Raw genomic sequence first — 115343 nt, forward strand, 5'->3', positions numbered from 1 at the left:
CCACATTTTGAATTGTGAATATTTTCAACTGTGGGAGCTGGCTTGCCTGCGATGGGGCCCTCCAGAACACCCGAGACATTGACCATGACCACCCAACCCCGCATCGCCCTCATCGGCGAATGCATGATCGAACTGCAACACCGCGCCGACGGCAGCCTGCACCAAAGCTTCGGTGGCGACACCCTGAACACGGCGGTGTACCTGCGCCGCGAGCTGGGCGACAGCGCCAGTGTCGACTACGTCACCGCCCTGGGTGACGACAGCTTCAGTGATGCCATGTGCCAGCAATGGGCCGAAGAAGGCCTGGGCCTGGGTATGGTCCAGCGCCTGCCGGGACGCTTGCCGGGCTTGTACTGCATCCAGACCGATGCCGGCGGCGAGCGCAAATTTCTCTACTGGCGCAACGAAGCCGCCGTGCGTGACTGCTTCACCACGCCTGCGGCCGAGCCGATCCTGGCGGCATTGCCGGATTACGCCGTGGTGTATTTCAGCGGTATCACCCTGGCGGTGCTGGGTGAAGTCGGGCGAGAGCGCTTGCTGCAAGCTTTGATCGAAACCCGTCGCCGCGGGGGCAAGGTGGTGTTCGACAATAACTACCGGCCGCGTTTGTGGGCCAGCCTCGAGGCGGCGCGCGCGGCCTATCGCAAGGTCCTGGCCGAGGTGGATATCGCCTTGCTGACCGAAGATGACGAGCGTGCGCTGTTTGGTTATGCCGACAGTGAGCAGGTGTTTGCGGCGTATCCCGCGCTTGAAGAGGTGGTGCTCAAGCGTGGGGCCGATGCCTGTTTGATTCGTTGCGCGGGTGAGCGGTTTGCGGTGCCGGCGGTGAAGGTCGAGAAGGTGGTGGACACGACGGCGGCGGGGGATTCCTTCAGCGCGGCGTACTTGGCGAGTCGGCTCAAGGGTGGTTCGCCCGAGCAGGCTGGCGCTGCGGGGCATCGGCTGGCCAGTCGGGTCATTCAGGTGCCGGGCGCCTTGATTCCTCGGTGAATGGCCGCCTGCGGCGGTTCGCGGGCAAGCCCGGCTCCTACATTTGATTGGTGTACGCCGTCCAATGTGGGAGCTGGCTTGCCTGCGACAGCGGTTTACAGCCAAGCCCCTTAGTCGCGGTAGAACACCTGCACCAGGTGATAGCCAAACTTGCTCTTGATCGGCCCATGTACCACCCGCAGGGGTTTCTTGAAAATCACCGCGTCAATCGCCCCCACCATCTGGCCTGGCCGGATTTCCCCCAGGTCGCCGCCGCGTTTGCCGGACGGGCAGGTGGAATACTTCTTGGCCAGCACATCGAACGCTTCGCCCTTGGCGATGCGCTGCTTGAGCTGTTCGGCTTCTTCGCTGGTTTTCACCAGGATATGACGGGCTTGGGCTTTCATTGATCTCTACCGGGTACGTGCAACAACGGCGCGGGATTATGCCTGAACTCACTCGACGACGCTGATCATGCTGCGGATTTTCGTGGCCAGTACGTCAATGGAAAACGGCTTGGCCACCATGTCCATGCCGTCCTCCAGGAAGCCCTGGCGTTCGGCGGCCATCTCGGCATAACCGGTCATGAACAGTACGCGCAGGCCCGGGCGATGCTGGCGGGCGATTTCCGAGAGCTGTCGGCCATTCATGCCGGGCAGGCCAACGTCGGTGACCAGCAGGTCTACGCGCAAATCCGATTCGAGCAAGGGCAGCGCCGTGCGTGCATCCCCGGCCTGGTGCGCGGTGTAGCCCAATTCATCCAGCACATTGACCACCAGCATGCGCACCGCCGGGTCGTCTTCGACCACCACCACTGCTTCACCCTCCAGGGCCAGTGGCGCCTGGCTCAGGTGCGCCGGCAGGCTGCTTTCCAAAGCGGTGCCGTGCAGGCGCGGCAGGTACAGGCGCACGCAGGTGCCCTGGCCCGGTTCGCTGTGGATGGTCACGTGGCCACCGGACTGCTGGGCAAAGCCGTAGATCATCGACAACCCCAGGCCAGTGCCCTGGCCGATGGGCTTGGTGGTGAAGAACGGGTCGAATGCCTTGGCCAGGATCTTCGGCGCCATGCCGGTGCCGTTGTCGCACACCCCGAGCATCACATAATCGCCGGCTTTCACCGGTTCAAGGGTGGTGATATCGCTGCCGTCCAGGTAGCTGTTGGCGGTTTCGATCAGCAGATCGCCACCATCGGGCATGGCGTCGCGGGCATTGATCACCAGGTTGAGCAGGGCGTTTTCCAGTTGGCTGGCGTCGGTATTCACCGGCCAGATATCCTGGCCCAGTTGTACTTTAAGGCCGATATGCGCGCCCTTGGTGCGACGGAACAAGTCTTCCAGGGAGGCCACCAACTGGTTCGGGTCCAGGGGGCGCGGGTCCAGCGACTGGCGCCGCGAGAACGCCAGCAGGCGATGGGTGAGGGCGGCGGCGCGATGGGCGGAGGACACGGCGGCGTCGGTAAAGCGGCCGATTTCATCGCTGCGCCCGGCAGCGATATAGCGCTGCATCAGGTCCAGGCTGCCGATGATACCGGTGAGCATGTTGTTGAAGTCATGGGCGATGCCGCCGGTGAGCTGGCCCACGGCTTCCATCTTTTGCGCATGACGCAGGGCGTCTTCGGCCCGTTCGCGTTCGAACATCTCGTTTTGCAGGCGCTGGTTGGCCTCGGCCAGTGCCTGGGTGCGCTGGGCCACGCGTTCTTCAAGGTTTTCGTTGAGGTGGCGCAGGGCTTCTTCGGTGAGCTTGCGTTCGGTTTCATCGATCACAAAGATGTAGAAACCATTCACCGAGCCGTCATTGCTGAAGCGCGGCAGGTACTTCATCAGCGCATGACGGGGCCGCCCGTCGCGGTGCGGGGTGATGGTCATGAAACTGCACGCCTTGCCCTTGAGGGCGGCGGCGATCTTGTCGGCACGCCCGGCGTAGACTTCGGCACCGAGCACTTCGAGGATGGTCTTGCCGTACAGCTCCTGGGGCGTCATGCCGTACCAATCGAGGTAAGCGCTGTTGTTGAGGCGAAACCGCTCTTCGTGGTCGACATAACCGATCAGCACCGGCATGGCGTTGATGATCAACTGCAATTCGGTCTGGCTCTGGCGCAGGGCCTGCTCGGTGTGCTTGCGCTCGGTCAGGTCCAGCGCGGCCCCGAGAAAACGTGCCGGGCGCCCCTGTTGATCCTTGTAGCAGCGGCCCCGGGCAAACACCCAGCGCACTTGGCCGTCGGCTTGCAACAGGCGGTATTCCTCGGCGTATTCGGTGCCAAAGGTGATGCAGTGCTTGATGCTGCGGGCCACCATGCCACGGTCTTCGGGGTGCACGCCTTGCAGGTAATCGCTGATGGGCAGCAGGCCGGCATCATTGGGATCGACGCCGTGCAGGCATGCGAAGTGGGCGTCGGCGATAAAGCGGTCTTCACCGATATCCCAGTCCCAGGTGCCCACTGCATCGGTGGCGGCCAGTGCCAGTTGCAGGCGTTGTTCGGTGTTGTGCTGGGCCTTGAGGCTGTCTTCGGAGCGTTGTTGCAGCTCCAGGGCCTTGCTGCGGCGCTCGTTGGTTTCGATGGCGGTGACCAGAATCCCGGCGACGCTGCCGCTTTCGTCGCGCACCGGGCTGTAGGTCAGGTCCAGCCAGATCTCGGTGTCGCGGTGATTGCGTTGCAGCACAAAGCGCTGCTCGCTGAAGGTGCGCACCTGGCCGGCCAGGACGGCGTCATAGACCGGCGCGGTGAAGCTCTGCAGTTCCGGCCAGGTCTCATGCGCCGGTTGGCCCAGGGCCGCCGGGTGTTTATTGCCTACCAGCCGTGCGAAACCGTCGTTGTACAGCTGGGTGAGCTGGCTGCCCCATAGCAACAGCATCGGCATCGGCGCGTGGACGACGATGTCCACCGCTGTACGCAGGCTTTGTGGCCAGTCATTGGCCTCACCGAGAGGGCTTCGTGCCCAGTCCAGCCGCGCGATCAATGCTGCGGCGTCGCTGCCGGTGGATGTTCCATTCATGAAAAAGCCCTGAGCGTAACGCTTTGAAATATGACAACGGCCATTATCTCGTGGGAAATGGCTGAGTGACTACCCCGAAAAATAGCACGCATTGGGCCGTTGTCTTCAAAAGCCTGTCTCAGAGCTGAAACCTTTCATCTTTATGCCAGTTCAGGACGGTCGCGGAACTGCTCCAGGGCCTGCGGGTTAGCCAGCGCGTCGGTATTTTTCACCGCCTCGCCGTGCACCACGTTGCGCACCGCCAGTTCGACGATCTTGCCGCTGATGGTGCGGGGGATATCGGTGACAGCCAGGATTTTCGCCGGTACATGGCGGGGCGTGGTGTTGGCGCGGATCACCTCGCGAATCTGCTGTTGCAGAGCCTCATCCAGCGCCACGCCGTCCGTAAGGCGCACGAACAGCACCACACGCACGTCATCCTGCCAGCGCTGGCCGATAGCCAGGCTTTCTATTACCTGTGGGACCTTTTCCACCTGGCGATAGATTTCCGCGGTGCCGATCCGCACGCCGCCGGGGTTGAGCACCGCATCGGAGCGCCCGTGGATCAGCAGGCTGCCGCTGGGGCGTTGTTCGGCGTAGTCGCCCTGGGCCCACACACCGGGAAACTGGCTGAAATACGAGGCGCGCAGTTTTTTCTGGTCCGGGTCATTCCACAAGCCGATGGGCATCGCGGGGAAGTGTCGTGTGCACACCAGCTCGCCTTTTTCGCCGATCAGGGCTCGAGCGTGCTCGTCCCAGACCTCGATGGCCATCCCCAGGCTCTTGCACTGCATCTCGCCACGGCGCACCGGTAGTACCGGGTTGCCGATCACAAAGCACGAAACGATGTCGGTGCCGCCGGACATGGATGACAGACACAGCTCACCCTTGATCTCGCGGTACACATAGTCGTAACTCTGCGGCGACAACGGCGAGCCGGTGGAGATCAGACCTTTGAGGCTGCTCAGGTCATGGCTCAGGCGCGGTTGCAGCCCGGCTTTCTCCAACGTGCTGAGGAACTTGGGGCTGGTCCCGAACACGCTGATCCGTTCGGCATCGATCAGATCGATCAGGCGCTCCGGTCCTGGATAAAACGGCGAGCCGTCATACAGCACCGCCGTGGCGCCAAGGGCCAGCACCGACACCAGCCAGTTCCACATCATCCAGCCGCAGGTGGTGTAGTAGAACAGGCAGTCCTCGCGGGACAGGTCGGCGTGCAGGCCGTGCTCCTTGAGGTGAGTGAGCAGCACGCCGCCGGTGCCATGGATGATGCACTTGGGCACGCCCGTGGTGCCGCTGGAATAGAGGATGTACAGCGGATGATCGAACGGTACCGCGACGAACTCGGGTTCGCCGCTGGCTTGATAGAAATGATTCCACAGCGTGACAGTGGCCCGGGTTCGATAATCCTCAACCTGCGCCTGAGGTCGGGCGTAAGGCACGATGATCAGTTGTTCCAGGGAGGGTAGGCGTTCGAGGATTTCATTGAGCTTGGCGCTCTGGTCGATGTCTTTGCCGGCGTAGCGATAACCGGCACAGGTGATCAGTACCTTGGGTTCGATCTGGCCAAAGCGGTCGATCACGCCCTGGGTGCCGAAGTCTGGCGATGAACAGGACCAGATGGCGCCGAGGCTGGTGGTGGCGAGCATGCCCACCAGGGTCTGCCAGGTATTGGGCATGCATGCCGCGACGCGGTCACCCTGAACCACGCCGGCCGCCCGCAGGCTCTGTTGCAGGCCGGCCACGTGGGCGGCCAATTCGGCATAGGTCAGTTGTTCGCGCTGGCCGTCTTCGCTGATGGCGACCACGGCCGGGTGATCATCGCGACGGCGTAGCAGGTGCTCGGCGAAATTCAACGTGGCGCCCGGAAACCACTGGGCGCTGGGCATCTCGACGTCTTCGATCAGTACCGCGCTGGGCGGACTGCGAAATTGCACGCCGAAGAAATCGACGATGGCCCGCCAGAAATCCGGGCGTTGGTCGATGCTCCACTGGTGCAGGGCCGGGTAATCGTTGAGTTGCACGCCGTGACGGTCGTTGAGGTAGCGGCGGAACTGATCCATGCGCGTGTTGGCGATGCGTTCCGGGGAGGGTTGCCAGAGGATGTCGGACATAGAGCTGCCTCTTGTTCTTGTACACGTCTACCTAATCACACAGTTCTAAATTGTGGGAGCTGGCTTGCCTGCGATGGCGGCTTGTCAGTTGGCTAATTTGTCTCTGATACACCGCTATCGCAGGCAAGCCAGCTCCCACATTCGATCTTCTGTGCTTGGTCTATTGGGCCAGCCAACCACCGTCGATGTTCCACGCCGCGCCGCGTACCTGGCTGCCGGCCTCGCTGCACAGGAACAGCACCAGCTCGCCCAGTTGCGGCGGTGTCACGAACTCCAGCGACGGCTGTTTTTCCGCGAGCAAATCATGCTGCGCCTGCTGCGGGTCGACGCCGTTGGCGGCGCGGTCGTCGATCTGCTTCTGCACCAGCGGCGTCAGCACCCAGCCCGGGCAAATGGCGTTGCACGTGACATTGCTGGTGGCGGTTTCCAGGCCCACCACTTTGGTCAGGCCGATCACCCCGTGCTTGGCCGCCACATAAGCCGCCTTGCCTACCGAACCGACCTGGCCGTGCACCGAGGCGATATTGACGATACGCCCCCAGCCCTTGGTCTTCATGCCCGGCAGGCTCAACCGCGTGCTGTGGAACACCGACGACAGGTTGATGGCGATGATCGAATCCCAGCGCTCCGCCGGGAAGTCTTCCACCGCTGCCACATGCTGGATGCCGGCGTTGTTGACCAGGATGTCCACACCGCCGAACTCACGCTCGGCGTAGGCAATCATGTCGGCGATCTGCGCCGGGTCGCTGACGTCGGCCGGGTGATGGCCCACCTTGCCGCCAAACGCCTGCACCTGAGCGATCACCGCGCTGGCGTCGCCGAAACCATTGAGGATCAGGTTCGCACCTGCCTTGGCCAGGCTCAAGGCGATGCCCAGGCCGATGCCGCTGGTGGAGCCGGTGACCAGGGCGGTCTTGCCGTTCAATGTCGTCATGAAAACCTCACACAATGCCGGTGGCGTAGAAAGTGCCGATCACCACGAACACCGCGAGGGTCTTGATGATCGTAATGCCGAAAATGTCCTTGTAGGCTTCGCGGTGGGTCAGGCCGGTGACCGCCAGCAGTGTGATCACCGCGCCGTTGTGGGGCAGGGTGTCCATGCCGCCGCTGGCCATGGCCGCCACCCGGTGCAGCACTTCAAGGGGAATATTGGCCGCATGGGCCGCCGAAATAAAGCTTTCGGACATGGCCGCCAGGGCAATGCTCATGCCGCCCGATGCCGAGCCGGTGATGCCGGCGAGCAGGGTCACGGTAATCGCTTCATTGACCAGCGGGTTGGGGATGCCCTTGAGCCAGTCGGCCAGCACCAGGAAACCCGGCAGCGAGGCGATCACCGCGCCAAAACCATACTCGGACGCGGTGTTCATTGCGGCCAGCAGTGCACCGCTGACCGCGCTTTTGCTGCCCTCGGCCAGCTTGCTCTTGATCGCCGAGAAGCCGAACACCAGCACCACGACAATGCCCACCAGCAACGCCGCCTGCACCGCCCAGATCGCGGTGAGCTTGGCGATTTCAGTGGTCACCGGCGTGCTCATGCCCGGTAGCGCCAGGCTGTGGGTCTTGCCGTACCACTGCGGAATCCAGTGGGTGAACAGCAGGTTCATCACGCCCACCAGAATCAGCGGCGACAGTGCGATCCATGGGTTGGGCAATGCCAGGTTATCGGCGGTTTCCGGCTCGTTGCGCAGTTCGGTGCCGTAGCCTTCGCCGGCGCGCTGGGCCTTGTTGCGCTGGCGCGCCAGATACAGCATGCCGGCGCAGAACACGAAGATCGTGCCGATCAGACCCAGCCACGGTGCAGCCCAGGCGGTGGTGTTGAAAAAGGTGCTGGGGATGATGTTCTGGATCTGCGGCGTGCCGGGCAGGGCGTCCATGGTGAACGAGAACGCGCCGAGGGCGATGGTCGCGGGAATCAGTCGTTTGGGAATATTGCTCTGGCGAAACATCTCCGCCGCGAACGGGTACACCGCAAACACCACCACAAACAGCGACACGCCGCCGTAGGTGAGCAGGGCACACACCAGCACAATCACCAGCATCGCCTGGCGCGTGCCGAGCAGGCGGATCGCGGCGGCCACAATCGAACGGGAAAAACCCGACAGTTCGATCAGCTTGCCGAACACCGCGCCGAGCAGGAACACCGGGAAATACAGCTTGATGAACCCGACCATCTTCTCCATGAACACCCCGGTAAAGGCGGGCGCGACAGCGGAGGGGTCGGTGAGCAGTACCGCGCCAAGGGCGGCGATAGGGGCGAACAGGATAACGCTATAGCCACGGTAGGCCGCCAGCATCAGCAACGCGAGCGCTGCCAGGGCAATGATCACACTCATGGTGTGTCTCCATCGGATTGTTATTTTTGTGAGGTCTTGCGGTGGGAGGGGCTATAGCGAGATATGTGCCAGTTCGATAACTTGTTGAATTTAAAAGATAAAATATTATTTTTAGACGACGGCTTGGAGTTTTGTCTCGATCAAGAGACAGATTGAGGTCCAATGTGGGAGCGGGCTTGCCCGCGAAAGCGGTGTATCAGCTATAGATGTATTGACTGACCCGCTGCATTCGCGGGCAAGCCCGCTCCCACAGTAGATTGTCTGTTTTTGGAGATTTTTGTCTCTTTAGTGAGATTGGGGTATGCCTAACGCCACCATCTTCTTGTACAACGTCGACCGCCCAAGCCCCAACTGCCTGGCCGCCTCCACCACATTGCCCTCGCAGTCGCTGAGCGCCGCTGTGATGATTTGCCGATCAGACCGCTCCCGTGCGGCGCTGAATGACTCACCCTCGATGGTTCGCGCGCTGCTGCGCTCCACGGGGCTGAAGGTGCCGATGGCTGCGCGTACTTCCCGGGCATTCAACACCAAGTCGTCACTCAACAACGCCGCGCGCTCCAGCACGTTGCGCAACTCACGGATATTTCCTGGCCAGGCATGCTGAGCCAGCAGCGCCAAGGCTTCGCGGTCCAGTTCATGCTGGCTGCGCAGCTCTTCCAGGATCGCTTCGCTCAACGCCGGAATATCTTCCAGCCGCTCCCGCAATGGCGGTACCTGGATCGGCAGCACATTCAGCCGGTAATACAGGTCTGCGCGGAATTCACCGCGCTTGATGGCTGCCTCCAGGTCCATGGATGTGGCGGCGATCACCCGTACATCGCTGTGCAGCATTTCGTTGGAGCCTACGGGCTCGTATTCCTTTTCCTGCAACACCCGCAGCAATTTGCTTTGCAGCGGCAGGGGCATGTCACCGATTTCATCGAGGAACAGCGTGCCGCCCTGGGCAATCTGCAATTTGCCCGGACGACCCTTGCGGTCGGCCCCGGTAAAAGCGCCTGGCGCGGTGCCGAAGAATTCGGCTTCCAGCAGGTCGCCCGGAATCGCCGCGCTGTTGACGCTGACGAAGGCCTTGCCGGCCCGGGTCGATGCACCATGGATCGCCTGGGCCAGCAGTTCCTTGCCGGTGCCGGTTTCGCCCAGTAGCAGCACCGGTGATTCTGCGCTCGCACTGCGCCGTGCGCGGCGCTTGACTTCAAGGCTGGCGGCGCTGGTGCCGATAAAGTGCGCGAAGTTGTATTTACTCTGCCGTGAACGCAGCAGCGAACGGGTGGAGGCCAGCTCCTGTTGCAGGCTCAGGTAGCGTTCGATCAGCGGCGACAGGTTGCGCAATTCATCAAACAACGCAAAGCCGATGGCACCGATCACCGCGCCGGTATCGTCGTGGATCGGCAGGCGCATCACCACCAGCGGGCCTTTGGGCGTGTCCTGGATATCCAGCAGGATCGGCTGGTCGTTGCGCACCACCTGGCGCAGCAGGCTGTTGGAAATCACCTGCTCGCACGGCTGGCCGATGGCTTCGTCGGCACTTTTGAGCCCGAAGCGCCTGGCGTAGCGCTCGTTCATCCACACGATGTTAGCGTCGCGATCGACAATCACCGTGCCTTCGCTTGACTGCTCGATGATCTCGAACAGTGACTGGATGGCCAGGCCGCGAACCTGTTGGTAGTCCTTGAGGCTTTCGGTGATGTTCATAGTTATGGCGTCAACACAAATAAGGGGTGGGGGCGCGATCCTGTGGGAGCGGGCTTGCTCGCGAAAGCGTTGCATAAGTGCTGAATATACTGGCTGACACACCGCCTTCGCGAGCAAGCCCGCTCCCACAAGGGGAGCCGCGGTTACAGGGGGATATTGGCGGCGGCCAGCAGTTCTTTGGTGTACGGATGCTGCGGCGCTTCGAACACCGTATGACTCGCACCGCGTTCCACCACCTGGCCATCCTTGATCACAATCATGTCGTGGGCCATGGCGCGTACCACTGCCAGGTCATGGCTGATGAACAGGTAGGTCAGGCCATATTTTTCCTGCAGCTCGCGCAGCAACGCCACCACTTGTTTCTGCACGGTGCGGTCAAGGGCCGAGGTGGGTTCATCGAGCAGCATCAGTGCCGGTTTCAGCACCAGGGCACGAGCGATGGCGATGCGCTGGCGCTGACCACCGGAAAACTCGTGGGGGTAGCGATGACGGCTGGCGGGGTCGAGGCCGACGTCCTTGAGCACCCGGATCACTTGCGCATCGCGGTCGGCCAGGCTGCACGGCGCATGCACTTCCAGGCCTTCGCTGATGATCTGCTCCACGGTCATGCGCGGGCTGAGGCTGCCGAACGGGTCCTGGAACACCACCTGCATCTGTTTGCGCCATGGGCGCATCTGCTGGTGATTGAGCGGGTCGAGAGCCTCACCCTGGAAACGGATGCTGCCGGTGGAGTCCAGCAGGCGCAGAATCGCCTGGCCGAGGGTGGATTTGCCCGAGCCGGACTCGCCGACAATCCCCAGGGTCTTGCCGCGCTGCACGCTCAAGCTGATGTCGTCCACCGCACGCAGCCAGGTCTTGCGCCGGAACAACCCGCTCGCAAGGGGGAATTGCACCGTCAGGTCATCCACCTGCAACACGGTTTCGCGCTCATCACTGCACAGCGCGTCACCGGCGGGTTCAGCGTCCAGCAGCAGACGGCTGTAGGGGTGCTGCGGGGCGTTGAACAGTGTCTGGCAGTCGGCTTGCTCGACGATCTCGCCGGCACGCATCACGCACACCCGCTGGGCGATGCTGCGCACTAGGTTGAGGTCATGACTGATCAGCAGCAACGACATGCCCAGGCGTTGTTGCAACGACTTGAGCAGCAGCAGGATCTTGCGCTGCACGGTCACGTCCAGCGCGGTGGTGGGTTCGTCGGCGATCAGCAACTCCGGTTCGCAGGCCAGGGCCATGGCAATCATCACCCGTTGGCGCTGGCCGCCGGACAGTTGGTGCGGGTAAGCCTTGAGGCGTTCCCGGGGTTTCTGGATACCCACCAGCTCAAGCAGTTCGAGGATACGCGCCTGCGCCGCCTTGCCGCCCAGGCCTTTGTGCAGCAGCAGGGTTTCGCCGATTTGCTTTTCGATGCTGTGCAGCGGGTTGAGGGAGGTCATCGGCTCCTGGAAGATCATGGCGATACGGTTGCCGCGCAGCTTTTGCAGGGTGGCCGCCGACGCGCCGATCAGCGCCTGGCCGCGATAACGGATGGAGCCGGTGGTTTCAGTACCGGCTTCGGGCAGCAGTTGCAGAATCGAGTGGGCCGTGACGGACTTGCCCGAGCCGGACTCGCCCACCAATGCCAGGCATTCGCCGGGGCGCACGTCCAGGCTCAGGTTGCGTACCACCGTTTGGCCGCTGAACGCGACGCTGAGGTCGCGGATTTCGATCAGGTTCATAGGGGGGCACTCATGAGCGTGGGTCGAAGGCATCGCGTAACGCCTCGCCGATAAACACCAACAGCGACAGGATCAGCGCCAGGGTGAAGAACGCCGTCAGGCCCAGCCACGGGGCCTGCAGGTTCTGCTTGCCCTGGGCGATCAGTTCGCCCAACGAGGCGCTGCCCGCGGGCATGCCGAAGCCGAGGAAGTCCAGGGCGCTCAAGGTGGAAATCGCCCCGGTGAGAATGAACGGCAGGTAGCTCAGGGTGGCGGTCATGGCGTTGGGCAGAATGTGCCGGCGAATGATCTTGCCATCGCCCAGGCCCAGAGCCCGCGCGGCCTTGACGTACTCGAGGTTGCGTCCGCGCAGGAATTCGGCGCGCACCACGTCCACCAGGGCCAGCCACGAAAACAGCGCCATGATCCCCAGCAGCCACCAGAAATTCGGCTCGACAAAGCCCGACAGGATGATCAGCAGGTACAGCACCGGCAGCCCCGACCACACCTCGAGAATGCGTTGGCCGAGCAAGTCGACCCAGCCGCCGTAATAACCTTGCAAGGCGCCCGCCGCGATGCCGATGGCGGCGCTGATGGCGGTGAGTGCCAGGGCAAACAGGATCGACACCCGCGCGCCGAAGATCACCCGCGCCAGCACATCCCGCGACTGGTCATCGGTGCCCAGCCAATTCACCGTCGATGGCGGGCTGGGGGCAGGGCGGGTCAGTTCATAGTTGGGGGTGTCGTCACTGAACGGAATCGGCGGGAACAGCATCCAGCCGCCGTCCTGCTTGATCAGCTTTTGTACGTAGTCGCTGCGGTAATCGGCCTGGAACGGCAGTTGGCCGCCGAACTGCTGTTCGGTGTAGCGCTTGAATACCGGGAAGTACAGCTCGTTCTTGAAGCTCAGCACCAGGGGTTTGTCATTGGCGATCAACTCGCCGCCCAGGGTCAGGATGAACAGGCCGATGAACAGCCATAGCGACCACCAGCCGCGACGATTCTTCTTGAAACGCTCGAAGCGCCGACGGGCCACGGGAGACAGATTGAACATCAGGCGTTCCTCGCGGCAAAGTCGATACGCGGGTCCACCAGGGTGTAGCAGAGGTCGCCGATCAGTTTTATCAAGAGCCCGAACAAGGTGAAGATAAACAGCGAACCGAACACCACCGGGTAGTCCCGGGAGACCGCCGCTTCGTAACTCATGCGACCCAGGCCATCGAGGGAGAAGATCACCTCGATCAACAGGGAGCCGGCAAAGAACACGGCGATGAACGCCTGGGGGATGCCCGAGATCACCAACAGCATGGCGTTGCGAAATACATGGCCGTACAGCACGCGGCGTTCGCTCAAGCCTTTGGCGCGGGCAGTCACCACGTATTGGCGCGTGATTTCATTGAGGAACGAGTTTTTGGTGAGAATCGTGAGGGTGGCGAACCCGCCGATCACCAACGCGCTGACCGGCAGTACCAGGTGCCAGAAATAGTCGGCGATCTTGCCCACGGTGCTCAGTTCTTCGAAGTTTTCCGATACCAACCCGCGCACCGGAAACCAGTTCAGCGATGTGCCGCCAGCGAACACCACGATCAGGAACATCGCAAACAGGAATGCAGGCATCGCATAGCCAATCACGATGGCGGTACTGCTCCACACATCGAAGCTGCTGCCATGGCGCACCGCTTTGCGAATGCCCAGGGGGATCGACACCAGATAGGTGATCAAGGTGGCCCAGAGCCCGAGGGAAATGGTGACCGGCATTTTCTCCAGGATCAGGTCGATCACGGTCTTGCCGCGAAAGAAGCTGTTGCCGAAATCCAGCTGCGCGTAGCTCTTGAGCATCAGCCACAGACGTTCCGGCGCCGGCTTGTCGAAGCCATATTGTTTCTCGATGTCTTTGATCAGCTTGGGATCCAGACCCCGACTGGCACGGGAGCCGCCGCTGATGCCTTCCCCGGATGACCCGCCGACGGCTCCGCCGCCGATGCCTTGCAGGTGGGCGATGGCCTGTTCCACCGGCCCGCCGGGCGCGGCCTGCACGATCACGAAATTCACCAGCAGGATGATCACCAGCGTCGGGATGATCAGCAGCAGGCGCCGCACGATATAGGCAAACATCAGCGAGCGCCTCCGCGTTTTTTAAGCTCGGCTTGCATTTGTTCGTTGGTCAACGGCACGGGACTGATTTCCCACCAGGTTTCCAGGGCTTCGTCATTCTTGGCCTCGATGGCCGGACGGCCGAAACGGTTCCACCACGCAGCCGAGGTGCCCGGCGGGTAGTAATTGGGGATCCACAGGTAATTCCATTGCAGCACGCGGTCCAGGGCATGGGCGTAGGTGAGCATCTGCGCCTGGGTGTCTGCCTTGACCAGGCCCTTGATCAGGCTGTCGACGGCGGGGTCCTTGAGCACCATGTAGTTGTTGGCGCCCGGGTCGAACGCCGCTTCGGAGCCGAAGTAGTTGTACAGCTCCATGCCCGGTGAAGTGGTGACAGGGAAGCCGGTGACGATCATGTCGTAGTCCCGCGCCATCACCCGGTTCACATACTGTGAAGAGTCGATGCGACGGATATTCAGGGTAATGCCGATCTGCGCCAGGTTGCGCTTGTAGGGCAGCAGCAGGCGTTCCATGCCGCTCTGGGCGTTGAGGAAGGTGAATTCCAGTGGCTCACCGTCAGCGTTGACCAGTTTGTCGCCCACCGGCTTCCATCCGGCGTCCTCCAGCAGGGCCAGGGCTTGCAGCTGTTTGTCGCGGATCATGCCGCTGCCGTCGGTAACCGGAGCCTTGAATACCTGGGTGAAGACTTCGTCGGGCACTTGCCCGCGCAGCGGTTCCAGGATCGCCAGTTCCTCCTGGGTCGGCGGTTGACTGGCGGCCAGCGGGCTATTGGAAAAGAAGCTCTGCTGGCGGATATACAGGTTGCGCATCATCTGCCGGTTGGCCCACTCGAAATCCCACAGCATCGCCAGGGCCTGGCGCACGCGGCGGTCCTTGAACATGGGTTTTTGCACGTTGAACACGTAGCCCTGGGCCGGCTGCGGCATGTCCTTGGCCAGATGGGCACGCTGCAGGCGCCCGTCATCCAGCGCCGGGCCGTTGTAGCCGATGGAATAGCCGGTGGCGGAGAATTCGCGGTTGAAGTCGTAGGCGCCGCCGCGCAGCACCTGGCGGGCCACTTCGGTATCGCCGAAATACTCCAGGCTCAGGTGGTCGAAGTTGTACAGGCCGCGGCTGACGGGCAAGTCCTTGCCCCACCAATTGGGGTCGCGGGTAAAGGTGATGGTGCTGCCGGAATCGATCTTGCTGACCTTGTACGGGCCGCTGCCCAAGGGCGCCTCGTAGCCGCCGCCGTTGGCGAAGTCGCGGGTTTTCCACCAGTGCTCGGGAAACACCGGCAAGGTGGCGATGTCCAGGGGCAGGGTACGGTTTTCGTTGCTGGAGAAGTCAAAGCGCACCTGGCGCTCGCCTTCCACTTCCACGTGCTTGACGTCGGCAAACAGCGTGCGAAAGCGCAGGCTGCCTTGGGTCATCAGCAGATTGAAGCTGTAGCGCACGTCTTCGGCGGTGATGGGCTTGCCGTCGGCGAAGCGTGCCTTGGGGTTGAGGTAGAAGCGCAGGCACAGACCATCGTCCGAACGCTCCATCTTTTCCGCCACCAGGCCGTAGACCGTGTAGGGCTCATCCAGAGAGCGCTGGGCCAGAGGGGCGTACAGCCAGCCGTCGACCTGGGACACGCCAATGCCCTTGTCGATATACGGCAGCACATGATCGAAACGCCCGATCTCGATGGCCGAGCGCTTCAAACTACCGCCCTTGGGGGCGTTGGGGTTGGTGTAATCGAAATGGGTAAAGCCGGCACGGTACTTGGCCGGTTCGCCGTACACCGTGAGGTAGGGCTGGGGCGCCGCGATCACGGCGCTGCTGGCCAGCAGCAGGGCCAGGGTGGAGCCTAACAGGTTGGAAAAAGCCAGTCGCATTGTCAGCCTTGAGCGCCGCGTGAACAGGAGATAGAGATTTGTACGCTAACGGCATCAGCGTCGCCAGTCGTCCCATGCACAACGGCCCACCAAAAGGCGGGCCGTTGTTTATAGCATCAGCACAGACTGGATCAGTCCTGGCGGCTGGTGACTTCCAGCAGGTGGTAGCCGAACTGGGTTTTCACCGGGCCTTGCACGGTGTTGACCGGGGCGCTGAACACGACGGTGTCGAATTCCTTGACCATCTGGCCAGGACCGAACGAACCCAGGTTGCCGCCGTCGCGGCTGGACGGGCAGCTGGAGTTGGCTTTGGCAATTTCTGCGAAATCAGCGCCGCCTTCGATTTGGGCCTTGAGTTCGTTGCACTTGGCTTCAGTGGAAACGAGGATGTGACGGGCGGTGGCTTTGGCCATGGGAATAACTCCTTGAGTGAAAAGGGTGAGCCTACCGGATTCAGGCGGTTATTTCCCGGCAAAGTTCCCATGGATTGCCTGAACGGCCCGCCAGCCGGGGAGGCTGTGGTTCAGGCGCGGGCCATGGCGCCGCTGCGGGTCAGCCATTCGATGAACAGGGCAAACAGCTCGGCCTGGGAGTTGATCGCCAATTTGGTGTATAGATTCTTGCGGTGCATGCGCACGGTTTCGGGTGAGATGCCGAGCACCTGGGCGGTGGATTTCACCGAGTGACCACGCAGGATCAAGTGGGCAATTTCGCGCTCGCGTACGGTCAGCACGCCGCTGCCGAATCCCATGAACGCCGCCTCGATCTGCTGATGGGCCTGGGTCTGGTTAAATGCCTCATCGCTGACCATCCGGGCCAGCCCGCCGGTGGTGCCGAAGCGGCGCAGCAATTCGCGCACCATGGCCTGCGCCGACTTCTGCAAGGCCAACTGGTCTTCGCTGAATTGCCCGGCGCTCAAACCCTGGAACATGCACAGTGAAATCTTGCTGCAGGGGCCCAGGTCGACGATGTAATAACTTTCCTGGGCACCGCCGCTGCGCAGGTAATAGGTCTTGTAGTACTCGCTGTTGAAGAAATCGTCCGGCGCAATCTGCGCCAGGTGGTAGAAACCTTCGGCCAGCCCCTTGTCCACCGCCAGGCAGAACGGGTCCAGCAGGTAGCCCCGGGAAAAGTAGCGATGAATGATTTCGTCCTGATACGCCCGGGGAATGCCCTGGGAGTAGAGCAGATGCGGCGCCAGGCCCTGGCGCTCCAGGCTGATCATCATCGATTCGATGGGGGTGAGGGTGCACAACGCGGTGGCCAGGTGTTCGAGGAACGAGGCTTCGTCCACATGGATGAGGGCCTGGGCCAGGGCGTGATGCCAGGCTTCCAGTTGCTGCAGGGTCGGGGCAGGGCAGGCGGTCGTCATGACGGCCAGTCTACCCGCCCGCCTGTGCCCAGGCAAAAACGCCGAGACAGGCTCGGCGTCAGGCCTCATCGGCTTTGGTACTCGCCGCTGGCACGCAGTTCGGCAGCGGTGTCGAGGATGCACTGGCGCAGGGTTTCCACCACTTCATCCACTTGGGCATGGGTGATGATCAGCGGCGGCGACATCACATTCAAATGACCGATGGGACGCACCAGCAAGCCTTTGGCCTGGGCGCGCAGGTGGATTTTTTCGCCGATGTTGACCGCATCCGGCAGCAGGGCCTTGGTGCGTTTGTCCGCGACGAATTCGATACAGGCCATCAGGCGCTGACAGCGGATGTCCCCCACCAACGGCAGCTCGGCCAGGGTTTGCAGGCGCTGTTCCAGGTACACGCCGACATCCTCCACATGGGCCAGCAGTTGCTCGCGCTCGATGATCTCGATGTTCTTCAGGGCGGCAATGCAACTCACCGGATGACCGCTGTAGGTGAACCCGTGCGTAAAGCAGCGGCCCTTGCCCGGCTCGCCGATCACCTGCCAGATGCGGTCGGAGAAGATGCACGCGCCCAGGGGCAGATAACCCGAGGTCAAGCCCTTGGCGGTGGTAATGATATCCGGCTGCATGCCGAACACTTCCTGCGAGGCGAAGAACGCGCCGAGGCGTCCGAACGAGGTGACCACTTCGTCGGCGACGTACAGCAAGTCGTGGCGCTGGCACACTTCCCACATGCGGCGGTGATAGCCCTTGGGAGGAATGATCACGCCGCCGGAGCCCATGATCGGTTCGGCAAAGAACGCGGCCACGTTATCCGCGCCCAGGGTCAGGATCTTGTCTTCGAACTCGTTCACCAGGAAGTCGAGGAAGTCGGCTTCACTCATGCCTTCCGGCGCGCGGTAGTAGTTCGGGCAGGAGATGTGGTGGAACAGGTCGCTCATGAAGTCGAATTCGGGCGCGCGGTCGGCCGCCTTGTTGCCGATGGACATGGTCAGGAAGGTGGAGCCGTGGTAGGCGCTGAAGCGCGAGATGACGTGCTTCTTGGCCGGTTTGCCACGGCTGTTCTGATAGAACTGCACCAGCCGGTAGGCCGTGTCCACAGCGGTGGAGCCGCCGGTGGTGAGGAATACGTGGTCAAGGTCGCCCGGAGCCAGGCTGGCGAGCTTGGCGCACAGCTCGATGGCGGTAACGTTGGCCATGTCGCAGAACGGGTTGGAGTAAGCCAGCTGACGCACCTGATTGGCGATGGCGTCGGCCATTTCTTCACGGCCCAGGCCGATATTCGTACACCACATGCCACCGACGGCATCCAGGTAGCGATTACCGTGGGTGTCGTAGATGTAGGCGCCGTTACCCGCTGCAATATTCAACGAACCCTGTTCGCGGTGTTCGTCGAACATATGGAAACCGTGCATGTAGTGGGCCTTGTCGGCGGCGTCCAGCTTGTCGTGATCGAACTGGGCGAAAAATTCGGGATTTGGCAGAGTCATGGCATTTACCTTCAATGGCTGGGGTTCACTTGCCGGTCTTGACGGCATTCCAGGTACGGGTGATCAGGCGGACGGCAGCCTGGGGCTGGCTTTTTTGAGTGAACAGGCGCTGCATCGTCGCGGAGTCGGGGTAGATGGCCGGGTTGTCGCGGATATCGGCGTTGACCAACGGCTTGGACGCCAGGTTGCTGTTGGCGTAATGGATGGTGTTGCTGACGCCGGCCAGGGTGGCGGGTTGCAGGAGAAATTCGATGAACTTGTGCGCGTTGGCCACATGGGGCGCATCGGCGGGAATGTAGAAATTATCGAACCAGATCAGCGAACCCTCCTTGGGAATGAAGTAGTCCAGATTGATTTTGGCTCCGGCTTCCGTCGCGCGGGCCTGGGACGTGGCGTAATCGCCGGACCAGGTGGTGGCCAGGCACAGGTCGCCGTTGGCCAGACCGTTGATGAACCCACTGGAGTCGAACTTGCGAATGTAGGGGCGCACCGCCATCAGCACATCCTGGGCGGCCTTGAGGTCCTTGGGCGCGGCGCTGTTGGGGTCCAGGCCCAGGTAGGTCAGGGCCAGGGGGATCATATCGGTGGGCGAGTCCATGAACGTGATGCCGCAGTCGGCGAATTTCGAGATGATTTTTGGATCGAAAATCATCGCCAGCGAGCCGATGGGCGCATCCGGCATGCGTGCCTTGATCATGTCGACGTTGTACGTCACGCCGTTGCTGCCCCAGGTATAGGGCGCCGAGTAAGTGACGCCCGGGTCATGGGTTTCCAGGCTCTTGAGCACCAATGGGTCAAGGTTTTTCCAATCGGGCAATTGGGACTTGTCCAGCGGTTGAAACACTTTGCCCTTGATCAGCAGCGGCACCAGGGAGGCGTTTAGCAGTGTCAGGTCATAGCCCGAGCGACCAGAAAGCAGTTTGCCCTGCACGGTTTCGTAGGAGTCGTAGGTGTCGTAGATGACTTTGATGCCGGTGGCCTTCTCGAAGTCCGCCAAGGTGGTCTCGCCGATATAGTCCGCCCAGTTGTAGATGCGCAAGGTATTGCCCGGGTCGTCGGCGGCCCGGCTCAAGGGGGATGAGGCCAATACGACGGCGCTGAACAGAGCGATAAAGGCTTTATGCATGGGGACCCACCTTGAGTTTGTGCTTGTTATCAGGCTGAGGGACTGATTGCACTGTCAGGCAGGTCACCCTTGTGCGCCATACCCCGTTCGGGTAGGGCAGTGGGTCAGGCCAGGACGATATAGTCGTTCTGCTGGACGATGGGCGCATGCGGACCTGGTACCAGATGCAGGTAGCGACCGTCTACCAGGTCGATGGGCAGGCAGTCGTCGATATCCAGCACGCCATCGGTATGGGGCTGGGTCCAGTGGCGCAGCATCTGTTGCTTGCCTTTGCGGGTCGCTTCCTGCTTGTTGCGTGCAACCACCAACAGGTAGTGGTGGGCTTCACCGAAACGATTGGCCTCGTAGCCGCCAAGGTTGATGAAATACAGGCGATGGGCATCCGCCGTGGGCGCGAGGTGACTGAGGTTGATTTTCCAGCCGTCGACACCTTCGACCGCCATCCATGAATCGATATGCACGCCCTTGGGGCTACCGAACCAGGCGTCGCGCAACTGCGGGTAGGTGGCTTGCAGGGAGTCGCCCACGGCGAACACCACATCATGAACTTCGATCCGGGCCCGTGGGTGCTTGCCCCCGAGCATCGCGACAAACAGCATTGCAGGGTCTTCCTGATGATTTGGCAGGTAGCCACCATCCTTCGATTGAACCCTTCTGTCCAGTCAGTGCCACACTGATAATCCCCTAACTCGTCAGGAGGTTGTCATGCGAACCATTGATCTGGCCGGTGTGCCTGTGCCTGTGATCGGCCAGGGTACCTGGCGCATGGGTGAAGATCCGAACCAGCGTCGCGCCGAAGTCGCGGCGCTGCAACTGGGCATCGACGAGGGCATGACCCTGATCGATACCGCTGAAATGTACGCTGAAGGTGGCGCCGAAATCGTTGTGGGCGAAGCCATTCATGGTCGGCGCGATCACGTGTTCCTAGTCAGCAAGGTTTATCCGCACAACGCCAGTCACAAGGAGGTGCCCCGAGCATGCGAGGCCAGCCTGCAGCGATTGGGTACGGACTTTATCGATCTGTATCTGTTGCATTGGCGTGGCCAGTATCCCCTGGATGAGACCGTCGAAGCCTTTGAGCGTTTGCGTGAGGCAGGCAAGATCGGTCGCTGGGGTGTCTCCAATTTTGACGTGGCCGACCTTCAGGCGCTGAGCTCTACGGCCTGCGCCACCAATCAGGTGCTCTACAACATCGAAGAGCGCGGCATCGAATTCGATCTGTTGCCTTGGTGGCAACAGCATCACTTGCCCTTGATGGCGTACTGTCCGATTGCCCAGGGTGGAGCACTGCTGTCCAGTCCTACGCTCAAGCAGATTGCCCGTCGTCACGGGGTTACGCCTGCCCAAGTGTCCCTGGCGTGGGTGGTGCGTCAGCAGGGTGTGATCGCCATCCCCAAGGCCGTGACGCCTGAGCATGTGCGTCTCAATGCCGCCGCAGCCAACCTGGTACTCGATCAGCACGACCTGGACGCCATCGACCGCGTATTCGGTGCGCCTCAGCGCAAGCATCCGCTCGCCATGGTGTAGCCGACCGGCAGAAACGGCGCCGTCCCTGGCAGCCGTTTCCGCGAGAGGTCGACTTAGCCTGCTACAGGGCTGCGCCAGTCATCGGAGCCGGACGTGCCGGAGACTTCGTGTGTCCAGACGATCTTGCGATAGGCGAAGTACACATCCTCCAGGTGGGTGAAGTGGGCATTGTCGGGGTCCTGGCAATTGGGCATGCGCGACTGGATGTCCACAACGGTCGCGCCTTCGAGCTCGATGGTGAAGTAGTGTTCCTGAGTCCCGGCGGGGGAGGTGCGCAGCCATTCCAGTCGGCATTTGACCTCCTCGCCGCTGGTGAGCGCGCTGAACAACAGCGGCGAAGACTTATCGAACACCTTGCTGATCATCAGTGGTTTGTGGACCCGCTGCCCGGTCGGCTGACCCGATTGCGGGTCGCGGGGAATGATCACCTGATGGGAAAAACCCTGCACCAGGATCTGGTCCTCATGGCCCTCCTGGTAAATGTTGCCTACCGAGTCCTGGGTGAACGTGCCCGCGGTAATCAAACCCTGTTTGACACCGGTAATGGAGAGGTACGCGGGTGTTGGCATAAATGGTTTCCTTGCCTGATTGAGAGGTAGACCCAGCCGGTGAGTATTCCGAGTGGGCAATTGCCTATATCAAGAAGCGTGCCTGAATTAATGAAAGCCAATGAATACGTTGAAAGGTGGGTGTTGTTGTTTTGATTGGGCGCGAAGTTCAGGTGTTTTACGGATTTTTAGGTGAGGTTGTTTGCACATAAGTGCGCATTTAGTTGCTCATGTTGATAGTTGAGGTTGCAACTAGGAAATAGGGCGGGTGTCGCGTGGTAGTCAGTATCTAGCTGCGCAATACGCTGCGCAGGTCTTGTTTTTTAAAGGTTGTAGGAAATTGCTTAAGTGTCATTCGCTTGCTTGCTGAATATTTTTTGCATGGCTAAGGTTTGCAGACTTCGTGAAAGACGAAGAAAGATCAAATACGGTTTTGCATAACGACTGGCTGCGGCTAGTTGGGTTTTTACTTTTTATCGCTGCGTGGACCGTTAATGGATTATTCGGAAAAGCTCTGTGCTCATTATCTGGAACTTGCACTTTTGCCTTGCTCGCAAACAAGTTTTGCGGGTGACGACATGCGTTTTTCCAATGAGTATGAAGCGCTTGAGGCCGAGTGGCGCAAGGCACAATCGATCCATGGCATGGGGCAGCCGGATTGGCAGAAGATCATTGATATCAGCGAATGCCTGCTGCGCCAGCACACCAAAGACTTGAGGGTCGTGGTCCGGCTGACGTGGGCGCTGCACCAGCGCGAATCCTATGCCGGGCTGCTGGCGGGGCTTGGGCTGTTGCGTCATCTCTGTGAGCACCAGTGGGCAGTGGTCTATCCCGAGAAAACACGAACCCGTGCAGCGGCGTTCAGTGCATTGGTGCTGCGCCTCGAGCCCCTGTTCGCCCAGCCGCTCTCACTGCAGGACCAGCAGCCGCTTTTCCAGGCTGTCTTGAAACACCTGATCAGGCTCGATGAGCTATGGACCCTGCATTTGGGAGAGGAGGCACCGCTGTTGTTGCCGGTACGCAGGCAATTGGCCCAGCGTCTGGAGCACCTTGTCGAATCCGGGGAGCCGCAGGCGAGCGGCGTGATTGCTCAGGTCAAGCAGGCTGCCACTCGCTTGTTCACTCCCGAAACAGTTGTCGATAACGAAAAAGACGCGCACAGAGTGTTGCGCATGCTGCAGGAACAGGCACGCGTCCTGTGCACCTGGTGGCTGCGTCAGAGCGCCACCGACCTGCGCGCCTTGCGCTTGAGCCGAACCTTGGCATGGTTGGTCGTCGGCAATTACCCCGAGGCTGACAAAGAGCGTGTCACGGCACTGCGTGCGCCGGCGCCCGACAAGCTCAAGCGTTATCAGGAGCGCCTTGTGCAGGGACATCACGCCGACCTGGTGCTTGAGCTGGAGGCCACTCTGGCGGGGGCTTTGTTCTGGTTTGACGGGCTGCATATGCTCTGGACCTGCCTTGAGTCCTTGCAGGCCGGACCGGCCATGACCGAGCTGGAAGTGACGTTCGCCTTGTTGCTTCAACGCCTGCCGGAGTTGCCCGAATTTCGCTTTCACGATGGAGCGCCCTTTGCGGGAACTGCAACGCGTGACTGGATCACCCTCCATGTAGCTCCACACCTGGAAAAAAAACACTCGCCGTGTCTGCCGGTGGATGTCGGTGCGTTGCCTTGGGAGACCGCTTTGCATGACGTGATGCCAACGTTGAGAAAGGAAGGGCTCAAGCCCGCGGTACATGCACTCAAGCAAGGCATGTCCCACGCTGGCGGCGAACGGGCTCGTTTTCATTGGCGACTGGCACTGGCTCGGTTGTGTGCGCAGGCGGGCAAACACGACTTGGCGAGGATCCAGCTCGAACACCTCGACCATGAATTGCAAAGCGCAGGTCTTGATCGTTGGGAGCCGGAGCTGGCCCTTCAAATTGCCCACCTGTTGTACCGCTGCTGTGAGTTGTCACCGCAAAGTCATGCCGTGCGCGAGCGTAAGGAAGATACCCACCGAAGGTTGTGCCGCTTCGATCTCGAAGCGGTACTTGAATAGCCTTTCGAGTCACCCGAAAAGGAGAAACACCATGGCCAAAGAAGGCTCGGTAGCCCCCAAGGAACGCATCAATATCACCTTCAAACCCGCTCTCGGCGGGGCTCAGGAAGAAGTCGAGCTGCCGCTGAAGTTACTGGTGCTGGGCGATTTCACTCAGCGCGAGGACGTCCGCAAGCTCGAAGACCGCAAGCCGATCTCGATCGACAAGAACACTCTGGATGATGTGTTGGCCAAGCAGGCGTTGAGTCTGGCGCTGAGTGTGCCGAATCGCCTTCAGGCGTCCGCTGATGCTGGAGACCTGGCCATTGAGGTGCGCATCAACTCGATGAAGGATTTCAACCCTGCCCATTTGGTCGAGCAGATTCCCGAGCTGCAGAAGCTGATGGTATTGCGCGAGGCGTTGATGGCGCTCAAGGGTCCCCTGGGCAATACGCCGAGCTTTCGCAAAGCCATCGAGCAAGCGCTGGCCGATGAAGATTCCCGCGCACGGGTACTGGCGGAACTGGGGCTCAGTCACCCCGCAGCCTGACATTTCAGTAAAAGGACACTGACACCATGACAACACAACAGCATTCGCAGGTCACACGAAGCGTCGGCGAGCAGAGCATTCTCGACAACATCATTGCCCAAACCTTGCTGAGTGCCGATGACGAAGCCTACGGCATTGCCAAGCGCGGTGTGTCGGCATTTATCGAAGAGTTGATCAAGCCTCGGAACAAGGGCGAGCCCGTCAAGAAACGCCTGGTTGACCGGATGATCGCCGAGATTGACGCCACCCTCAGTCTGCAGATGGACGAGATCCTGCACCATCCTGATTTTCAGGCACTCGAGGCCTCCTGGAAGGGCTTGCAGTTGCTGGTCGACCGCACCAACTTTCGGGAAAACATCAAGATCGAACTGCTGAATGTCTCTCGCCAGGACCTGCTGGATGACTTCGAGGATTCGCCGGAGGTTACACAGTCCGGGCTTTACAAGCATATCTACAGTGCCGAGTACGGCCAGTTTGGTGGACAGCCGGTGGGCGCCATCATTGCCAACTATTTTCTTTCCCCCAGTGCACCCGACGTGAAGTTGATGCAATACGCATCCAGTGTGGCCTGCATGGCACATGCGCCGTTTATAGCCGCAGCCGGGCCGGCGTTCTTTGGTCTGGAAAGTTTCACTGGCCTGCCTGATCTCAAAGACCTCAAGGATCATTTCGAAGGGCCGCAATTCGCCAAATGGCAGAGCTTTCGCCAGAGCGAGGATGCGCGTTACATCGGCCTGACCGTTCCGCGCTTTTTGTTGCGCACGCCCTATGACCCGCTCGAGTGCCCGGTCAAGACCTTTGTGTATCAGGAGAACGTGGTCAACAGTCATGAACACTACCTCTGGGGCAATACCGCCTATGCCTTCGCTACGCGCCTGACCGACAGCTTTGCGCGGTTTCGCTGGTGTCCGAACATCATCGGCCCGCAAAGCGGTGGCGCGGTGGAGGACTTGCCCTTGCACCACTTTCAGAGCATGGGCGAAATCGAAACCAAGATTCCGACCGAGGTTCTGGTTTCCGACCGCCGCGAATACGAGCTGGCGCAAGAAGGCTTTATTGCCCTGACCATGCGCAAAGGCAGTGACAATGCAGCGTTTTTCTCCGCAAGCTCGGTGCAGAAGGCCAAGAACTTCGGCATCAGCGAGGAAGGCAGGGAGGCCGAGTTGAACTACCGGCTGGGTACACAGTTGCCTTACATGATGGTGGTGAACCGTCTGGCCCATTACCTCAAAGTGTTGCAGCGCGAGCAGTTGGGGTCGTGGAAGGAACGTACTGACCTGGAACTGGAGCTCAACAAATGGATACGCCAGTACGTCGCGGATCAGGAAAACCCCAGCGCCGAAGTGCGTGGGCGGCGCCCCTTGAGGGCTGCGCGCATCGTTGTCAGTGATGTCGACGGGGAGCCTGGTTGGTATCGCGTGAACCTGAGTGTGCGACCTCATTTCAAGTACATGGGGGCTGACTTCACCTTGTCCCTGGTTGGCAAGCTCGACAAAGAATAAGGGCAGGCCAGGGAATGTCCGACTATCGCAGTCTTTTTCAACGTCTTGAGGGCGAACCACCAGCATCCGCTAGCATTTTGCCGGCTGTGGCGGCTCATCTTGAAAAAATGCTCGGCACGCGGGTCGGCAGCGTCCAGACGTTACCCGACTACGGGCTGCCGGACTTCAATGACATGCGCTTGAGTTTGCATGAGTCGTTAAGCCAGTCACGCTTGTCGATCGAACGCTTTATCCAGGCGTACGAGCCTCGTCTGAACAACGTGCGTGTCAGGGCATTGCCACGTGATTGTGATCCACTGGCACTGGCGTTTGCCATCGAGGCCGAGTGGGAGGTGAGCGGTGTCACTTGTCCGGTCAGGTTCAATGCCTGCATGAGTGGTGGTTCGGTGGAGGTCTTGCCGGATGTCCTTTAACCGTTTCTATCAAAGCGAACTCAGTGCCTTGCGTCAGTTGGGGCGGCGCTTTTCAGAGCGCAACCCCGCGCTAGCGCCCTTTCTCGCCGAGCCTGGCAAGGATCCTGACGTTGAGCGCCTGCTCGAGGGGTTCGCTTTCCTTACCGGACGGCTGCGTCAGAAGCTGGACGACGAACTGCCTGAGCTGGCCCATTCATTGATGCACTTGCTGTGGCCCAACTACATGCGGCCGTTGCCGGCATTCAGCATGTTGCAGTTCGATCCCCTGACACATACGTGCACAACGGTGCAGGTGGCACGGGACACGCCGGTCGAAAGTGTGGCGGTCAACGGTGAGCGCTGTCGCTTTCGAACCTGCTATGCGACGCAGGTCCTGCCACTCAATGCCTGTGCTCTGGAGTACTCGGCACAGGGCGAGCGCGCGTTGTTGAGTCTGCGCCTTGAAATGACCACCGATGGCAGCCTGGAGGAATGCGCCTTTGACCAACTGCGCCTGCATCTGGCGGGCGAACGCTATATCAGTCAGGGGCTATACCTGGGGCTGCTGCGCCACCTTGAAGGCATCGAGTTGCAGGTGTTGGGTGACGAGGGCGAGGTGTTGAACGGCCGTGATGGTCAGCCGTTATCGTTGCGACTGGCTGCCAGCCAGGTGCAACCGGTCGGGTTCAGTGAGGCACAGGCACTGATTCCCTACCCGATGAATACCTTCGTCGGATTGCGCCATCTGCAAGAATATTTTGTCTTCGCGGAAAAATACCTGTTTGTCGATATCACTGGGCTCGACGCGCTGCGCACCTTGCCCAAGGAGTTGCTGAAGCAGGCGCGGGGTCTGGCATTGCGCTTTGAGTTGCGTGCACAGGCGAACGAGGCGCTACGCCCAACCCTGGACAACATAAAGCTGCACTGCACGCCCATCGTCAACCTGTTCAAGCTCGATGCTGTCCCCATTCGACTGGACGGCAAGCAGGACGAGTACTTGTTGGTACCTGGGGAGTATAAGCGGGGTAACGCCGGTGTATTTTCCGTTGACGGTGTTACCGGATGGCGCCCTGGTGGCCAGGGTTATCAGGCATACGTCCCGTTCGAGTCTTTTGAGCATGATCACGACGATGGGGAAACATCGGCGCAACTCCCCAGCTACAGCATCCGTCAACGGTTGTCGGCACAGCACGATGGCCTCGACACCTGGTTGAGTGTCAGCAACGGTCAGGCGCGTACCCAGGAAACCTTGTCGATCGAGCTGACGTGTACCAACCATAACTTGCCCCGGCAGTTGCTGGCAGGTGACATCAACCAACGGTGTGAGCAAACGCCCGAATTTCTGACATTCCGCAATATCAGCGCGCCAACAACGAGCTTTGCGCCGCCGCTCGATCAGGCATTTCTCTGGAAGCTGATCAGCAACATGTCACTCAACTACCTCTCGCTGACGGACATCCATGCGCTGAAGGTGATGCTCCAGACCTACGACCTGCCGCGTTATCACGACCGGCAGGCGCACAAGGTCAGCGAGCGCAGGCTGGACGCGTTGCGCTCCATTCGCCATGAAGCGGTCGACCGACTGCATTGCGGGTTGCCACTAAGGGGATTGCGTATCGATTTGAGCGTTGATTCCCACGGCTTCCTGGGTCAGGGCGATATTTTCGTATTCGCCTCGGTACTCAATGAGTTCTTTGCACTTTACGCCAGCCTGAATTCGTACCACGAACTTCGGGTTACCAGCACACAAGGAGACGTGTACCTATGGCCACCCCGGATGGGTCAGCAACCGCTGCTTTAAATCAATTATCCCGCACCATTCGCGAATACTCGCTGTTCCAGGCGGTGTTGCAGGTGGTCGAGCGTCTGCACGAGGCGAACCCGTCGCTGGACGAGAATGCCCTGTATGACTGTCTGGAGTTCCAGGCCAACCCCGGCCTCGGCTTTGCCGGGCACGACATCGATCAGGTGGAGTTCTTTCTTGATCAAGGTCAACTGCGTGCACGCCTGCGTCTCAATGTGCTCGGGCTGTTTGGCGCAGGTTCACCATTACCGGCCTTTTACAGCGACCAGGCGGCGGGTGAATGTCCCGAGGGTAACTCCACGCGTGATTTTCTCGACCTGTTTCATCATCGCCTGCATCGGTTGATGCTGCCCATCTGGCGCAAATACCGTTATCACGCGCGTTTTCAGAAGGGGGCCCGTGACGCCTTTTCTGCACAGATGTTTGCGTTGATCGGTTTGGGCGGTCAACAGATTCGTGACGCGGCGCCACTCGATTGCAAGCGGCTCTTGCCCTACCTGGGGCTGTTGAGTCTGCGAGCCCATTCGGCAGCGCTGGTCGAGACCGTGCTGCGCTACTACTTCAAGCACCGCCAGATCTTCATCGAACAATGGGTCGAACGTACCGTCGTCATTCCCGACTCACAGCGTAACCGGTTGGGTGATGCCAACACTCGGCTTGGTGAAGACCTGGTGTTGGGCGCTTGTGTCGCCGATCGCAGCGGCAAGTTTCGGGTGCAGGTGACAGGCCTGAGCTGGGAGCGATTTCACGAGTTTCTGCCGACGGGGAGCGCTTATCCGCCGCTGTGCTCCTTGGTGCGCCTGACGGTCCGAGACCCGTTGGAGCATGACCTGCGCCTGGTGCTGGCGAAAGGCGAAATCAAACCTCTGCATATCGGCGAGCGCAATGTCTGCCGCCTCGGATGGACCACCTGGCTTGACCACACCTGTGCCGACGGTGCGGTGGCCTTTGCTTGTAACGCTCGTTAGGGGGCGATGAATATGATGACTATCGATCTGCAACAACTGATTCAAACGCTGAGTCTTTCAGCCCGCCAGGATCTTGAGCGCTCTGCTGAGCGCTGTGTGATTCGGGGTGGCAGCGAGGTCGTGGTGGAAGACCTGCTGCTGACCATGCTGGAGCATCCTGACGGCTTGCTGGGCAAGGCGTTGGCGGATGCCGATATCGATGTCGACGAGTTGCAGCACCTACTGCAACCGCTGAAGGGGCAAAGCGTTTCCCGCAGCCCGGTTTTTGCGCAGGCGTTGGTGACCTGGTTGCGGCAGGCTTTGGTACTCGCCCAGCTTGAGCTTGGGCAAAGCGAAGTCGATCACGGTGCGCTGTTGCTTGCGCTGCTGAGTGATCCGTTGCTGTACGCGGGCAGTGGCTATCAACGGCTGTTGAGCCAGGTGAATGTACAGCGCGTACGCGAGTTCGTGATGAACCAGGCACCTGAGACGGTTGCCCGACCATCCGGAGAGTCGTTGCTCGAACGCTATACCCAGGATATGACACAGCAGGCCCGTGACGGCCTGATCGACCCGGTATTGTGTCGTGACCTCGAAATCAGTCAGTTGATTGATACCTTGATGCGCCGGCGCAAGAACAATCCCATCCTCATTGGGGAAGCTGGCGTGGGCAAGACGGCGATTGTCGAAGGCCTGGCCTTGAGGATCGCAGCGCTACAGGTACCGGAACCACTGCAGGCAGTCCGGCTTCTGGCCCTGGACCTCGGGCTGCTGCAGGCCGGCGCGGGCCTCAAAGGCGAATTCGAGCGCCGGCTCAAGGGGATAATCGACGAGGTCAATACATCACCACACTCGGTGATTCTGTTTGTCGACGAGGCTCACACACTGGTGGGGGCCGGCGCCCAGGCGGGCGGCTCCGATGCGGCCAACCTGCTCAAGCCCGCCCTGGCCCGTGGCGAATTGCGCATGGTCGCGGCCACTACCTGGTCGGAATATAAAAAGTACATCGAAAAAGACCCGGCCCTGGCACGGCGGTTTCAGGCGGTAAGGGTCGCCGAGCCGAGTGTTCGGGACGCGATATCCATTTTGCGAGGACTGGTGCCGGCCTATGAAACCAGCCACGGCGTTTATGTGCGCGACGACGCAGTTGTCGCTGCGGCGCGCATGAGCGCTCGCTACCTGTCCGGTCGTCAGCTGCCGGACAAGGCCGTGGATGTGCTGGACACCGCTTGCGCCCGGGCACGTATCAGCCTGGCCACTCCCCCAACAGCGTTGCAACAGCTGTGCGCTGAACTGGCCGAAGGGGAGCGTCAGCGCTTGGCGGTGGCTCGCGACAATGAGGCGGGACTGCCGGTCGACCCGCAGGCCTTGCAAACCCTGGCCCAGCATCTTGCGACACTCGAACAGGCGCGCGGAAACCTGCAACAGCGTTGGGACCAGCAGCGGACACTGGCGGATCAGGTTCTTTCGCTACGCCAGCAATTGATCCAGGCGCGAACTGTCGGGGAGGGTGTCGAGCCGCTTGAACGGATATTGAGTGAACAGCGTTCGTCGCTGGCTGAGCAAGGGCTGGTCAACCTTGAGGTATGCCCACGCCTGGTGGCAGAGGTCATCGGCGCCTGGACCGGTATTCCGGTGGAGCAACTGGCACTGGAGCACGACGAAAAGGTCCAGGGGTTTGCCGAGGCGTTGCGCACCCGCATCCTCGCTCAGGAGCACGCCGTACTGGCGCTTGACCGCAATCTGCGAGCGGTCGCGGCAGGTCTCAATCCATTGAATGCGCCGACAGGGGTATTCCTGCTGGCGGGCCCGAGCGGAGTCGGCAAGACGCAAACGGCCCTGGCTTTGGCAGAGCTGCTGTACGGCGGCGAGCAATTCGTCACCACGCTCAACATGTCCGAATACCAGGAAAAACACTCTCTGTCCCGACTGATCGGGTCTCCTCCGGGGTATGTCGGTTACGGTGAGGGTGGGGTATTGACGGAGGCGATTCGCCGACGTCCCTATTCCGTGCTCTTGCTCGACGAAGTCGAGAAGGCCGACCCGGAGGTGTTGAACCTTTTCTATCAAATATTTGACAAGGGGGTGGCCAACGACGGGGAGGGGCAGGAAATCGATTTTCGCCACACGCTGATCCTGATGACATCGAACCTGGGCAGCGATCGTATCGTCGAGCTTTGCGCCGACGGTAGACGCCCGGATCCGCAGGTGTTGCAAGAGGCCATTTATCCGCAGCTGCGCGCGTATTTCAAACCTGCATTGCTGGCCCGTATGCGAGTCGTGCCCTACTACCCCATCACAGGTGCTGCGCTGGACAAAGTGGTCAAGCTCAAGCTTGAGCGCTTCGGGCAACGCCTGCGCCAGCGCAACCTGGTCTTCAGTCACACCCACGAACTCGCGGCGCACATGGCCCGACGCTGTGCCAGCAGTGACAGCGGTGCCCGCCATATCGACCAATGGATCGAGCGTCATTTGCTGCCGCAAGTGGTGGACCGTGTTCTCTCGACAAGGGCTCACGGGGTGTCCCTGGCCCGTGTTCACGCAAGCCTGGACGGTAACGGCCAGCCGACCTGTGAGTTCAGCCAATGACGCAAGCTTTGTTTTCTCACGTACCTGACCCTTTGGCCTATGCGGAATCGTTCGCGGGTTACCTCATGCAATTGGTTGTCGACGACGCGTCCACCTTATCGGCGCTATGTGTGGCTGCCGCCGCTCAACTCAGTCGATGTGAGCTGAGTGAGTTATATCGCCGCGACACGGTGACAGGCCGGCTGACGCTGATCGCCCGTCATTTGTCGGGAAAGCCGGGGCTGGCCGAGCGTGCCAGTGTCGCGGACTTCCAGCATGAGCAGCTATTGAGCTACGTGGTGGAGCAACGTTGCTCCCTGAGCGTAGAAGAGCTGAGTGACAGCCCCTATCAGCACGGGTTTCTTCCCGCGATGAGCAAGCCTTGGCGTGCCCTGACCTGCATACCGCTGTTCAATCGCGACAAGCTGATCTCGGGCGTTTTGTTGTGTGCAAGCCAGTGTCCACTGCGATTGGACGTCTATACCGCGTCATTGGGCGAATGGGGCGGTGTGGTGCTGCGTCGGTTGGCCGAACCGCGGATAGCAGGCAAGACGAAGACCGGGCCCCTTCATAGCCCGATTGCCACAGGCACATACGGGTTGATCGGCCATTGTCGGGCGATGGATAAAACCTGTCGGTTGATCGGCAAGGTAATCAATACCTCCTATACGGTGTTGTTGCGGGGTGAGACAGGCACCGGCAAAGAGGTCGTGGCGCGCGCCATTCACGCTGGCGGTCCGCGTGGTACCCGCGCATTTGTAGTGCAAAACTGCGCCGCGTTTCCTGAAGGGTTGTTGGAAAGCGAGCTGTTTGGTTACCGCAAAGGTGCGTTTACCGGGGCCGACAAGCACTACACCGGGCTCTTCGATACGGCACATGGCGGTACGCTGTTACTCGACGAGATCGGTGATATGCCGCTGTCGTTGCAGGCCAAACTTCTACGGGTTCTCCAGGAAGGCGAGATTCGCCCGCTCGGTGCCTCCGCGTCCCACAAGGTGGATGTGCGCATCATTGCGGCAACCCATCGTGATCTGGCCGCGATGGTTGCCCAGGGAAGCTTTCGTGAAGATCTCTATTACCGCTTGGCACAGTTTCCGATCGAGCTGCCTGCATTGCGTGAGCGTGAAGGAGATGTGCTCCTGCTGGCCCGGCATTTTGCTGAAAAGGCGTGCGCCGCCCTCGGAAAAACGCCCATCGACTGGTCGGATGATGCGCTTGACCTGCTGTCCAGCCATGACTTCCCCGGCAACGTTCGCGAGCTCAAATGTTTGATGGAACGCGCGGTATTACTGTGTGACGAGGGGACCATTCTGCCTCAGCACCTGTCTTTGTCGCGGGCACCCACTGACGTCGTAGTCGACACGACGCTGCGTCAGCGTCTGGAGCGGGTAGAGCGTGTTTTCCTGATCGACTGCCTGCACAAAAACCGCGGTAACCGAACCCGTACCGCCCGTGAACTGGGGGTGGCCAGGCGTACGCTGCTCTACCGCCTTGCGCGTTTGAACATTCCTTGTGGCGATGCCCGGGGCGAGTGCTGAATGGCCCGCCTGAAGATGCAGCGCGGTGTCGCCTGCCTGCTACTCCTTGAGAGATACCTGATGCCTGACTGTCCATGGCAAGCCGTGCTGCTTGCGTTGTGTTTGTTGAGTGGTTGCAACGCCAATTATGTTTTTGATGACGCTGAGTATCGTCCGTTGGGTGATCCCCAGGCGATCCATCGTGGCCAATGAGGGAGCCGCATGACATGCAATTAGTGTTTGAGGTGTGTCACAACGGGGGTACTGAACCATCCGCCACCAGGATTTTCGACGGCGTCGGCGGGGTGATTGGTCGCGGCGCCGGTTGTGACTGGGTCATTCCCGATCCCAGTCGACTGCTTTCAAGTCACCATGGCTTGATCAGCTTTCGCGAAGGGCAGTATTTCCTCACCGATATCAGCAGCAACGGTATCGTCCTTGTGGGCAGCGAGGAGCGGTTGCGCAAAGGGCAGGCACGCCTGATCAGTGATGGCGATTTATTTCAGCTGGGGCTGTTGAGCGTACGGGCGCGGTTGATCAAACGAACCACATCGCCTTCTTCGTCTTTTAGCGCCCCAACAGGCCTGATTCCCGAAGATGCTTACCTGGGGCTGGACCCGCTCGGCGTGCTGGATCTTGAACAAGCGCGCGCGGTGGACGTGGGTGAGCTGGAGGCCTTGGGCGAGCCGGTTGGTGTAGAAGGGCAATGGGTACACACGGAAGCGGTGGACCGGGAGCATCTGATCGTACCGACCTGGCAAAAGCCTGACCCTGAAGTGGCTGTCAGGAGTTCCGTCACGGAAATGGTCCAGGAAACCGAGGGGTTCTGGGTTCTATTCACAAAGGCTTTGGGGATCCGCTTGAGCGCCCTCGATGGGCCAGGACGTGAGGCGCTGGCCATCAAGACGGCAAGCCTGTTCAGGCACACGATGGATGAACTGACGCAGAGCATGCGGACTGTGGAGGAGCTGAAAATCGAACTGGGTCTGGAGGTGAACGAAACGCAGGTCAAAAACAGAAGCCCCTTGAAGGACTGTATGGATACCGACGCCACATTGGCTGCGTTGCTGGGGCCTGGCGAGTTGGGGCTGCTTCCCGCAGAGCTGGCGATCACGCAGGCCTATCGGACTATTCAGGTGCATCAGCTGTCCTTGCTCACTGCCTGTCGAACGGCCATGCGCAGTGGGCGCGAAGCGTTTGCGCCGACGCATCTGTTGCGTTGTTTCGAGCGTCGGACCAAACCTTTCCGGTGCTTTACCGACGGCGCGCGCTGGCGTGCTTACCAGCGTCATTATCAGCGGCTGATCGAGGAGGATCCGCTGAGTGAGCGCCAGTTGAGGGACGATTTCTCCAGGGCCTACCAGGAACAGTCACGCCTGGTTTCCACCCTGCATGCCGGGTACCCAGGATGATGTTCATGACTCGAATCGTCGTCCTGCCGGTACTGTTTTTCGGACTGCTGGCGGGATGCGCCAGGCTGTCGCCTTTTTCCACCATGACCAAGCTGGACATGACATTGAGCGCTCATGAACAGGTCAATCCCGACCTGCATGGCCGGCCTTCGCCCGTTGTCGTGCAGTTGTTCGAGCTGCGACATCCCGTTGCATTCGAACATGCCGATTTTTTCAGCCTTTATGAACGCGCCGAACAGACGTTGCCCAAGGATTGGGTGAGCAGTGAAGAACTGGAGTTGCGCCCCGGCGAGCAATTGTCACTCAAACTCGGGATTAAGCCGCACACGCGTTACCTGGGGGTATTGGCTGCCTACCGCGACCTGCCTCATGTGCAATGGCGGCTTGTGATCCCTCTGGCACCGCGCGAACGAACACGCGCCAGTCTGGTGCTGGACGATACCGGTGTACGTCATGCCAGTGCGCAGGCAAGCGAGGGGAGGGACTGATATGCAGCTTCATAAAGTCATTTGGCAGGAAGGCATGCTGCTAAGGCCGCAACACCTTCAGCACAACGATCGCTACTACCATCAGCAACTGAACCGCACCCGGTTGCTCGGCAGCGATACCTGGGGTTTTCTGGACCTTGAATTCGACCTGCAGTACCTCGATCTTGGCAAGATCGTGGTCATTCGAGCACGTGGCGTATTGCCGGACGGCAGCCTGTTCGAGTTGAACACCACCATGAACCCTCTGGTGCTGGAGGTCCCGAAGAACTCGGGTCGACAAGCCATCTACCTGGCATTGCCGCTGGCGACGGGCAACGTGATTGAAACCCGCGACTCGGAACAGGCGGAAATCCTTTCGCGTTACGTTGCCTGTGACGCGCAAGTCGGCGATTCGAATGCCGGTTCGGATTCACATTGCCAGATTCGCTGCGCACAGCCTGACCTGCGATTGCTGCTGGGTGAACAGCATGATGATCAGGCCTATGTGAGGCTTAAGGTCGCTCAGGTGTCGAGTTCGACCGGTGAAGGTGTGATCAGCCTGGAAGATGAGTTCGTTCCCACGTTTATCTACCTCCAGGACTCCAGGTATGTATCTGCCTGTCTCAAGGAGGTGATCAGCTTGATGGCGAACAGGGGAGATGCAATCGCTGAACGCCTGCGTGGCAATGGCACGACCGCCGGGACAGAAGTCGGCGATTTCCTGATGCTGCAACTGATCAACCGGACCGAACCGGTGCTGCGGCATTACCTGACCCAGCCACAGGTGCGACCAGAGGTGCTGTACCGGACGCTGCTTGCAATCCTGGGCGAGCTTTGCACATTCGCCAACGACAGCAAGCGGCCGCAGATGGCGGGGTGTTATCTGCACAGCGACCAAGGTTTGAGTTTTCGCGAACTGATGCATGCAATGCGTAGCGTACTGTCGATGGTCCTGGAGCAGCATGCCATTGAGTTGGTGCTGCAACCGCGTCAGTACGGTGTGATGGTCTGCCCGATCAGTGATCTCACACTTCTGGAGAGCGCGACCTTTATCCTGGCCGCCAGTGCCCAGTGTGAGTCCGAGGAGCTTCGCCAGCGCTTGCCGGCTCACTTGAAAATCGGCTCGGTGGAGCGCATTCGCGAGCTGGTCAACCTGCATCTGGCGGGGATCAAAGTCAAACCGCTGCCCGTGGCGCCGCGCCAGATACCTTTTCACGCCGGTAAAACCTACTTCTTGCTTGACCTCAGTGCCCATGACAGTGCGCAGCTGGCTCGGTCGGGAGGTTTTGCCTTCCACGTGAGTGGCGAATTCCCGGGGCTTGCGCTCGACTTCTGGGCCATCAGGAATTGAATGCCATGGAACTGCTGAGTGACTATCCGCAGGATGAAAAAACCATTCTGCTTGATCGCGAGGGGTATTGCCCCGAGCGCGCGTCGATGACGGACTTCCCGTCCCCGCCGCGGTTTGAACAGCTGGAAGACCGGATGATCTATACCGCCGGTTTACAAGGCGCGGAATATTTCAACATGGGCGTCAACCGGCTGCTGGCCAGCGCTTGGCCGTTGCTTTCGGAAGCGGCACAACTCAAAGGCAGTGCCGGGCGCGAAAGTCTGCAAACGCTCAACGAGCGACTGTCCGCCGCGATTTCCGGGTTTGAAGCCCGGGCCCTGCACGAAGGCGTGGAGAATGGGCAGGTGGTATCAGCGCGGTATGTGCTGTGCTGCGTGATCGATGAAAGCGTGGTGACCACCGCGTGGGGCAGTCACAGCGACTGGTCGACGATGAGTCTGTTGAGCCGTTTTCACCACGAGACCTTCGGAGGCGAGAAGTTTTTCCAGCTACTGGAGCGGTTGTCCCGTGACCCGATCAAGCATGTCGCGATGCTGGAGTTGATGTATCTGTGCCTGTCCATCGGTTTTGAAGGCAAGTATCGGGTCGTGGCACGAGGTTGGGAGCAGTTGGAAGGTATTCGCGATGCGCTGTACCGGCAGATCACGCACGTACGGGGAGATGCACCGGGCGTATTGACCCTGTCACCACGGCCCGCCCGTTTACCTCGTCGGGCATTGCGCAGGATCCCGGCCTCCTGGTTCGTGTTATCCGGCCTGGCCGCCAGCGTGATCCTGTATGCAGGGTTCGCATGGGTATTGGGCCAGGAGCGGGTTGCAGCGCTGCATTCTTTTCAGTTGTCGACGACGCACGAAAGTCGTTTGACCTTGTAACGCAGGGAGCAATGAATGAACGCATTCTTCAAGAGCGCGGGCGCCGTGCTGCGCAAGATTTGGGTATGGAGCTTGTTACTGGTGCTCTTGACCGCGCTGCTGGTGTGGTGTTTCGGCCCACTGCTGGCGGTGGATGACCATCGTTTCTGGCAGGGGGCGACGGCGCGCCTGTTGACCATCTGCGTGCTGTTTTTGTCATGGGGGGTGATGATGGTGATTGTCGCCGCACGGCAGGCCGCGCACCTCAAACGTCCCGACAATCAAGCGTACTACCAGCATCAAGGGTTGATTGAGGATGAGCGCAGGCAGGTGACAAGCCGTTTCAAGGATGCTTTGTGTACCTTGAAGGCCTCCGGCATTTTGCCGCCGGGCAACGCGTTGCCCTGGTACCTGCTGATCGGCCAGCAGGGCAGCGGCAAGTCGTGCTTGCTGGCCGCCAGTGGCCAGGGTTTGCCCTTGGCATCGAGCGAGCACAAAGGCAGCACCTCTCACGTCGATTGGCACTTCACCGAACAAGGCATTCTGGTTGAGGTGGCGGGGCGTTACCTGGCACAAAATGACCCGGCGGTGGACGGCTCAGGCTGGACGACATTACTGGGCCTGCTCAAGTCGCGACGCGTGGCCGTGCCGGTCAACGGGGTGGTGGTGACGCTGTCTGTGGACGTATTGCAGGACGGCAACGAGCACGATCTGGAGCGCCACGCACGGCACGTGCAAACCCGGCTGCAGGATATCCAGCAGACGTTGCGCGTCGACGTACCGGTCTATCTGGTATTGACCCACGCGGACCGGCTGCATGGCTTTGCCGAATTCTTCGAGGCCAGCCCGGGGGAAAGCGGGGAAGGGGTACTGGGCGAATGCCTGGACACCGGCACGCGTGGCATCGACAGGATGCCGGTGCGCCAGTCGTTCGAAGCGCTGCTGCGGCGCCTGGCTGCGGACCTTATACCTCGTCTGCATCAGGAACGGGATGTAGCGCGCCGCGGACGCATACTCGACTTTCCTCGGCAAGTCGCGCGCAGAGGAGACCGATTGTGTCAGTTTATCGAGTTGGCCTTTTCGCCTCATGGTGTTCGGCAGGTAAACAACCTGCGAGGTTTTTATCTGACCAGCGCGGGCCAAGAGCGGCGCCATTTTGTTCAGGGGGTGTTTAACCAGGTGATTCTCGCCGACGCTCACTTGGCGGGCCTGCGGGCGCCGGAGCGCAAACGTATGCGTCGACGACAGACGCTGATGGCCCTGGCGGTGTTCAGCACATTGGGTGCGCTGGGTGGCATGTGGTTGTACAGCTACTCGATCAATCACCAGCGTCTGGAGCAGCTGGCGCAATTGGGGGCGGTGACAGCATCCGTTTCGCAAGGCGCCGACGCTACGCGTTCGTTGTTGCCACTGCTGGACAGCCGCTTGGCGGCAACGCGGGTCTTTCCGGCTTCGGCCGATGTTCCAGTGATTGAGCGCATTGGTCTGTTCCAGGGTGACGAGAGCCGCCCGGTGCTGACGCGTGCTTATCACGACGTATTGCAACGGCAGCTGTTGTCGCAGGTGGCCGGCTTGCTGGAAGAGCAGGTGCGTCAAAGCCTTGGAGACCGCGAGCAGTTGTTGGACAACTTGCGCGCCTACCTGATGCTCAACCTGCGTGAACGTCGCGATAAATCATGGCTCGCAGAGCGAGTGGCCGGGCACTGGTCCGCGCGCTACGCCGCTGAGACTTCGGTGCAGCACCGTTTGAATGAGCATTTCGCGCGGTTGCTCGAGCAGCCGTTCATCACCCCATTGAATGATGAAGTGGTGGCTGAGGCCCGCCAGGCGTTGCGGGGTGAGTCGCTCGCCGACGTGGTCTATCGCAGCTTGCGTGAGCAATCGCGAAATCTGGAGAGCGTCCGCCTGACCGATGGCGTGGTGTTCGCCGATCTCGAGCAGCCTGTGCCCGGGTTCTACACCCGGCGGTATCTGCAGTTCTTCGAGAAGCAGGGACCCCGTTTGGTCAACGCGATTGCCCAGGATAATTGGGTGCTGGGAGAGAGCAGCGACCTCAGTGCCATGGATCTGCGGCGCTTGATGGGCGAGTTGGAACAGCGTTATTTCAGCGAGTACGCCACGGTCTGGAGCAACGCTCTCGCAGGTATCAGGTTGCAACCCAGCAACAGTATCCGGCAGGGTGCGGAACGGCTCGCGAGCCTGGCATCGGCTCAGTCGCCGCTGTTGCAAGTGCTGCTTCAGGTCCGGGAAAACACACGTCTGCTGCCAGGTACGGATCCGGTGGCACTCGCCGGCCGCCTGGCTGCGGAGTCGAAGCTCGGTCCGGTGGTTTCCAGCGTATTGACCGACCCCTTGCCGGTGCCTGGAGAGGGAGACGCCGCCCGCCGTGCCTTGCAGCGCCGATTTGAACCGTTGCATCAATTGCTGGATGAACAGCAGAACCCTGGAGGCGAGCTGACCCAGGTGCTGCGCCAGCTCGATACGTTGCAGATGCAGCTGGCCACCCTAACGCGGGACGGTACCCCCGAGCAGGCAGCGTTCCAGATGGTCAAGCGGCGGATGGAGGGACAACCCTCCGAGTTGGGCCAGTTGCGCGACGTCGCGGCACGGTTGCCGATGCCGCTCAAGGGGTGGTTCGAAGCTATTGCCGACGAGCAATGGAGCCAGTTGCTGGACGAGGCGTATCTGCATGTCAACCAGCACTATCAAGGGGAAGTGTATGGGCTTTACGCCAGGGCCATTCGGCAACGCTATCCGTTCAATGCCCACGCCAGCAGCGATGTTGCCCTGAGCGATTTTCAGGAGTTTTTCAAGCCTCACGGTGTGCTGGCGCGTTTTCACGAGACATACCTGCGGCCTTTTATCAGTACGGAGAACCTGCGCTATCGCCTGCGTAGTCTGGATGGGCGCAGCTTGCCGATTTCTCGGGGGGTGCTGGACCAGTTGAGCAAGGCGCAGGTTATCCGTCGCGGCTTTTTCAGCGAGGATCAGGGCGATTGGGCAGTTCGGTTCACGTTGGCACCCTACAGCCTGGATCAGGCAGTCAGTCGTGCGATTTTACGGGTGGGTGATCAGCAGTTGGAGTATCGCCACGGCCCTATCGTACCTATGGCATTCAACTGGCCAGACGAAGCGGATGGCGGCCGCAGCAGCCTGGTGCTGGAGCGCGGCGCGGAACGTCCTTTGGGTATCGAAAAAAACAGTGGTGCCTGGTCATTGTTTCGCTTTTTCGACTTGATGCAGAACGAGCCGGCGAGTGGTCGGAATGCGCAGCTGTTCAAAGCCGATCTTGCCGGACTGCGTGCCAACTACCTGTTGGTGAGCCAGCGCACGCCCAGCCCGTTCCAGATGGACACGTGGCGCACCTTCCGTTTGCCGGAGCAACTGTGAGTCGGTCCCCGCGCGCCTGGAGCAGCGCAGGTCGTACTCAGCGCGGCAGACTGCGCGCACGCAACGAGGATGCCTTTTTTGACGGCCCGCAACACGGTTGCTGGGCGGTGGCCGATGGCATGGGCGGGCATCTGGACGGTGATGTGGCCAGCCAGCGCGTGGTCGCCAGTCTGGCCGCGCTGCCGGAGCAGCCGAGCTTTGATCGACGTATCGAGGCGGTCTTGCATTGCCTGCAACGACTCAACAGTTGTCTGAGTCTTGACCGGGCTGACGGCACCACGGGCAGTACCGTGGTTGCCCTGCTGCTGGAAGGCGCGCGGGCAGCGTGCCTGTGGGCGGGGGACAGTCGTTGCTATCTGTGGCGGGAGCGATGTTTGTACCAGCTGTCCCGGGATCATTCCCTGGCGCGGCAACTGATGGAGCAGCAGCATTTGAGCCGGCAACAGGCTCAGGCCCACGCCAACGCCCGGGCCTTGACCCGTGCGGTCGGTGCGCATGCTTCGTTGAGGCTTGAGATTCTGGAACTCAGCACGCGGCCTGGCGATGTGTTCCTGTTGTGCAGCGATGGCCTGTACCAGGGATTGAGCCATGCCCAGTTGGGGGCGGCGCTGGAAAAGGGTGGACCGCAGCAGGTGCTGGAGCATCTGTTCAACAGGGTGTTACGGGGGGCCGCGCCTGATGACCTGACTGCAGTCGTCGTGCAGTCGTGAGCGCTACGTTGAAAGTGCCAGGCCTGCTTGGCGGACGTTATTGCCTTGAGCGGCTACTGGGCTCGGGCGGCATGGGGGAGGTCTATCGTGCCCGGGATCTGCTGCACGAACAGTTTGGCGAGCCCTGTTCCGAGGTCGCCCTGAAAGTCCTGAACGAGCGTCTTGCCCAAGCCCCCGATGGGCCGGTGTTGCTGTACAGCGAGTTCGCGCTCGCCCGAACGCTGCGCCATGACCACGTGGTGCGGATGTATGCCTTCGAGGTCGACACGGCCAGCCAATGTGCGTTTTTCACTATGGAGCTGATGCACGGTCTGACCCTGGAACAACGGCTGCGGGAATGCTCCGGCGGAATGCCTTGGGTCCAGTTGCAACCCCTGGCATTGCAACTGTTGGAGGCAGTGGCGTACATCCATCGACAAGGTGTGCTTCACGGCGATCTGAAACCGGCCAATGTCATGGCGGTAGCAGCGGGGCTGCGTTTGTTCGATTTCGGACTGGGCCACAGCCAGGCGCAGCACGCCGCCGGCTTGCCGGGCTTGAGCCGTAGCCGCTTTAACGCCTGGACGCCCTCGTATGCGGCGCCGGAGCTGTTGAACGATGGGGTGTTGTCCTCCGCCGCAGACCTGTATGGCGCGGCCTGTGTGCTCTACGACCTGGCGCTCGGCAAGCGGGGCGAGGGGGAGCGCTCGCTTCGACCTCGGCAGTGGCCCAGATACTGTTGGCCAGCACTACGGGCAGCGCTGAGTGCCGATCCGCACCGACGTTGCATCACGGTTGAGGAATTACGCGCCGTGATCAGCCGTCGTCGACAGTGCTGGGTTGGGCTCTAACCGGTAAAACCATGCAACTGGCAATAGTCGGTCCAGCTCAAGCCGGCCATCTGTGCCACTTCCTTGTGCACTTCCAGGCGTTGGGCCTCGAAGGCCTCGGATGAGTCGGTCGTCAGCTTGAGCGTCAATTCCCAGGCAAACAAGCCATGACGTTCAGCTTCGGCTTCGAACGCCTCATGCAGGCGTTCGGCGCGGTATTGCGCCAGCGTTTCACCCTTGGCCTGGGCCGCCAGCGGGTTGAGGCTGTCCAATTCTGCGGCCACATCAGGGTGTTCGATCAGGAAACGGTCCAGTGCCCGTTGATGGTTATCGCCAGGTTGTGACAAATGGGTTCTCCCGGGTTGAGTCGGCGTTTATTCGCCGTCATTGAAGCAGGTTAAGGGCGTGACCGGCATATCTCCTGTTTTGTCATGTCGCGGGGGGTGGTCGTCGCTGAAAAAACGCTTGAACGATGGCAAAAGGCTTTCGCTCCCGGTATCAGGAAGTGTAGCGTTGTCCGGTGTTTCCGGCCCTGCCTTTGAGGGGCATAAAGTGACAGGCGGAGGGACGGATCATGGCGCAAACGCTGTTCAAGCTGTTTTTTACCCAGCGACTGGCTGCCCTGGCCAGCACCGATTCGTTGCGCGCCATCCGCGAGGGGTTGTTATGGATCCTGCCGTGCCTGTTGGTGTCGGCAGGTTTTCTGATCCTGTCAGAGTGCGCGCGCGTGCTGGATTTCGACCCGCGTGTGGTGACCTTTCTGGCCGCGCTGCACAACCAGATCAGCTCGGTGATTCCGCTGCTGGTGGCGGCGTCCATCGGCTATATGCTGGCGATCCAGTACCGCTTGCCCCAACTGCCCGTGGCGTTCCTTTGCCTGGCACATGTGGTGGTGGCGACGTTCATCCTGCATGACTACCCCCGTGCATCGGCGACCTTTGTGCTGTTCATCGCGATTGCCTCGCCGCTGCTGAATGTACCCGCTATCGCCTGGCTGCACCGGTATCGCTGGACCCGGTTGGTCAACGAAGACCTGGTAGGACACAACCTCAAGGGCACCATCAATATGGTGGTGCCGGGGGCTCTGACGGCGTGTGCGCTGGTGGTGGTGCTGTCGCTGCTGTTGCAGATTCCCTATGTGGCGCAGCTTCAGGGGCCGCAGGTGCTGGATGGGTTGGAGTCGCCCTATGGCAGCGGACTGTTTGTCACCTTGATGAATTCGTTGTTGTGGTTTTTCGGGATCCACGGCGTGTATGCCATGCAGCCCTTGTTCGATGTGCTGGACCAGGCCGTGGTGTTCAATGCTGGGGCGGCAGCGGCGGGGGAGACGATCAAGTACAGCTTGAACAGCGGTTTGCTGGGCTGTTTTGCCTTTATCGGTGGTTCGGGTGGGGCGTTGTGCCTGCTGCTGGCGATCCTGCTGTTTTCCAAAAGCCAGTCCATGCGTCTGCTCGCGATCGCCAGCCTGCCGCTGTCGTTGTTCAACGTCAGTGAAGTGCTGCTGTTTGGCTTGCCGATCATCCTCAACCCGCGCCTGTTTGTGCCGTTTCTGCTGGTGCCGGCCTGCAATGCGATGTTGGCGCTGACGGTCGTGCATCTGGGCTGGGTGTCGCCGGCAGTGGTCAGCGTGCCCTTTACCGCGCCGGTGTTGTTCAACGCGTACCTCAGCACCCACGGGGACATGGCGGCGGTGGTGTTGCAAGTTGCCTTGCTGGGGTTGGGCACCTTGATTTACGCCCCTTATGTGCGGGCGATTCACCGTCAGGCGAGCGAAGGAGGCACGGTCTATCTCAAGTCCCTGGACATGACCTTTCGTGGCCTGGAAGAAAGAGGTCGGCTGCGCGAGCTTGACCCGATACTGGCTTCCCACAAGGTGCTGGCGCGCCAGGCCACTGAGTTAAGCCGCATCCAGCAGATCAGTGACTACGAGTTTTATCTGGAATTCCAGCCCCAGGTCTCCACGCGCACCGGGCTATGCACCGGATGCGAAGCCTTGATGCGTGCCCGAGACGCCCAGGGTACGGTGCATTCACCTTGGGAGTTTCTGCAATGGCTGGCCCAGGCGCGGTTAATGCCGGATGTGGACATGTGGGTCGCGTCCCAAGCGGTGCGTCAATATCAGAAATGGCAAAAACTCGGGTTTGCGTTGCCCATGACCATCAATATTTCCAGCGCAACGCTCACGGATGCCGCCTATGGCGAGCGGCTGGTGGAAATCCTCGCCCAGGCCCACGGGCAGGTCTCGGTGGAAATCACCGAAGATGCGCTGGTGGGCGACATTCAGGCCACGCGCCAGACCATTCGGAAACTGCAGGCCATTGGTGCCAAGGTGTATATCGATGACTTTGGCACCGGTTTTTCGGCCTTGAGTTACCTGCACCAGTTTCCGGTGGACTTTATCAAGATCGACCGCAGCTTCGTGGTTGCCCAGCACGATCCCAAAGGCGCCCAAGTGCTGACCGGCATGCTGCGTTTCTGCGAGGCACTGAACCTGGGGGTGGTGGTAGAGGGCGTAGAGACCGCCGAACAGTTGGCCTTCCTGAATACCGGCACCGAGTTGATTATCCAGGGCTGGTATTTCAGTAAGGCGCTGCCGGGCGACCAGTTGGAAAGCTTCGTTCGTGCCCGCGCTGATCTGGCTGCGGGTTAGGCTGATTCGTAGCTGCGCCGGGTCTGCTCGATTTCTTCGAGCAAGCGGTCGATACCCCTGAGGCGCAGCCGGTTATCGTGGTCCCAGGGATGAAAGCCCGGTTTGAAGTAGTGCAGCCAAGGCAGCAGCATGCGTGGGAAGACGCCCCGCGGTCCGTACAGAAACTTGAGCATCCGCCAGACGCCTTTGAGGAACCCCACCGACTTGCGGTCGGCAATCAACAGGCGTACATGAAAATCGAACACGACCAACCAGAAAAACACGCTGGTGGTGAGCATGGTCCCGGTGCGCAGCAGGTAGCGCCTGGGCCCGGGCGCGATCACACGGTTCCACACATCGAACGCCACCGCTTTGTGTTCGGTTTCTTCCAGAGCGTGCCAGTACCACATCTGCTGGTAGCCCTTGAGCGAATTGCCGAAGCGTGACGGGTCGCTCAGCAGAATCTCCGCAAGCATCGCCGTGTAGTGCTCAAGGGCGATGGTCACCGCGAGGTTGAAGGCCGGCGGCAGGTGTTTTTTCTGCAGGTCGAGGATGAACTTGAGGCGCCGGTCCAGCAAGTGGGCGGGCAGTCCGGCGGCCTGCAGCAAGCCGTTATAGGCCACATGTTCGCGGCTGTGCATGGCTTCCTGGCCGATAAAACCCTGGATCTGCTTTTTCAGTTCCGGCTCGTCGATATGGGCACGGTAGTGCCGCACGCTGTCCATGAAGAACAGTTCGCCCTGGGGAAATAACAACGACAGGGCGTTGAAAAAATGCGTGATGAACGGGCCTTGTTCGTGCCAGTCCTTGATGCGCTCGGCGGGCAGAGCAAAACGGATATCGCGGCGGATCGGCAACATGGTGCGTACTCCTGTTCAGAGACGGGTCTCGTCGTTGGTTTCAAACGCAGGCGTACGCGGTTTGGGCGCCATGCGCTTGCTGGCAAACACCACCAGGGCTTGATAAGCGGCGGGCATGCAGCGCGCCAGCAGGTCGAGGAACCACGCGTCACGACCGATCAGCACACGGCGCTTGTCTTTGCGCACGCCCCGCAGAATCACCCGGGCGGCCTGGTCGGCGTCGGTGATGAAGAGTTTCTCGAAATCGGCACGGGCCTGTTGTTCGCTGTGGATCAAAAAGCCGGTCATGTTGGCGTCGATGCGACTGCTGCGGCAGATATCGGTGCGGATGCCACCGGGATGCACGCAGGTGGCAGAGACACCACACCGTTGCAAGTCCAATTCCTGACGCAAGGACTCGGTAAAGCCGCGCACGGCGAATTTGGTGGCGTTGTAGCCACTCATGCCGGGTTGGGCGAACAGGCCGAACACGCTGGAAGTGTTGATCACATGGCCTTCGCCGCTGGCCTTGAGATACGGCAGGAATGCTTTGGTGCCGTAGACCACGCCCCAGAAATTGATGTCGACGATCCATTCCAGGTCGGCGTAGTCCACGCCTTCCACGGTGCTGGACAGCGCCACCCCGGCGTTATTGAAGACCAGGTTGATCTGGCCGTGTTCGGTGGCACAGCGCGCTGCCCAGTCTTCCACGGCCTGGCGGTTGGAAACATCCAGTACCTGGAGGGTGACAGTCACCGGCGACAAGGTGGAGGTCCGGATCAGGGCCAGTGTCTGTTCGAGCCCCTGGCTGTTCTTGTCCGCCAGTGCCAGGTGGCAACCCTCACGCGCCAATGCCAGGGCCAGTGCGCGACCCATGCCGGAGGCCGCGCCGGTAATGGCCGCGACGCGACCGTTGAATGACTTCATGACAGGCTGCCCTCGGGAGTGGAGTGGGATGACAGTGCTGGGCGAGAGGCCTGCGGCACCGGCGCCAGGCCGGTCACATAGTCCTTGAGGGCGAAGTGCCGGGTGGCCTGCTTGAAGCGCCAGGTCGAGCCGGGCCACAAAGTGGTGTTCTTGCCGGTGCGTGGGTCGAGGTACCAGCTCTGGCAACCACCGGTGTTCCAGATGGTGCGCTTGAGTTTGTCCTGCAGCTGTTGGTTATAGGTCTGTTCCACTGCCGGTTTGACGTCCACCGTCGCGATGCGGTGCCGCTGCATCTGTTGCAGGGCGTCGAGGATGTAAGTCACCTGGGCCTCGATCATTAAAATCATCGAGTTGTGCCCCAGACCCGTGTTCGGCCCGACGATCAGGAACAGGTTCGGGTAGCCCGGCACCGTGGTGCCCTTGTACGCGTGAGCGCCGTCGCGCCAGGTGTCCATCAGGTCGATCCCGTCACGGCCGATGATGCAGTCCCGGGGCAGAGGATCGGTGGCCTGGAAGCCAGTGCCGAAGATCAGGCAGTCGGCCGGGTGCTTGATGCCGTCGGCAGTGATCACGCCGTCCGCCTCGATGCGCAATACGCGCTCGGTCACCACCTCGACATTGCTGCGGGACAGCGCCGGGTAGTAGTCGTTGGAGATAAGTACCCGCTTGCAGCCGATGGTGTAGTCCGGCGTCAGGACTTTGCGCAGGGAAGGGCGGGACACCTGCTTGTGCAAGTGACGCAGGGCGATCTTCTGCACCATCTTCATCAGCCGGGGATGCAGGGCAAACCCCACCACGCGGCCTTCCAGTGCCCAATAGAAAGCACCCCGCACCAGTCTTTGCGTAAACGGCAAATGTTTGAAGGCCCAGCGCTCAAGGCGCGAAATCTTGCGGTCCGGCTTGGGCATGATCCATGGCGGGGTGCGCTGGAACAGGTCGAGGTGGGCCACTTGCGATGCAATCCGCGGCACAAACTGAATGGCACTGGCGCCGGTACCGATCACCGCGACGCGCTTGCCTTTGAGCGAGTAGTCGTGGTCCCACTGCTGTGAGTGAAAGCGCTTGCCCTTGAAGCTGTCCAGCCCGGGTATGGCCGGCAATGCGGGGCGCGACAGGCCGCCCATGCCCGACACCAGCACCCGTGCGCTGACCTGGCGCCCGTCGCTGAAAGCCAGTTGCCAGCGCTGCTGGTTTTCATCGAACACCGCGCGTTGCAGGCCCATGCCAAAGCGCAGGAACGGCGCAAGTTCGAAGCGTTGCGCACAGTCTTCCAGATAGGCACGGATCTCCGCCTGCGGCGCAAATTGCCGCGTCCAGTCCGGGTTGGGCGCAAAGGAAAACGAATACACGTGGGACTGCACGTCGCACGCGCAGCCTGGGTAGTGATTGTCACGCCAGGTGCCGCCGAGGGTATCGGCCTGCTCGGCGATGAAAAAGTCGGTGATCCCGGCTTCCTTGAGTTTGATCGCCATGCACAGGCCGGCGAAACCGGAACCGATGATAGCGATGTCGACCGCATCGTGGTGGGCATTCATAGGCTGTCCTTGATGGGCATCGGATGAGCTCCTGTTCTTGTTATGTCGTCTGGATAAAACACCATTGCAAAGAAAAATTGAATTAATTATTTTAAAAAAGATTTTAAATAATCTACCTGAAAATATCGCCTACGCTAGGACCTTGTTCCGCATATGCGACTTGTCCGACGGACGAGCACGGTATGCAGGGTCTGGGTCCAGGGTGTGGACGATGGCTGAGGTCCTGATCAATACCGGTCGGATCGCCAGCAGCAGGGAAGCAGAGGACCGAGCTATGGCTGTCGATTGGATTGTCGCTGCGGCTGTGTGTGTAGGGGCGAGCGGCGTGTTGTGGGGCTTCAGTGCGTGGATGACACGGCGCATTGAAACGGCGGTTCCGATCAATGGGCGCTTCGTCGAGGTCGGGGACGAGCGCTTTCATTATGTCGATGAGGGCAAAGGCCCACCGCTGGTGATGATTCACGGGCTGATGGGCAGCAATCGCAACCTGACCTACGCCTTGTCCGGGCAACTGCGTGAACACTTCCGAGTGATTACCCTCGACCGCCCGGGCTCCGGTTACTCCACCCGCCATACGGGCACCGCCACGGACCTGCCGGCCCAGGCGCGGCAGATCGCGGCCTTCATCAAGACGCTGGACCTGGACAAGCCTCTGGTGCTGGGGCATTCCCTGGGCGGTGCGATTGCCCTGGCATTGGCCCTCGACCATCCTCACGCCGTCTCGGGCCTGGTGCTGGTAGCGCCACTGACCCACCCCCAACCACGTTTGCCGCTGGTGTTCTGGTCACTGGCCGTGCGTCCGGCGTGGTTGCGGCGCTGGGTGTCGCGCACCCTGACGGTACCGATGGGGCTATTGACTCGACGTTCGGTGGTCAGGGGCGTGTTCGCGCCCGATCAGGCGCCCGAGGATTTCGCCACCCGTGGCGGCGGGCTGCTCGGCATGCGGCCGGATAACTACTATGCCGCCTCCACTGAGATCGCCCAAGTCAACGATCACCTGCCGGGCATGGTCAAGCGCTATGGGCAACTCACCCTGCCCATCGGCCTTGTCTACGGCGCCCGGGACGCGGTGCTGGACTTTCGCAAGCATGGTCAGGCCTTGGCCGACAAAGTGCCCGGCCTGAAGCTGCACCTGGTGGAGGGGCGCGGACATATGTTGCCGATCACCGCGACGGCGCGCGTTACGGAGGTGGTACGACAGGTGGCCAAGCGGGTGAGGCCAACGGAAAGCGCGGCAATTTTGCCGCTGTCGCTCGCAGTGACGAATAAATGATCTTCGTCCTCATTGCGGGCCTGGATGTCGCAAATGCCTGCACTAGAGACCTGACCAAACCGCCGAAAAAGAGACTGCTCGGTCACATCCGAAGGGGCTGGAAAAATTGGTTGACGACCTAACGATTCCGAGCTATTTGTTTAAAAAAATATTTCAATGTTTGTTTTGAAATGATTTTTGAAATGCCTAAGAGCGAATAAAAATGAAAAAAACGTCTTTTATCGCATGGTTGAATTCCCGGAGTGTCCAACGCTCCCTGAACCTGTTTTCTGCGCCCGCCCTGCCTGCCGTTCTCGTACGGAGGCTGCCATGAACCAGACGCTGACTGCACCGCGCGTCTGGACAGACGGCAAGCGTCACCTGTGGTGGCTGGGCATCATGCCTTTGGCAACACCCCTGCTTTCCGGCGCGCTCGCCATCACCACCGGCATCCAGCAATTGTGGTGGGTGGGTGTGCTGGTGATCTTTGGCCTGATCCCGCTGATCGACGGTCTGCTGGGCGAAGACGTCAGCAACCCGCCGGAGTCGGCCGTCAGCCACCTCGAATCTCAACGCTATTACCGCTGGATCGTGTACACCGGCGTGCTGTTCGTGATTTCGTCAGTGGTGATCACCGGCTGGCTGGCCGCTGACGGTATCGACTGGATCATCGGCGGGGGCCTGCTTCACGCCGTGAGCGGGCTTGAGGCTTCCAGTTGGCAGGCACAGGCCGCCAGTTACATCACGAGCCGCGTGCAACTGCATGGTGAGATCAGCTGGTTCACTTACCTGGGCATGGCCATGTCCACCGGTGCTGCCACCGGCATTGCCATCAACACGGCCCATGAACTGGGGCACAAGCCCAACCCGCTGGAAGTGTTCCTGGCCAAGGTCACATTGGCACCAACCTTCTATGGGCATTTCTACACCGAACACAACCGTGGCCATCATGTGCGTGTCGCCACTCCGGAAGACCCGGCCAGCTCACGCCTGGGTGAGAGTTTCTGGGCATTCCTGCCGCGCTCGGTGTGGTTCAGCGCACGTTCGGCCTGGAACCTGGAGCGCGAACGCCTGCGCAAACTCGGTCTGTCGGCCTGGCATTGGAAGAACGCCGTGCTCAGCGCCTGGCTCTACAGCGTGGTGTTGTGGGGCGCGATGATTGCCTGGTTGGGGATGGCGGTGGTTCCGTTCCTGATTATCCAGGGCATCTACGGCTTCTCGTTGCTGGAAGTAGTGAACTATGTGGAGCACTACGGGCTTAAGCGTCAGAAGTTGCCCAACGGTCGTTATGAGCGTTGTTCACCCCGGCATTCGTGGAACAGCAACCGGATCGTCACCAATATCTTTCTGTTCCAGTTGCAGCGGCATTCCGATCACCATGCCAACCCCACGCGCAGTTATCAGTCGTTGCGCCACTTTGATGAGTCACCGCAACTGCCATATGGTTATGCGAGCATGATTGTCTGGGCGTATGTGCCTTACTTGTGGCGACGACGCATGGATCACCGGGTACTTAATCATTATGCCGGGGATATCACACTCACCAATCTCCAGCCGTCACAACGATTGAAGTACCTGGAAAAGTACAGTAATAGCGCCACACCGTTTTGACGTAACTCGTTAGTTGGGCGAACGCGTGACACGTGTACCGCGCGGGTCTGTTCGCCCTGAGTTTACCGATGGCGTGGCTGGAAAGTTGTTTGACCCTACAACAATAACTTCAAGGGAAGGACGTACCTATTATGCAAAGCCCTGCCAAGTTCACTGTCCATGTCGTTTTGGCCGCCCTGGGCCTGATCGCCTATCACCAGGCCCAGGCTGCCCGTATCGAACCGGCCGGCAGCGCCTTTACGGCGCAAGGCCCGATCAGCTTCTCCAAAGGTGCGCTGATCAGCGCCGACTGCACCATCAAGGTGGCCGGCAAGGTGGCGGCCGATGGTTCGTCGGTCAATGTCGATAAAGTCGAGTTCGACGGCGGCCTCAAGTGCAGCCGTGTCGAAGCCACCAACTTGCCGTGGATTCTAGTCGCCAAAGATACCCGAAGCGGCTCCATGTCGAAGATCAGCGTGGATGTTCACGCCTTCGGCCTCGGCGGCAAGTGCGGTCCTTCAACGGCTGAGGGTACTTGGGATAACGCCACCGGAAAGTTGGAGGCCGCCAATGTGCCGATTGGCGAAGACTGCAAGATCAAGACGGTGTCGATCAAGATGCCGCCTAACTTCAAAGTTGTCGAATAAGACTCTCCGACGGTTGTAAGCGGTAATTGAATTGAGATTTGGCTGGAAAGGGAAGTTCTGCAGTTTCACCGTGACCTCTCGATCATGGCCATTACCCCTGGCGAAATGAATTCGCCATAACATGTGAGGAAAAACAATGAAAAGCTTGAAAGCCCTCGTTTGTGCAACTTCGTTCGCGCTGTGCTTCGGTGCCGTTTCGATGGCCAATGCAGCAACTATCGCACCGGCGGGTGCTGCATTCTCCACCGCCGGCTCGATCACTGTTACGTCGCCTGCTTCCCTGAATCTTCCGGTCACCTGCAACATCGTCTTTACCGGCACTGTTGCCGCCAACGGCTCCAGCGCGTCCATCACCGGCGCCACCGTCAGTGGTTCCAACTCGCTCTGCGCAGTGCCTGTCCTGCAAGGGCTGCCATGGACCCTCGCGGTCACCGGCGGTGGCCCGACTGCTTTCACCGGTACCGTTTCGGGCGTGAAATTCAAGATCCTGTCGGACTGCACCGCGACACCAGTGACCATCAATGTCGGCTTCAACAACAGCACCAATACCCTCAGCGTACCGAGCGCCCAGACCGTGGGCTCTTGCAAGATCACGGCTCTGACCGCAGTGCCAACCCCTGTCTTTACCGTTTCTCCATAAGCGTCATGCGCTTGACGTGGTGATCACACGTTGAAAGACGCCAGTGCCTCGCAAGAGGCACTGGTTGCGGTAGTCCAGGTCGGTGAAACCGATCGTGGAGGATAAAAACAATAACGGAGTGGAGCATGGATAATAAGAAACAGCAGGCACGCACTTTGTTGAGCCTCGCCGTTCTCGGCGGTCTCATCACTGTGGCTGGGCACGCACACGCTGGCGGTTTTGCTACACCGACTTTCGGTGCTCCAGGCTGGGGGCGCGCCTTCGGTGGGGGATCGTTGTTCCAGAACGACCCTTCCGCGGCGTATAACAACCCGGCGGCCATGGCCTTTATCGATCGCAATATTTCCCAGTTCACTGTCGATTACGCACGGATCGATATCAAGTACAAAGGCACAGCCAAAGACTATGCAGGTAACGCGCCTGCCGCTGTCGACCCCACGGATCTCAGTTCCACTCCGCGTACCGGAGATGGCGGTCAGGGTGGTTTTACCGCGTGGTTGCCAACCGGCTTTATGGTGATGCCGATCAATGATCGTTTCGCCTTCGGACTTAGCCAGGTGGTGCCATTGGGTGCGCGCACCACGTGGGATCAGGATTGGATTGGTCGTGACTTCGCCGTCGATACCCGCATTGAAACCGTCGGTGTGACCGGTTCGTTATCCTTCAAGGTCAATGACCAGTTCTCGGTGGGTGCCGGCGCAATTGTCCAGCACACCAAGGGCTTTGTAAGCCAGAACCTGGACCTGTATGCGGCAGCGGCGCTGTCACCCACCATCGGTATTCCGTTCCCCTCCGGCGTAGGCAGCTCGTTGATGCGTGTGAAGGTGGACAACACCTCCGTGGGCTGGTTTGCCGGCGTCGCCTGGAAACCCACAGAATTCGATACTCTGGGCTTGAACTACCACGCGAAAATCAAGAATAAGCTGGAGGGCAAGTACAGCATTTATGCGGACGAAGCGAACAAGGCACTGATCGACGGCGGCCTGCCTGCGTTGGCTTATCCGGGGCTTACCCTCAACTCCAACGGTGCCAATGCGACCACACAATTGGACGTTCCGGCCAATGCCTCCGTCGACTGGGTTCACCAGTTCAACGATCGCCTCACCTTGGGCGCCAGTGTGACCTGGACCCAATGGTCGTCATTCAAGTCGCTGACGTTGAAGTCCGACGGCGTGCAAATTGTGTCGATTCCCTATAACTACAAGGATGCCTGGATGGTGTCGCTGGGCGGCGATTACAAATTTACCGACGACTTTACCTTCCGCGCAGGTGTTGCCACCGACCAGACACCGACGCGCAACTCCACGCGTGACCCGCGTATTCCTGACGGGGACCGGATTTTTGCGTCGCTGGGGTTTGGCTACAACATCCGCGCCATCCCTGGCTTTAGTATTGACGGTGCCTATTCACGGCAGTTCGTCGAGAAAGCCAAGCTGCGCACTCACAACCAGGATCGTCTTGGCGGAGCAACCCTGGACGGCAAGGCAGACGCGAAGGGTGAGGTTGTCAGTCTTTCCGCGACGTACGCGTTCTGATCCCACTCAAACCTGTTTGGCGCCGTTTGGCGAGGGTCGCCGTAGCGACCCTTATCGATGTTTCACCTCACGGTTGAACCAGGCTGGCCTGCACAGCCATTTTTTTTTGCCCAAAGATTAAATAAAAATTTCAAAACAAAATTTGAATTCGGTTTTGCAAGTTTGTAGTGTGGCTTTACGTCGTCGGTCATTTCGACCGGACGAACCTGAGCCGTACCCTGAATCGAGTAGAGGTATCCCCATGGTTATCTGGTTATTGGCGGGTTTCGCAGCTGCGATTGCCCTGGCGTATCGACAAGCTGCGGCCACTGTTTGGCTGGGCGTTGGCCTGATCTGGTTGGCGGTGGGCTATCTGTTCAATGTGATCGCCACGCTTGGCATCACGGTTGCGGCGGTGCTGGTCATCGCACCGGCCTTGCTGCTGGCAATCAAACCCCTGCGCCGTGCGTTGTTGACGAGCAAGGCGCTGGGCCTGTTCCGCACCATCATGCCCGCGATGTCTGACACCGAACGGGCGGCCATCGAATCCGGCACGGTCTGGTGGGATGCCGAATTGTTCAGCGGCAAGCCCGACTGGCAACGGTTGTTGAGCGCGGCGCCGGCCAGCTTGAGTGCCGAGGAGCAAGCCTTCCTCGACAACGAAGTCGAAACCCTCTGCGACATGGCCAACGACTGGGAAACCACCCAGATCTGGCAGGACCTGTCCCCCGAAGGCTGGCAGTACACCAAGGACGCCGGCTTCCTCGGCATGATCATTCCCAAGCAATACGGTGGCAAAGGCTTCTCCCACTATGCCCATTCCCAAGTGGTGATGAAGCTGTCGACCCGTTGCTCGGCGGCGGCGATTTCGGTGATGGTGCCCAACTCCCTGGGCCCGGCCGAGTTGCTGTTGCACTACGGCACCGATGCCCAGCGCAATTACTACTTGCCGCGTCTGGCCCGCGGTGAAGACATCCCGTGTTTCGCCCTGACCAGCCCGTATGCCGGTTCCGATGCAGGCGCCATTCCCGACCTGGGCATCGTCTGCAAAGGCATCCATGAAGGCGAAGAAGTGCTCGGTTTCAAGGTGACCTGGGACAAGCGCTACATCACCCTCGGCCCGATTGCCACCGTGCTCGGCCTGGCGTTTCGCGCCGAAGACCCGGACGGCTTGCTCGGCGCCCCAGGTTCACTCGGCATTACGTGTGCGCTGATTCCAACCTCCCATCCGGGCGTCAACAGCGGCCGTCGCCACTGGCCGCTGAATGCGGTGTTCCAGAACGGCCCGACCACCGGCAAGGACGTGTTCATTCCGCTGGAGTGGGTGATTGGTGGTCGTGAGCAGGTCGGCAACGGCTGGCGCATGTTGATGGAATGCCTGGCGGCCGGTCGCGCAATTTCCCTGCCGTCGGCCAACGTTGGCCTGGGCAAGGTCGCCGTGCGCGGCACCACGGCCTACGCGGCGATGCGCAAGCAATTCGGCTTGCCCATCGGCAAATTCGAGGGCGTGCAAGCGCCGTTGGCGCGCATGGCCGGGCACTTGTACGCCTGTGATGCGGTGCGCAAAGTGTCGGTGGCGTCCCTGGATGCCGGCGAAAAACCGTCGGTGATCTCGGCCATCGCCAAATACCACGTCACCGAACGTGCACGGATCATCGTCAACGACGGCATGGACATCGTCGCCGGCAAGGGCATCTGCATGGGCCCGAACAACTTCCTGGCCCGTGCCTACCAGCAAAGCCCCATCGCCATTACGGTGGAGGGGGCAAACATCATGACCCGCTGCCTGATCATCTTTGGCCAGGGCCTGATCCGTTGCCATCCCTATGTGTTCCGCGAAATGGAAGCGGCGCGCAACCCGGACCGACGCAAGGCGCTGGAAGCCTTCGACACTGCAATGTTCGGCCACGTGAGCTTTGTACTGGCCAATACCGTACGCGCTGTCGTGCATTCGCTGACCGGTGGGCGGCTGATTTCGGCTCCGGCCAAGACCGACCCGGCGCTGGCATCCTACTACCGCCAGGCCAATCGACTGTCGGTGGTGCTGGCGTTGATCTCGGATATTTCCATGGGCGTACTGGGCGGGGCCCTCAAGCGCAAGGAAAGTATCACCGGGCGGCTGGGGGATATTCTGTCGCAGCTGTACATCCTGTCCTGCGTACTCAAGCGTTTTGAAGATGATGGCCGGCCCCAGGCGGACCTGCCGTTGGTGCACTGGGCTGCACAGGATGCGTTGTTGCGCGCCCATGAAGCCTTGGCCGAAGTGCTGGATAACTACCCGTCGAAAGCCACCGCAAGCGTGCTGAAAGTGTTGACGTTCCCGCTCGGCATTCCCCTGCGTAAACCCTCCGACCATTTGCTGGCCCGGGTGGCGGACGTGGTGCAGACCCCGGGCGAGACCCGTGACCGCCTGCTGGCCAATTCCTACATACCGCGTCCGGAAATCGACAAGCTGGCTTACGGTGAATTGGGTTTCCGCCTGTTGCCCCAAGTGGAACTGATCGAGGCACGGCTCAAGGCCGCCGTGAAGCAGGGCGTGATCGAACCCATGCCGATTTCCGCTGCTGCGTTCACCGCCTGGCGTATCAAGGCGCGGGCGCTGGACCTGATCAGCGACGACGAAGACACCTTGCTGGGACGCTACGTGGAATACGCCGACCATGGCATCCAGGTCGACGACTTCCCGCAGGATTTCGGTTTGCTGGAGGCGTTGCAACAGCGCAAGCAGGCGTTGGAACCGGCGGTAAAACGTCGCAACAGCCAGAGCGAAAACGCCTCGGTCAATTAGGACAAGCACGGTCAATGTGAGCGCTGGCTTGCCTGCGATAGCGGTACACCTGACACCGCTGGCGCAGGCAGGTCAGCTCCCACAGGGAATCGGGTTTACACGGTCAGAATGTGTTGTGAGTGAATGTCTCTATGAGTGACAGCTACCTTTCTTTCGTCAATTCCCCCTGGGGTCGGCGCCTGGCCCAGGCCGTCGGCCTGCCGCAACCGCTACCGCTGCAACGCCATCGCAGCGGCCAGCACGGGTTGGTCAACCCGGTGATCATCGCCGGGGCAGGGCGCCTGATCGAGCCGGTGCAACAGGTGCTTGAAGCCACCGACACCGTGGCCGCCATCCCGGCGACCCCCAAGGCGCCGTCCACGGTCAAGGTGCAGGGCGCGGTGTTCGACGCCAGCGGCGTGACGGACTTGCAGCAACTCGATGAGCTCTACGTGTTCTTCCATGCGAACGCCAAGCGCATCGGCCACCATGGCCGTGTGGTGGTGCTCGGCACGGCGCCGGAGCATTGCAGGGATTTGCCCCAAGCCATCGCCCAGCGCGCCCTGGAAGGGCTGGTGCGCTCGCTGGCCAAGGAGCTGCGCCGGGCGATCACCGTGCAATTGATCTACGTGGCGCCGGGTGCCGAAGCGGCGCTGGACAGCAGCCTGCGCTTTTTTCTGTCGCGCCGTTCGGCCTACGTGTCCGGGCAAGTGGTGCGCCTGGAAAACACGGTGGACGGCAATAACACGATCAACTGGGATAAGCCCTTTGTCGGTCGCCGCGCCTTGGTGACCGGCGCCTCCCGTGGTATCGGGCTGGCCATCGCGCAGGTGTTGGCACGTGATGGTGCCCATGTGGTGTGTGTGGACGTGCCTCAGTCCCATGAGGCCCTGCAGCAGGCGGCCAGCAGTGTCGGCGGATCGGCATTGCCGCTGGACATCACCGCCACCGACGCGGCTTCGCTGTTGCAGGCCCATGTCAGTCAATACGGTGCATTCGATGTGGTGGTGCACAACGCCGGCATCACCCGCGACAAAACCATCGCCAAAATGACCGAAGCCGCGTGGCGCAGCGTACTGGCGGTGAACCTGGAGGCACCGCTGCAATTGAGCAGCGCGTTGCTGGACAGCCAGGGGCTGAACCCGGGAGGGCGGATTGTGTGCGTGTCGTCGATTTCCGGCATTGCCGGCAACCTGGGGCAGAGTAACTACGCCACCTCCAAAGCCGGGGTGATTGGCCTGGTACAAGGCCTGGCACCAAAGGCGGCTGCGCAGCAGGTGACGGTCAACGGGGTGGCGCCCGGGTTCATCGAGACCCAGATGACCGCGAAGATCCCGTTGATGATCCGCGAGGCGGGGCGACGCATGAATTCCTTGTCCCAGGGCGGTCAGCCCATCGATGTGGCCGAAACCATCGCCTGGCTGGCGCACCCGGCGTCCGGTGGGGTCAACGGCCAAGTCGTACGCGTCTGCGGCCAAAGCCTGTTGGGGGCCTGAGCCATGGACTACGTGACCCAGATCATCGACCCACCCCCGTCGCGCATGCGTTTGTTGATCGACGGTGCGCGCGCCCTGCGCAAGCCCAAACTCGACGGTGCGCCGTTGCTGCCCAGGGAGCGCCTGGTGCGCGCGGCGGTGGCGTTGTCGCCCAGCGACATTGCCGCCTATGGCCGCGCCTGCGGGTTCCGTCGCGAACAGGGCGTGCCACTGTCCTATCCCCATGTGCTGGCGTTCCCGCTGCACCTGATGCTGCTGACTCGACCGAGTTTTCCGTACCCGGCCAGCGGCATGGTGCACCTGGCCAATCGCATTCATCAGCACCGGCGCTTGCACGAGGGGCAGGCGTTGCGCCTTGAGGTGTATTGCGAGCGCTGGGTCGCCCATCCCAAGGGCCAGGCGTTAAGCATCGCCACCCGCGCCTACGGCGACGATGCCCTGGTGTGGGAAAGCGACAGCCTGTATTTGCGCCGTGACGTCAAGGCACCGGTCGGGGAGCCCTGGGGCGATGGGTTGCCGTTGCCGGAAGAGGGCTTGTTGCGCACCCAGCGCTGGACGCTGCCCGCCGACCTGGGCCGACGCTTTGCCAAGGTGTCGGGGGACTTCAACCCGATCCATACCTCGGTGATCGGCGCGAAGATCTTCGGCTTTCGCCGTGCCATCGCCCATGGCATGTGGACCCTGGGCCGCGCACTGGCCGCCCAGCAACCGCCCGGCGGACTGGACCAGGCCGAGGCCCATTGCGAGTTCAAACTGCCGATCTTCCTGCCCGGCCAGGTGGCGCTCTGGAGCCGCCCCGTGACGAGCCCGCGCCGTGAATTCGAAGTGCGCAATGTCGCCGGCGACAAGCCCCATATGCGCGGCCTCTTTATCTGGAATGAGACCTGTCGATGAGTGACTACAGCTTCAATCCGGCCCCGGTGCGTCGCGTCGCGATCATCGGCGGCAACCGCATCCCGTTTGCCCGCTCCAACACGGTGTACGCCCATGACAGCAACCAGGATTTGCTGGTGGCTGCGCTGCAAGGCCTGGTGGATCGCTACAACCTGCACGGCCAGCGCCTGGGGGAGTTTGCCGCCGGCGCGGTGATCAAGCATTCCCGGGACTTCAACCTCGCGCGTGAAGCCCTGCTGTCGACCACCTTGTCCCCCGACACACCCGCCTACGATGTCCAGCAAGCCTGCGGCACGGGTTTGGAAGCCGCGTTGCTGGTGGCCAATAAAATCGCCCTGGGCCAGATCGACGTGGGCGTTGCCGGCGGCGCCGACACTACCTCCGATGCGCCCATCGGCATCAACGAATCGTTGCGCCACACCTTGCTGGCGGCCAACCGTGCCAAGGGCATGGGGGCAAAACTGCGGGCCTTGTCGAAGGTGCGTCCATCGATGTTGTTCAAGCCGTTGCTGCCGCGCAATGGCGAGCCGCGCACGGGCCTGTCCATGGGCGAGCACTGTGAAGAAATGGCCAAGCGCTGGCAGATCAAGCGTTTGGCCCAGGATGAACTGACCCTCAGCAGCCATCAGCGGCTGGACGCGGCGTACCGGCGCGGTTTTTTCGACGACCTGATCAGCCCATATCGTGGCCTGGCCCGCGACAACAACCTGCGCGCGGACGCCAGCCTGGAGAAGCTCGCCGGCTTGTCTCCGGCCTACGATCGGCAGAACGGCACGCTCACCGCCGGCAACTCCACACCGCTGACCGATGGCGCCTCAGTGGTGTTGCTGGCCAGCGAGGAATGGGCCGCGGCCCACGGGTGGCCGGTGCTGGCTTACCTGCGCACCGGCGAAACGGCGGCGGTGAACTTCGTCGACGGCACCGAGGGCCTATTGATGGCCCCGGCCTATGCCGTGCCGCGCATGCTCGCGCGCGAGGGCTTGAGCTTTGCCGATTTCGATTTTTTCGAGATCCATGAAGCGTTCGCCGCCCAGGTGCTGTGCACGCTGAAAGCCTGGGAAGACGCCGATTATTGCCGCGAGCGTCTAGGCTTGGAAGCACCGCTGGGGCCCATTGACCGCAGCAAGATGAACGTCAACGGTGGCTCGCTGGGCTGCGGCCATCCGTTCGCCGCCACCGGCGGCCGGCAACTGGCGGCGCTGGCCAAGGCCATCCATGAGCGCGGCGGCGGGCGCGGCCTGATTTCCATTTGTGCGGCGGGAGGGCTGGGGATTACCGCCATCGTCGAAAAGTAGCGTCATCCAAAACAACAATAAGGAGACTGCCATGAACACTGTCAGCCTGGAACAAACCGAACGGATCTGGTTGAACGCTTACTTGCCCGGCGTGCCGGCGGACATCGAAGCCGGTATCGAGGACTACCCATCGTTGCGCGAAGTGTTTCTGGAACACTTGGAGCGTTATCGCGAGCGAGTTGCCTACGTCAGCATCGGCACCGAAATGACCTATGCCGATTGGCAGGCCCAGGGCGTCGCCTTCGCCGCCTGGCTGCAAGGGCAGGGTGTGAAGAAGGGCGACCGTGTGGCGCTGATGATGCCCAATTGCTTGCAGTATCCCATCTGCCTGCTGGGCACCACCCTGGCCGGGGCGGTGGTGGTCAACGTCAACCCGCTGTACACCGCCCACGAGCTCAAGCACTTGCTCAAGGACAGCGAAGCCGAAACCGTGGTGATCTTCGAGAACTTCGCCCACACCCTGGAAAAAATCATCGCCGGCAGCAGCGTCAAGCGTGTCGTGGTGGCGGCCATCGGCGACCTGCTCGGTACGTTCAAGGGCGCGGCGATGAACTTCATCCTGCGGCGCGTGCAAAAACAGGTGCCCGACTTCAACCTGCGCGGCGCGCTGCGCTTCAATCAGGTACTGAAGCAGGGGCGCGCGCTCAATCACTTCCCGGTGGCCATGGCGCTCGATGACCTGGCTTTTTTGCAATACACCGGCGGTACCACCGGCGATGCCAAGGGGGTGATGCTCAGCCACCGCAATATCATCGCCAACCTGTTGCAGGCCAAGGCCTGGGTCGGTGATCAGCTGGACCAGAACCAGCAGGAAACCAACGTCACGCTGCTGCCGCTGTATCACATTTTTTCGCTCACGGTGAACTGCCTGATGTTCATGTGCCTGGGTGGGCGCAACATCCTGATCGCCAACCCGCGGGACGTGAAGCGTGTGCAGATGATCCTGCGCAAGGAGCGTTTCAATGGGATTGCCGGGGTTAACACGCTGTTCAATGGGTTGCTGGAAAACAAGGAGTTCTGTGCGCGGGACTTTTCTGACCTGCGCATGGTGATCGCCGGCGGCATGGCCACGCATACGTCGGTGGCGCAGCGCTGGAAGGAGGTCACCGGGCTGCCGATCATCGAAGGCTACGGCCTGACCGAATGCTCGCCGGTGGTGAGCATCAGCCCTATCGATATTGCACGCATGCGGGAGATGGAGTTCACCGGCAGCATCGGCGTGCCGTTGCCATCCACCTGGGTACGCTTTTTACGCGAAGACGGTGAGCTGGCGGAGGTGGGCGAACAAGGCGAGTTGCAGGTACGCGGCCCGCAGGTGATGCAAGGGTATTGGAAGCGATCCAAGGAAACCGCCGAAGTGCTGGATGCCGAAGGCTGGTTGTCCACGGGCGATATCGGGGTGATGGACGAACGTGGATACATTCGCCTGGTGGACCGCAAAAAAGACATGATCCTGGTCTCGGGTTTCAACGTGTACCCCAACGAGATCGAGGATGTGGTGGCGCTGCACCCGGGGGTTGGTGAAGTGGCAGCCATTGGCGTGGAGGACAGCATCACCGGGGAAAAGGTGAAGATTATCGTGGTACGCAAGGACCCGAACCTGACCCAGGAACAAATCCTCGCCCACTGCCGTGAATACCTGACGGGTTACAAAGTGCCCAAGTACGTGGAGTTCCGCACTACCGAGCTGCCCAAGACCACTGTGGGCAAGGTTCTGCGCCGCGCCTTGCGCTGATTTCAAGATGCAGGTAATCCAATTGTGGGAGCGAGCAAGCCCGCTCCCACATTTTAGATCGTGCCCACGCTGACCCAGCGTTCTTCCTTCGCCGCAACGCGAATCGCCGTCGCCAGCCGCTCCACAGCCCACGCTGTCTCAAAGTCGGTGCCATCGGCCCCTTGCCCGGCCAGGGCCATGATCAGTTCCTGCACTTCCAGCGTCTTCAATTCGTTGTAACCCAATTGATGCCCCGCCGCCGGGCTGAACGCGGCGTAACCGGGCAAGGCAGGGCCCGCGAGCAGGCGCTGGAAGCCGTCCTGGCCGACGCGACACAGGCGCAGTTCATTCAGGCGCTCCTGATCGAACGCCAACGTGCCTTGCGTCCCGCTGATCTCGAAACTCAGGTGATTCTTGTAGCCGTGCTTGAGCCAGCTGCTGCTGACCGTGCCGCGTGCGCCATTGGCAAAGCGCAGCAGGGCGTGAACCTGGTCGTCCACCGCGATGGCTTTATGTTCGGCGCTGCCTTTTACGGCTGGGCGCCGGGCGTGCACGGTCTGGGTGTCGGCGCATACGCTGAGCACATCGCCCACCAGGTAACGCGCCATCGACAGCAAATGGCTGCCCAGGTCTGCCAGGGCGCCGCCGGCATGTTCCACTTCACAACGCCATGACCATGGGGAGTCCGGGTCACCCATGAAGTCTTCGCTGAATTCGCCCTGGAAACTGATGATCTCGCCCAGCTCGCCATTGGCAATCATCTGCCGGGCCAAGGTGATCATCGGGTTGTGCTGATAGTTGTAGCCCACCCGCGTCACTACTCCGGCGGCACTCGCCGCGCGGCGCATGGCGTCGGCCTGTTCCAGGCTGACCGCCAAGGGCTTTTCGCAATACACCGCCTTGCCTGCCGCGATGGCCGCCATGGCCATGGGGTAATGCAAGTGATTGGGGGTCGTGATGGCCACGACATCGACCTTGGGGTCGTCGATCAGGGCCTGCCAGTCGCCATGGGCCTGGGCAAACCCCCAGGCGCTGGCGCAGCGCACGGCGCGCTCGGTGTCGGCATCGGCCAGGGCGGCCAGCTTGAGGTTTACCGGCAATTCAAACACTGCCCGGGCATTGTTGAACGCCAGGGCATGGGCACGGCCCATGAAGCCTGTGCCGATCAGGCCGATTCCGAGTTCGCGCATACGCCTACGTCCTTTGGATTATTGTTTTCAGGAAGGCTATTAATGGAATAAAAATTCTCAAAACTCAATAGATGGAATTAAAATTCATAGCGAGGTCGGCAATCAGTCTGGCGAATGCGGCTATATTCAGCCGACGCGCAAACGCCCGTCAGTTAACAAAAGATAACGTAGCGCCGATTGTCAGACGATTCGAAAGCCCGATAGGATGGCCCCTGCTGACCCTGGGCGCTCTAGATTGCAGGTTTCAGAGCCCCGGAAGGCGAGACGACCTAACAATAATAAATGGGAGAAAGGTCTATGAGTGAGCCTGTCATGGGTTGGGTTGTTTGCCGCCCACGCGCCGCACGCAAGCTTGCGTTGCTGGCCACAGCGCTCTCGCTGTTTGCAGGTGTTGCAGGGTCCATACCCGCGCAGGCCGCCAGCGATACCCCTGCAACACCCGTGTTCGCGATTGAATCCCCCAAGGCCGCCAAGGGCCTGATGATCGATGTGGTCCACGCCGGCAAGCGCCTGGTGGCGGTCGGTGATCGCGGGCACATCCTCTATTCCGACGACCAGGGCAGCACCTGGACCCAGGCCAAAGTGCCCACCCGTCAGTTGCTCACGGCGGTGTTTTTTGTCGATGACAAACAAGGCTGGGCGGTGGGCCACGATGCACAGATCCTCGCCAGTTCCGACGGCGGTGCCACCTGGACCCAGCAATTTCAAGACCTCAAGCGCGAAGCGCCGTTGCTCGATATCTGGTTCAAGGACGCCGAACACGGCCTGGCCGTGGGCGCCTACGGTGCGCTGATCGAAACCACCGACGGCGGCAAGACCTGGGACGACGTCAGCGACCGCCTCGACAATGAAGACCAGTTCCACCTCAATGCCATCGCCGCTATCAAGGACGCCGGCCTGTTCATCGTCGGCGAGCAGGGCAGCATGTTCCGTTCCAGCGATGACGGCCAGACCTGGGAAAAACTCGAAGGCCCCTACGAGGGCTCGCTGTTTGGCGTGATCGGCACCGCGCAACCGCAAACCCTGCTGGCCTACGGTTTGCGCGGCAACCTGTACCGTTCCACGGATTTTGGCAGCACCTGGGAGCCCGTCGAATTGAACGCCGCGCGGGGAGCGCTGGAGTTCGGCCTGTCGGGCGCGACCTTGCTGGAAGACGGCTCGATTGTCGTCGTTGGCAACGGCGGCAGCGTGGTGGTCAGCCACGATGACGGGGTGACGTTCAGCGTGTTCAACCGCCCGGATCGCATTTCGTTGTCATCAGTGACGGCGGCGGGCAACGGGAACCTGATTCTGGCCGGGCAGGGCGGTGTTCGTGTCGCTACGCCCACCGGCGCTGAACCTACAAAACAATAAGAAGGCGGGGAAAGAATGAGCACTCATCACAACGATAAAGCGACCTTTCTTGAGCGCCTGATCTTCAACAACCGTCCGGCAGTGATCGTCATCTGCCTGCTGGTGAGTATTTTCCTGTTCTGGCAGGCGACCTTGATTCGCCCGTCCACCAGTTTCGAAAAGATGATCCCCCTCAAGCATCCCTTCATCGAGAAGATGATGGAGCACCGCAACGACCTGGCGAACCTGGGCAACACGGTGCGCATCTCGGTGGAAGCCAAGGACGGTGACATCTTCACGAAGGAATACATGGAGACCCTGCGTCAGATCAACGACGAGGTGTTCTACATTTCCGGCGTCGATCGCTCCGGCCTCAAGTCGCTGTGGAGCCCCAGCGTGCGCTGGACCGAAGTGACCGAAGAAGGCTTCGCCGGCGGCGAAGTGATCCCGCAGAGCTATAACGGTTCGCCGCAAAGCCTCGATCAACTGCGCAACAACGTGCTCAAGTCGGGGCAGGTCGGACGCCTGGTGGCCAACGACTTCAAATCGAGCATTGTCGACATTCCGCTGCTGGAGTCGTACCCGGACCCACAGGACCAGGGCAAATTGCTGGCCCTGGACTATCAGAAGTTTTCCCATGAGCTGGAAGACAAGATCCGCACCAAGTTCCAGGAGCAGAACCCCAACGTGCAGATCCATATCGTCGGGTTCGCCAAGAAGGTCGGTGACCTGATCGACGGCCTGATCATGGTGGTGCTGTTCTTCGGCGTCGCGTTCGTCATCACCCTGGTGCTGTTGTACTGGTTCACCTGGTGCATCCGCAGCACCATCGCCGTGCTGATCACCACGCTGGTGGCGGTGGTCTGGCAACTGGGTTTGATGCACGCCGCCGGTTTTGGCCTGGATCCCTACTCGATGCTGGTGCCGTTCCTGATCTTCGCCATCGGCATTTCCCACGGTGTGCAGAAGATCAATGGTATCGCCTTGCAGTCCAGCGACGCCGACAACGCCCTGACCGCTGCGCGCCGCACCTTCCGCCAACTGTTCCTGCCGGGCATGATCGCGATCCTGGCCGACGCGGTGGGCTTCATTACGCTGCTGATCATCGACATCGGTGTGATCCGCGAACTGGCCATCGGCGCCTCCATCGGCGTGGCGGTGATCGTGTTCACTAACCTGATCCTGCTACCCGTGGCGATTTCCTACGTGGGCATCAGCAAACGCGCCATCGAGCGCAGTAAAAAGGATGCGCACCGCGAACATGGTTTCTGGCGCCTGTTGTCGAAATTCGCCAGCCCGAAAGTCGCGCCGGTCTCGATCTTCCTGGCGTTGGTCGCCTTTGGTGGTGGCCTCTGGTACAGCCAGAACCTGAAGATCGGCGACCTCGATCAGGGCGCGCCGGAGTTGCGCCCGGACTCGCGCTACAACAAGGACAACAACTTCATCATCAGCAACTACTCCACCAGTTCCGACGTGCTGGTGGTGATGGTCAAGACCAAGGCCGAAGGCTGCTCGCGCTATGAAGCCATGGCGCCCATCGACCAGCTGATGTGGAAGATGCAGAACACCGAGGGCGTGCAGTCGGCCATCTCGCTGGTGACCGTGTCCAAGCAGATGATCAAGGGGATGAACGAGGGCAACCTGAAATGGGAAACCCTGTCGCGCAACCCCGACGTGTTGAACAACTCCATCGCCCGTGCCGATGGCCTGTACAACAACAATTGCTCCCTGGCGCCGGTGCTGGTGTTCCTCAACGACCACAAGGCCGAAACCCTCGACCGCGCCGTGCATGCGGTGCAGGATTTTGCCAAGGAAAACAATCGCGACGGCCTGGAGTTCATCCTGGCGGCAGGTAACGCCGGCATCGAAGCCGCCACCAACGAGGTGATCAAGGAGTCGGAGCTGACCATCCTGATCCTGGTGTACCTATGCGTGGCGACCATGTGCATGATCACCTTCCGCTCCTGGGCGGCAACCCTGTGCATCGTGCTGCCGCTGGTGCTGACCTCGGTGCTGGGCAACGCGCTGATGGCGTTCATGGGCATCGGCGTCAAGGTCGCGACCCTGCCGGTGGTGGCGCTGGGCGTGGGGATTGGCGTGGACTACGGCATCTATATCTACAGCCGTCTGGAAAGTTTCCTGCGTGCCGGCCTGCCGTTGCAGGAAGCGTACTACCAGACGCTCAAGTCCACCGGCAAAGCCGTACTGTTCACCGGGCTGTGCCTGGCGATTGGTGTGTGCACCTGGATCTTCTCGGCGATCAAGTTCCAGGCCGACATGGGCCTGATGCTGACCTTCATGTTGCTGTGGAACATGTTCGGTGCGCTGTGGCTGCTGCCAGCACTGGCGCGGTTTCTGATCAAACCGGAGAAACTGGCCGGGCAGAAAGGCAACTCACTCTTCGCACATTGAGGTTCATGGCTCATTGCTGCGAGGCACGGCGGGGGATTTGACCTATCATGTGTCTTTTCCCCCGCAGTGACTCCCCACCATGACCGACACGCAACCCAACCTGAGCACCGCCCTGAACGACAGCGACATGCTGATCATCGACGGGCTGCACGCCTTCGACTTCAAGTTCGACAAGCATTTGCAGATCGAAAGCATGGATGGCCGGGAACTCAAGCGTTGGACGTTCAGTCCAGAACAACTCAATGCCGCCACCTTTGACGACAGCTTGCAGAGCTGGCTGCTGAGCAACGACGACGGTGAACACCGTCTGGTCTGCCTCAGTGCGTTCAAGGGCGACAACAACAATGAAGAGGACGATGCGGATGATGATGCGTAAATTCTGGCCGCTGCTGATGGCCGGCAGTGTTGGTGCGATGTCGGTGCAGGCCGCGCCGGCTGACACGTTTGAACTGTTGGTGGGCAGCTACACCGCCGGCACCAGCGAAGGCATTTATCGCTTGCAGTTCGACAGCCGCACCGGGCAATTCACCGGCAAGCCGGTGCTGGCGGCCAAGGCGGCCAATCCCTCGTGGCTGACCGTGTCGAAGGATGGCAAGCGCCTGTTCGTGGTCAATGAAAACGGTCCGGGCCAGAAAGACCCGGTAGGGCGCGTCAGCAGCTACCGCATCGACCCGCAGAACCATCAGTTGACCCTGATCAACCAGGTCCAGAGCCTGGGCAACGAGCCGACCCATTCCAGCGTGGCCGCCGATGGCCGCTACCTGTTCGTCGCCAACTATTCGGTACTGGAAGACCCGGGCGGCAGCCTGGCCATCCTGCCGCTGGATGCCGAAGGCAAGCTGTCGGCACCGGTGCAGTTGAGCGGGCACCCGGCCAGCCGCGTGAACCCTGAGCGCCAGGCGTCCAACCACGTGCATTCGGTGGTGTCATCGCCGGACGGCCAGTATGTGTTTGTGCAGGACCTGGGCGCGGACAAAATCTTTGCCTACCGCTATGACCCCAAGGCCAACCCCGAACGGCCTTTGACGGCGGCCAACCCGGCTTCGGTGCAGTTGCCCCCGGGCAGCGGCCCGCGTCATTTGCTGTTCAGCGCCGACGGCAAGCACGCCTGGCTGGCCACGGAGATGAGCGCGCAGATCGCGGTATTCGACTACAAGGACGGCCAGCTCAGCCAGACCCAACTCGTGGACTTCGCCGCCGGGCAACCGGTGTCGGACAAGGCCGGGGCAGCGCTGCATGCCTCCAGCGATGGCAAATTCCTGTACGTGAGCAACCGCGGCACCGCTAACCAGTTGCTGGTGTTCAGCATCGATCCGGCGACCGCGCACCTCAAGGAGCTGCAACGACGTTCCGTCGAAGGTGACCATCCGAGGGAGTTCAGCCTCGACCCCAGCGGCAAGTTCCTGCTGATCGCCAACCAGAAAAGCAATGAAATCGTGGTGGTCGAGCGCGACCCCAAGACCGGTCTGTTAGGCAAAACCGTACAGAAATTGGCGATCGATGCCCCCAGCGACCTCAAGTTCCTGGTGCGTCACTAAGCCACAGGCCCCGGATGACGGGGCCTGAACCTTTCTATTAATTCTATTAATAGCGGCTACTGTTTCAAAGCATTTCTAAGGCTTAGCCCTCGGGCGTAAGTTTGGTTCCAAGGCCTCACCGGCCACTCAACCAAACGAACACAAGGGTTACCGACATGAACTTGAACCTCTTCTCCATCATCGCCGCTTCCGCTGTTTCCGCCACTGTTGCGCTGCCAGCTTCCGCCAGCGTGGAAGTCACCGGCAAAAAATCCAGCACCAGTGCCTACACCCAGAAATACCTGCAACAGAGCGCCAACTTCTACGCAGCCCTGGATCACAAGACTCAGCAGTGAGCTAAAGAACACTGAATCATGTAGGAGCTGGCTTGTCAGGGTTTAGCCATTACCGCCATGAACAATGGCGACTCCAGAAACCGCTCAAGCCATGCCTGTAACCGTTTATACGAAGTCCCGGCAAACCACACTCGATCCACATGGGCATACTGACGCACGAAGGGCGCCAGTGCAGCATCCGCCAGGGTCAGGTGGTTGGCCACCAGGTAATCTCGCTCTGCCAGCAATCCTTCCAGCTTCTGCAAGAACACCTCACCCTCGGCCCGATAGTGTTCCATCGGCTGCTCGGGGTAGCGTTCGGCGTACTTGTATCGATTCAAGTGATACTTGAACCCGTTGTCGTTCTCTTCGATCAGCGCGAGCACTGCCGGATCGCCCTGTAGCAACCAATCATCCGGGTCATGCTGCGCCAAGGCCCACTGCATGATCTCCAGACTTTCTTCAATCACTTGCCCGTCAACGCTCAATACCGGCACCGTGCCCTTGGGCGACAGTGCAAGCATCTCGGCCGGCTTGGCCTTGAGGCTGACTTCGACAATGCGCACCGCAACGCCTGAATAACGCAAGGCCAGGCGGGCACGCATCGCATAGGGGCAGCGTCGGAACGAATACAGCAGCGCTTCGCTCACTTGACCTCCAGGGTACTCAAGCCGTTGCCTTGGCGCTTGACCTGGATCTGCACAGGGATGCGCTCGTGCATTTCCTGCACATGGGAAATCACCGCCACTTTGCGGCCCTGGGCCTGCAGGCCATCGAGAGCGTCCATCGCCAACTGCAGCGATTCGGGGTCGAGGCTGCCAAAGCCCTCGTCGATAAACAGCGATTCGATCTTCAAGGTACTGGACGCCATCGACGCCAGGCCCAATGCCAGCGCCAGCGACACCAGGAAAGTTTCGCCGCCCGACAGCGAATGCACCGAGCGCAGTTCATCGCCCATTTCCGTGTCCAGCACCAGCAGGCCAAGCAGGCTGCCGCCGCGCTTGAGACGGTAACGGCGCACCAGTTGGCGCAACTGCACGTTGGCGTGGTGCACCAGCAAATCGAGGTTGTAGGCCTGGGCGATCTTGCGGAAGGTGTCGCCGCTGGATGAGCCGATCAGCGCGCTCAGGCGTGCCCAGCGTTGATGTTCGCCGTGGGCCTTGGCAATCCTTTCGGTCAGCGCGTTGTTGGCGTCCTGACGGCGCTGGTCTTCGGATTGGCGAGCACGCCATTCGATGATCTGTTTCTCACTGTCGGCCAACTGTTGGTTGAGCGTTTCGAGGGCACTGTCCAGTTGGTCGGCCTGCGGCCCGCCATTGTGTTGAGCCTGATGCTCGGCCAGGCGTTGCTCGCGCTCTTGCAACAGGACCCTGGCTTGCTCGACGGCCTTTTCGCTGCCCTGCAAATGCTGACGCAGTTCGTTGACCTGGGTGTCGCTGAACGCCAGCAAACGGTCGAGCCCTTCGCTGTCCAGTTCGGGGTGCCGGGCGCGCCATTCGTTGATCCGCATGTCGAGGCTCTGTTGCTCGTCGTGCAAGGTCTGTTGGCGTTCCTGCTGGGCCTTGAGGTCGGCGACAAGCTGGATCAGGGTGCTGCGAATGTCCTGCACCTGCTGATTGGCGTCGGTTTCAGCCTGGCGTGAGTGCGCCACGGCGGCGTCGAGTTGCTGTTGCCAATGCTCGGCGCTGCTGTATTGGCCGAGCAGGGCTCCCAGTCTTTCCTGAACCGTATGTTGCTGCGCTGCCGTTTCGGTGACCGCGTGCTGCGCGGCTTCCCATTGTTGCTGGCGATGTTGTTGATTGGCCTGTTCCTTATCGAGGGCCTGCTGGCGCTGTTGCTGCTCTTCCAGTTCTTCGCGTTGGCGGTCCAGCTGTTCGACGCGCTGGCTGACCTGCTGATCAAGCTGCATGAAGGTGCTGGCCGGGTCATTGCGCAAACCGTCCAGTATGTCGGCGGGCAACAGGCTGGCGAAGCTGCCGAGTTCTTCTTCAAGACGCTTGCGGTCGGCCGCCAGCTCGCGTTGCTGGTCAGTCAGCAACTGACGTGCCTGCTGGCTCTCTTCCTGTACGGCTTGCAGTTGTTGCTGCAAGCGCCCGGCGTTCTTTTGCAGGTTGAGCAGGGCGCTCTGGCGTTGTTCGTCCTGGGTGATGCTTTGGGTGAGTTGGCTGAGTTGCTGTGCCAGCCAGGCGCTGCGTTGGACCGTGTCCTGGTTGAGCAGCGAGGTGCCGAGCGCGTGAGCTTGCAAGTTAGTCGTGCAAGTTGCCTGTAACGTAGCAAGATCTTCTTGCTGACTCAGGAAACCCTTTATCTGCCCGTTGATCCCACCCAGCTCGCCACGTAGCTCGATCAGTGTTTGATTGAGCGTATCGACGACATCTTGTGCAGTTTTTTGCTCATTCTCATCATGGCGCCCGAAGCTTTGCAGCAACGCTTCCGGTTGGTGATAAGGGTGTTCGTGACTCCCGCATACCGGGCAAGGATGATCGTCCTGAAGTGTTGCCCGCAGCTCTTCAACGCTTTCGCTACGTGCTGCACGTTGCCGTTCCAACAGTTGTTTGGTGACGGTCAACGTATGTTCGGCAGTCGTCAATTCAAGCTTTGCCTGCTTGCCCGATTGAATCAGACTTTCGCGTTGTTGATGGGCCTCTGCGAGTTTTTGAGTCAGTACGCCAGCTTGCTGGTCCAGCTGTACCTGGCTATCCCACAGACGCGTCAGTTCTTCGAACGCGCGGTGCTGTTTGCGATTGTCTTGCAGCAGGCTCGCCAGTAACTCGATTTGCTCGGCCACGGCATGGGGTTCGGCACCGGCTTCCTGATACAGCAGATTCAGGGCATCACGCTCCTGGGCGTACTGCTCGGCGGCGATTGCGGCGCGCTGTTCGAGCGCGGGCAACTCGGCCTGACCTTTGTTCAGTCGGCTACCGGTCTGCATCAGTTGTTGCAGGCTTGGGCGATACCCCTGCCAGGCTGAAGCGAGCGGCGCGAGCGCACTACTGCGCTCCAACTCGGACGCCAGAAGCTCGATGTGCGCGGCGGCTTGCTGATGCCGTTCCTGCAACGTGTTCAGCGCTGCCTGACCGTCTGCACACGCGGTCTGTTTGAGGCGTTGTTCGTCGGTGCGCTTGCCCAGTTCCTGGGCCAGGTGCGTCAACGTTGTCTGTTCGGCGAAGGCTTGTTGCAGCAGAGGCGCCGCATCGCCCTGATGTTTGAGCGCTTCGGCGAGGGCCGTACCGGCCAGCGATTGCTGCTGTTGCGCCTGACTCTGGCGCGTATGCAGCACGCTTTGTTGTTCGGTGTGCTGCTGAATCTGCACGGCGAGAGGTACGAGCAAGCTGCCCAGTTCGGCCTGGCGCGCAAATTGATGGCGCTGGGGCGCCAGTTGCTCCAGTCGGCTCAGGTCCTGGCGTTGCGGGTCCTGGTTTTCCCAGTGTTGCTGAGTATCACGTAAGTTTTCGACAGCGCTGAGTTGACGCTCCTGCAATTCACGCAATTCCTTGAGCCACTTATGTTGCGACTCAAGCTGTTTGAGTTGTGCTTGCTGGGTCCTGAAGTGCTGCTGGGCGTCGGCCAGTTGCTGATCCAGTTCGGCGCGGGCTTCGGCGGTCAGGGGCGCCACGCCGGCGGATTGGTCTTGCAACAGCTTGAGCGCTTCGCGCGCTTCTTTGGTCTTGTCAAAGGCGCGGCGGCCGAGGCGGGTATACAGCGCCGTGTCGGTGAGTTTTTCCAGCAGCTCGCTGCGTTCGTTGTCATCGGCCTTGAGAAAGGCGCTGAACTCGCTTTGCGCCAGCAGCACGGCGCGGGTGAACTGTTCGAAGTTCAGGCCGAGTGCCGTTTCGAGTTGGGTCTTGTATTCGCCTTTCTGGCTGGCGAGCAATTGATCCTGGTCGATATCGCGCAGGCTCTGGCGGCTGGCCTGCAAATTTCCTCCGGCTTTCTCGCGGGCGCGATTGGCCTCCCAGCGCGCGCGGTAGCGACGACCGTCGATCCCGACGAAATCCACTTCGGCATAACCTTCTCCGGTACCACGGCGCAGCAACGTACGCGGGTCACCGATGGCGATTTCACCGTCGGCGTCGGGGATCTTTGCATCGCGTTTCGTGTGGTTCAAACGCGGTACCGCGCCAAACAACGCCAGGCACAGCGCATCCAGCAGGGTGCTTTTCCCGGCGCCGGTCGGCCCGGTAATCGCGAACAACCCGGCGCTGGCCAGGGGGTCGGCGGTAAAGTCGATCTCGAACGGGCCGGCCAGGGAAGCCAGGTTTTTCAGGCGAATGGCGAGAATCTTCATGGCTGTTCACCCTCCTGTTGTACTTCCTGGAGCAGCACGGCGAAATCCTTCAGGGTCTGTTCATCGACTTCGCTGCCATAACTGTCCTGCCAGGCGCGGCTGAACAGTTCCTGGGGCGTGAGCTGGTCCAGTTCGACGAGACGGTCCTCATCGTTGCCTTCACGATTGCCGTTACCCGCGTATTCGGCAGCGATGCGCACGAGGCGTACAGCCTTGCCTTGCAGGGCGTTTTCGATTTGCTGGCGCAGGTCCGGTTGAGGCTCGTCAAGGCGCACGCGCACTTCCAGCCAGGGTTGACGCTGGGTATCGGCGAGCAGGTCGATGTCGGGCAGCTCGGCCAGGGCTGCGAGAATATCGGCCAGGGGCGCGGCGTCCAGGCGTTGCAGGTTGACGGCGCGGGGAATCAGGCGGGGCTCGACGCTGACCAGTCGTTCGCCCTGGAAGCGCACATCGAGGATCTGATGCTTGTAGTTGATTTCGGAGAACGACAAGGGAATCGGCGATCCACTGTAGCGAATACGCTCCTCGCCATTCACCTGCTGCGGCTTGTGCAAGTGCCCGAGGGCGACATAGGCGACACGCCGGTCGAACAGTTTGGCCGGCAGCGCTTCGGCATTGCCAATGATCAGGCTGCGCTCGGAGTCTTCCGACACCGAGCCACCGGCCATGTGCGCATGGCTGATGGCAATCAACGCCTGGCCCTTATTGCGCTTGGCGTTGGCCGCGGCAATCAGCCCCTCGTGCACCTGGGCGATACCGCGCAGGTAGTCATCGCCCAAGTGCGCGCCCGTCACCTCCGCCGGACGCAAGAATGGCAGGGCCAGGCACCAGGCGGCGATTTTGCCTTTGGCGTTCGGCAGGGGGATCAACAGACGTTCGGCGTCGAGTTGACCGTCGTCCAACCACAGCACCCGACCCAGGGCGTGGGTGCGCAAACGGCGCATCAACGGCGCGGGCAATTCGATACGCGAACCGGAGTCATGGTTGCCGGCGATCATCACGATGGTGAGGTCGGGGTTCTGTTCGTGGGCGCTGATGATGAAGTCATACAGACGCTCCTGAGCCTTGAGCGGCGGGTTGACCGTGTCGAAGATATCACCGGCGATCAGCAGCGCATCCGGGCGCTCGGCCTTTAACTGGCCCAGCAGCCACTGGAGAAAACAGGCATGTTCGAAGTCGCGCTCCTGGCCATGCAGGTTTTGCCCAAGGTGCCAGTCGGAGGTGTGAAACAGACGCAAGGCGAACTCCGTGAAAAAGATGAAAAGGAAGGGAGTTTACACGCAGATCCCGAGTGGGAGGGGCACCGTGTGGTAGACCGGCGCACCATTATTTGGGGTAGAGCGGCGGCAGGCTGGTGGTGTCGGTGGCAGGGTCTTGCTCACGCTCGGCCACCGGGATGGCCTTGACCGCCCGCCACAGATCTTCGCCCAGCCAATAGTGACCACTCTCGCTGTACAGCGCACCGTTCAACCCATCCAGGGCATCGGACAATGGCACAAACCGCGCCGCCATGTCGGCCAGGGTTTCCGGTTGCTGGCGGGCCCAGGCGTCGAGGGCCTGGCGGGTGGCCTGGGGGTCGTTGGCCTGGGTGGCGCGCTTGAGGTCATCGAGCAGGGTACGCGGGCTCGGGCCGGTTTGTGCGGCGCGCAGTACCGCCGGTTGCCAGCGCGCGCGCCACCATAGGCCGAAGCCCAGCAAGGTGGTGCAGGCGAGGATGAGTGTGCTGAGCTGCCACAGCCACAGGTGGTTGTCATCGGGCGCGGTGATCACGGTGGGGGTCGCGGGGGTGTCCACCACCAGGCTCGGGTTGGTGGCCACCTGCAGGGTGCGGGCCGCTACGCTGGTGCGCTCCAGATGGTCTTCGTGGGTGTTCCACCACACCACTTCCACGGCGGGCAGTTCCACGGCGCCGGCACGGGTCGGCACCAGGGCCTCGCGGTCTTCACGGCTGCCGATCAGGCCGCGGTCATTGTTCTGATTGCCCAGCACCGGTTGGTCCGGGTAACGGCGCAGGCCGTTGACTTCGGTACTCGGCAGCGCCGGCAGTTGCGCACTGGACAAGCCCTCGGCCTTGACCGTGAGGCTGCGGGTCAGAGAGTCGCCCACCTGCACATGCTCGGGCGTGGGGTTCCAGTTTTCCGTCAGGGTCAGGTTGCGCGCGGGCAGCCAGGCCGCGTCGGCGGGGTAGAGGCTTGGCTTGGGTTTGACTGTCAACGCCAGCGGCGCAGAACTGACGTGGATCAGCTTGCCCGGCTTGGTGCCTTGCAGGGTGTTTTCCTGGGGCGGGCGCGATTCCACCAGTGTGGCGCTGAAGGTCTGCGCAGGAACCTCGAGGCTGCCGCTGTGTTGCGGGTAGATCGCATAGCGGGTTTCGATCACGCCATGGCGAATGCTGTTGATGACCTTCTCGTAGGTGCGCGACTCCCCCAACTGCTCGATCCGCGCATCCGGAATCTGCAGCGGCGTGAGGCTGCTGTCGTCATACAGCGAAACCGAGTGGTACACGCGTACCGTCAAGAGCGCCTGGGCCTGAACGTACACGGTGTTCTGGTCAAGGTTGGCTTCGACGAAAACCGGCGCCAGTTCCGCGTTGCTGTTCTGGCTGGCGGTTTCCACCACTTGCAGGGTGATCGGCTGCGTCTTGTACTCGCCCACTTGCAACGGCGGGATGACCACGTTGCCGTTTTCCCGGGGCAGCAGGGTGATGATCCAGCGCGTAGTGGCGTGGTTGTCGCCGCCCAGGGTGGTGAGTTGGTTGATCTGGCGCGTGCCGCTGACTTCGAACTGCGCATCCAGGGGGGACAGGTCAGGTTTGCCGAACAGCGTGACGTCGTTGGACTCCACCGTCAGCTCCACCGTTTCCCCGGAATTGAGGCGGCTGCGGTCGACACTGGCGACCAGGTTCGCCGCCTGGGCGTGACCTGACAGCGCGAGCAGGAGCAGAAGGGTGGTGCGGCGGCTCATTGAGTCTTGTCCTGATGTTGTTGCTGTTCGTACCAGAATTTGCGGCGCAGCAGTTCACCCGGGTTGTCCGGAATCTCGCGCAGCCATTGCTCCAGGGCCTGGCGGTGTTCGCCGTCGAGGCTGGCATCATCGGGGCGCATCGGCGGGGTGGTGGTGTGTTCGTCACCCAGCTCGCTACCCGGTACCTCGTTGCCACCAGCCTGTGGAGCCGCGCCGGTCTGGGCATCGCCCTTGCCGGCTTCGCCCTGGCCCTGGGCAGACTGTTCGCCACCCGTGGCACCTTGCCCGGTTTCACCCGGTTGCGCAGTTTGGCCGGGTTGGGTGGTTTCGTCATCTTCGTTTTTGGCCGGATTGGTCGGCGCCTGCCGGGCTTGTTCCTGCTCCTGCAGCAGGTTTTCCACCAGCGCCTTGTTTTTCAGCGCCGGTTGCAGGTCGGGTTGGGCCTCCAGGGCCTGCTCGTAGGCGTCGATGGCCGCCTCCAGCTCCCCGGACCGTGCCAACGCGTTACCCCGATTGTAGTGGGAATAGGCATCGCTGCCCTCGGCGAAGCGCTTGATCGCCTCGCTGTAGTTGCCGGCCTCGTACAGCGCCACGCCTTGCCATTGCGGGTCCTGAAAGTGTTCGGCGGCTTCGGCTGGGCGTTTTTTCTTCAACAGGTACTGACCTTGCTGGTCGGGGCGCAGCCACAAATCCTGCCATTCGAATGCATAGCTGGGCTGGGGGGCAACCAGCAACAGCAGTGGCAGGCAGAACAGCCAACCCCGACGCCCGGCACAGGCGGCCAGCAACAGTAAGGGCAGCAGCAGCCAGTAGCCCTGATCGGCCCAGGTGTCCAGGTGCAGCAACTGGCCGTCGTTGCGCAGGTTCTGCGGACTGTCGAGCACGCCGATCTGGCGCAGGTCCTTGTCGTCCAGGCGTGCGGCGCGATAACGGCCGCCCATTTCACTGGCGAATGCCTTGAGGGTCGGACTGTCGAGCCGTGGCACCAGGATCGCGCCCTGTTCGTCCTTGAGGAATTCACCGCTTTCCTGGGTCACCGGCGTACCTTCGCGGCTGCCGATGCCGAGGATCGACAGGCTCGGAGCCTGGCCGTTTTGCAGCAGCAGGCGGATGCCCTGGCGTTCCTGCTTGGACAAGGATGAACCGATCAGCAGCAAGCGCCCCTGGCCCAGACCGCCATGCTTGAGCAGGGCCAGGGCTTTCTCCACGGCCAGGTCGGCGCGGTGGCCAGGCTCGGGCATGATCGAGGGGCGCAGGGCTTCGAGCAGGTTGCGGCTGGTCGCCAGGTCATCCGACAGCGGCACCAGCGTATGGGCACTGCCGGCGTACACGACGATAGCGGTTTGCGCATCGGTACGCGCTTGCAGCAAGTCGTAGAGCTTGCGCCGCGCTTGTTCCAGCCGGTTGGGCGGGCTGTCGGTGGCAAGCATTTCCGGGGTCAGTTCGAGCAGTACCACCAACGGATCGGAGGGTTTCTGGCTGGATTGTTCGACCCGCTCCCAGCTCGGGCCCAGCAAGGCCAGCACGGCCAACAGCCAGGCAATACCGAGCACGACCCAGGGCGTCTTGCTCTCGCGGCCACTGCCACCACTGAGCAATACGGCATGGAAGGCCGGTGGCAGGATGACTTGCCAGCGCCCGGCGCGTTTCTGTCGGTGCCACAGTTGCCACAGCAGCCAGCCGAGCAGCGGCAGCAGCAACAGCCACCAGGGGCGGAACCAGTGCGGCCATAGGTCGATCATCGACGCCTCCGCAAACGCAGGCGTTTGAGGCGCTGACGCCACTCGGGGTGTTGTTGCAGAAAGTGGCCGCGGCGAGAGAGTCTGTCGAACAGGCGTTGCAGCGCATTGTTCGGCCAGCGTTCCTGGATCACCAGCAGCATGCTGAGGACCAGCGCCAGGGCCAGCGGCGCGCTGTACAGCGCCAGGGCAGGGCGGGCCTGGGTCGGTTGCTGTTCCACCGGTTCGAGTTTGTCCAGGGTTTGCTTGATGGCTTGCAGCTCTGCGCCGTCGCGGGCACGGAAGTATTGGCCACCAGTGGCCTCGGCAATCGCCTTCAGCGCGGGCTCGTCGAGGTCCAGGCTCGGATTGACGCCCAGGATGCCCAGGGAACCGGTTTGCTCGGGGTCGGCGCCAATGCCGATCGGGTAGATTTTTACGCCTTCTTCGGCGGCCAGGCGCGCGGCGGTCAGCGGGTCGATCTGCCCGGCGTTGTTGGCGCCGTCGGTGACCAGGATCAACACGCGACTCTGCGCCGGGCGCTGGCGCAGGCGTTTGAGGGCCAGGCCAATGGCATCACCAATGGCGGTGTTCTTGCCGGCGATGCCGATGCGCGCTTCATCCAGCCAGGTGCGTACGGTTCGGCGGTCGAAAGTCAGCGGTGCTTGCAGGTAAGCCTGGCTGCCAAACAGGATCAGCCCCACGCGATCGCCCTCGCGCTCTTCCAGAAAGTCGCCGAGCAGGTGCTTGACCAGGCTCAGACGGCTGATGTCGTCGTCTTGCCAGTGCATATCGGGGAAGTCCATGGAGCCGGAGACGTCAACGGCCACCAGCAGGTCGCGGCCGCTGGCGGCGATCGGCAACGGCTCACCGAGCCATTCCGGGCGGGCGGCGGCGGTGAGCAACAGCAGCCACAACACCACGAACGGCGCTTGCTGGCGCCAGCCCGGCAGGTTGACGCGGGCGCGCCGCCGGGCCAGGCCTTCGAGGTCGCCGAGGAAGCTGACTTTCAAGGCCGGCTCGCCGCTGTCGGCCACCGGCAGCACCAGGCGCATCAGCCACGGCAGAGGCAACAGGGCGAAGATCCACGGCCAGGCGAACTCAAACATGTTTGCGAATCCAGGTGTCGACGGCCTGGGTCAGGCCGGCGATGGCCTTGTCGTCGAGTTTGCATTCGGGTTTGTAGGCACCTTCGACCAGGACCATCCAGCGTGTCAGCCCCGCTGCCGGGCAGCGGTTGTCGAGGAACGCCAGCCACTTGCGACCGTTGAGGGTGTGACTCTGGCTGTAAGGGTAGTCGTTGCGGCACAGGCGTTTGAGCAAACCGTTGAGCTGCTGCAACCAGGCCCCGGCTGGCGCACCGTCGTAGGGGCGGGGCAACAGTGCGAGTTCGGCCAGGGCGGCAATGCGCAGCGGGTCCAGGGGTTGTTCGGCGCGTGCCAGCGGGCGCCGCGTCGGCAGGAAACGCCGCAGCGACCACAGGCCCCAGCCCAGCAGCGGGATCACCACCAGCAACAGCCACCAGCCCGGCGCCGGCGGCCAGAACCCGATGGCCGGCGGGGCGATCAGCGGTTGCAATTGATCGATGCTGCTCATGGCTTTTTAACCGGGCGTTGCGGGTTGAGGTATTCGCGCAGTTGCTCGACCATCTCGCTCTGGGTGCTCAAGGGCATCAACAGTACCCGCAGCTTCTGCGCCAGCAGTTCCCAGCGGGCATTGCGCGCCTCGGCCTGAGCCTTGTAGGCCTGGCGCAGGTCAATGTTCAGGGTGTCCAGTTCCAGTTGGGCGCCTCGTTCCGCGAAACGCAACAGCCCGGCGGCGGGCAGGGCGTGGTCCAGCGGGTCGGAGACCGGCAGCAACAGCAGGTCGCAATGCCGTGACAGCAAGCTCAGTTGCTGCTCGGCACCATCGCTGAGCGCGCGTTCGTCGCAGATCACGATCACCAGGCTGCCCGGGCGCAGTACTTCACGGCCACGGCGCAGGGCCATGCCGAGGGCATCCGCCTCGGGGCGGCTTTCGGTGTTGAGGCTCTGATTGACCCGCACCAGGCGGTTGAGCAATTGCAGCAGGCTCTGTTTACTGCGTCGCGGCTTGATTTCGTAGTGTTCGTTGTCGCCGAACACCAGCCCGCCGACGCGGTCGTTATGGCCCAAAGCCGCCCATCCGATCAGGCTGGCGGCCTGCGCGGCCAGGACCGACTTGAACATCTGCCCCGAGCCGAAAAACAGCCGGCAGCTCTGTTCCACCATGATAAAGATCGGCCGCTCGCGCTCTTCATGGAACAGCTTGGTGTGCGGCTCCTGGGTGCGCGCGGTCACGCGCCAGTCGATGGTGCGCACGTCGTCGCCGGCCTGGTAGACCCGCACCTGGTCGAAGTCCACTCCACGCCCGCGCAGCTTGGAGTGGTGCAGGCCGATCAGCGGGCTGCGCTGGCTTGGTGTGGAAAACAGCTGCACTTCGCGCACGCGGTGGCGCATCTCGATCAATTCGCTGAGGGTGACGCGGATGCCTGCGCTGGCGTTCATGGGGTTCAAGCGACGGCAACGACGTCGAGAATGCGTTGCACCACGCGGTCCTGGTCAATGCCGGCGGCTTCGGCTTCGAACGACAGAATGATGCGATGGCGCAACACGTCGAACAGCACCGCCTGGATGTCTTCCGGGCTGACGAAGTCGCGACCGGCCAGCCAGGCATGGGCCCGTGCGCAGCGGTCGAGCGCGATGGAACCGCGCGGGCTGGCGCCGTAGGCGATCCACTCGGCCATTTCCGCGTCGAACTTGGCCGGGGTGCGTGTGGCCATCACCAGTTGCACCAGGTATTCCTCCACCGCATCGGCCATGTACAGGCCGAGGATTTCCTTGCGCGCGGCGAAGATCGCCTGCTGGCTGACGCGGCGTTCCGGCTTGGTTTCGCCGTTGAGTGCTTCGCCCCGCGCCTGTTGGAGGATACGGCGCTCCACGGCGGCGTCCGGGAAGCCGATCTTGACGTGCATGAGGAAACGGTCGAGCTGGGCTTCGGGCAACGGGTAGGTACCTTCCTGCTCGATGGGGTTTTGCGTGGCCATCACCAGAAACAAGGGCGACAGGTCATAAGTGCTGCGTCCGACGCTGACCTGGCGCTCGGCCATGGCTTCGAGCAGGGCCGACTGAACCTTGGCCGGGGCGCGGTTGATTTCATCCGCAAGCACCAGGTTGTGGAAGATCGGGCCTTGCTGGAACACGAAGCTGCCGGTTTCCGGACGATAGATTTCGGTACCGGTAATGTCGGCAGGGAGCAGGTCGGGGGTGAACTGGATGCGATGGAACTGCGCTTCGATGCCTTCGGCCAGCTCCTTGATCGCCTTGGTCTTGGCCAGGCCCGGAGCGCCTTCCACCAGCATGTGGCCGTCGGCGAGCAGGGCGATCAGCAAACGATCGATGAGTTTTTCCTGGCCGAGAATCTGCGAAGAAAGAAAGGTTCGCAGCGCGAGCAGCGCTTCACGATGTTCCATCGATGACGGTTCCTGGAGAGATGAGCCCGGGTGTCGATCAAAAACGCCGGGGCTTGGGAGGCTTACTTTAATGCATCGAAGGGGGTGGCGACTAACGGCGCGCGGAGTATTTTTAGGAAAACTTGTAGGATTTTTGTGTGTGGGGCGCAAATTCTACTGACGCGGCTCGGTCCCTGTGGGCGCTGGCTCGTCGGGTCGCCGCATCGCTGCGATTGCATCAGCGCGGTATCTCTGAAAAATCGAGGTGCCTGCATCGCAGGCAAGCCGGCTCCCACACAAGCCAGCTCCCACATGATGGGTCTCACATTCAGATCCGGTTGAAGGTGCCGGTGCCCTTGAGGATGTTTTGCAGGGTTTCTTCCACTTCGGCCATGTCGGAGGTTGCGGTGGCGTGGGTGACCTCCAATTGGTCTTTGCCGCCCAGCGCGTCGGCATCGCCGGCTGCCAGTTCCACCAGTAGCGTTGTGGCGCTCAGGGTGACCTTCAGCCCGTCGAGGGTGGATGGCTCGTAATCCCAGGTCAGCTCCACTTCCTCTTCGTCCGGGTAACGGGTCAGCATGAACATCTCGCCGTTTTTGCCGTGGCAGCAGAGCATGGCCATGTTGTCTTCTTCATCGTCGCACGGGTTGACGATCAGGTGGGCGGTGGTGAATTGCATGGGGAATCCTGTTTACGGGTGGTAAGGAGGGATTCTGCCATTCCCCATGCTTTTGTGCCGCTTATTAAGTCACGTCCGTGCGGGTGGCGCTTACTGGCTGGTGGCTTCAAACCTTGAAGGAAGCGTGCTTGATGGCTCCCGAAATCGGTGTGAAGGCTCGCCCGAATCCCTCGAACAATATGGGTTTTCCGGTATTGAAGGCGCCGCTGAAGATGCGCTCGGTGGCGCCTGGCCGGTTGTTGATTTTGTCGTCAATGCCGATTCCGAGTTCCGTCGCGCCAAGAGCAACGCTCCCGACTGTGATTGCTACACCGACGGGCGGGAAGGCCATGCCAAGCGGCGCAAGCAGCAATAAACCGTAAGAGGCCATCTTCAACCAACTGATCACGTTGTCTTTGGTATGGTCGCTATTGAGCACGAAGCGCTGATCGGACGCAGCTTTGGCTGCTTTCTCTGTACGGTATTGGAGTTCTTCAAAGGGATTGCCCTTGATCACTTCCCCATCGAATACGATGCCTTCCTTCCAGAAACGTAGCTCTTCCTGGGTTTCTTCCGATATCCGGTTGTTCAACCTGTCAGTCATTAAATCAATCAACTTGTCTACGCCCAGAGACACGCCCCCAAGCGATCCTGCAACGGGGCCTACAGAGACACGGTCTTCCGGCCGGAACTGGATTTTAAGTGCATCTGCCTTTTGAGGGTCTTTCAGTTGTTCCCCCAGCCATCGATGCATTGCCTCAACCGAGTCAAAGCCCTGGAGGGGAGGCATTTGGCCGGGGATATATAAAAGTGTTCTTTGTGTGGTTTTGTCGCGAGAGTAGAACATTCTCGATGCGTAACCGTTGAACGTGAGGAATTTGGTTTCCAGGTCCGGGTCGCTTTTATAAGGCCGCACCAAATCCTCGGGCGTCGTACTCAGATAGGTTTTATCCGGGGATACACCTGCGGCGCGCATGGCAATTTGCCTATCATGTTCTGTCAATGATTTGTTGTGATGCTGAATGTGCGCACCCAATAAGTAGGTGACGGTCGCGGTGTCGATATATTCACGGCGTGTTTTACCCGTCCAGTAACTGTTCAAATAGTCGTCGTACGGCTTTTTGTAGGTGTGGTCCCAGACCATTTTTTTAAATTCTTCAGGATCTATTGGGACGTAGTTGCTGGCGTCGTAGGTGTTGGGGGCGCCAGGATTAGGCTCTATGTAAATCCCGTGAGTCCATTTGTTATAGGTGACGTTTTCCGGAGTTGGGTAGGTCCCATCCGCACTTGCGGTATCGGTATGCCTCGACTTTTTGTCGATCTCGATCGGAGGCGGGCCACCAAGGTATTCACTTCTGGAGTCCGGGCCACTGAAAAACGGAAGGTGAATGTCCTGGACATTGAGCCGTGCTGCTTCGGTTAACGAGATTTTTTGCGTGATGACGCCTTTATTAGGTTCCTTATCATTTTTGTGATTAAAAACGATAGTGACCAAGTAAGTATGATCGGGGTCAATGTTGGTGATTCCAAATTTTTCCGCGATATGCGCTTTTACCTGCTCTGAGGTGATCTCGTTATCCGACTTGATCGGTGTGTAGCTTCTGGCCAGGTTATCCAGTCGTACATTGCGTTTTACCGGTTCTTGAAAGTAGGCTTCTGAGGCCCACTCTGGCTTGAGAGTGGCCTTTGTTTGTGTCGGTGTTTTTGCGTTGTCTCCCTCGTTTGCATGCCCGGCTGCTTGAGGCGCAGGCATGTGTGGAAGGGTAGATGTTGTCGATGTGATAGGCATACAGACCTCTCGGGGCAGGGATAGAGATCTTCCTTGAACGAATTGACGCTCACTTTGAGTGAGATGATCTTGGACTATGGTTCCACTGAGGAGGGTGGCTGGGTCTGGTTGCGTAGGGATACGTGTATCTACTCAAGCCTTTCGAGCATGGGTTGCGGCTTGTGCAACCGGGTCCTGCGTGCTGGTGACCGAATATGTCGCAGTGCAGCAAGCACCAGGCTTCTTACACTCGTTAAGCTGCGCAACGGATGTGCTCTGTGCCGGGAGTCTGACCTGCCCGTCGTACCGTCGCCCGGTGCGGTGTGCATCTCATGGAAGTTGTATGTGACCTGAATGTCTTGTCCAGCTTCACCCACCTGTCACTTCGATTTGCCAGGGTGCTTCTATCCTTACCCTCGAACCGGAGTCGACAAGGGAATAACACGCGACGCTTTCATCAATAACAAGCCCAAGCGGAGTACCACAGATGGCGTTCTTCACCGCAGCCAGCAAGGCCGACTTCCAGCATCAACTGCAAGCAGCACTGGCGCAGCACATCAGTGAACAGGCACTGCCACAAGTGGCGCTGTTCGCTGAACAATTCTTCGGCATCATTTCCCTGGACGAACTGACCCAGCGTCGCCTTTCCGACCTGGCCGGTTGCACCCTCTCTGCGTGGCGCCTGCTTGAGCGCTTTGATCACACCCAGCCGCAAGTGCGGGTCTACAACCCCGATTACGAACGTCATGGCTGGCAGTCGACCCATACCGCGGTCGAAGTGCTGCACCATGACCTGCCGTTCCTGGTGGACTCGGTCCGCACCGAGCTCAACCGTCGTGGCTACAGCATCCACACCCTGCAGACCACCGTGCTCAGCGTGCGTCGTGGTGGCAAGGGCGAGCTGCTGGAGATCCTGCCAAAAGGCACCCAGGGCGAGGGCATCCAGCAAGAATCGCTGATGTACCTGGAAATCGACCGTTGCGCCAATGCCGCCGAACTGAGCGTGCTGGGCAAAGAGCTCGAGCAGGTATTGGGCGAAGTGCGCGTGGCCGTGGCCGATTTCGAACCGATGAAAGCCAAGGTCCAGGACCTGCTGGCCGGTATCGACGCCAGCCCGTTCGCTATCGACGGCGAAGAGAAAGCCGAGATCAAGAGCTTCCTGGAATGGTTGGTGAACAATCATTTCACCTTCCTCGGTTATGAAGAGTTCGTGGTACGTGACGAGGCGGGCGGCGGTCATATCGAATATGACGCCGATTCGTTCCTCGGCCTGACCAAATTGCTGCGCGCCGGCCTCACCGCCGATGACCTGCGCATCGAAGACTACGCCGTGGCTTACCTGAACGAACCGACCGTGCTGTCGTTCGCCAAGGCCGCCCACCCAAGCCGCGTGCATCGCCCGGCTTACCCGGATTACGTGTCGATCCGCCAGCTCGACGCCGACGGCAAGGTTGTCAAGGAATGCCGCTTCATGGGCCTGTACACCTCGTCGGTGTATGGCGAAAGCGTGCGAGTGATTCCGTACATCCGCCGCAAGGTCGCGGAAATCGAACGCCGTTCGGGTTTCCAGGCCAAGGCTCACTTGGGCAAGGAACTGGCCCAGGTAGTTGAAGTGCTGCCCCGCGACGACCTGTTCCAGACCCCGGTCGACGAGCTGTTCAGCACCGTGATGTCCATCGTGCAGATCCAGGAACGCAACAAGATCCGCGTGTTCCTGCGCAAAGACCCATACGGTCGTTTCTGCTACTGCCTGGCCTACGTGCCGCGCGACATCTATTCCACCGAAGTGCGCCAGAAGATCCAGCAGGTGCTGATGGATCGCCTGAAAGCCTCTGACTGCGAGTTCTGGACCTTCTTCTCCGAGTCCGTGCTGGCCCGCGTGCAATTGATCCTGCGTGTAGACCCAAAGAACCGCATCGACATCGACCCGCTGCAACTGGAAAAAGAAGTGGTGCAGGCCTGCCGCAGCTGGCAGGACGACTACTCCAGCCTGGTGGTGGAAAGCTTGGGCGAAGCCCACGGCACCAACGTGCTGGCCGACTTCCCGAAAGGCTTCCCGGCCGGTTACCGCGAGCGCTTTGCTGCGCACTCGGCCGTGGTCGACATGCAACACCTGCTCAGCCTTACCGAAGCCAACCCGCTGGTGATGAGCTTCTACCAGCCGCTGGGCCAGGTTTCCGGCCAGCGTGAGCTGCATTGCAAGCTGTACCACGCCGACACCCCGCTGGCGTTGTCCGACGTGCTGCCGATCCTGGAAAACCTCGGTCTGCGCGTGCTGGGCGAGTTCCCGTACCGCCTGCGCCATGCCAATGGCCGTGAGTTCTGGATTCACGATTTTGCGTTCATCGCCGCCGAAGGCGTGAACCTGGACATCCAGCAACTCAACGACACCCTGCAGGACGCGTTCGTGCACATCGTGCATGGCGACGCCGAAAACGATGCGTTCAACCGCCTGGTACTGACCGCCGGCCTGCCGTGGCGCGACGTGGCGCTGTTGCGTGCCTACGCCCGTTACCTGAAGCAGATCCGCCTGGGCTTCGACCTGGGTTACATCGCCAGCACCCTGAACAACCACACCGACATCGCCCGCGAGTTGACCCGGTTGTTCAAGACCCGCTTCTACCTGGCGCGCAAGCTCACTGCCGAAGACCTGGACGATAAGCAGCAACGTCTGGAACAAGCGATCCTCAGCGCTCTGGACGACGTTCAGGTGCTGAACGAAGACCGCATCCTGCGTCGCTACCTGGACCTGATCAAGGCCACCCTGCGTACCAACTTCTATCAGACCGACGCCAACGGCCAGAACAAGTCGTACTTCAGCTTCAAGTTCGACCCGCGTGCCATCCCCGAGCTGCCGAAACCGGTGCCGAAGTTCGAAATCTTCGTGTATTCGCCGCGTGTCGAAGGCGTGCACCTGCGCTTCGGCAACGTCGCTCGCGGCGGCCTGCGCTGGTCCGACCGTGAAGAAGACTTCCGTACCGAAGTGCTCGGCCTGGTAAAAGCCCAGCAAGTGAAGAACTCGGTCATCGTGCCGGTGGGTGCGAAAGGCGGCTTCCTGCCGCGTCGCCTGCCACTGGGCGGCAGCCGTGACGAGATTGCGGCCGAGGGCATTGCCTGCTACCGCATCTTCATTTCCGGCTTGCTGGACATTACCGACAACCTGAAAGAGGGCAACGTGGTGCCGCCGGCCAACGTCGTGCGTCATGACGATGATGACCCGTACCTGGTGGTCGCTGCGGATAAAGGCACCGCGACCTTCTCCGACATCGCCAACGGCATCGCCATCGACTACGGCTTCTGGCTCGGCGACGCGTTCGCCTCCGGTGGTTCCGCCGGTTACGACCACAAGAAGATGGGTATCACCGCCAAAGGCGCGTGGGTGGGTGTGCAACGTCACTTCCGTGAGCGCGGTATCAACGTGCAGGAAGACAGCATCACCGTGGTAGGCGTGGGCGACATGGCCGGCGACGTATTCGGTAACGGCTTGTTGATGTCCGACAAGCTGCAACTGGTCGCGGCGTTCAACCACCTGCATATCTTCATCGATCCGAACCCGAACCCGGCCACCAGCTTCGTCGAGCGCAAGCGCATGTTCGAACTGCCGCGCTCGGCCTGGTCCGACTACGACACCAGCATCATGTCCGAAGGTGGCGGCATCTTCTCGCGTAGCGCGAAGAGCGTCGCGATCTCGCCCCAGATGAAAGAGCGTTTTGACATTCAGGCCGACAAGCTGACCCCGACCGAACTGCTGAACGCCCTGCTCAAGGCCCCCGTGGACTTGCTGTGGAACGGCGGTATCGGTACCTACGTCAAGGCCAGCACTGAAAGCCACGCTGACGTGGGCGACAAGGCCAACGACGCTTTGCGCGTCAACGGCAACGAGCTGCGCTGCAAGGTGGTGGGCGAGGGCGGCAACCTGGGCATGACCCAGCTGGGTCGCGTCGAGTTCGGCCTCAACGGCGGCGGTTCCAACACCGACTTCATCGACAACGCCGGTGGCGTGGACTGCTCCGACCACGAAGTGAACATCAAGATCCTGCTCAACGAAGTGGTGCAGGCCGGTGACATGACCGACAAGCAACGCAACCAGTTGCTGGCGAGCATGACCGACGAAGTCGGCAACCTGGTGTTGGGCAACAACTACAAGCAGACCCAGGCCCTGTCCCTGGCCGCGCGTCGTGCCTATGAGCGTGCAGCCGAGTACAAGCGTCTGATGAACGACCTTGAAGGCCGTGGCAAGCTGGATCGAGCCATCGAGTACCTGCCGACCGAGGAGCAGCTCAACGAACGCCTCGGCGCTGGGAAGGGCCTGACCCGTCCGGAGCTGTCGGTGCTGATCTCGTACAGCAAGATCGATCTCAAGGAAGCGCTGCTCAAGTCCCTGGTGCCGGATGACGACTACCTGACCCGTGACATGGAGACCGCGTTCCCGCCGAGCCTGGTCGCCAAGTTCGGCGAAGCCATGCGTCGTCACCGTCTGAAACGCGAGATCGTCAGCACCCAGATCGCCAACGACCTGGTCAACCACATGGGTATCACCTTCGTTCAGCGGCTCAAGGAGTCGACCGGCATGAGCCCGGCGAACGTGGCCGGTGCCTACGTGATCGTGCGTGACATCTTCCACCTCCCGCACTGGTTCCGCCAGATCGAAGCCCTGGATCACCAGGTATCCGCTGACGTGCAACTTGAACTGATGGACGAGCTGATGCGCCTGGGCCGTCGCGCCACGCGCTGGTTCCTGCGCAGCCGTCGCAACGAGCAGGACGCCGGGCGTGACACCGCACACTTCGGTCCGCACCTGGCGGCGTTGGGTCTCAAGCTCGACGAACTGCTGGAAGGCCCGACCCGTGAAGGTTGGCAGACCCGCTACCAGGCTTACACCGAAGCCGGCGTTCCGGAGTTGTTGGCACGCATGGTTGCAGGCACTACCCACCTGTACACCTTGCTGCCGATCATCGAAGCCGCCGACGTGACCGGACATGACGCCGCCGAAGTGGCCAAGGCCTACTTCGCCGTCGGCAGTGCCCTGGACCTGCCGTGGTACCTGCAGCAGATCAGCGATCTGCCGGTGGCCAACAACTGGCAGGCCCAGGCTCGTGAAGCGTTCCGCGATGACGTGGACTGGCAGCAACGCGCGATCACCATCTCTGTCCTGCAAATGGCCGACGCGCCACAAGACATGGAAGCACGCGTGGCCCTGTGGCTTGAGCAGCACAAGGACATGGCCGATCGTTGGGTGGCGATGATGGTGGAAATTCGTGCTGCAGTCGGTACGGACTACGCCATGTACGCGGTGGCCAACCGCGAGCTGTTGGACCTGGCGTTGAGCGGTCAGTCGGTGCTGTAAGCGGCGTGATCCCCCGGTAAAACAAAAGCCCCCGCATCGTGAGATGCGGGGGCTTTTTGTTGAGTCTGAAACGCGATCAGTGTGTGATCGTTCCCACGCTCCGCGTGGGAATGCATCCCGTAACGCTCTGCGTCACCAATGCTTCGGTATCGAAAGGGGACGCGGAGCGCCCCGAGCGGCGTTCCCACGCGCGTGGGAACGATCACCTCTATTGGTCTCGAGGTCAGTGGTGTTTCAGTAACTTGCTTTCCAGGTGATCCAAGTGCTGGGTCATCAAAGCCACTGCGGTATTCGAATCGCCCTGTTCCACGGCATCCACAATCGCCTCATGCTCCTGCCAGGCACAATAGGTGCAGGCTTTTGCCTCGTACTGCGCAATGACCAGCGACGTCAATGGCACCAGGCTGTTGAGGAACTGTGCCAGCGGCGCGTTGCCAGACATTTGCGCCAATTGCAGATGAAACTCCCCGGACAATCGAATCGCCGGCCCGCGCTGGTCACACTCGATGCAGTCGCGTTCCCGTGCGATCAGCTCGCGCAGTTGGCGTACCCGGGCGGGTGTGGACTGGGCGCACGCCAGTTGCACCACCGTGATTTCCGTCATCCGTCGTGCTTCCAGAATCTGCCGCGTTTGCTGGGTATCCGGCGCGGCCACCTGGGCGCGCTGGTTGGGGCGCAGGATGATCACTTGCTGATGGGACAGCTTGGCCAACACGCGTCGGATCACGCTGCGGCTCACACCAAAGATTTCGCCCAGGCCTTCTTCGGTAAAGCGGCTGGAGGGCGCGATGCGCTGTTCGAGGATGGCGTCGAACAGGCGCGGGTAAATCTCATCCACCGACGGCTTTTTACCCGGCACCAGACGCAGGGCAGGGAAGATGGGGTCGTGTTGCAGCGCGTGAGCGGTCATGGCCTGTCTCCTGAAGTCAGCTGCCCAGATGGTCGTCCGGGATGTTCAAGCGGATGCCCATGCGCAAGCCTTCCTGGAGGATGTGCCGACGCATCTCGGCGCTGGCCAGGGCGCTGTTCTTGTTGCGGATGGCGCGGACCACGGCTTCGTTTTCTTGCAAGCGCTCCGCCAGGTGCTCTGGGGAGTTGCGCAGCACCTGGGCGCTTTGCTTGAGAGCGTTGCTGGTCTGTTGCACCACGTTCTGGAAGATCGGGTTGGAGGTCAACGCGAACAGCTCTTCGTGAAAACCGATGTAGGCGTTCATGCCCGCTTCGGCATCTTCGGCGTCGAGAGCTTCGCGCATGTCCATGAGGGTGAGGCGCAGTTGGCCGACTTCCTTGCTGCTGATGGACTGGGCCACCAGACCGACGATGAAGGGTTCAAGGGTGTAGCGCAGTTGCAGGATGTCTTCGAGGCTGGCGTCGGCGACGGCGTCGCTCGATTGCGGCTCGTTGACGCTGGTTTCCAGCACCACCACGCCTCTGCCGGGCATGGAGCGCACCAGGCCGAGGGTTTCCAGCACGATCACCGCTTCGCGCAGGCTCGGGCGGCTGATGCCCATCTGTTCAGCCAGTTCTCGTTGGCCGGGCAGCATTTCACCCTGGCGCCACTGGCCACGCGCCAGAGCGGCGCGCAGTTTTTCTACCACTGAATTGACGACGGTTGAGGTGCTGATCACGTCTACCTCTCCTTGATGTGGCGAATACGTTAGTTAATCCAGCGACAAACCCTTGTGGGAGCTGGCTTGCCTGCGATGACCGACTGTCAGCCGACATCATCTATTGGATGATCCATCGCCATCGCAGGCAAGCCAGCTCCCACATTGATGTGTGTTGCCTTCAGGAAAGCATCAGAACTCCTGATGCGCCGGCAACGCCGGTTTCTTGGCCTGAAAGGTATAACCTTGCTGGCCGTCGAGCACCTTGTTGGCCCGCTGGATATCGATGTCTTTTTCCCAGCGGGCGATGGCCACGGTGGCGACGCAGTTGCCGATCAGGTTAGTCAGTGCGCGCCCGATGCCCATGAACCAATCCACCGCCAACACCAGCACCAGGCCGACGACCGGAATCGCCGGGATCGCAGTGAGGGTTGCCGCCAGAATCACCAGCGCCGAGCCGGGTATGCCGTGGGCACCCTTGGAGGTGATCAGCGATACCAGCAGGATGGTCAGCAGGTCGGTCATCGACAACGGTGTGCCGGTGGCATTGGCGATAAACACGATGGCCAGTGTCAGGTAGATGGAGAAACCGTCGAGGTTGAATGAATAGCCCGTCGGAATCACCAGGCCCACGGTGGAGCTGCCGATACCCAGGTGTTCGAGTTTGCGCATGATCTGTGGCAACACGGCGTCGGAAGAGGCGGTGCCCATCACGATCAGCAGTTCTTCGCGCAGGTATTTGAGCAACGGCAGCATGCGCAGGCCGGACAGGCGCATCACCAGGCCGAGGATCAGTGCGACGAACGCGAAGCAGGTCAGGTAGAACAGGCCCACCAGGCTGCCCAGGTGTTGCAGGGAGTCCAGGCCATAGGTGCTGGTGGTGAACGCGATTGCACCGAACACGCCGATGGGCGCCAGGCGCACGATTATGCCCATGATGCGAAACACGATATGGCTCAATTCGTTGATCAGCCGCGAAATCCCCGACGCCGACTCACCCACCAGGTTCAACGCGCTGCCGAACAGCACCGAGAACAGCAGCACTTGCAGCACGTTATTGTCGGCAAACGCGCCGATCACCGAGTTGGGGATCAGGTCCATCAGGAACTGGCTGGTGCCGCGGATGTGCTGGCCCTTGTCGGCCAGTTCATTCAGGCCTGCGGACGATAACTGCTCCAGGTGGATATTGGCGCCTTGGCCGATACCGGTGCTGAAGGCCATCACCAGGCCGATCACCAGGGCGACGGTGGTGAGCACTTCAAAGTAGATCACCGACTTGAGGCCGATGCGCCCGACTTTCTTCAAGTCGCCGGCGCCGGAGATGCCGCTGACCACGACGCAAAACACGATCAGGCCGATCAGCATCTTGATCAGCTTGATAAAGCCGTCACCCAGGGGTTTGAGTTGCGAGGAGAATTCGGGAAGGGCCAAGCCGCACACGATGCCTAAGATCAGGCCGATCACGACTTGCAGGAAAATCGAACGCGAGCACCATCTGAGCATGGGAAGGATCTCTATTCGGTGCCCTGGTGGTTCCAGGGCTTAATTGTTGTGGTCATACCGGTAAGTCCAGTGCGGGGCCAGTCTACGCCGGGTTTTTTTGAAACTACAAGTAAATATTCGTCGGTTGACAGGTCCCGGTCTGACCAGTTGGTCGGTGAAGGTGATGCTTGAGCGGTTGGCGGGGGTAAAATTTTTTCGCTTATCATCCCGGGCCAAGCGTATGAGGTGATGGATGGAAATATCAGGACTGACCCCCGATGAAAACGGGCAAATGCACTGCACCTGGCGCACGGCCGCGCCGCAATACCCGCCTTATCACGATCATGAGTGGGGCGTGCCGGTAGCAGACGACGTGCAGTTGTTCGAAAAAATCTGCCTGGAAGGCTTTCAGGCGGGGCTGGCGTGGATCACCATCCTGCGCAAGCGCGAGGCGTTTCGGGCGGCGTTCGAGGGGTTCGATTTTCGCCGGCTGGCGCAGTATGGCGAGGCCGATATCGAGCGTCTGATGAATGATCCGGGCATCGTGCGCAACCGGGCCAAGATCGTCTCGGTCATCAACAATGCACGGCGTGCCTGCGAGCTGGTGGACGAAACCGGCTCATTGGCGCACTGGATGTGGGCGTTCGAGCCGGGTGAGGAAGAACGCCCGGCGGTGGTGGACCTGGCCTACTGGTCCGCCAACCCCACCTCGCCGGCATCGATACGCCTGTCCAGGGCCCTGAAGAAACGCGGCTGGACGTATGTGGGGCCGACCACGATGTACGCGTTGATGCAGGCCATGGGCATGGTCAATGACCACCTCGAAGGTTGTGCCTGCCGCCAACGGATCGAGGACCTGCGCCGCGCCTTCAAGCGCCCGTGACTGATCGGATGAGTGTCACCTGGGGGGCCGGATTATTTGGGCAAGGGCGTGAGCACGTCGGCCTTGTCATCCAGCACCATCACCACCAGCAGCTTGGCCGGCTTCGTCTGGCTGGCGTTGCTGGATTCGAAGTGCCGCGAACCGGCGGGTTCGTAGAAGGTCTCGCCGGCCTTGTAGGTCACGGCCTTTTCGTCGTTGACCCGTGAGGTGATTTCACCTTCCAGCACATAGGCCACGGCGGTGCCCGTGTGGCTGTGGGGCACGGTCGCCTGGCCGGGGGCGTAGCTCACGGTGAGCATGATGGTTTTCTTGCCGGGCACGTTGACCAGGGCGTGCTCTTGCAGCACCTTGATCGATTCCTGGTTGTACACCGGCTCATGGGCGAAGGCGCCGAACGAAGCGAGCATCAGGGAGGCTGTGATCAGTCGTTTCATGATGAGGTTTCCGAGTGATTCGAGACGCTTTCACCCTACGCCCAGGGCGGCGGGTGACCAATGACCAATCCTGCGCAAGGCCGGGAGACCAATCGGTCAATGATCGAAGTCCAGGCGTGTAGCCAGGCACTGGCGGGTCAGTTCGATAAAGCCTTGCAGCGCCGGCAGCTCAAAGTGCGCGCGCAGTTCTTCGGCGCTGGCCCAGCGCCCGTTGACGGACCACAGGTCGGGGTCCACCGGGCTGCGGTGCACGGCATAATCCAGGCAGCCCGGCGCGCTGCGCACCGCCAGGGCAATCTTTTGCAGATGCTCGCCGAGCTCGGACGAACGCCCGGCGGCGGCACGAACGTGAACGGTGTTGAAGGCACTGGCAGGCATGGCGATGGTCTCCGGGGCGGGGTCAGTGCACAGGCTAGGGGCTGATCGCGCCGGGACCAATGACCAATTCGCCGGAAAGTCCGTCAGCCAATTTGCTGGAGGATGTCGCGCACCTTGTCCAGGGCCGGGTCGATGTCGAGGGTTTCGATGGCGCCAAAGCCGATGATCAGCCCCGGGCGAACCGGTGTCTCGTGGAAGAACACGTCCAGCGGGTACAGCCCCACCTCCACCTGGCGCGCCAGCCCGATCAGCAGGGGAATGTTCACCGCCACCTTGCACAGCGCCGCCATATGGAACCCGGCCACGGTCGGCACCGCTTCGAACCACGGTGACAGGTCGCCCGCCAGGCGCTGCAGAATGCGCTCGCGGCGCCCTGCGTACACGTTGTGGCAGCGGCGGATGTGCTTGAGCAGGTAACCCTCGCTGATGAACTTGGCCAGCGCCCATTGCGGCAGGGTGGAGCTGTGCTGGTCGGTCAATTGCTTGGCCTTGACGACCGCACCAAGCAGCACCGGTGGCAGCACCAGATAGCCCAGGCGCAATTCGGGCAGCAGGGTCTTCGAGAAAGTGCCGACATAGGTCACCACGCCCCGGGTATCCATGCTTTGCAGCGAGTCGGTGGGGCGACCTTCGTAGCGGAATTCGCTGTCGTAGTCGTCTTCGATCACGATAGCGCCCAGCTCGAACGCACGTGCCAGCAGCGCTTCACGGCGTGGCAGGCTCATGGGCATGCCGAGGGGGAACTGGTGTGAAGGCGTGACGTAGATCAGGCGTGTGCCGTCGGGAATCAGTTCGACTCGGATACCTTCTGCGTCCACCGGCACGCCCTGCACATGGGCGCCCATCGCCGTGAACAGCTGGCGCGCGGGGCTGTAGCCGGGGTCTTCCATGGCGACGGTGCAGCCCGGTTCCAGCACCACGCGTGCGAGCAGGTCCAGGGCCTGCTGCGCGCCATTGGTGACCACGATGTCGCTGTCGCGGCATTTGACCCCGCGCGAAAACGCGATGTGCCCGGCGATGGCATCGCGCAGCACCGGCAGCCCCTCGGGCTGGCTGTAGAAACCGCTGTTCTGGGCGATCCGGCGCAAGGCGTCCTGGGTGCAGCGCCGCCATTCATCCTGGGGGAACTGGGTGCGCGTGGTGGCACCACCGATGAATTCGTAGCGCAGGGTGCTGTCGCGGGTGGGGTGGCGCATGGGCGAGGGCAGCGATGCCCATCTGGCCAGGCTGGTGGCGCAGGCCAGTTCGGTGGCAATCGGCAGGTGGTTGCTCTGGGGCGTGCGGGCGCTGACGAAGGTGCCGCGGCCCGTCTGGCCTACCAGCAAACCCTCGTAGGTCAGGGTCGCGTAGGTGTCGGAGACGGTCTTGCGGGACACGCCCAATTGTTCCGCCAGCAAGCGGCTCGGCGGCAGTTGCGCGCCGGCGGCCAGGCGCCCGGAACTGATCGCTTCGCGCAGTTGCCGGTAAAGCTGATCGGCCAAATCCTTTCGCCCGTTGATCACGACGTGCAGTTCCATGTTTCACCCTGTGGCATTCAAACTGCGACCAGATTACTCGTAATAACCCAGTCAGGAAAACGCCCAAAACGGCCTCCTCAAAAACCGCCGGATTGGCTATAGGGCTTATTCCACGTGGGCTTTAGGCTGGCCTGTCATCGAGCCGATATCAGAGACCACTCCCATGGAACCGCGCCTGGATTACTACGCCGCCTCACCGCAAGCGCTCAAGGGCATGCTGATGCTGGAAGCGAACACCTTTGGCCTGTCGATCGAAAAGCCGTTGCTGGAATTGATCAAGATCCGCGTCTCGCAGCTCAACCACTGCGGGTTCTGCACCGACATGCATTCGATGGCAGCGCGTCAACGGGGCGAAAGCGAGCGCCGCCTGTTTGCCTTGTGCGTCTGGCGCGATTCGCCGTTTTTCTCGGCGCGGGAGAAGGCCGCGTTGGCCTGGAGCGAGTCGGTAGCATCGCTGCCGACCTCGGGGGTGCCGGATGAACTGTTTGCGGCGGTGCGCCTGGAGTTCAGCGAGCAGGAACTGGTGGACCTGACCATGGCGGTGTCCAGCATCAGTGGCTGGAACCGCCTGGCGGTGAGTTTTCGGCAGCAGCCGCCGAACGCCTGATCAGGACAGGAAACCGCCGTCCACGTTCAGCGACACGCCGGTGGTGTAGCTGGACGCATCGCTGGCCAGAAACAGCACCGCACCGGCCATCTCGCTCGGCTCGGCCACGCGCTTGAGCGGGATCTGTGCCAGGGCCATTTTCAGGATCGAATCGTTCTTCACCAGGGCCGAAGCGAACTTGGTGTCGGTAAGGCCCGGCAGCAGGGCGTTGCAACGAATGCCGAAGGCCGCGCACTCCTTGGCGAACACCTTGGTCATGTTGATCACGGCGGCCTTGGTCACCGAATAGATGCCCTGGAACACGCCCGGGGAAATCCCGTTGATCGACGCAACGTTGATGATGCTGCCGCCGCCGTTCTCGCGCATCAGCTTGCCGGCTTCCACCGACATGAAGAAGTAACCGCGGATATTCACGTCCACGGTTTTCTGGAAGGCGCCGAGGTCGGTGTCCAGCACGTTGCAGAACTGCGGGTTGGTGGCGGCGTTGTTGACCAGGATGTCCAGGCGGCCGAACTGCTCGCGAATCCCGGCGAACACCTGGGTGATCTGCTCCATCTCACCAATATGACAAGCCACGGCCGTGGCCTTGCCGCCGTCGGCGATAATCGCATCGGCCACGTGCTGGCAGCCTTCCAGCTTGCGGCTGGAGACGATCACATGGGCGCCTTGCTGGGCGAGCAGTTTGGCGATGGCCTCGCCGATACCCCGGCTGGCGCCGGACACAAACGCGATCTTGCCGTCGAGGTCGAACAGGTGGGTCTTGGACATGGAGGGTTCCTTGTTCTTGTAGTCAGAGGGCTGATTTACCGATGACGGCCAGGCTCATCTGCTCCAGCAGCTTGTTCATGTGGATGAACTGCGCAAAGCGTTTGTCCTGGGTCTGGCCGTGGAAGAAGCGGTAGTAGATCTGTTGCACGATGCCGGCCAGGCGGAACAGGCCGTAGGTGTAGTAGAAGTCGAAGTTATCGATGCGAATACCCGCGCGTTCGGCGTAATAGTCCACGAACTGGCGACGGGTGAGCATGCCGGGGGCATTGCTCGGTTGGCGGCGCATCAATTGGACGGGCGCCGGGTCGGCCGCTTCTATCCAGTAGGCGAGGGTGTTGCCCAAGTCCATCAGCGGGTCGCCCAGGGTGGTCAGCTCCCAGTCCAGCACGCCGATGATCTGCATCGGGTTGTGTGGATCGAGGATCACGTTGTCGAAGCGGTAGTCGTTGTGCACGATGCTCGACGTGGGATGGTCGGCGGGCATCTTGTCATTGAGCCAGGCACGCACGGCTTCCCAGCGTGGGGCGTCGGGAGTCAGGGCTTTCTCGTAGCGGTCGCTCCAGCCACGGATCTGACGTTCCACATAGCCTTCTGGCTTGCCCAGGTCGGCCAGGCCGCAGGCGCTGTAGTCCATCTGGTGCAATTCGACGAATTTGTCGATGAAGCTTTTGCACAGCGCCTCGGTTCGAGTGGCGTCCAGGCCCAGTTCGGCGGGCAAGTCGGAGCGCAGGATAATGCCGTTGACCCGCTCCATCACATAGAACTCGGCGCCGATCACCGAATCATCGGTGCAATGCACGTAGGCCTTGGGGCAGTACGGGAAGCCATCTTTCAGTTGGTTGAGAATGCGGTATTCGCGGCCCATGTCGTGGGCAGACTTGGCCTTGTGGCCAAAGGGCGGGCGACGCAGGACGAATTCCTGGCCGGGGTATTCCAGCAGGTAGGTCAGGTTCGACGCGCCGCCGGGGAACTGGCTGATGGTCGGTGTGCCATGCAGGCCCGGAATATGCGCCTTGAGGTAGGGATCGATCAGGCTGGCATCAAGTTCTTCGCCTGGGCGAATCTGGGTCGATTGGTCGTTAAGCGCCATGCTTATCCCTTCTGCTTATTCTAAAGGCCTCGGACTATTTCCTAATCTAATGCGCGCAGCCGCCCAGCGACAAGGTCGGGGCGGCTTAATAGGTTAGCGTGTTGGATGATAATCAGCGTGCCTGATCGGTCATTTTTCGGGTGGGGGCAGGGCGACCGGCGTGAGTACGGGGCGGCCGGCAAAGTACTCCACCAGGTTGTCGGCCACCCGTTGCACGGTATCGTGAGCGGCTTCCGGCGACAGACCGGCCACATGGGAAGTGAGCACGGTATTGCTCAGGCGCTTGAGCGCATCGGGCACCTTGGGTTCGTCGTCGAACACGTCCAGCGCCGCGCCGCCGATACGCCGCTGTTCAAGGGCTGCCACCAGGTCGTCGGTGACCACCACGCTGCCACGGCCGATATTCACCAGGTAGCCATTCGGCCCCAGCGCGTCCAGCGCGTGGCGGTCGATCAGGTGCCGAGTGCTGGGGCCGCCAGGGGTGGCCAGGATCAGGAAGTCCGAATTGCGTGCCAGCTCCACGGCGGTGGCGCAGTAGGTGTAGTCCACGTCATCACGGGGTTGGCGATTGTGATAGCTCACTTCCATGCCGAAGCCCAGGGACGCGCGCCTGGCGATCTCCAGGCCCACGGCCCCCAGCCCGAGGATGCCTAGCTGCTTGCCGCCCAGGGACGGGCGCATCACCTTGGGCCACTCGCTGCGGCGTACCGCTGCGTCCGTCTGGGGAATGCCGCGTACCAGTGACAGCAGCAAGGCCATGGCGTGGTCGGCCACCGAAGGGGCATTGACCCCGGCACCGTTGGTAACCACGATCCCGCGATTGCTGGCGGCTTGCAGGTCCACATGCTCATAGCCGGCGCCGATCACGCAGATGATCTCCAGCAGCGGCAGGGCGGCGATTTCCTCGGCATACAGGCCCAGCGGACCCCGGGTCAGCACAGCATTGATCTGCCCGCCGTGGGCCTTGATCGCCTGGGCGCGCTCCGCTGGCGTCGGCGCCAGAATCACATGAAAGTCGTTGCTCTCGATGATTTGCAGGTATTCGTTGATGGTTTCGACCAGAACCAGAACAGTGGTGGACATCGGAACGCTCTTCCTGAGGGGTTTGAGGGGCACAGGGGGATCAAGCGGGTTCGCTGGCTTTGCTGTCAAGGGTGTTGTCCGATTTCTTATCTGGCAGCAGGGTATTTCTCACTGCCTCCAGAAACTCGTCCGACAGATCATGGCCGCGAGTTGCACGCGCCAGGGTCAACGCGCCCACGATCATCGAGTAGTGGGCCAGCGCGGCCTGACGGTCTTCGCCTTCCAATTGCATGAATATCCCCACCGATTGCTCCACCCCGTGCAGGAAAGCGTGGTGCAGGGCGGTGTCCGCCGACTCATGACACATGTCCGGGGTAAACGCGGAGATCGGGCAACCGTCGCCCGGGTTGTCGCGGTGCGAGGCCGACAAGTACGGGCGCAGGATGGCCTCCCGAGCGGCCTGCGGGTCGTCACTGCGCTCGATTTTTTCCTGCCAGATCAGGTTCGATTGTTTGAAGGCCAGTTCGCAGGCTTCAGTGGCCAGGGCTTCCTTGGAGGCGAAGTGCCCGTAGAAGCCTCCATGGGTCAGGCCGGCGGCGGCCATCACGTCCGACAGGCTGATGCCATGCAGCCCGCGCTCACGGAACAGATGCGTGGCGGACTCGACGATGATTTCGCGGTTGAGTTCGGCTTGTTTGCGGGAGACGCGAGGCATGGGCGGGCTCTCAGAATAAAGGGCGGATACCGCCTGGAAGCTACAGGAATGCGGGCAATTCTAAAATAGATTTGTACGGGAATTTATAACGCCTGCCCCCGAAAAATGCCTGCTCCGTACAACCGTTCCTCAGCTAAGTCTTTGCTTATTCAGGAGAATCCCGGACAATCGCGCCCCTTCTATGGTCGGGGCGCTGCCTGTCAGGTTTTTCTGACTCGTCCCGGCCGTGTAAATGCGGAGATCCGACCGGATGAATGATCAGGCCAATAGCGTCGACGAACGCTATGCAACGACACCTGCAACCCTCGCAAGCTGGAGCCGCCAGGACACTACCTGGATGCTCGGGCTGTTCGGTACGGCGATTGGCGCCGGTACTTTGTTTTTGCCCATCAATGCCGGCCTGGGTGGCTTCTGGCCGCTGCTGATCCTGGCGGTGCTGGCGTTCCCGATGACGTTCTTTGCCCACCGTGGCCTGACCCGGTTCGTCCTGTCCGGGCGTGAAGGTTCCGACATCACCGACGTGGTTGAAGAACACTTCGGCCTCAAGGCCGGTGCGGTGATCACCCTGCTGTACTTCTTTGCGATCTTTCCGATCCTGCTGATCTACAGCGTGGCGTTGACCAACACCGTCAGCAGCTTCATGGAACACCAGTTGCACATCCTGCCGCCGCCCCGGGCGATCCTGTCGTTCGTGCTGATCCTCGGCCTGTTGGCGGTGGTGCGCTGCGGTGAGCAAGTGATCGTCAAGGCCATGAGCCTGATGGTGTATCCATTCATCGTCGCGCTGCTGTTCCTCGCGGTGTACCTCATCCCGCACTGGAATGGCGGCATTCTCAGCACCGCCAGCGAGGTGCCGGCACCGTCGGCCTTGCTCAGCACCCTGTGGCTGGCGATTCCGGTGATGGTGTTCTCGTTCAACCATTCGCCGATCATTTCGGCTTTTGCGGTGGACCAGAAGCGTCAGTACGGCGCGCACGCCGACGAGCGCAGCTCGCAGATCCTGTCCCGCGCGCACGTGCTGATGGTGGTGATGGTGCTGTTCTTCGTGTTCAGCTGCGTGCTGACCCTGTCTCCGGCGCAACTGGCCGAAGCCAAGGCGCAGAACCTGTCGATCCTGTCGTACCTGGCCAACCACTTCAATAACCCGACCATCGCCTTTGCCGCGCCGTTGATTGCGTTCGTGGCGATTGCCAAGTCGTTCCTGGGTCACTACATCGGTGCCAGCGAAGGCCTCAAGGGCCTGGTGCTCAAAACCGGTCGCCGCCCGGCCGCCAAGACCCTGGATCGCTTGACCGCCGCCTTTATGCTGGTGGTGTGCTGGATTGTCGCCACGCTGAACCCGAGCATCCTCGGCATGATCGAGGCCCTGGGCGGTCCGATCATTGCGTCGATCCTGTTCCTGATGCCGATGTATGCGATCCGCAAGGTTCCGGCCATGGCCAAATACCGTGGGCAGGCGTCCAATGTGTTTGTCACGGCGGTTGGACTGGTGGCGATTAGTGCGGTGGTGTACTCGCTGATTGCCTGAGCCGTAGCACGGTCTTTCAGGCACGGCAGATCTAAAAATGTGGGAGCGGGCTTGCCCGCGAATGCGGTCTATCAGTCACATTGCCAGTGACTGACCTACCGCACTCGCGAGCAAGCCCGCTCCCACTTTTGTTTTGTGGTGTTATCAAGTCAGTATGTCAGCAAAAAAAACGCCGCGTATCTTTCGATACGCGGCGTTTTCATTGCATCAACACCTTAGGCTTGAATCACCGGGATGTTGGCGCTTGCAGCGATTTTGCGGAACTCGGCGATCTGGTCGAAGTTCAGGTAGCGGTAGACGTCACTGGCCATGGTGTCCAGTTTGGCCGCGTAGCCCATGTACTCTTCGACAGTCGGCAGGCGACCCAGGGTGGATGCCACTGCCGCCAGCTCGGCCGATGCCAGGTAGACGTTTGCACCATCACCCAGGCGGTTCGGGAAGTTACGGGTCGACGTCGATACAACGGTCGAGTTCGGCTCTACACGTGCCTGGTTACCCATGCACAGCGAGCAGCCCGGCATTTCCATGCGCGCGCCGGCCTTGCCGTAGATGCCGTAGTAGCCTTCCTCGGTCAGTTGGTGAGCGTCCATCTTGGTCGGCGGCGACAGCCACAGACGGGTTGGCAGCTGCCCCTTGACCTGATCCAGCAGTTTACCGGCAGCACGGAAGTGACCGATGTTGGTCATGCACGAACCGATGAACACTTCGTCGATCTTCTCGCCAGCAACGCTGGACAGCAGACGGGCGTCGTCCGGATCGTTCGGTGCGCAGAGCACAGGCTCGTTGATGTCGGCCAGGTCGATCTCGATGATTTCGGCGTATTCGGCGTCGGCATCGGCTTCCATCAGCTCAGGGTTCTTGACCCAGGCTTCCATCGCTTGGGCGCGACGTTCCAGTGTACGTGCATCGCCGTAGCCTTCACCGATCATCCAGCGCAGCAGGGTGATGTTGGAGTTCAGGTACTCGGTGATGGACTCTTTGGACAGCTTGATGGTGCAACCGGCAGCGGAGCGTTCAGCCGACGCGTCGGACAGCTCGAAAGCCTGTTCCAGCGTCAGGCCTTCCAGGCCTTCGATTTCCAGGATGCGGCCGGAGAAGGCGTTTTTCTTGCCTTTCTTCTCGACGGTCAACAGACCTTTCTGGATGGCGTAGTAAGGAATCGCATGAACCAGGTCACGCAGGGTGATGCCAGGTTTCATCTTGCCTTTGAAACGCACCAGGATCGATTCCGGCATGTCCAGTGGCATCACGCCAGTGGCTGCGGCGAACGCGACCAGGCCCGAACCGGCCGGGAACGAAATGCCCATCGGGAAACGGGTGTGGGAGTCACCACCGGTACCGACGGTATCCGGCAGCAGCATGCGGTTCAGCCAGCTGTGGATGATGCCGTCGCCTGGACGCAGCGAAACACCGCCACGGGTCATGATGAAGTCAGGCAGGGTGTGGTGGGTGGTCACGTCGATCGGCTTTGGATAGGCCGCGGTGTGGCAGAACGACTGCATCACCAGATCGGTCGAGAAGCCCAGGCACGCCAGGTCTTTCAGTTCGTCACGGGTCATCGGACCGGTGGTGTCCTGAGAGCCGACGGTGGTCATCTTCGGTTCGCAGTAGGTGCCAGGACGAACGCCTTTGCCTACCGGCAGACCGCATGCCTTGCCGACCATTTTCTGTGCCAGGGTGAAGCCCTTGCCGGTGTCGACAGGCGCTTCAGGCAGCTTGAACAGGTCGGTTGGGCCCAGGCCCAGTTCGGCGCGCGCCTTGTCGGTCAGGCCGCGACCGATGATCAGCGGGATACGGCCACCGGCGCGGACTTCGTCCAACAGCACCGGGGTCTTCATTTCGAAGGTGGTGATGACTTCGTCGGTGCCGTGTTTGCAGACTTTGCCAGCATGCGGGTACAGGTCGATCACGTCGCCCATGTTCATGTTGGACACGTCGAATTCGATCGGCAGTGCGCCGGCATCTTCCATGGTGTTGTAGAAGATAGGTGCGATCTTGCTGCCGAAGCAGAAGCCGCCGGCGCGCTTGTTCGGCACATAAGGGACGTCGTCGCCGAAGAACCACAGCACGGAGTTGGTCGCGGATTTACGCGAGGAACCGGTACCGACCACGTCACCGACGTAGGCGATCGGGAAGCCTTGGCCGCGCATCTCTTCGATCTGCTTCATCGGGCCGGTCTTGCCTTGCTCGTCCGGCACGATGCCTTCGCGAGCCATTTTCAGCATGGCCAGGGCGTGCAGCGGGATGTCAGGGCGGGACCAGGCATCCGGAGCAGGGGACAGGTCGTCGGTGTTGGTTTCGCCGGTGACCTTGAACACGCGCAGGCTGATCTTGTCGGCCAGGACAGGGCGGTTGCTGAACCATTCGCCGTCGGCCCAGGACTGGATCACGGCCTTGGCGTGGGCGTTGCCTTTCTTGGCTTTTTCAGCCACGTCGTGGAAGGCATCGAACATCAGCAGGGTGTGCTTGAGTTGCGCGGCGGCAACCGGAGCCAGTTCGGCGTCGTCGAGCAGGTCGACCAGGGTCACGATGTTGTAGCCACCCTGCATGGTGCCGAGCAGCTCAACGGCGCGCTTCTTGTCCAGCAGAGGGGAGGTGGCTTCACCCTTGGCCAGGGCGGCCAGGAAACCGGCCTTGACGTAGGCAGCTTCGTCAACGCCTGGCGGAATGCGGTTGGTGATCAGGTCAACGAGGAATTCTTCTTCGCCAGCCGGGGGATTCTTCAGCAGCTCGACCAGGCCTGCGGTTTGTTCGGCGTTAAGCGGCTGGGGAACGATACCCAGGGCGGCACGCTCTTCGATATGTTTGCGGTAGGCTTCAAGCACAGTTATTACCCTCATCAGTGGTCCCACGGGACGCTCATCCAGAAATGAACGGCACGCATGCGCTCGGGGGCTTTTTGGGCCGCAAAGCCAGCGCTGCCGGCATTCCTCACAGAAGCTGCTTTCAAAGTTTTACGCCTGCAGAACGGAGCTGATGAGGGTTGGCGAGGGCGTTGACCTACCGAGTCAAGACCATCGCCAACACCGTTCTGAAGGAACGACTGTGCTCGTGACGCTTTGAAAACAGCTTCCAGCGGATTATTGGCGCCTTACAAGGCCGGATGATTCTACGGCAAAAAATTTCTAAAGGTAAGTTGCCTCGCCAAGTTTGCTGGGTGATCAACCTTAGACAAAGGGCTAACATGACGCATTGTTTCGCTGATGTGCGTGTCGCTGCCCATGTCCAACTCAACCATCAAGACTCCCTGCGTCGGTCTGTGCTCCACGGTCTACGGCGATCTCGTGTGCCGTGGCTGCAAGCGCTTCCACCACGAAGTCGTGCAGTGGAACGGTTACAACGAAGAAGAAAAACGCGCCGTGTGGCTGCGCCTGGAGCAATTGCTGGTGCAGGTGATGGCCGGCAAGCTGGAGGTATTCGATCCCAAGGCCCTGCGCAGTCAGCTGGAGCAGCGCAAGATTCGCTTCGTGCCGCACCAGTCCGAATACTGCTGGGCCTACCAGTTGATCGCCCGTGGCGCCCGGGTGATCTCCAACCTGGAAGCCTATGGCATGGTGCTGTTGCCGGAGTTTCGGGAGTGGGCCCTGCCGGAATTGCGCGATGCCATTGACCGGGAGTTCTTCATCCTCTCTGAAGCGCATTACCAGCGCTATATCGCCCCTGGGTTTCTCAAGGATGTATTTTCCACCTGACACCCTACAAAGCATTTGTGGAGATTTTCATGGTTTGAAAGGGCAGTGTCAGGGCTTGGTGGCCATCTCTTCCAGATGGTCCATCAACTCCTGGGGCTTGAGCACCAGCACATCGCTTTCCACCTCATCGAGCACCACCTCCGCCGTATTGCCGATCAGCGCTCCGGAAATACCGGTACGTCCCACCGTGCCGATGATGGTCACGCTGGCGTGCCATTTAAGTGCTGCATGGGGAATCAGTACATCCGCCGGGCCTTCCACCACATGCAGGTGGGCGTCGTCCACGTCGAATTCGGCCTGGAAGGCCTTGCATTGCTCGCGGTAGCGCGTCTCGATGGTTTCCTTGAGCTGGAACGTCGGGTCCGCCGCCGACAGCATGGGCGATGGATGGGCGGTGATCACATGCAGTTGCGCCTTGGCCAGGCGGGCGATGTCGAAACCGTGGTCGATGATGGAGTTATGCAGCGATCGATGCTCGCTATCGGTATTGCCCACATCGATTGCCGCCAGGATCACGCCGCCCGCCCAGGGCGTTGCGGTCTTGACCAGCAGCACCGCCGTCGGGCAATAGCGCAGCAGTTTCCAGTCGGCCGGGGTCAGCAAAGCCTTTTTCAGCGGGCTGTCGGGGAAGTGCTGCTTGACCACCAGGCCACAACCCTCGGCCTGCTGCACGTCAATGATGGTTTCATGCAGGCTGTCATTCCAGGCCTGCTCGGTGGTGACGCTATAGCCGTCCTCTTGCAGCCCCGCCTTGAGCAGGCTCAACAGCGCCGAGTGTTCGTGCTTGCGGTCGCACACCAGCAAGTGCAGGTGCGCGCCGGTGACGCCGGCGATCAGTTTGGCGCGCTTGAGGGCCAGGCTTTCCGGATGTTCGGGCTCGATGACCACCAGGATGCTGCGAATGGCTTGCATGGACGGATCTCCGGGGCGAGAACGAAAGGGTCTGGCACAACTATAGTTGCTGCGCGCCAGACGTCATCTTGACGCGCATCAAGGCCGGTGGCTGGTGGTCTGCGGCGCGGTCGGTATAATCGGCGCCCTTTTGTGACCCTTTTTGCCCGTGAGCCTGATGAACCTGCCCGAAATCCACGAATTCCTCGGCTGCCGCACCCCCGATGCCTGGGTCCAGGCCGCGCTGGCCGACCAGGACACCTTGCTGATCGACCACAAGAATTGCGAATTCAAAGCCGCCAGCACCGCCCTGAGTCTGATCGCCAAGTACTACAGCCATGTTGACCTGATCAATATGATGTCGCGCCTGGCCCGTGAAGAGCTGGTGCACCACGAACAGGTCATGCGCCTGATGAAAAAGCGCAAAGTCGAGTTGCGTCAGTTGAATGCCGGTCGGTATGCCTCGGGTTTGCGCAAAGTGGTGCGCACCCATGAACCGGTCAAACTGGTGGACACCCTGGTGGTTGGCGCTTTTATCGAAGCCCGCAGTTGCGAGCGTTTCGAAGCGCTGGTGCCGCATTTGGACGAAGAACTCGGCAAGTTCTACTTCGGTCTGCTCAAAAGCGAGGCGCGGCACTTCCAGGGTTATCTGAAACTGGCCTACCAGTACGGTGACGCCAAGGACATCGCTCAGGTGATCGAGCGCGTGAGGGCGGCCGAGCAGGAACTGATCGAGTCACCCGACATCGAGTTCCGCTTTCACAGTGGCGTGCCAGCCTGAGGCCACGGCCACGCCGATCAGCGCGGTGATTGCCACCAGCAACAGGATCACCGTCTGCGTTCCCAGCGGCGCGGCCAGCAGCGCAATCAGCAGGCCGGCCAGCGGCTGGGCCAGGTTGTTGAGCAGGGTGATCACGCCCACGGTCTTGCCGAAGTCCTGCACCGGAATCACCCGTTGACGGGTGCTGCGCAGATAAACGTTGAACATTTTGTCGAAGCCGGTGACCAGCAGGAAGCCGACGGCGTACACCCAGACCCCCGGGCTCAACGCCATGATCAACGCGCCGACGCCAATCATCGAGTAGGACAGGCCGCCCAACACCTTCAGCGACAGTCCGGCGCGCGCCAGGTAAAACAGAATCCCGATGGTCACCAGCGCGCCCGCCGCTTGCAGCAGGGCGTAGGCGTCCTTGCCCGCCGAGAACTGGCCGGTGACCATCGCCGCCGATGTGGCCAGGGTCACGCCGATGATCAGGTTGACGCCCACTGCCAGGGTGATGATGCGCTTGAGCTCCGCCAGGCGGCGGATATGCCCGAAGGCAATCAGCACGGGGCGCAACCAGATGTCCCGGTGCTGCTCGAACACTTCCAGATGCACCTGGCTGCGGCGCTGCCACACGCGCATCGCCAGGTCCGCCAGCAGGAACAGGCCGGCCACCGTCAGCACCACCCAGGACCAGCTCCAGGCTTCGAGCATCAATGCCGCCAACAGCGGGCCCAGCACCAGCCCGGTCTGGTCGGCAATCTGCGAATAGGAAAGGGTCTTGGTGTAGCTATAGTGCTGGAAAATATGCGGCATCAGCACTTCACGGGCCATGATGCCCTGGGTGGTCAACACGCCGCACAGTGCCGAGAGCAGCACGATCCAGTGAATGCCGCCGAACGCGGCGTACAATGCGACCGCCAGTACGCAGGCCAGCGCCCGATAAATCTGGCTGATGTGCAGAATACGCACCGGGGAAAACCTGTCGCACAAGGCCCCGCACACGGGGAACGCCAGGTAGCGAGGCAATGACTCGACGAAAAATGCCAGCCCCGCCCAGGACACGCTGCCGGTGGTCTGAAATACGATCAGCGGGACGATGAACAACAGAATCTGGTCTGCCAGCCGCGAGAGAAACAGAGAAATAAAGAACGCCAGGTAGTCCTTGCGCATACCGCTCCTTGTGAATGGCGTTAAAGACTGCAGGCTTTTTGTAAAAAACTCTTAAAACCATGAAGCTTCGTCGGGCAATGCTGGCCAGCTGCTTTAGTTGCGCAGCTTGCCACCTATAATGCCCGCACTTCAATCCGTGTCGCACATTGAGAATTTATGGAAAACCTGGGACTGGGCAAAGTCTTGCTCGTTGAGGACGACGAGAAGCTGGCCGGGCTGATCGCGCATTTTCTGTCACAGCATGGCTTTGACGTGCACGTGGTGCACCGTGGCGATGAAGCCCTGGCCGCGTTCCTGGACTTCAAGCCCAAGATCGTCGTGCTCGACCTGATGCTGCCCGGCCAGAGCGGCCTGCATGTGTGCCGCGAAATCCGCACCGTGTCCGACACGCCTATCGTGATTCTCACGGCCAAGGAAGACGACCTGGACCATATCCTGGGCCTGGAGTCCGGCGCCGATGACTACGTGATCAAGCCGATCAAGCCTCCGGTGCTGCTGGCACGCCTGCGCGCATTGCAACGCCGTCAGGCGCCGGAGCCGACCGTGCGCGGCTCCCTGACGTTCGGCCGGTTGGTGATCGACCGCAGTTGCCGGGTGGTCAGCCTGGGCGACGACAAGCTCGATCTGACCACCATGGAGTTCGAGCTGCTTTGGCTGCTGGCCAGCAATTCCGGGTCCATCCTGTCCCGCGATGACATTCTCAACCGCATGCGCGGCATTGCCTTCGACGGCCTTAACCGCAGCGTCGACGTGTACATCAGCAAGCTGCGCGGCAAACTCAACGACAACCCCCGGGAGCCGGTGTGCATCAAGACCATCTGGGGCAAGGGCTACTTGTTCAACCCGTTTGCGTGGGAGGTCTAGATGCTGCGGCTTTACATGCGCCTGTACATCATCCTGGCGCTGGGACTGGCGGGAGCGATCTGGCTGGTCAACTACACCTTCGACGAATTGCTCCCCGAAGCCAACGAAACCTACAACCGCGAGGCCCTGCGCGGCCCGGCCTACGGCCTGGTCGAGCAGCTGCGCCCTCTGGCCGGCGAAGACCGCGCCGCGCGATTGGCCGAACTGCAACCCCACTATGGACTGCACCTCAAGCTGGTGCAGCGCGATGAGCTGGCGCTGAGTGCCCGCGAGCAGCACTTGCTGGCCACCGGAAAGCTGGTGGTGCGCGGTGATTTCATGGAATTCATCGCCAATATCGACGGTGGTCCGCAATTGCTCAACATCAAGCTGCCCGAGGAGCCCAAGTGGTTGTACCTGTGGGCCTACAGTCTGTTGGGGTTGAGCCTGGCGATTGTCTTGTATTTCTGGGTGCGCCCGCATTGGCGCGACCTGGAGCATATCCGCCTGGCGGCGCAACGTTTCGGTGACAACGACCTGGGTTCGCGCATTCTGCTGCCACGACGCTCCACCGTGCGCGAACTGGCCGGGCACTTCAACCAGATGGCCGAGCGTATCGAAAGCCTGATCGCCAACCAGCGCGAACTGACCAACGCGGTGTCCCACGAGCTGCGTACGCCCATCGCACGCCTATCGTTCGAACTCGACCAGCTCAAGCAGCAAACCGACCCTCGCCAGCGGCGTGAGCTGATCAGCGATATGTACGCCGACCTCGGCGAGCTGGAAGAAATGGTCTCCGAACTGCTGACTTACGCCAGCCTGGAGCGTGGCGCCACCCAGGTGACGCGCGAGCGCATCGAAGCCCACAGCTGGCTCGACAGCGTGATCGGCAGTGTCGCCCTGGAGGCCGAGGCCGCTGGCGTTCAACTGTCATTGCGCACCTGCGAGGTGGACTTTATCCAGATCGAGCCGCGCTTTATGGCGCGTGCGGTGATCAACCTGCTGCGCAACGCCATACGTTACGCGGAGCGCCGGGTGGAAGTGTCGCTGGTCAAGTTCGGCAGTGGCTATGAAGTGCGCGTGTGCGACGACGGCCCTGGCGTGCCCGAGGAGGGCCGGGCGAAGATCTTCCAGCCGTTCATGCGCCTGGACGCCAGTCGCGATCGCCGCACCGGTGGCTTCGGCCTCGGCCTGGCGCTGGTGCAGCGTGTGTCGCAATGGCATGGTGGGCAGGTGGAAGTGCTGGATTCGGAGTGGGGCGGGGCGTCGTTCCGCATGACCTGGGCCTACGCCGAATAAGGCGGCCCGCGCCGAGGGCGCGGGCCGGCGCTTCAGAAGCTGTATTCGATCAACCCCATCACCGATGTCTGCAAGCGCCGCTCCACAATCGGGCTTTTGCCGGCTTCATCCGCCAGGTACTGCACATCCAGCAAAGTGCTGAACTGTGTGTGCTCGCTGATCGGCAGGCTCCAGGTCAGGTTCAGGCCGTTGCTGACCAGCCCACCCTTGGTGTTGTACGCGCGAAAGCGGCTGCGGGCGGCCTGGCCGGTGGTCACGCCGTACCAGGTCTGCAGGTAGTTATCGTCACCGAAGCGGCTGCTGATGGCGGCATCCACGCTGCCGTAGCGGCCATCGTACAGGTTGGTGCCCAGGCTCAGTTCGAGGCTGGTGAAAGCCTTGCCGCTGTCCTTGTGATCGTCTTCCTTGAGTGCATGCTCAAGCGTCGCGCCGACGATCACTGCGTCAAGGCTGTAGCGTGCGCTCACGCCCAATTGCGGGCGCGACTTGATTTCCCCCATGCCCTTGAGCCGGTCGGCGCCCAGGCGCCCGCTCTTGGTTTTGTCTTTGCGCGAGCCACTGAGTCCGACGTAGGTGCTCAGGCTCAAGGCGTTGCCTTCATAACCCCAGCCCAGGCCCTTGTCGGTGTCGAGGAACAGCCCCCACGGGCTGATCACGGCGGCGCCGACCAATGGCGTGGTCACGCGTTCTTCACTGCCGCTGTAGCGGGGCAGGTTGGCCACGCCGGCTTTCAGGCTGTATTCCCAGTCCTGGGCTCGCACGGTGTCGGCACCGCCCAGCAGGCACAGTGAGGTAATCGAGAGGCACAGGTTTTTTACACGCATCGGGCTTTCGTCCAGGTTAGAAAATCAGGGGTGGGTGGGGTGACTCGGTGCGCTTGAAGGCGTAGCCCGAAGCGCTCAGGCCGTTGACCTGGCGGCTGACCGTGTCGCCCAGTCCGTAGCCGTTGCCGGCCAGCACCGCATGGGCGTTGTCCACCGGCAGCAGGATGTAGTCGGTCAGCGGCTGGTCGTGCAATTGGCCGCGGATCACCAGGAAGCCTTCTTCCAGGCGCACGCTGATGCCACTGAGTGGTGCGTCGGGCTCGTGGCTGTTGAGCACTTGATACGTGCCAATGGTGTCGGCCCAGGCCAGGGGCAGCGGCGGTGCTTCGATGCGTTCGCCAATCGCGATGCGCTGGCCGTGGCTGCGTGCGGTCAGCATTTGCCGACCCTGTACGGTCACCACGTCGAGCTGCACCTGGCCAAGCTCGCCCAGGTCCTTGAGCCAGAAGCCCAGTACTTTTTTCTGGGCCCGCAGCCAACCCTGGTCGTCGCGCAGCAGTTCGAAGTCAAGGCCGGCCAGCTCGCCTTGCAGCCGGTCACGCTCGTCCTTGATGCGGAATATGCCCCACGCGGTGGCGTAGAACCCGGCAAGGCGCTTGCGGTCGATGGCCGCCGGTACCTGGCGCAATTTGAGGCCATGGGCCGGCGTCTGGCAGTCTTCGGCGCAGGGTGCATCGCCGCTTTGCGCCTCAAGCATCAGGCGCAGGGTGTCGGTGGTCAGCGTGGCTACCAGGTCTTCGGCATTGCTGTCGTTGGCCATGACGATCACTGCCAGTTGCTGGTCCGGCAACAGGGTCAGTTGCGCGGCGAAGTCATCGCCACCGCCGCTGTGCTGATAGGTACGAATCCCCGGCGCCACCGGCTCGTCGCCACAGGGCGCAAGGAACCATCCCAGGCCCATCTGGCAGTCGAAATCCAGCGCATTGCCGCTGTTCTGCTGGGTGAACATCTGCTCGATCAACGGCTTGCCCAGCACCTGCCTGTCCTTGTAGACACCCCCGGCGAAGAGCATCTGCACGTAATGGCTCAAGTCCTTGGGGCTCGCCCACAAGCCGCCGGCGGCCAGGTCGCGCACCTGGGCGTCGGTGCTGGCGGCGCCGTCCTGATAACCCAGGGCACGGAAGCTGAGCTGCGCGCCGGTGCCGACAAAGCTGGAGTGATACATCTCGAGCGGTGCGAGCAGACTGTGTTGCAGGCGGGTTTCGAAGTCGTTGCCGCTGCTGCGCTCGATGGCCGCTCCCACCAGCGCGTAACCGAGATTGGAGTACGCCACCTGGGTGCCGGGTGGTGTGCTCAGCCATACCCCGGAAAGGCGCATCGGCATCTGGCCCATGGCATAACTGTTACGCAGGTCGCGCAAATGTTCGCTGGGCAAGCCGGACTGATGGCTGAGCAGGCGCCGCAGGGTGATGTCCCGGTCGGCGTCATGCTGGTCGGCGTGGAAGCGCGAGCGCACGTAGAACTCGCGCAAGGTCTGCTGGATCGGCGCATCCAGCGCCAGGCGCTGTTGCTCCACCAGTTGCAGGGCGGCGGTGGCGGTCAGCAACTTGGAAATCGCGCCGGCGCGGAACGCGGTGTTCGGCGTTACCGGCACGCCCAGTGCCTTGTCGGCCATGCCGAAGCCGCGCGCCCAGATCAGTTCCTGACCATTGACCAGCGCGATGGACAGCCCCGGCACATGCTGGCGGGCCATTTCCCGGGGAATGCGGGTTTGCAGGTAGCGAATGATCGCGCTGTAGTCGCCCTTGGGGATCGACGGCGGAGCGGGCGGCTGCCCATGGCAACCCAGGCTGCCCAGCAGACAGCCCAGCAACGGAATACCACGCAATGTGCGAAGCATGAAAAGCATCCGGGTGGTTGGGATGCTCGAATGCTAGGCGCGGGGTCGTCCACGGTCTTTGACAGCTTTGTCGGGAAACTGTCAAAGAATGTTAAGGCGCCAATCCCTGACGAGCATGCCATTGGGCGATGGACTCTTCAGGGTATTCATCGAATTGCAAGTCGCCTTTGCGCACCGAGACCTCCACCCAGGGCGCCCGGGACCCGAGCATCAGGTGGGTATGTTCCGGCGGCACCGGCAGCGGCGTGTCGATGGCTGACGCAAACGGGTGGATCAACTCGGGCCATTCCGGGCTGAACAGCCACAAGGCGGTGCCGCACTGTGAGCAGAAATGCCGCTCGGCCGTGCTCGCATGGGCGCGGCTGGCGCCGCTGGGCTTGAGCCGGGCGTGGTAGATCGAGATCAGCTTGCGCCCGCGCACCTTCAAACTGTTGGCGTCACCGGCCAGGTTGATCGCATAACCGCCACCGCCCTGGGTCTTGCGGCAGATCGAGCAGTAGCAACGCTGGTAGGGATAGGGATGGTCGCTGTGAAGGCTGAACGTCACGGCGCCGCAATGGCAGGATCCTTCGAGCTGCATGGGGTGTCTCCGGTAGTTATCGAGGCTCGGCTTATCGAAGCTTGGCTCTTACCTTAGTTCCATTCAGCCGGAACTGGCCGATTCCGGCATCAAGGTGGCGATCAAGGCCCGGATGGTACCCGGCAGGGCTTCCAGCTCGCGCACCAGGATGCTGCGCTCGCGGATCGCCCAGCTTTCGTCCAGCTTGACCGTCACCAGTTGCATGGTGCGGCTGTGCCGTACGGCGGCGGACTCGGGAATGATGCCGATGCCCACGCCGGCCTCGACCATCCGGCAGATCGCTTCAAAGCTCGACACCTGAATGCGCAACGACAGGTGCTTGCCCAGGCGCTCGACATGTTCACGCAAAAAACTGAGCAGGGTGCTGCCTTCGTGCAGGCCGATGTGTTGATAGGCGAGGGTCTGTTCCAGGCTCACCGAGGTCAGGCCGGCCAGCGGGTGGTCCGTCGGCACGATCAGCACCAGTTCATCGGTGCTGAAGTGCAGCACCTGCAAGCCCGCCGCTTCGACGGGGCCGGCGATGATGCCCATGTCGCTGGTGCCATCCAGCACGCCGCGCACGATATCCCGGGACAGGCGTTCTTGCAGGTCCACCGTCACCCCGGGGCGCTTGGACAGGAACCCGGCCAGCACTTCGGGCAGAAATTCGGTGACCGCCGTGGTGTTGGCAAAGATGCGGATATGGCCTGCCGAATCCACGCCGTACTGGGTGAATTCGCTTTTCAGGTAGTCCACCTGACGCATGATCAGTCGCGCATGGTGCAGCAGGCGTTCGCCCGCCGGGGTGATCTCCACGCCACGGCTGTCGCGGTACAGCAGGCGCGTGTCCAGTTGGCCCTCCAGCGCCTTGATCCGCGCGCTGGCGGCAGCGGGCGAGAGGAACGCACGCTTGGCGCCCTGGGTCAGGCTGGGGGATTCGGCGATATGGATGAACAGGCGCAGGTCGGCCAGATCGAAGTGCATGGTGGCTCCTGTTTCGGCAACGGTGAATGCCAAATGTGGGCGCTGGCTTGCCTGCGATAGTGATGGGTCAGTCGTCGAATATTTTGACTGACACACCGCTATCGCAGGCAAGCCAGCTCCCACAGGGCTGTATTGTTGGACTCAATGGCGGCGTTCAGCATAACCGAACGCTGGTTTATTGAAATGCAAATTCTCAGAACGGGCGGGCGCTTGCATGATCCGGGGCAGACACCCACTGCCCGAGGACTTGCACTCGATGAGCGTCACAGACTGGATCGGCCGAAGCGAAACCACCCACGACCATTTGAGCCATAACCTGCTCAAACGCATTGCCGCCACGTTTGGCGAGCCAGTGCCGGAGGACGGCGCGCCGATTCCACCGCTGTGGCAATGGTGCTTTTTCCAGGACCCGCTGCCGGAAGCGGCCCTGGGAACCGACGGCCACCCGGCCCGTGGCGGTTTCCTGCCGCCGGCCGACAACCGCAACCGCATGTGGGCCGGTGGGCGTATCGAATTCGTGCAGGCGCTGCGTGCCGGTGAGGCGGCCACCCGTGTCTCGACCATCACCCAGGTCGAGGAAAAGGTTGGCCGCACCGGTTCGCTGCTGTTCGTCACCGTGCGCCATGACTATTCCCAGAACGGGCACCTGGCGATTCGCGAAGAACAAGACATTGTCTACCGTGAGCCCACGCCACCCAAGGCCGGCAACGGCGAGGCGCTGGCGGAGGGCGAATGGCGCGAAGCCGTCGAGCCCACTCCCACTTTGCTGTTCCGCTACAGCGCAGTGACCTTCAATGGCCACCGCATTCACTACGACTATCCCTATGTCACCGGCACCGAGGGGTACTCGGGCCTGGTGGTGCACGGGCCGCTGATCGCCACCTTGAACCTGCGCGCCTTTTGCCGTGCCCACCCCGACAAGACCTTGCGCAGTTTTGCCTATCGCGGCGTGCGCCCGTTGATTGCGCCGCAGCCGTTTGAAGTCGGTGGCCGGGTCACCCAGCCAGGTGTCGCCGAATTGTGGGCGGGTAACGCCCAGGGCCTCGCGCAACAAGCCCACGTCCATTTCGAATAATCCAAGAACAACAGGCGGAGAGCCGTTAATGAACCCGAATCACAATGAAGAACTCAATGCCATCCGTGAAGGCGTGCGCGCCTTGTGCGCCGAATTCGACGCGGCTTACTGGCGCAGGATCGACGAAGAAAAAGGCTTCCCCGAAGCCTTCGTCAAGGCCCTGACCGACGCCGGCTGGCTGTCGGCGATGATCCCCGAGGAGTACGGCGGCTCCGGCCTCGGCCTGGCCGAAGCCTCGGTGATCCTTGAAGAGGTGAACCGTTGCGGCGGCAACTCCGGCACCGTGCACGGCCAGATGTACAACATGTTCACCCTGCTGCGCCATGGCAGCGAAGCGCAAAAACGCTTCTACCTGCCCAAGCTCGCCAGCGGTGAGCTGCGCCTGCAATCGATGGGCGTCACCGAGCCCACCACCGGCACTGACACCACCAAGATCAAGACCACTGCGGTCAAGCGCGGTGACAAGTACGTGATCAACGGCCAGAAGGTGTGGATCTCGCGCATCCAGCATTCCGACCTGATGATCCTGCTGGCG

General features: G+C 61.2%; 93 protein-coding genes (1 of these 93 running past the window's edge). 44 read left to right on the top strand and 49 right to left on the bottom strand.

Translation table 11 applies throughout. From position 1 onward, the window contains the following. The first annotated feature begins 84 nt into the window (after nucleotides 1-84). A complete protein-coding gene (locus ACW9IB_RS06230) occupies nucleotides 85-990 on the top strand; it encodes a sugar kinase (RefSeq protein ID WP_457412777.1) in 906 nt (301 codons plus the stop codon). A 110-nt stretch (nucleotides 991-1100) separates the two neighbouring features. On the opposite strand, the gene ACW9IB_RS06235 is transcribed toward ACW9IB_RS06230, so the two are convergent. From ACW9IB_RS06235 to ACW9IB_RS06305, 15 genes are all read right to left on the bottom strand, one after another. Further along, a complete protein-coding gene (locus ACW9IB_RS06235; RefSeq protein ID WP_034098324.1) occupies nucleotides 1101-1376 on the bottom strand; it encodes a peptidylprolyl isomerase in 276 nt (91 codons plus the stop codon). A gap of 48 nt (nucleotides 1377-1424) precedes the next feature. Then, a complete protein-coding gene (locus ACW9IB_RS06240; RefSeq protein WP_457412779.1) occupies nucleotides 1425-3962 on the bottom strand; it encodes a PAS domain-containing protein in 2538 nt (845 codons plus the stop codon). A 140-nt stretch (nucleotides 3963-4102) separates the two neighbouring features. Further along, the gene (locus tag ACW9IB_RS06245) at nucleotides 4103-6055 is read right to left on the bottom strand and encodes an acetoacetate--CoA ligase (RefSeq protein WP_457412780.1); all 1953 of its coding nucleotides are present in this window, start codon (nucleotides 6053-6055) and stop codon (nucleotides 4103-4105) included. Between the two features lie 160 nt (nucleotides 6056-6215). Then, nucleotides 6216-6989 (bottom strand): 3-hydroxybutyrate dehydrogenase, encoded by a 774-nt coding sequence (gene hbdH, locus ACW9IB_RS06250; RefSeq protein WP_457367969.1) that lies wholly within the window; start codon nucleotides 6987-6989, stop codon nucleotides 6216-6218. A 7-nt stretch (nucleotides 6990-6996) separates the two neighbouring features. Next, nucleotides 6997-8388, bottom strand: coding sequence for a GntP family permease (locus ACW9IB_RS06255; protein ID WP_457367970.1), 1392 nt, complete (start codon nucleotides 8386-8388; stop codon nucleotides 6997-6999). 285 nt (nucleotides 8389-8673) lie between these two features. Continuing rightward, entirely contained in the window at nucleotides 8674-10080 is a 1407-nt protein-coding gene (locus tag ACW9IB_RS06260; RefSeq protein WP_457412781.1) for a sigma-54 interaction domain-containing protein, read from the bottom strand. A gap of 143 nt (nucleotides 10081-10223) precedes the next feature. Next, the gene (locus ACW9IB_RS06265) at nucleotides 10224-11795 is read right to left on the bottom strand and encodes an ABC transporter ATP-binding protein (protein ID WP_457412782.1); all 1572 of its coding nucleotides are present in this window, start codon (nucleotides 11793-11795) and stop codon (nucleotides 10224-10226) included. Between the two features lie 10 nt (nucleotides 11796-11805). Further along, nucleotides 11806-12828 carry an ABC transporter permease gene (locus ACW9IB_RS06270; RefSeq protein WP_457412783.1) on the bottom strand — a complete coding sequence of 341 codons (1023 nt, stop codon included), beginning with the start codon at nucleotides 12826-12828 and terminating at the stop codon, nucleotides 11806-11808. Then, nucleotides 12828-13889 (bottom strand): microcin C ABC transporter permease YejB, encoded by a 1062-nt coding sequence (locus ACW9IB_RS06275; RefSeq protein ID WP_457367974.1) that lies wholly within the window; start codon nucleotides 13887-13889, stop codon nucleotides 12828-12830. The genes ACW9IB_RS06270 and ACW9IB_RS06275 overlap by 1 nt, the downstream gene beginning before the upstream one ends. Continuing rightward, on the bottom strand, nucleotides 13889-15748 hold the full coding sequence (locus tag ACW9IB_RS06280; RefSeq protein ID WP_457412785.1) for an extracellular solute-binding protein: 1860 nt from the start codon (nucleotides 15746-15748) through the stop codon (nucleotides 13889-13891). The genes ACW9IB_RS06275 and ACW9IB_RS06280 overlap by 1 nt, the downstream gene beginning before the upstream one ends. A gap of 131 nt (nucleotides 15749-15879) precedes the next feature. Then, the gene (locus ACW9IB_RS06285) at nucleotides 15880-16161 is read right to left on the bottom strand and encodes a peptidylprolyl isomerase (RefSeq protein WP_431753212.1); all 282 of its coding nucleotides are present in this window, start codon (nucleotides 16159-16161) and stop codon (nucleotides 15880-15882) included. A gap of 110 nt (nucleotides 16162-16271) precedes the next feature. Further along, nucleotides 16272-17120: a response regulator transcription factor gene (locus ACW9IB_RS06290; RefSeq protein ID WP_457412786.1), complete on the bottom strand. Its 849-nt coding sequence runs from the start codon at nucleotides 17118-17120 to the stop codon at nucleotides 16272-16274. Between the two features lie 65 nt (nucleotides 17121-17185). Next, nucleotides 17186-18604: an aminotransferase gene (locus ACW9IB_RS06295; RefSeq protein WP_457412788.1), complete on the bottom strand. Its 1419-nt coding sequence runs from the start codon at nucleotides 18602-18604 to the stop codon at nucleotides 17186-17188. Between the two features lie 25 nt (nucleotides 18605-18629). After that, nucleotides 18630-19730, bottom strand: a complete 1101-nt coding sequence (locus tag ACW9IB_RS06300) for a polyamine ABC transporter substrate-binding protein (RefSeq protein ID WP_457412789.1) — start codon at nucleotides 19728-19730, stop codon at nucleotides 18630-18632. Between the two features lie 104 nt (nucleotides 19731-19834). After that, on the bottom strand, nucleotides 19835-20329 hold the full coding sequence (locus tag ACW9IB_RS06305) for a DUF1543 domain-containing protein (RefSeq protein WP_457412791.1): 495 nt from the start codon (nucleotides 20327-20329) through the stop codon (nucleotides 19835-19837). A gap of 106 nt (nucleotides 20330-20435) precedes the next feature. Here ACW9IB_RS06305 and ACW9IB_RS06310 point away from each other — a divergent pair, with 106 nt between their 5' ends. Further along, nucleotides 20436-21257, top strand: a complete 822-nt coding sequence (locus tag ACW9IB_RS06310; RefSeq protein ID WP_457412793.1) for an aldo/keto reductase — start codon at nucleotides 20436-20438, stop codon at nucleotides 21255-21257. A gap of 53 nt (nucleotides 21258-21310) precedes the next feature. On the opposite strand, the gene ACW9IB_RS06315 is transcribed toward ACW9IB_RS06310, so the two are convergent. Next, nucleotides 21311-21826 (bottom strand): Hcp family type VI secretion system effector, encoded by a 516-nt coding sequence (locus ACW9IB_RS06315; RefSeq protein ID WP_457367981.1) that lies wholly within the window; start codon nucleotides 21824-21826, stop codon nucleotides 21311-21313. 473 nt (nucleotides 21827-22299) lie between these two features. On the opposite strand from ACW9IB_RS06315, the gene tssA reads away from it, so the two are divergent. Genes tssA through ACW9IB_RS06395 form a run of 16 tightly spaced genes read left to right on the top strand, consistent with a single transcriptional unit; the run spans nucleotide 22300 to nucleotide 42117 of the window. Continuing rightward, nucleotides 22300-23847, top strand: coding sequence for a type VI secretion system protein TssA (gene tssA / locus ACW9IB_RS06320; RefSeq protein WP_457412794.1), 1548 nt, complete (start codon nucleotides 22300-22302; stop codon nucleotides 23845-23847). 31 nt (nucleotides 23848-23878) lie between these two features. Beyond that, the gene (tssB, locus tag ACW9IB_RS06325) at nucleotides 23879-24376 is read left to right on the top strand and encodes a type VI secretion system contractile sheath small subunit (RefSeq protein WP_457412795.1); all 498 of its coding nucleotides are present in this window, start codon (nucleotides 23879-23881) and stop codon (nucleotides 24374-24376) included. Nucleotides 24377-24402: 26 nt separating this feature from the next. Further along, a complete protein-coding gene (tssC, locus tag ACW9IB_RS06330) occupies nucleotides 24403-25878 on the top strand; it encodes a type VI secretion system contractile sheath large subunit (RefSeq protein ID WP_457412796.1) in 1476 nt (491 codons plus the stop codon). Between the two features lie 14 nt (nucleotides 25879-25892). Next, on the top strand, nucleotides 25893-26291 hold the full coding sequence (gene tssE / locus ACW9IB_RS06335; protein ID WP_457412798.1) for a type VI secretion system baseplate subunit TssE: 399 nt from the start codon (nucleotides 25893-25895) through the stop codon (nucleotides 26289-26291). After that, a complete protein-coding gene (gene tssF / locus ACW9IB_RS06340) occupies nucleotides 26281-28071 on the top strand; it encodes a type VI secretion system baseplate subunit TssF (protein ID WP_457412800.1) in 1791 nt (596 codons plus the stop codon). Before tssE ends, tssF begins: the two co-directional genes overlap by 11 nt. Further along, nucleotides 28035-29042, top strand: a complete 1008-nt coding sequence (tssG, locus tag ACW9IB_RS06345; RefSeq protein WP_457412801.1) for a type VI secretion system baseplate subunit TssG — start codon at nucleotides 28035-28037, stop codon at nucleotides 29040-29042. Before tssF ends, tssG begins: the two co-directional genes overlap by 37 nt. A gap of 6 nt (nucleotides 29043-29048) precedes the next feature. Then, nucleotides 29049-31610 (top strand): type VI secretion system ATPase TssH, encoded by a 2562-nt coding sequence (gene tssH, locus ACW9IB_RS06350; protein ID WP_457412802.1) that lies wholly within the window; start codon nucleotides 29049-29051, stop codon nucleotides 31608-31610. Next, a complete protein-coding gene (locus ACW9IB_RS06355) occupies nucleotides 31607-33127 on the top strand; it encodes a sigma-54 interaction domain-containing protein (RefSeq protein WP_457412803.1) in 1521 nt (506 codons plus the stop codon). Before tssH ends, ACW9IB_RS06355 begins: the two co-directional genes overlap by 4 nt. A gap of 60 nt (nucleotides 33128-33187) precedes the next feature. Next, complete coding sequence (locus ACW9IB_RS06360; protein WP_457412874.1) at nucleotides 33188-33319, top strand: type VI secretion protein; 132 nt, start codon at nucleotides 33188-33190, stop codon at nucleotides 33317-33319. Nucleotides 33320-33333: 14 nt separating this feature from the next. After that, the gene (tagH, locus tag ACW9IB_RS06365) at nucleotides 33334-34518 is read left to right on the top strand and encodes a type VI secretion system-associated FHA domain protein TagH (protein ID WP_457412805.1); all 1185 of its coding nucleotides are present in this window, start codon (nucleotides 33334-33336) and stop codon (nucleotides 34516-34518) included. After that, nucleotides 34518-35006, top strand: coding sequence for a type VI secretion system lipoprotein TssJ (gene tssJ, locus ACW9IB_RS06370; RefSeq protein ID WP_457412875.1), 489 nt, complete (start codon nucleotides 34518-34520; stop codon nucleotides 35004-35006). Before tagH ends, tssJ begins: the two co-directional genes overlap by 1 nt. A gap of 1 nt (nucleotide 35007) precedes the next feature. Beyond that, nucleotides 35008-36336 (top strand): type VI secretion system baseplate subunit TssK, encoded by a 1329-nt coding sequence (gene tssK, locus ACW9IB_RS06375; RefSeq protein WP_457412807.1) that lies wholly within the window; start codon nucleotides 35008-35010, stop codon nucleotides 36334-36336. 5 nt (nucleotides 36337-36341) lie between these two features. After that, nucleotides 36342-37208: a type IVB secretion system protein IcmH/DotU gene (icmH, locus tag ACW9IB_RS06380; protein ID WP_457412809.1), complete on the top strand. Its 867-nt coding sequence runs from the start codon at nucleotides 36342-36344 to the stop codon at nucleotides 37206-37208. Nucleotides 37209-37223: 15 nt separating this feature from the next. Then, nucleotides 37224-40577, top strand: a complete 3354-nt coding sequence (gene tssM, locus ACW9IB_RS06385; RefSeq protein WP_457412810.1) for a type VI secretion system membrane subunit TssM — start codon at nucleotides 37224-37226, stop codon at nucleotides 40575-40577. Further along, nucleotides 40574-41287 (top strand): PP2C family protein-serine/threonine phosphatase, encoded by a 714-nt coding sequence (locus ACW9IB_RS06390; RefSeq protein ID WP_457412811.1) that lies wholly within the window; start codon nucleotides 40574-40576, stop codon nucleotides 41285-41287. Before tssM ends, ACW9IB_RS06390 begins: the two co-directional genes overlap by 4 nt. Beyond that, a complete protein-coding gene (locus ACW9IB_RS06395; protein ID WP_457412813.1) occupies nucleotides 41284-42117 on the top strand; it encodes a serine/threonine-protein kinase in 834 nt (277 codons plus the stop codon). The genes ACW9IB_RS06390 and ACW9IB_RS06395 overlap by 4 nt, the downstream gene beginning before the upstream one ends. Here ACW9IB_RS06395 and ACW9IB_RS06400 read toward each other — a convergent pair. After that, a complete protein-coding gene (locus ACW9IB_RS06400) occupies nucleotides 42114-42443 on the bottom strand; it encodes a DUF6388 family protein (protein ID WP_457367987.1) in 330 nt (109 codons plus the stop codon). The two genes, ACW9IB_RS06395 and ACW9IB_RS06400, sit on opposite strands and share 4 nt — an antisense overlap. Nucleotides 42444-42670: 227 nt before the next feature. Between ACW9IB_RS06400 and ACW9IB_RS06405 the strand changes: the two genes are divergently transcribed. Further along, complete coding sequence (locus tag ACW9IB_RS06405; protein ID WP_457412814.1) at nucleotides 42671-44746, top strand: PTS sugar transporter subunit IIC/EAL domain-containing protein; 2076 nt, start codon at nucleotides 42671-42673, stop codon at nucleotides 44744-44746. Here the strand turns inward: ACW9IB_RS06405 and ACW9IB_RS06410 are convergent. The 3 genes from ACW9IB_RS06410 to ACW9IB_RS06420 are packed head-to-tail and all read right to left on the bottom strand — an operon-like array spanning nucleotide 44743 to nucleotide 48026. Beyond that, nucleotides 44743-45585: a metal-dependent hydrolase gene (locus ACW9IB_RS06410; protein WP_457412816.1), complete on the bottom strand. Its 843-nt coding sequence runs from the start codon at nucleotides 45583-45585 to the stop codon at nucleotides 44743-44745. The genes ACW9IB_RS06405 and ACW9IB_RS06410 overlap by 4 nt on opposite strands. A gap of 15 nt (nucleotides 45586-45600) precedes the next feature. Beyond that, the gene (locus ACW9IB_RS06415; protein WP_457412817.1) at nucleotides 45601-46491 is read right to left on the bottom strand and encodes an SDR family NAD(P)-dependent oxidoreductase; all 891 of its coding nucleotides are present in this window, start codon (nucleotides 46489-46491) and stop codon (nucleotides 45601-45603) included. After that, the gene (locus ACW9IB_RS06420) at nucleotides 46488-48026 is read right to left on the bottom strand and encodes a flavin-containing monooxygenase (protein WP_457412819.1); all 1539 of its coding nucleotides are present in this window, start codon (nucleotides 48024-48026) and stop codon (nucleotides 46488-46490) included. The genes ACW9IB_RS06415 and ACW9IB_RS06420 overlap by 4 nt, the downstream gene beginning before the upstream one ends. A 274-nt stretch (nucleotides 48027-48300) precedes the next feature. Here ACW9IB_RS06420 and ACW9IB_RS06425 point away from each other — a divergent pair, with 274 nt between their 5' ends. The 10 genes from ACW9IB_RS06425 (at nucleotide 48301) to ACW9IB_RS06470 (ending at nucleotide 61856) form a co-directional block, all read left to right on the top strand. Beyond that, nucleotides 48301-49299 (top strand): alpha/beta fold hydrolase, encoded by a 999-nt coding sequence (locus ACW9IB_RS06425; RefSeq protein WP_457367992.1) that lies wholly within the window; start codon nucleotides 48301-48303, stop codon nucleotides 49297-49299. Nucleotides 49300-49608: 309 nt separating this feature from the next. Further along, nucleotides 49609-50889, top strand: a complete 1281-nt coding sequence (locus ACW9IB_RS06430) for an alkane 1-monooxygenase (protein ID WP_457367993.1) — start codon at nucleotides 49609-49611, stop codon at nucleotides 50887-50889. A gap of 131 nt (nucleotides 50890-51020) precedes the next feature. After that, entirely contained in the window at nucleotides 51021-51515 is a 495-nt protein-coding gene (gene praA / locus ACW9IB_RS06435) for an alkane oxidation protein activator PraA (protein WP_457412820.1), read from the top strand. A 136-nt stretch (nucleotides 51516-51651) separates the two neighbouring features. Further along, nucleotides 51652-52155, top strand: a complete 504-nt coding sequence (praB, locus tag ACW9IB_RS06440; protein WP_457412821.1) for an alkane oxidation protein activator PraB — start codon at nucleotides 51652-51654, stop codon at nucleotides 52153-52155. A 125-nt stretch (nucleotides 52156-52280) separates the two neighbouring features. Then, nucleotides 52281-53690, top strand: a complete 1410-nt coding sequence (locus ACW9IB_RS06445) for an outer membrane protein transport protein (RefSeq protein ID WP_457412823.1) — start codon at nucleotides 52281-52283, stop codon at nucleotides 53688-53690. Between the two features lie 241 nt (nucleotides 53691-53931). Beyond that, nucleotides 53932-56457, top strand: a complete 2526-nt coding sequence (locus tag ACW9IB_RS06450; RefSeq protein ID WP_457412824.1) for an acyl-CoA dehydrogenase — start codon at nucleotides 53932-53934, stop codon at nucleotides 56455-56457. Nucleotides 56458-56588: 131 nt separating this feature from the next. Further along, on the top strand, nucleotides 56589-57932 hold the full coding sequence (locus ACW9IB_RS06455) for a 3-oxoacyl-ACP reductase (protein ID WP_457412826.1): 1344 nt from the start codon (nucleotides 56589-56591) through the stop codon (nucleotides 57930-57932). A 3-nt stretch (nucleotides 57933-57935) separates the two neighbouring features. Then, a complete protein-coding gene (locus ACW9IB_RS06460) occupies nucleotides 57936-58826 on the top strand; it encodes a MaoC family dehydratase (protein WP_457367999.1) in 891 nt (296 codons plus the stop codon). Next, entirely contained in the window at nucleotides 58823-60121 is a 1299-nt protein-coding gene (locus ACW9IB_RS06465; protein WP_457412828.1) for an acetyl-CoA C-acetyltransferase, read from the top strand. Before ACW9IB_RS06460 ends, ACW9IB_RS06465 begins: the two co-directional genes overlap by 4 nt. Nucleotides 60122-60152: 31 nt before the next feature. Beyond that, nucleotides 60153-61856: an AMP-binding protein gene (locus tag ACW9IB_RS06470; RefSeq protein WP_457412830.1), complete on the top strand. Its 1704-nt coding sequence runs from the start codon at nucleotides 60153-60155 to the stop codon at nucleotides 61854-61856. A 53-nt stretch (nucleotides 61857-61909) separates the two neighbouring features. Here the strand turns inward: ACW9IB_RS06470 and ACW9IB_RS06475 are convergent, their stop codons facing one another. After that, nucleotides 61910-63025: a Gfo/Idh/MocA family protein gene (locus ACW9IB_RS06475; protein ID WP_457368002.1), complete on the bottom strand. Its 1116-nt coding sequence runs from the start codon at nucleotides 63023-63025 to the stop codon at nucleotides 61910-61912. A 312-nt stretch (nucleotides 63026-63337) separates the two neighbouring features. Between ACW9IB_RS06475 and ACW9IB_RS06480 the strand changes: the two genes are divergently transcribed. The 5 genes from ACW9IB_RS06480 (at nucleotide 63338) to ACW9IB_RS06500 (ending at nucleotide 68642) form a co-directional block, all read left to right on the top strand. Next, nucleotides 63338-64378 (top strand): WD40/YVTN/BNR-like repeat-containing protein, encoded by a 1041-nt coding sequence (locus ACW9IB_RS06480; RefSeq protein ID WP_457412877.1) that lies wholly within the window; start codon nucleotides 63338-63340, stop codon nucleotides 64376-64378. 15 nt (nucleotides 64379-64393) lie between these two features. After that, complete coding sequence (locus ACW9IB_RS06485) at nucleotides 64394-66769, top strand: efflux RND transporter permease subunit (RefSeq protein WP_457412832.1); 2376 nt, start codon at nucleotides 64394-64396, stop codon at nucleotides 66767-66769. 79 nt (nucleotides 66770-66848) lie between these two features. Further along, on the top strand, nucleotides 66849-67145 hold the full coding sequence (locus ACW9IB_RS06490; RefSeq protein ID WP_457368004.1) for a DUF5629 family protein: 297 nt from the start codon (nucleotides 66849-66851) through the stop codon (nucleotides 67143-67145). Further along, on the top strand, nucleotides 67132-68307 hold the full coding sequence (locus ACW9IB_RS06495) for a lactonase family protein (protein ID WP_457412834.1): 1176 nt from the start codon (nucleotides 67132-67134) through the stop codon (nucleotides 68305-68307). The genes ACW9IB_RS06490 and ACW9IB_RS06495 overlap by 14 nt, the downstream gene beginning before the upstream one ends. Nucleotides 68308-68462: 155 nt before the next feature. Then, a complete protein-coding gene (locus ACW9IB_RS06500; RefSeq protein WP_457368006.1) occupies nucleotides 68463-68642 on the top strand; it encodes a hypothetical protein in 180 nt (59 codons plus the stop codon). A 35-nt stretch (nucleotides 68643-68677) separates the two neighbouring features. On the opposite strand, the gene ACW9IB_RS06505 is transcribed toward ACW9IB_RS06500, so the two are convergent. The 11 genes from ACW9IB_RS06505 to ACW9IB_RS06555 form a co-directional block, all read right to left on the bottom strand. Then, nucleotides 68678-69271: a glutathione S-transferase gene (locus ACW9IB_RS06505; RefSeq protein WP_457368097.1), complete on the bottom strand. Its 594-nt coding sequence runs from the start codon at nucleotides 69269-69271 to the stop codon at nucleotides 68678-68680. Further along, the gene (locus ACW9IB_RS06510) at nucleotides 69268-72909 is read right to left on the bottom strand and encodes an AAA family ATPase (protein WP_457412836.1); all 3642 of its coding nucleotides are present in this window, start codon (nucleotides 72907-72909) and stop codon (nucleotides 69268-69270) included. The genes ACW9IB_RS06505 and ACW9IB_RS06510 overlap by 4 nt, the downstream gene beginning before the upstream one ends. Further along, nucleotides 72906-74147 carry an exonuclease SbcCD subunit D C-terminal domain-containing protein gene (locus ACW9IB_RS06515; protein WP_457412838.1) on the bottom strand — a complete coding sequence of 414 codons (1242 nt, stop codon included), beginning with the start codon at nucleotides 74145-74147 and terminating at the stop codon, nucleotides 72906-72908. Before ACW9IB_RS06515 ends, ACW9IB_RS06510 begins: the two co-directional genes overlap by 4 nt. An 88-nt stretch (nucleotides 74148-74235) precedes the next feature. After that, a complete protein-coding gene (locus ACW9IB_RS06520; protein ID WP_457412840.1) occupies nucleotides 74236-75873 on the bottom strand; it encodes a BatD family protein in 1638 nt (545 codons plus the stop codon). Beyond that, nucleotides 75870-77615 (bottom strand): tetratricopeptide repeat protein, encoded by a 1746-nt coding sequence (locus ACW9IB_RS06525; protein WP_457412842.1) that lies wholly within the window; start codon nucleotides 77613-77615, stop codon nucleotides 75870-75872. The genes ACW9IB_RS06520 and ACW9IB_RS06525 overlap by 4 nt, the downstream gene beginning before the upstream one ends. Further along, entirely contained in the window at nucleotides 77612-78700 is a 1089-nt protein-coding gene (locus tag ACW9IB_RS06530) for a vWA domain-containing protein (protein ID WP_457412844.1), read from the bottom strand. Before ACW9IB_RS06530 ends, ACW9IB_RS06525 begins: the two co-directional genes overlap by 4 nt. Further along, nucleotides 78693-79187, bottom strand: a complete 495-nt coding sequence (locus ACW9IB_RS06535) for a DUF4381 domain-containing protein (protein WP_457368091.1) — start codon at nucleotides 79185-79187, stop codon at nucleotides 78693-78695. Before ACW9IB_RS06535 ends, ACW9IB_RS06530 begins: the two co-directional genes overlap by 8 nt. Then, nucleotides 79184-80116: a DUF58 domain-containing protein gene (locus ACW9IB_RS06540; RefSeq protein ID WP_457368090.1), complete on the bottom strand. Its 933-nt coding sequence runs from the start codon at nucleotides 80114-80116 to the stop codon at nucleotides 79184-79186. Before ACW9IB_RS06540 ends, ACW9IB_RS06535 begins: the two co-directional genes overlap by 4 nt. A 5-nt stretch (nucleotides 80117-80121) precedes the next feature. Beyond that, nucleotides 80122-81081: an AAA family ATPase gene (locus tag ACW9IB_RS06545; protein ID WP_457368089.1), complete on the bottom strand. Its 960-nt coding sequence runs from the start codon at nucleotides 81079-81081 to the stop codon at nucleotides 80122-80124. Between the two features lie 307 nt (nucleotides 81082-81388). Next, entirely contained in the window at nucleotides 81389-81739 is a 351-nt protein-coding gene (locus tag ACW9IB_RS06550; RefSeq protein WP_457412846.1) for a hypothetical protein, read from the bottom strand. Between the two features lie 106 nt (nucleotides 81740-81845). Further along, entirely contained in the window at nucleotides 81846-83507 is a 1662-nt protein-coding gene (locus ACW9IB_RS06555) for a dermonecrotic toxin domain-containing protein (protein ID WP_457412848.1), read from the bottom strand. Between the two features lie 466 nt (nucleotides 83508-83973). On the opposite strand from ACW9IB_RS06555, the gene ACW9IB_RS06560 reads away from it, so the two are divergent. Further along, complete coding sequence (locus tag ACW9IB_RS06560; protein ID WP_457412850.1) at nucleotides 83974-88833, top strand: NAD-glutamate dehydrogenase; 4860 nt, start codon at nucleotides 83974-83976, stop codon at nucleotides 88831-88833. Nucleotides 88834-89056: 223 nt separating this feature from the next. On the opposite strand, the gene ACW9IB_RS06565 is transcribed toward ACW9IB_RS06560, so the two are convergent. The 3 genes from ACW9IB_RS06565 to ACW9IB_RS06575 form a co-directional block, all read right to left on the bottom strand. Beyond that, complete coding sequence (locus ACW9IB_RS06565; protein WP_457412852.1) at nucleotides 89057-89743, bottom strand: GntR family transcriptional regulator; 687 nt, start codon at nucleotides 89741-89743, stop codon at nucleotides 89057-89059. Between the two features lie 16 nt (nucleotides 89744-89759). Continuing rightward, nucleotides 89760-90461: a FadR/GntR family transcriptional regulator gene (locus ACW9IB_RS06570; RefSeq protein WP_457368083.1), complete on the bottom strand. Its 702-nt coding sequence runs from the start codon at nucleotides 90459-90461 to the stop codon at nucleotides 89760-89762. A gap of 171 nt (nucleotides 90462-90632) precedes the next feature. After that, nucleotides 90633-91943, bottom strand: a complete 1311-nt coding sequence (locus ACW9IB_RS06575) for a C4-dicarboxylate transporter DctA (protein ID WP_457412854.1) — start codon at nucleotides 91941-91943, stop codon at nucleotides 90633-90635. 232 nt (nucleotides 91944-92175) lie between these two features. Here ACW9IB_RS06575 and ACW9IB_RS06580 point away from each other — a divergent pair, with 232 nt between their 5' ends. Continuing rightward, entirely contained in the window at nucleotides 92176-92805 is a 630-nt protein-coding gene (locus ACW9IB_RS06580; protein WP_457412856.1) for a DNA-3-methyladenine glycosylase I, read from the top strand. A gap of 32 nt (nucleotides 92806-92837) precedes the next feature. On the opposite strand, the gene ACW9IB_RS06585 is transcribed toward ACW9IB_RS06580, so the two are convergent. From ACW9IB_RS06585 to pdxR, 3 genes are all read right to left on the bottom strand, one after another. Further along, nucleotides 92838-93239, bottom strand: a complete 402-nt coding sequence (locus ACW9IB_RS06585; RefSeq protein WP_457412858.1) for a cupin domain-containing protein — start codon at nucleotides 93237-93239, stop codon at nucleotides 92838-92840. Nucleotides 93240-93335: 96 nt separating this feature from the next. Then, nucleotides 93336-93617: a putative quinol monooxygenase gene (locus ACW9IB_RS06590; protein ID WP_457412859.1), complete on the bottom strand. Its 282-nt coding sequence runs from the start codon at nucleotides 93615-93617 to the stop codon at nucleotides 93336-93338. A gap of 83 nt (nucleotides 93618-93700) precedes the next feature. Continuing rightward, nucleotides 93701-95134 carry a MocR-like pyridoxine biosynthesis transcription factor PdxR gene (gene pdxR, locus ACW9IB_RS06595; protein ID WP_457412860.1) on the bottom strand — a complete coding sequence of 478 codons (1434 nt, stop codon included), beginning with the start codon at nucleotides 95132-95134 and terminating at the stop codon, nucleotides 93701-93703. Between the two features lie 163 nt (nucleotides 95135-95297). On the opposite strand from pdxR, the gene ACW9IB_RS06600 reads away from it, so the two are divergent. Further along, a complete protein-coding gene (locus ACW9IB_RS06600; protein WP_457368078.1) occupies nucleotides 95298-95741 on the top strand; it encodes a carboxymuconolactone decarboxylase family protein in 444 nt (147 codons plus the stop codon). Here ACW9IB_RS06600 and ACW9IB_RS06605 read toward each other — a convergent pair whose 3' ends face one another. The 4 genes from ACW9IB_RS06605 to ACW9IB_RS06620 all read right to left on the bottom strand — a co-directional run bounded on the left by ACW9IB_RS06605 (nucleotide 95742) and on the right by ACW9IB_RS06620 (nucleotide 99337). Further along, nucleotides 95742-96509, bottom strand: coding sequence for an SDR family oxidoreductase (locus ACW9IB_RS06605; protein ID WP_071493152.1), 768 nt, complete (start codon nucleotides 96507-96509; stop codon nucleotides 95742-95744). It lies immediately after the preceding gene. 22 nt (nucleotides 96510-96531) lie between these two features. Further along, nucleotides 96532-97599 carry a phosphotransferase family protein gene (locus tag ACW9IB_RS06610; RefSeq protein ID WP_457412861.1) on the bottom strand — a complete coding sequence of 356 codons (1068 nt, stop codon included), beginning with the start codon at nucleotides 97597-97599 and terminating at the stop codon, nucleotides 96532-96534. A 129-nt stretch (nucleotides 97600-97728) separates the two neighbouring features. Next, on the bottom strand, nucleotides 97729-98682 hold the full coding sequence (locus tag ACW9IB_RS06615) for a 2-hydroxyacid dehydrogenase (RefSeq protein WP_457368076.1): 954 nt from the start codon (nucleotides 98680-98682) through the stop codon (nucleotides 97729-97731). Nucleotides 98683-98722: 40 nt separating this feature from the next. Beyond that, on the bottom strand, nucleotides 98723-99337 hold the full coding sequence (locus ACW9IB_RS06620; protein ID WP_457368075.1) for a TetR/AcrR family transcriptional regulator: 615 nt from the start codon (nucleotides 99335-99337) through the stop codon (nucleotides 98723-98725). 250 nt (nucleotides 99338-99587) lie between these two features. Between ACW9IB_RS06620 and ACW9IB_RS06625 the strand changes: the two genes are divergently transcribed. Further along, nucleotides 99588-100865 carry a serine/threonine transporter gene (locus ACW9IB_RS06625; protein ID WP_457412862.1) on the top strand — a complete coding sequence of 426 codons (1278 nt, stop codon included), beginning with the start codon at nucleotides 99588-99590 and terminating at the stop codon, nucleotides 100863-100865. Between the two features lie 215 nt (nucleotides 100866-101080). Here ACW9IB_RS06625 and acnB read toward each other — a convergent pair whose 3' ends face one another. Then, the gene (gene acnB / locus ACW9IB_RS06630; protein WP_457368098.1) at nucleotides 101081-103690 is read right to left on the bottom strand and encodes a bifunctional aconitate hydratase 2/2-methylisocitrate dehydratase; all 2610 of its coding nucleotides are present in this window, start codon (nucleotides 103688-103690) and stop codon (nucleotides 101081-101083) included. A gap of 396 nt (nucleotides 103691-104086) precedes the next feature. Between acnB and ACW9IB_RS06635 the strand changes: the two genes are divergently transcribed. Further along, nucleotides 104087-104557: a DUF1289 domain-containing protein gene (locus tag ACW9IB_RS06635; RefSeq protein ID WP_457368072.1), complete on the top strand. Its 471-nt coding sequence runs from the start codon at nucleotides 104087-104089 to the stop codon at nucleotides 104555-104557. 48 nt (nucleotides 104558-104605) lie between these two features. Here the strand turns inward: ACW9IB_RS06635 and ACW9IB_RS06640 are convergent, their stop codons facing one another. Next, on the bottom strand, nucleotides 104606-105469 hold the full coding sequence (locus tag ACW9IB_RS06640) for a universal stress protein (RefSeq protein ID WP_457368071.1): 864 nt from the start codon (nucleotides 105467-105469) through the stop codon (nucleotides 104606-104608). Between the two features lie 157 nt (nucleotides 105470-105626). On the opposite strand from ACW9IB_RS06640, the gene miaE reads away from it, so the two are divergent. Next, complete coding sequence (gene miaE / locus ACW9IB_RS06645) at nucleotides 105627-106229, top strand: tRNA isopentenyl-2-thiomethyl-A-37 hydroxylase MiaE (protein WP_457368070.1); 603 nt, start codon at nucleotides 105627-105629, stop codon at nucleotides 106227-106229. Here miaE and ACW9IB_RS06650 read toward each other — a convergent pair. Next, the gene (locus ACW9IB_RS06650) at nucleotides 106185-107384 is read right to left on the bottom strand and encodes an MFS transporter (protein ID WP_457412864.1); all 1200 of its coding nucleotides are present in this window, start codon (nucleotides 107382-107384) and stop codon (nucleotides 106185-106187) included. The two genes, miaE and ACW9IB_RS06650, sit on opposite strands and share 45 nt — an antisense overlap. A gap of 156 nt (nucleotides 107385-107540) precedes the next feature. Here ACW9IB_RS06650 and ACW9IB_RS06655 point away from each other — a divergent pair, with 156 nt between their 5' ends. Continuing rightward, nucleotides 107541-108248 (top strand): response regulator, encoded by a 708-nt coding sequence (locus ACW9IB_RS06655; protein WP_457368068.1) that lies wholly within the window; start codon nucleotides 107541-107543, stop codon nucleotides 108246-108248. Next, nucleotides 108249-109526, top strand: a complete 1278-nt coding sequence (locus ACW9IB_RS06660) for an ATP-binding protein (protein ID WP_457368067.1) — start codon at nucleotides 108249-108251, stop codon at nucleotides 109524-109526. 32 nt (nucleotides 109527-109558) lie between these two features. On the opposite strand, the gene ACW9IB_RS06665 is transcribed toward ACW9IB_RS06660, so the two are convergent. From ACW9IB_RS06665 to ACW9IB_RS06680, 4 genes are all read right to left on the bottom strand, one after another. Beyond that, nucleotides 109559-110350: a MipA/OmpV family protein gene (locus ACW9IB_RS06665; protein WP_457412866.1), complete on the bottom strand. Its 792-nt coding sequence runs from the start codon at nucleotides 110348-110350 to the stop codon at nucleotides 109559-109561. A 16-nt stretch (nucleotides 110351-110366) separates the two neighbouring features. Further along, entirely contained in the window at nucleotides 110367-112190 is a 1824-nt protein-coding gene (locus ACW9IB_RS06670; RefSeq protein WP_457412867.1) for a serine hydrolase domain-containing protein, read from the bottom strand. Between the two features lie 91 nt (nucleotides 112191-112281). Further along, nucleotides 112282-112770: a GFA family protein gene (locus ACW9IB_RS06675; RefSeq protein WP_457412868.1), complete on the bottom strand. Its 489-nt coding sequence runs from the start codon at nucleotides 112768-112770 to the stop codon at nucleotides 112282-112284. A 63-nt stretch (nucleotides 112771-112833) separates the two neighbouring features. Beyond that, complete coding sequence (locus ACW9IB_RS06680; RefSeq protein WP_457412869.1) at nucleotides 112834-113733, bottom strand: LysR family transcriptional regulator; 900 nt, start codon at nucleotides 113731-113733, stop codon at nucleotides 112834-112836. Nucleotides 113734-113989: 256 nt separating this feature from the next. Between ACW9IB_RS06680 and ACW9IB_RS06685 the strand changes: the two genes are divergently transcribed. Continuing rightward, nucleotides 113990-114808, top strand: a complete 819-nt coding sequence (locus ACW9IB_RS06685; RefSeq protein WP_457368062.1) for an FAS1-like dehydratase domain-containing protein — start codon at nucleotides 113990-113992, stop codon at nucleotides 114806-114808. Between the two features lie 28 nt (nucleotides 114809-114836). Next, nucleotides 114837-115343 carry the 5' end (the start) of an acyl-CoA dehydrogenase family protein gene (locus tag ACW9IB_RS06690; RefSeq protein ID WP_457412870.1) on the top strand. 657 nt of this gene lie beyond the right edge of the window, so the window shows 507 of its 1164 coding nt (coding positions 1-507); its start codon is at nucleotides 114837-114839; the stop codon falls past the right edge of the window.

This window comes from Pseudomonas sp. SDO524_S393 (assembly GCF_054071875.1).

Excerpts from the sequence above, each read along its gene's own strand:
- ACW9IB_RS06465 (WP_457412828.1), top strand. The coding sequence starts at position 58,823 with ATGAGTGACTACAGCTTCAATCCGGCCCCGGTGCGTCGCGTCGCGATC.
- ACW9IB_RS06305 (WP_457412791.1), bottom strand. The coding sequence starts at position 20,329 with ATGCTGTTTGTCGCGATGCTCGGGGGCAAGCACCCACGGGCCCGGATC.
- ACW9IB_RS06480 (WP_457412877.1), top strand. The coding sequence starts at position 63,338 with ATGGGTTGGGTTGTTTGCCGCCCACGCGCCGCACGCAAGCTTGCGTTG.
- tssB (WP_457412795.1), top strand. The coding sequence starts at position 23,879 with ATGGCCAAAGAAGGCTCGGTAGCCCCCAAGGAACGCATCAATATCACC.
- ACW9IB_RS06495 (WP_457412834.1), top strand. The coding sequence starts at position 67,132 with ATGATGATGCGTAAATTCTGGCCGCTGCTGATGGCCGGCAGTGTTGGT.
- ACW9IB_RS06450 (WP_457412824.1), top strand. The coding sequence starts at position 53,932 with ATGGTTATCTGGTTATTGGCGGGTTTCGCAGCTGCGATTGCCCTGGCG.
- miaE (WP_457368070.1), top strand. The coding sequence starts at position 105,627 with ATGAACCTGCCCGAAATCCACGAATTCCTCGGCTGCCGCACCCCCGAT.
- ACW9IB_RS06555 (WP_457412848.1), bottom strand. The coding sequence starts at position 83,507 with ATGCCTATCACATCGACAACATCTACCCTTCCACACATGCCTGCGCCT.
- ACW9IB_RS06545 (WP_457368089.1), bottom strand. The coding sequence starts at position 81,081 with ATGGAACATCGTGAAGCGCTGCTCGCGCTGCGAACCTTTCTTTCTTCG.
- ACW9IB_RS06475 (WP_457368002.1), bottom strand. The coding sequence starts at position 63,025 with ATGCGCGAACTCGGAATCGGCCTGATCGGCACAGGCTTCATGGGCCGT.
- ACW9IB_RS06610 (WP_457412861.1), bottom strand. The coding sequence starts at position 97,599 with ATGGCGCTTAACGACCAATCGACCCAGATTCGCCCAGGCGAAGAACTT.
- ACW9IB_RS06490 (WP_457368004.1), top strand. The coding sequence starts at position 66,849 with ATGACCGACACGCAACCCAACCTGAGCACCGCCCTGAACGACAGCGAC.
- ACW9IB_RS06520 (WP_457412840.1), bottom strand. The coding sequence starts at position 75,873 with ATGAGCCGCCGCACCACCCTTCTGCTCCTGCTCGCGCTGTCAGGTCAC.
- ACW9IB_RS06310 (WP_457412793.1), top strand. The coding sequence starts at position 20,436 with ATGCGAACCATTGATCTGGCCGGTGTGCCTGTGCCTGTGATCGGCCAG.
- ACW9IB_RS06680 (WP_457412869.1), bottom strand. The coding sequence starts at position 113,733 with ATGCACTTCGATCTGGCCGACCTGCGCCTGTTCATCCATATCGCCGAA.
- ACW9IB_RS06420 (WP_457412819.1), bottom strand. The coding sequence starts at position 48,026 with ATGAATGCCCACCACGATGCGGTCGACATCGCTATCATCGGTTCCGGT.
- ACW9IB_RS06670 (WP_457412867.1), bottom strand. The coding sequence starts at position 112,190 with ATGCTTCGCACATTGCGTGGTATTCCGTTGCTGGGCTGTCTGCTGGGC.
- ACW9IB_RS06280 (WP_457412785.1), bottom strand. The coding sequence starts at position 15,748 with ATGCGACTGGCTTTTTCCAACCTGTTAGGCTCCACCCTGGCCCTGCTG.
- ACW9IB_RS06665 (WP_457412866.1), bottom strand. The coding sequence starts at position 110,350 with ATGCGTGTAAAAAACCTGTGCCTCTCGATTACCTCACTGTGCCTGCTG.
- ACW9IB_RS06405 (WP_457412814.1), top strand. The coding sequence starts at position 42,671 with ATGGCGCAAACGCTGTTCAAGCTGTTTTTTACCCAGCGACTGGCTGCC.
- ACW9IB_RS06575 (WP_457412854.1), bottom strand. The coding sequence starts at position 91,943 with ATGCTCAGATGGTGCTCGCGTTCGATTTTCCTGCAAGTCGTGATCGGC.
- tagH (WP_457412805.1), top strand. The coding sequence starts at position 33,334 with ATGCAATTAGTGTTTGAGGTGTGTCACAACGGGGGTACTGAACCATCC.
- ACW9IB_RS06615 (WP_457368076.1), bottom strand. The coding sequence starts at position 98,682 with ATGTCCACCACTGTTCTGGTTCTGGTCGAAACCATCAACGAATACCTG.
- ACW9IB_RS06525 (WP_457412842.1), bottom strand. The coding sequence starts at position 77,615 with ATGATCGACCTATGGCCGCACTGGTTCCGCCCCTGGTGGCTGTTGCTG.
- ACW9IB_RS06510 (WP_457412836.1), bottom strand. The coding sequence starts at position 72,909 with ATGAAGATTCTCGCCATTCGCCTGAAAAACCTGGCTTCCCTGGCCGGC.
- ACW9IB_RS06585 (WP_457412858.1), bottom strand. The coding sequence starts at position 93,239 with ATGAAACGACTGATCACAGCCTCCCTGATGCTCGCTTCGTTCGGCGCC.
- ACW9IB_RS06600 (WP_457368078.1), top strand. The coding sequence starts at position 95,298 with ATGGAACCGCGCCTGGATTACTACGCCGCCTCACCGCAAGCGCTCAAG.
- tssA (WP_457412794.1), top strand. The coding sequence starts at position 22,300 with ATGGATTATTCGGAAAAGCTCTGTGCTCATTATCTGGAACTTGCACTT.
- ACW9IB_RS06360 (WP_457412874.1), top strand. The coding sequence starts at position 33,188 with ATGCCTGACTGTCCATGGCAAGCCGTGCTGCTTGCGTTGTGTTTGTTG.
- ACW9IB_RS06485 (WP_457412832.1), top strand. The coding sequence starts at position 64,394 with ATGAGCACTCATCACAACGATAAAGCGACCTTTCTTGAGCGCCTGATC.
- tssM (WP_457412810.1), top strand. The coding sequence starts at position 37,224 with ATGAACGCATTCTTCAAGAGCGCGGGCGCCGTGCTGCGCAAGATTTGG.
- ACW9IB_RS06245 (WP_457412780.1), bottom strand. The coding sequence starts at position 6,055 with ATGTCCGACATCCTCTGGCAACCCTCCCCGGAACGCATCGCCAACACG.
- praA (WP_457412820.1), top strand. The coding sequence starts at position 51,021 with ATGCAAAGCCCTGCCAAGTTCACTGTCCATGTCGTTTTGGCCGCCCTG.
- ACW9IB_RS06235 (WP_034098324.1), bottom strand. The coding sequence starts at position 1,376 with ATGAAAGCCCAAGCCCGTCATATCCTGGTGAAAACCAGCGAAGAAGCC.
- hbdH (WP_457367969.1), bottom strand. The coding sequence starts at position 6,989 with ATGACGACATTGAACGGCAAGACCGCCCTGGTCACCGGCTCCACCAGC.
- ACW9IB_RS06655 (WP_457368068.1), top strand. The coding sequence starts at position 107,541 with ATGGAAAACCTGGGACTGGGCAAAGTCTTGCTCGTTGAGGACGACGAG.
- ACW9IB_RS06675 (WP_457412868.1), bottom strand. The coding sequence starts at position 112,770 with ATGCAGCTCGAAGGATCCTGCCATTGCGGCGCCGTGACGTTCAGCCTT.
- ACW9IB_RS06240 (WP_457412779.1), bottom strand. The coding sequence starts at position 3,962 with ATGAATGGAACATCCACCGGCAGCGACGCCGCAGCATTGATCGCGCGG.
- ACW9IB_RS06650 (WP_457412864.1), bottom strand. The coding sequence starts at position 107,384 with ATGCGCAAGGACTACCTGGCGTTCTTTATTTCTCTGTTTCTCTCGCGG.
- praB (WP_457412821.1), top strand. The coding sequence starts at position 51,652 with ATGAAAAGCTTGAAAGCCCTCGTTTGTGCAACTTCGTTCGCGCTGTGC.
- ACW9IB_RS06265 (WP_457412782.1), bottom strand. The coding sequence starts at position 11,795 with ATGAACCTGATCGAAATCCGCGACCTCAGCGTCGCGTTCAGCGGCCAA.
- ACW9IB_RS06270 (WP_457412783.1), bottom strand. The coding sequence starts at position 12,828 with ATGTTCAATCTGTCTCCCGTGGCCCGTCGGCGCTTCGAGCGTTTCAAG.
- ACW9IB_RS06500 (WP_457368006.1), top strand. The coding sequence starts at position 68,463 with ATGAACTTGAACCTCTTCTCCATCATCGCCGCTTCCGCTGTTTCCGCC.
- ACW9IB_RS06620 (WP_457368075.1), bottom strand. The coding sequence starts at position 99,337 with ATGCCTCGCGTCTCCCGCAAACAAGCCGAACTCAACCGCGAAATCATC.
- ACW9IB_RS06275 (WP_457367974.1), bottom strand. The coding sequence starts at position 13,889 with ATGTTTGCCTATATCGTGCGGCGCCTGCTGCTGATCATCCCGACGCTG.
- ACW9IB_RS06470 (WP_457412830.1), top strand. The coding sequence starts at position 60,153 with ATGAACACTGTCAGCCTGGAACAAACCGAACGGATCTGGTTGAACGCT.
- ACW9IB_RS06315 (WP_457367981.1), bottom strand. The coding sequence starts at position 21,826 with ATGCCAACACCCGCGTACCTCTCCATTACCGGTGTCAAACAGGGTTTG.
- ACW9IB_RS06230 (WP_457412777.1), top strand. The coding sequence starts at position 85 with ATGACCACCCAACCCCGCATCGCCCTCATCGGCGAATGCATGATCGAA.
- tssG (WP_457412801.1), top strand. The coding sequence starts at position 28,035 with ATGGCCACCCCGGATGGGTCAGCAACCGCTGCTTTAAATCAATTATCC.
- ACW9IB_RS06460 (WP_457367999.1), top strand. The coding sequence starts at position 57,936 with ATGGACTACGTGACCCAGATCATCGACCCACCCCCGTCGCGCATGCGT.
- ACW9IB_RS06410 (WP_457412816.1), bottom strand. The coding sequence starts at position 45,585 with ATGTTGCCGATCCGCCGCGATATCCGTTTTGCTCTGCCCGCCGAGCGC.
- pdxR (WP_457412860.1), bottom strand. The coding sequence starts at position 95,134 with ATGGAACTGCACGTCGTGATCAACGGGCGAAAGGATTTGGCCGATCAG.
- ACW9IB_RS06560 (WP_457412850.1), top strand. The coding sequence starts at position 83,974 with ATGGCGTTCTTCACCGCAGCCAGCAAGGCCGACTTCCAGCATCAACTG.
- ACW9IB_RS06640 (WP_457368071.1), bottom strand. The coding sequence starts at position 105,469 with ATGCAAGCCATTCGCAGCATCCTGGTGGTCATCGAGCCCGAACATCCG.
- tssK (WP_457412807.1), top strand. The coding sequence starts at position 35,008 with ATGCAGCTTCATAAAGTCATTTGGCAGGAAGGCATGCTGCTAAGGCCG.
- ACW9IB_RS06685 (WP_457368062.1), top strand. The coding sequence starts at position 113,990 with ATGAGCGTCACAGACTGGATCGGCCGAAGCGAAACCACCCACGACCAT.
- ACW9IB_RS06530 (WP_457412844.1), bottom strand. The coding sequence starts at position 78,700 with ATGTTTGAGTTCGCCTGGCCGTGGATCTTCGCCCTGTTGCCTCTGCCG.
- tssC (WP_457412796.1), top strand. The coding sequence starts at position 24,403 with ATGACAACACAACAGCATTCGCAGGTCACACGAAGCGTCGGCGAGCAG.
- ACW9IB_RS06550 (WP_457412846.1), bottom strand. The coding sequence starts at position 81,739 with ATGCAATTCACCACCGCCCACCTGATCGTCAACCCGTGCGACGATGAA.
- ACW9IB_RS06425 (WP_457367992.1), top strand. The coding sequence starts at position 48,301 with ATGGCTGTCGATTGGATTGTCGCTGCGGCTGTGTGTGTAGGGGCGAGC.
- ACW9IB_RS06295 (WP_457412788.1), bottom strand. The coding sequence starts at position 18,604 with ATGACTCTGCCAAATCCCGAATTTTTCGCCCAGTTCGATCACGACAAG.
- ACW9IB_RS06625 (WP_457412862.1), top strand. The coding sequence starts at position 99,588 with ATGAATGATCAGGCCAATAGCGTCGACGAACGCTATGCAACGACACCT.
- ACW9IB_RS06580 (WP_457412856.1), top strand. The coding sequence starts at position 92,176 with ATGGAAATATCAGGACTGACCCCCGATGAAAACGGGCAAATGCACTGC.
- ACW9IB_RS06590 (WP_457412859.1), bottom strand. The coding sequence starts at position 93,617 with ATGCCTGCCAGTGCCTTCAACACCGTTCACGTTCGTGCCGCCGCCGGG.
- ACW9IB_RS06285 (WP_431753212.1), bottom strand. The coding sequence starts at position 16,161 with ATGGCCAAAGCCACCGCCCGTCACATCCTCGTTTCCACTGAAGCCAAG.
- ACW9IB_RS06540 (WP_457368090.1), bottom strand. The coding sequence starts at position 80,116 with ATGAACGCCAGCGCAGGCATCCGCGTCACCCTCAGCGAATTGATCGAG.
- tssF (WP_457412800.1), top strand. The coding sequence starts at position 26,281 with ATGTCCTTTAACCGTTTCTATCAAAGCGAACTCAGTGCCTTGCGTCAG.
- ACW9IB_RS06430 (WP_457367993.1), top strand. The coding sequence starts at position 49,609 with ATGAACCAGACGCTGACTGCACCGCGCGTCTGGACAGACGGCAAGCGT.
- ACW9IB_RS06355 (WP_457412803.1), top strand. The coding sequence starts at position 31,607 with ATGACGCAAGCTTTGTTTTCTCACGTACCTGACCCTTTGGCCTATGCG.
- tssH (WP_457412802.1), top strand. The coding sequence starts at position 29,049 with ATGAATATGATGACTATCGATCTGCAACAACTGATTCAAACGCTGAGT.
- ACW9IB_RS06255 (WP_457367970.1), bottom strand. The coding sequence starts at position 8,388 with ATGAGTGTGATCATTGCCCTGGCAGCGCTCGCGTTGCTGATGCTGGCG.
- icmH (WP_457412809.1), top strand. The coding sequence starts at position 36,342 with ATGGAACTGCTGAGTGACTATCCGCAGGATGAAAAAACCATTCTGCTT.
- ACW9IB_RS06260 (WP_457412781.1), bottom strand. The coding sequence starts at position 10,080 with ATGAACATCACCGAAAGCCTCAAGGACTACCAACAGGTTCGCGGCCTG.
- tssE (WP_457412798.1), top strand. The coding sequence starts at position 25,893 with ATGTCCGACTATCGCAGTCTTTTTCAACGTCTTGAGGGCGAACCACCA.
- ACW9IB_RS06445 (WP_457412823.1), top strand. The coding sequence starts at position 52,281 with ATGGATAATAAGAAACAGCAGGCACGCACTTTGTTGAGCCTCGCCGTT.
- ACW9IB_RS06300 (WP_457412789.1), bottom strand. The coding sequence starts at position 19,730 with ATGCATAAAGCCTTTATCGCTCTGTTCAGCGCCGTCGTATTGGCCTCA.
- ACW9IB_RS06565 (WP_457412852.1), bottom strand. The coding sequence starts at position 89,743 with ATGACCGCTCACGCGCTGCAACACGACCCCATCTTCCCTGCCCTGCGT.
- ACW9IB_RS06605 (WP_071493152.1), bottom strand. The coding sequence starts at position 96,509 with ATGTCCAAGACCCACCTGTTCGACCTCGACGGCAAGATCGCGTTTGTG.
- ACW9IB_RS06455 (WP_457412826.1), top strand. The coding sequence starts at position 56,589 with ATGAGTGACAGCTACCTTTCTTTCGTCAATTCCCCCTGGGGTCGGCGC.
- ACW9IB_RS06290 (WP_457412786.1), bottom strand. The coding sequence starts at position 17,120 with ATGACGACCGCCTGCCCTGCCCCGACCCTGCAGCAACTGGAAGCCTGG.
- ACW9IB_RS06415 (WP_457412817.1), bottom strand. The coding sequence starts at position 46,491 with ATGAAGTCATTCAACGGTCGCGTCGCGGCCATTACCGGCGCGGCCTCC.
- ACW9IB_RS06660 (WP_457368067.1), top strand. The coding sequence starts at position 108,249 with ATGCTGCGGCTTTACATGCGCCTGTACATCATCCTGGCGCTGGGACTG.
- ACW9IB_RS06635 (WP_457368072.1), top strand. The coding sequence starts at position 104,087 with ATGTCCAACTCAACCATCAAGACTCCCTGCGTCGGTCTGTGCTCCACG.
- tssJ (WP_457412875.1), top strand. The coding sequence starts at position 34,518 with ATGTTCATGACTCGAATCGTCGTCCTGCCGGTACTGTTTTTCGGACTG.
- ACW9IB_RS06535 (WP_457368091.1), bottom strand. The coding sequence starts at position 79,187 with ATGAGCAGCATCGATCAATTGCAACCGCTGATCGCCCCGCCGGCCATC.